The organism is Flagellimonas nanhaiensis (genome assembly GCF_003382275.1).
Taxonomy (GTDB): domain Bacteria; phylum Bacteroidota; class Bacteroidia; order Flavobacteriales; family Flavobacteriaceae; genus Flagellimonas; species Flagellimonas nanhaiensis.
In genome coordinates this window covers 287,872-403,214 of sequence record NZ_QTJX01000001.1, presented here as the reverse complement: position 1 = coordinate 403,214, position 115,343 = coordinate 287,872, and the positions used below count along the sequence as shown (strand labels likewise).

104 protein-coding genes and 1 tRNA gene (1 of these 105 running past the window's edge) are annotated in these 115,343 nt (G+C 40.3%); 37 read left to right on the top strand and 68 right to left on the bottom strand.

Going from position 1 to position 115,343, the window contains the following annotated elements; all coding sequences use genetic code 11:
- From DX873_RS01870 to DX873_RS01860, 3 genes are all read left to right on the top strand, one after another.
- Positions 1 to 1,127: the 3' portion of an ABC transporter ATP-binding protein gene (locus tag DX873_RS01870; RefSeq protein ID WP_116182832.1), read on the top strand. It extends 625 nt beyond the left edge of the window; only the last 1,127 of its 1,752 coding nucleotides appear in the window; its start codon lies beyond the left edge, outside the window; its stop codon occupies positions 1,125 to 1,127.
- Positions 1,128 to 1,209: 82 nt separating this feature from the next.
- Entirely contained in the window at positions 1,210 to 1,581 is a 372-nt protein-coding gene (locus tag DX873_RS01865) for a PUR family DNA/RNA-binding protein (RefSeq protein WP_116182831.1), read from the top strand.
- Between the two features lie 88 nt (positions 1,582 to 1,669).
- Positions 1,670 to 4,192, top strand: a complete 2,523-nt coding sequence (locus DX873_RS01860; RefSeq protein WP_116182830.1) for a M14 family zinc carboxypeptidase — start codon at positions 1,670 to 1,672, stop codon at positions 4,190 to 4,192.
- On the opposite strand, the gene DX873_RS01855 is transcribed toward DX873_RS01860, so the two are convergent.
- Both DX873_RS01855 and DX873_RS01850 read right to left on the bottom strand, forming a co-directional pair.
- The gene (locus DX873_RS01855) at positions 4,167 to 5,213 is read right to left on the bottom strand and encodes a lysophospholipid acyltransferase family protein (protein WP_181899419.1); all 1,047 of its coding nucleotides are present in this window, start codon (positions 5,211 to 5,213) and stop codon (positions 4,167 to 4,169) included. The two genes, DX873_RS01860 and DX873_RS01855, sit on opposite strands and share 26 nt — an antisense overlap.
- Positions 5,210 to 6,127: a bile acid:sodium symporter family protein gene (locus DX873_RS01850; protein WP_116182828.1), complete on the bottom strand. Its 918-nt coding sequence runs from the start codon at positions 6,125 to 6,127 to the stop codon at positions 5,210 to 5,212. The genes DX873_RS01855 and DX873_RS01850 overlap by 4 nt, the downstream gene beginning before the upstream one ends.
- 110 nt (positions 6,128 to 6,237) lie before the next feature.
- On the opposite strand from DX873_RS01850, the gene DX873_RS01845 reads away from it, so the two are divergent.
- From DX873_RS01845 to DX873_RS01835, 3 genes are read left to right on the top strand one after another with little or no spacing between them, the layout of a single operon-like run.
- Positions 6,238 to 6,798: a thioredoxin family protein gene (locus DX873_RS01845; protein ID WP_116182827.1), complete on the top strand. Its 561-nt coding sequence runs from the start codon at positions 6,238 to 6,240 to the stop codon at positions 6,796 to 6,798.
- Positions 6,799 to 6,807: 9 nt separating this feature from the next.
- Positions 6,808 to 7,131 carry a cupin domain-containing protein gene (locus DX873_RS01840; RefSeq protein ID WP_116182826.1) on the top strand — a complete coding sequence of 108 codons (324 nt, stop codon included), beginning with the start codon at positions 6,808 to 6,810 and terminating at the stop codon, positions 7,129 to 7,131.
- A complete protein-coding gene (locus tag DX873_RS01835) occupies positions 7,128 to 7,655 on the top strand; it encodes a GNAT family N-acetyltransferase (protein ID WP_116182825.1) in 528 nt (175 codons plus the stop codon). Before DX873_RS01840 ends, DX873_RS01835 begins: the two co-directional genes overlap by 4 nt.
- Here DX873_RS01835 and DX873_RS01830 read toward each other — a convergent pair whose 3' ends face one another.
- Positions 7,656 to 8,198, bottom strand: a complete 543-nt coding sequence (locus tag DX873_RS01830; RefSeq protein WP_116182824.1) for a YfiT family bacillithiol transferase — start codon at positions 8,196 to 8,198, stop codon at positions 7,656 to 7,658.
- Positions 8,199 to 8,363: 165 nt separating this feature from the next.
- Here DX873_RS01830 and DX873_RS01825 point away from each other — a divergent pair, with 165 nt between their 5' ends.
- The gene (locus DX873_RS01825) at positions 8,364 to 9,002 is read left to right on the top strand and encodes a peroxiredoxin (protein WP_116182823.1); all 639 of its coding nucleotides are present in this window, start codon (positions 8,364 to 8,366) and stop codon (positions 9,000 to 9,002) included.
- Positions 9,003 to 9,498: 496 nt separating this feature from the next.
- On the opposite strand, the gene DX873_RS01820 is transcribed toward DX873_RS01825, so the two are convergent.
- Positions 9,499 to 10,431, bottom strand: coding sequence for a peptidylprolyl isomerase (locus DX873_RS01820; RefSeq protein ID WP_116182822.1), 933 nt, complete (start codon positions 10,429 to 10,431; stop codon positions 9,499 to 9,501).
- A gap of 289 nt (positions 10,432 to 10,720) precedes the next feature.
- Between DX873_RS01820 and DX873_RS01815 the strand changes: the two genes are divergently transcribed.
- Genes DX873_RS01815 through DX873_RS01805 form a run of 3 tightly spaced genes read left to right on the top strand, consistent with a single transcriptional unit; the run spans position 10,721 to position 12,804 of the window.
- A complete protein-coding gene (locus DX873_RS01815) occupies positions 10,721 to 11,668 on the top strand; it encodes a homocysteine S-methyltransferase family protein (RefSeq protein WP_116182821.1) in 948 nt (315 codons plus the stop codon).
- Positions 11,665 to 12,084 carry a nuclear transport factor 2 family protein gene (locus tag DX873_RS01810; protein ID WP_116182820.1) on the top strand — a complete coding sequence of 140 codons (420 nt, stop codon included), beginning with the start codon at positions 11,665 to 11,667 and terminating at the stop codon, positions 12,082 to 12,084. Before DX873_RS01815 ends, DX873_RS01810 begins: the two co-directional genes overlap by 4 nt.
- 15 nt (positions 12,085 to 12,099) lie before the next feature.
- Entirely contained in the window at positions 12,100 to 12,804 is a 705-nt protein-coding gene (locus DX873_RS01805; RefSeq protein ID WP_116182819.1) for a hypothetical protein, read from the top strand.
- Between the two features lie 62 nt (positions 12,805 to 12,866).
- On the opposite strand, the gene DX873_RS01800 is transcribed toward DX873_RS01805, so the two are convergent.
- Positions 12,867 to 15,290 (bottom strand): glycoside hydrolase family 3 N-terminal domain-containing protein, encoded by a 2,424-nt coding sequence (locus DX873_RS01800; protein WP_116182818.1) that lies wholly within the window; start codon positions 15,288 to 15,290, stop codon positions 12,867 to 12,869.
- An 83-nt stretch (positions 15,291 to 15,373) separates the two neighbouring features.
- On the opposite strand from DX873_RS01800, the gene DX873_RS01795 reads away from it, so the two are divergent.
- From DX873_RS01795 to DX873_RS01785, 3 genes are all read left to right on the top strand, one after another.
- Positions 15,374 to 16,090 carry an NUDIX hydrolase gene (locus tag DX873_RS01795; RefSeq protein ID WP_116182817.1) on the top strand — a complete coding sequence of 239 codons (717 nt, stop codon included), beginning with the start codon at positions 15,374 to 15,376 and terminating at the stop codon, positions 16,088 to 16,090.
- Between the two features lie 99 nt (positions 16,091 to 16,189).
- Positions 16,190 to 16,666, top strand: coding sequence for a nuclear transport factor 2 family protein (locus DX873_RS01790; RefSeq protein WP_181899418.1), 477 nt, complete (start codon positions 16,190 to 16,192; stop codon positions 16,664 to 16,666).
- Between the two features lie 60 nt (positions 16,667 to 16,726).
- Positions 16,727 to 17,110, top strand: coding sequence for a VOC family protein (locus DX873_RS01785; protein WP_116182815.1), 384 nt, complete (start codon positions 16,727 to 16,729; stop codon positions 17,108 to 17,110).
- Positions 17,111 to 17,139: 29 nt separating this feature from the next.
- On the opposite strand, the gene DX873_RS01780 is transcribed toward DX873_RS01785, so the two are convergent.
- A complete protein-coding gene (locus DX873_RS01780; protein WP_116182814.1) occupies positions 17,140 to 18,537 on the bottom strand; it encodes a M20/M25/M40 family metallo-hydrolase in 1,398 nt (465 codons plus the stop codon).
- Entirely contained in the window at positions 18,534 to 19,418 is an 885-nt protein-coding gene (locus tag DX873_RS01775) for a PPK2 family polyphosphate kinase (protein WP_116183774.1), read from the bottom strand. Before DX873_RS01775 ends, DX873_RS01780 begins: the two co-directional genes overlap by 4 nt.
- A 178-nt stretch (positions 19,419 to 19,596) precedes the next feature.
- On the opposite strand from DX873_RS01775, the gene DX873_RS01770 reads away from it, so the two are divergent.
- Entirely contained in the window at positions 19,597 to 20,310 is a 714-nt protein-coding gene (locus DX873_RS01770; protein WP_147296589.1) for a hypothetical protein, read from the top strand.
- Position 20,311: 1 nt separating this feature from the next.
- On the opposite strand, the gene DX873_RS01765 is transcribed toward DX873_RS01770, so the two are convergent.
- The 9 genes from DX873_RS01765 to mnmC2 all read right to left on the bottom strand — a co-directional run bounded on the left by DX873_RS01765 (position 20,312) and on the right by mnmC2 (position 29,330).
- Entirely contained in the window at positions 20,312 to 21,475 is a 1,164-nt protein-coding gene (locus DX873_RS01765; RefSeq protein ID WP_116182812.1) for a sigma-54-dependent transcriptional regulator, read from the bottom strand.
- Positions 21,476 to 21,482: 7 nt separating this feature from the next.
- Positions 21,483 to 22,334 carry a DUF6268 family outer membrane beta-barrel protein gene (locus DX873_RS01760; RefSeq protein WP_262510996.1) on the bottom strand — a complete coding sequence of 284 codons (852 nt, stop codon included), beginning with the start codon at positions 22,332 to 22,334 and terminating at the stop codon, positions 21,483 to 21,485.
- A gap of 44 nt (positions 22,335 to 22,378) precedes the next feature.
- Complete coding sequence (locus tag DX873_RS01755) at positions 22,379 to 23,278, bottom strand: mechanosensitive ion channel family protein (RefSeq protein WP_116182810.1); 900 nt, start codon at positions 23,276 to 23,278, stop codon at positions 22,379 to 22,381.
- A 7-nt stretch (positions 23,279 to 23,285) separates the two neighbouring features.
- A complete protein-coding gene (locus DX873_RS01750; RefSeq protein ID WP_181899449.1) occupies positions 23,286 to 24,626 on the bottom strand; it encodes an ABC transporter permease in 1,341 nt (446 codons plus the stop codon).
- Complete coding sequence (locus DX873_RS01745) at positions 24,619 to 25,557, bottom strand: ABC transporter ATP-binding protein (RefSeq protein WP_116182808.1); 939 nt, start codon at positions 25,555 to 25,557, stop codon at positions 24,619 to 24,621. The genes DX873_RS01750 and DX873_RS01745 overlap by 8 nt, the downstream gene beginning before the upstream one ends.
- A 190-nt stretch (positions 25,558 to 25,747) precedes the next feature.
- Positions 25,748 to 26,866 (bottom strand): molecular chaperone DnaJ, encoded by a 1,119-nt coding sequence (gene dnaJ, locus DX873_RS01740; RefSeq protein WP_116182807.1) that lies wholly within the window; start codon positions 26,864 to 26,866, stop codon positions 25,748 to 25,750.
- A gap of 6 nt (positions 26,867 to 26,872) precedes the next feature.
- Positions 26,873 to 27,442, bottom strand: a complete 570-nt coding sequence (locus DX873_RS01735) for a nucleotide exchange factor GrpE (RefSeq protein WP_116182806.1) — start codon at positions 27,440 to 27,442, stop codon at positions 26,873 to 26,875.
- Between the two features lie 130 nt (positions 27,443 to 27,572).
- Positions 27,573 to 28,532 carry a TIGR01777 family oxidoreductase gene (locus DX873_RS01730; protein WP_116182805.1) on the bottom strand — a complete coding sequence of 320 codons (960 nt, stop codon included), beginning with the start codon at positions 28,530 to 28,532 and terminating at the stop codon, positions 27,573 to 27,575.
- Positions 28,533 to 28,667: 135 nt separating this feature from the next.
- Positions 28,668 to 29,330 carry a tRNA (5-methylaminomethyl-2-thiouridine)(34)-methyltransferase MnmC2 gene (gene mnmC2 / locus DX873_RS01725; protein WP_116182804.1) on the bottom strand — a complete coding sequence of 221 codons (663 nt, stop codon included), beginning with the start codon at positions 29,328 to 29,330 and terminating at the stop codon, positions 28,668 to 28,670.
- A 194-nt stretch (positions 29,331 to 29,524) separates the two neighbouring features.
- On the opposite strand from mnmC2, the gene DX873_RS01720 reads away from it, so the two are divergent.
- Positions 29,525 to 30,592 (top strand): branched-chain amino acid aminotransferase, encoded by a 1,068-nt coding sequence (locus tag DX873_RS01720; protein WP_181899417.1) that lies wholly within the window; start codon positions 29,525 to 29,527, stop codon positions 30,590 to 30,592.
- A 27-nt stretch (positions 30,593 to 30,619) separates the two neighbouring features.
- Here DX873_RS01720 and DX873_RS01715 read toward each other — a convergent pair whose 3' ends face one another.
- Complete coding sequence (locus DX873_RS01715; protein ID WP_116182803.1) at positions 30,620 to 31,006, bottom strand: pyrophosphohydrolase domain-containing protein; 387 nt, start codon at positions 31,004 to 31,006, stop codon at positions 30,620 to 30,622.
- Between the two features lie 343 nt (positions 31,007 to 31,349).
- Between DX873_RS01715 and DX873_RS01705 the strand changes: the two genes are divergently transcribed.
- From DX873_RS01705 to DX873_RS01685, 5 genes are all read left to right on the top strand, one after another.
- Positions 31,350 to 31,529 (top strand): hypothetical protein, encoded by a 180-nt coding sequence (locus DX873_RS01705; protein WP_116182801.1) that lies wholly within the window; start codon positions 31,350 to 31,352, stop codon positions 31,527 to 31,529.
- Between the two features lie 16 nt (positions 31,530 to 31,545).
- Positions 31,546 to 31,920, top strand: coding sequence for a fluoride efflux transporter CrcB (gene crcB / locus DX873_RS01700; RefSeq protein ID WP_116182800.1), 375 nt, complete (start codon positions 31,546 to 31,548; stop codon positions 31,918 to 31,920).
- A 268-nt stretch (positions 31,921 to 32,188) separates the two neighbouring features.
- Positions 32,189 to 32,527 (top strand): P-II family nitrogen regulator, encoded by a 339-nt coding sequence (locus DX873_RS01695; RefSeq protein WP_116182799.1) that lies wholly within the window; start codon positions 32,189 to 32,191, stop codon positions 32,525 to 32,527.
- Positions 32,528 to 32,557: 30 nt separating this feature from the next.
- On the top strand, positions 32,558 to 33,814 hold the full coding sequence (locus DX873_RS01690; protein ID WP_116182798.1) for an ammonium transporter: 1,257 nt from the start codon (positions 32,558 to 32,560) through the stop codon (positions 33,812 to 33,814).
- Between the two features lie 118 nt (positions 33,815 to 33,932).
- Positions 33,933 to 34,994 carry an outer membrane beta-barrel protein gene (locus tag DX873_RS01685; protein ID WP_116183772.1) on the top strand — a complete coding sequence of 354 codons (1,062 nt, stop codon included), beginning with the start codon at positions 33,933 to 33,935 and terminating at the stop codon, positions 34,992 to 34,994.
- 62 nt (positions 34,995 to 35,056) lie between these two features.
- On the opposite strand, the gene DX873_RS01680 is transcribed toward DX873_RS01685, so the two are convergent.
- Positions 35,057 to 35,695, bottom strand: coding sequence for a DUF1684 domain-containing protein (locus DX873_RS01680; RefSeq protein ID WP_116182797.1), 639 nt, complete (start codon positions 35,693 to 35,695; stop codon positions 35,057 to 35,059).
- 58 nt (positions 35,696 to 35,753) lie between these two features.
- Here DX873_RS01680 and DX873_RS01675 point away from each other — a divergent pair, with 58 nt between their 5' ends.
- Entirely contained in the window at positions 35,754 to 36,488 is a 735-nt protein-coding gene (locus DX873_RS01675) for a DJ-1/PfpI family protein (protein WP_116182796.1), read from the top strand.
- Here the strand turns inward: DX873_RS01675 and DX873_RS01670 are convergent.
- Complete coding sequence (locus DX873_RS01670) at positions 36,475 to 37,890, bottom strand: alpha/beta hydrolase (protein ID WP_116182795.1); 1,416 nt, start codon at positions 37,888 to 37,890, stop codon at positions 36,475 to 36,477. The genes DX873_RS01675 and DX873_RS01670 overlap by 14 nt on opposite strands.
- Positions 37,891 to 37,929: 39 nt before the next feature.
- Entirely contained in the window at positions 37,930 to 38,412 is a 483-nt protein-coding gene (locus DX873_RS01665) for an Lrp/AsnC family transcriptional regulator (RefSeq protein ID WP_116182794.1), read from the bottom strand.
- A gap of 124 nt (positions 38,413 to 38,536) precedes the next feature.
- Here DX873_RS01665 and DX873_RS01660 point away from each other — a divergent pair, with 124 nt between their 5' ends.
- Complete coding sequence (locus DX873_RS01660; protein ID WP_116183771.1) at positions 38,537 to 38,938, top strand: hypothetical protein; 402 nt, start codon at positions 38,537 to 38,539, stop codon at positions 38,936 to 38,938.
- A gap of 11 nt (positions 38,939 to 38,949) precedes the next feature.
- Here the strand turns inward: DX873_RS01660 and DX873_RS01655 are convergent, their stop codons facing one another.
- Positions 38,950 to 42,408, bottom strand: a complete 3,459-nt coding sequence (locus DX873_RS01655) for a methylmalonyl-CoA mutase family protein (protein ID WP_116182793.1) — start codon at positions 42,406 to 42,408, stop codon at positions 38,950 to 38,952.
- 142 nt (positions 42,409 to 42,550) lie between these two features.
- Between DX873_RS01655 and purU the strand changes: the two genes are divergently transcribed.
- The 4 genes from purU to DX873_RS01635 all read left to right on the top strand — a co-directional run bounded on the left by purU (position 42,551) and on the right by DX873_RS01635 (position 46,456).
- Positions 42,551 to 43,399 (top strand): formyltetrahydrofolate deformylase, encoded by an 849-nt coding sequence (gene purU / locus DX873_RS01650; RefSeq protein ID WP_116182792.1) that lies wholly within the window; start codon positions 42,551 to 42,553, stop codon positions 43,397 to 43,399.
- 69 nt (positions 43,400 to 43,468) lie between these two features.
- Positions 43,469 to 44,170 (top strand): DUF4197 domain-containing protein, encoded by a 702-nt coding sequence (locus tag DX873_RS01645; RefSeq protein ID WP_116182791.1) that lies wholly within the window; start codon positions 43,469 to 43,471, stop codon positions 44,168 to 44,170.
- A 356-nt stretch (positions 44,171 to 44,526) separates the two neighbouring features.
- Positions 44,527 to 46,050 carry a helix-turn-helix domain-containing protein gene (locus DX873_RS01640; protein ID WP_116182790.1) on the top strand — a complete coding sequence of 508 codons (1,524 nt, stop codon included), beginning with the start codon at positions 44,527 to 44,529 and terminating at the stop codon, positions 46,048 to 46,050.
- A gap of 211 nt (positions 46,051 to 46,261) precedes the next feature.
- A complete protein-coding gene (locus DX873_RS01635; protein ID WP_116182789.1) occupies positions 46,262 to 46,456 on the top strand; it encodes a hypothetical protein in 195 nt (64 codons plus the stop codon).
- Here DX873_RS01635 and pyrF read toward each other — a convergent pair.
- The 8 genes from pyrF to DX873_RS01595 form a co-directional block, all read right to left on the bottom strand.
- Entirely contained in the window at positions 46,453 to 47,283 is an 831-nt protein-coding gene (gene pyrF, locus DX873_RS01630) for an orotidine-5'-phosphate decarboxylase (protein WP_116182788.1), read from the bottom strand. The genes DX873_RS01635 and pyrF overlap by 4 nt on opposite strands.
- 41 nt (positions 47,284 to 47,324) lie before the next feature.
- Positions 47,325 to 48,401 carry a peptide chain release factor 1 gene (prfA, locus tag DX873_RS01625; protein WP_116182787.1) on the bottom strand — a complete coding sequence of 359 codons (1,077 nt, stop codon included), beginning with the start codon at positions 48,399 to 48,401 and terminating at the stop codon, positions 47,325 to 47,327.
- A gap of 67 nt (positions 48,402 to 48,468) precedes the next feature.
- Complete coding sequence (locus DX873_RS01620) at positions 48,469 to 49,749, bottom strand: DUF3570 domain-containing protein (RefSeq protein WP_232520830.1); 1,281 nt, start codon at positions 49,747 to 49,749, stop codon at positions 48,469 to 48,471.
- Positions 49,750 to 49,780: 31 nt separating this feature from the next.
- Positions 49,781 to 49,987, bottom strand: coding sequence for a DUF4266 domain-containing protein (locus DX873_RS01615; RefSeq protein ID WP_116182785.1), 207 nt, complete (start codon positions 49,985 to 49,987; stop codon positions 49,781 to 49,783).
- An 11-nt stretch (positions 49,988 to 49,998) separates the two neighbouring features.
- On the bottom strand, positions 49,999 to 50,994 hold the full coding sequence (locus tag DX873_RS01610) for an FAD:protein FMN transferase (protein WP_116182784.1): 996 nt from the start codon (positions 50,992 to 50,994) through the stop codon (positions 49,999 to 50,001).
- Positions 50,991 to 51,428, bottom strand: a complete 438-nt coding sequence (locus DX873_RS01605) for a thioredoxin family protein (protein ID WP_116183770.1) — start codon at positions 51,426 to 51,428, stop codon at positions 50,991 to 50,993. Before DX873_RS01605 ends, DX873_RS01610 begins: the two co-directional genes overlap by 4 nt.
- A gap of 20 nt (positions 51,429 to 51,448) precedes the next feature.
- Positions 51,449 to 51,889 (bottom strand): QcrA and Rieske domain-containing protein, encoded by a 441-nt coding sequence (locus DX873_RS01600; protein WP_116182783.1) that lies wholly within the window; start codon positions 51,887 to 51,889, stop codon positions 51,449 to 51,451.
- A gap of 46 nt (positions 51,890 to 51,935) precedes the next feature.
- Positions 51,936 to 53,114, bottom strand: coding sequence for an AIR synthase related protein (locus DX873_RS01595; protein WP_116182782.1), 1,179 nt, complete (start codon positions 53,112 to 53,114; stop codon positions 51,936 to 51,938).
- Positions 53,115 to 53,359: 245 nt separating this feature from the next.
- Here DX873_RS01595 and DX873_RS01590 point away from each other — a divergent pair, with 245 nt between their 5' ends.
- Positions 53,360 to 54,427, top strand: coding sequence for a Cj0069 family protein (locus tag DX873_RS01590; RefSeq protein WP_116182781.1), 1,068 nt, complete (start codon positions 53,360 to 53,362; stop codon positions 54,425 to 54,427).
- 72 nt (positions 54,428 to 54,499) lie between these two features.
- Here DX873_RS01590 and DX873_RS01585 read toward each other — a convergent pair whose 3' ends face one another.
- Positions 54,500 to 55,486: a serine/threonine dehydratase gene (locus DX873_RS01585; protein ID WP_116183769.1), complete on the bottom strand. Its 987-nt coding sequence runs from the start codon at positions 55,484 to 55,486 to the stop codon at positions 54,500 to 54,502.
- 4 nt (positions 55,487 to 55,490) lie between these two features.
- Complete coding sequence (locus DX873_RS01580) at positions 55,491 to 57,677, bottom strand: glutamine synthetase III family protein (RefSeq protein ID WP_116182780.1); 2,187 nt, start codon at positions 57,675 to 57,677, stop codon at positions 55,491 to 55,493.
- A 210-nt stretch (positions 57,678 to 57,887) separates the two neighbouring features.
- Here DX873_RS01580 and DX873_RS01575 point away from each other — a divergent pair, with 210 nt between their 5' ends.
- Positions 57,888 to 58,898 (top strand): glutamine synthetase beta-grasp domain-containing protein, encoded by a 1,011-nt coding sequence (locus DX873_RS01575; protein ID WP_116182779.1) that lies wholly within the window; start codon positions 57,888 to 57,890, stop codon positions 58,896 to 58,898.
- A 57-nt stretch (positions 58,899 to 58,955) separates the two neighbouring features.
- Here the strand turns inward: DX873_RS01575 and DX873_RS01570 are convergent, their stop codons facing one another.
- Positions 58,956 to 59,894: a calcium/sodium antiporter gene (locus DX873_RS01570; RefSeq protein WP_116182778.1), complete on the bottom strand. Its 939-nt coding sequence runs from the start codon at positions 59,892 to 59,894 to the stop codon at positions 58,956 to 58,958.
- A 697-nt stretch (positions 59,895 to 60,591) separates the two neighbouring features.
- On the opposite strand from DX873_RS01570, the gene DX873_RS01565 reads away from it, so the two are divergent.
- Both DX873_RS01565 and DX873_RS01560 read left to right on the top strand, forming a co-directional pair.
- Positions 60,592 to 62,370 carry a DUF885 domain-containing protein gene (locus DX873_RS01565; RefSeq protein ID WP_116182777.1) on the top strand — a complete coding sequence of 593 codons (1,779 nt, stop codon included), beginning with the start codon at positions 60,592 to 60,594 and terminating at the stop codon, positions 62,368 to 62,370.
- A gap of 97 nt (positions 62,371 to 62,467) precedes the next feature.
- The gene (locus DX873_RS01560) at positions 62,468 to 62,611 is read left to right on the top strand and encodes an SsrA-binding protein (protein WP_116182776.1); all 144 of its coding nucleotides are present in this window, start codon (positions 62,468 to 62,470) and stop codon (positions 62,609 to 62,611) included.
- On the opposite strand, the gene DX873_RS01555 is transcribed toward DX873_RS01560, so the two are convergent.
- Positions 62,608 to 63,120, bottom strand: a complete 513-nt coding sequence (locus DX873_RS01555) for an adenine phosphoribosyltransferase (protein ID WP_116183768.1) — start codon at positions 63,118 to 63,120, stop codon at positions 62,608 to 62,610. The genes DX873_RS01560 and DX873_RS01555 overlap by 4 nt on opposite strands.
- A gap of 126 nt (positions 63,121 to 63,246) precedes the next feature.
- Here DX873_RS01555 and DX873_RS01550 point away from each other — a divergent pair, with 126 nt between their 5' ends.
- Positions 63,247 to 63,504, top strand: coding sequence for a GIY-YIG nuclease family protein (locus DX873_RS01550; protein ID WP_116182775.1), 258 nt, complete (start codon positions 63,247 to 63,249; stop codon positions 63,502 to 63,504).
- A tRNA-Arg gene (locus DX873_RS01545) sits at positions 63,482 to 63,555 on the top strand. Before DX873_RS01550 ends, DX873_RS01545 begins: the two co-directional genes overlap by 23 nt.
- An 89-nt stretch (positions 63,556 to 63,644) precedes the next feature.
- Here DX873_RS01545 and DX873_RS01540 read toward each other — a convergent pair.
- From DX873_RS01540 to DX873_RS01505, 8 genes are all read right to left on the bottom strand, one after another.
- Positions 63,645 to 67,400, bottom strand: a complete 3,756-nt coding sequence (locus DX873_RS01540) for a tetratricopeptide repeat protein (protein ID WP_147296588.1) — start codon at positions 67,398 to 67,400, stop codon at positions 63,645 to 63,647.
- A 192-nt stretch (positions 67,401 to 67,592) separates the two neighbouring features.
- Positions 67,593 to 69,095, bottom strand: coding sequence for an aminotransferase class V-fold PLP-dependent enzyme (locus tag DX873_RS01535; protein ID WP_116182773.1), 1,503 nt, complete (start codon positions 69,093 to 69,095; stop codon positions 67,593 to 67,595).
- 61 nt (positions 69,096 to 69,156) lie between these two features.
- The gene (locus DX873_RS01530) at positions 69,157 to 70,041 is read right to left on the bottom strand and encodes an RNA polymerase sigma factor (RefSeq protein ID WP_116182772.1); all 885 of its coding nucleotides are present in this window, start codon (positions 70,039 to 70,041) and stop codon (positions 69,157 to 69,159) included.
- A 24-nt stretch (positions 70,042 to 70,065) separates the two neighbouring features.
- Positions 70,066 to 70,707: an antibiotic biosynthesis monooxygenase family protein gene (locus DX873_RS01525; RefSeq protein WP_147296587.1), complete on the bottom strand. Its 642-nt coding sequence runs from the start codon at positions 70,705 to 70,707 to the stop codon at positions 70,066 to 70,068.
- A 309-nt stretch (positions 70,708 to 71,016) separates the two neighbouring features.
- A complete protein-coding gene (locus DX873_RS01520) occupies positions 71,017 to 71,523 on the bottom strand; it encodes an ankyrin repeat domain-containing protein (RefSeq protein WP_116182770.1) in 507 nt (168 codons plus the stop codon).
- A 78-nt stretch (positions 71,524 to 71,601) separates the two neighbouring features.
- The gene (locus DX873_RS01515; RefSeq protein ID WP_116182769.1) at positions 71,602 to 72,276 is read right to left on the bottom strand and encodes a LytR/AlgR family response regulator transcription factor; all 675 of its coding nucleotides are present in this window, start codon (positions 72,274 to 72,276) and stop codon (positions 71,602 to 71,604) included.
- Positions 72,273 to 73,295, bottom strand: coding sequence for a sensor histidine kinase (locus DX873_RS01510; protein WP_181899416.1), 1,023 nt, complete (start codon positions 73,293 to 73,295; stop codon positions 72,273 to 72,275). Before DX873_RS01510 ends, DX873_RS01515 begins: the two co-directional genes overlap by 4 nt.
- A gap of 10 nt (positions 73,296 to 73,305) precedes the next feature.
- Entirely contained in the window at positions 73,306 to 75,735 is a 2,430-nt protein-coding gene (locus DX873_RS01505; protein ID WP_116182767.1) for a TonB-dependent receptor, read from the bottom strand.
- 186 nt (positions 75,736 to 75,921) lie between these two features.
- Between DX873_RS01505 and DX873_RS01500 the strand changes: the two genes are divergently transcribed.
- Positions 75,922 to 76,365, top strand: coding sequence for an SRPBCC family protein (locus tag DX873_RS01500; protein ID WP_116182766.1), 444 nt, complete (start codon positions 75,922 to 75,924; stop codon positions 76,363 to 76,365).
- 59 nt (positions 76,366 to 76,424) lie between these two features.
- Here DX873_RS01500 and DX873_RS01495 read toward each other — a convergent pair whose 3' ends face one another.
- Positions 76,425 to 76,856 (bottom strand): winged helix-turn-helix transcriptional regulator, encoded by a 432-nt coding sequence (locus tag DX873_RS01495; RefSeq protein WP_116182765.1) that lies wholly within the window; start codon positions 76,854 to 76,856, stop codon positions 76,425 to 76,427.
- Positions 76,857 to 77,003: 147 nt separating this feature from the next.
- On the opposite strand from DX873_RS01495, the gene DX873_RS01490 reads away from it, so the two are divergent.
- Positions 77,004 to 77,786, top strand: coding sequence for an SDR family NAD(P)-dependent oxidoreductase (locus DX873_RS01490; protein WP_116182764.1), 783 nt, complete (start codon positions 77,004 to 77,006; stop codon positions 77,784 to 77,786).
- A gap of 52 nt (positions 77,787 to 77,838) precedes the next feature.
- On the opposite strand, the gene DX873_RS01485 is transcribed toward DX873_RS01490, so the two are convergent.
- The 8 genes from DX873_RS01485 to DX873_RS01450 form a co-directional block, all read right to left on the bottom strand.
- Complete coding sequence (locus DX873_RS01485) at positions 77,839 to 78,324, bottom strand: VOC family protein (RefSeq protein ID WP_116182763.1); 486 nt, start codon at positions 78,322 to 78,324, stop codon at positions 77,839 to 77,841.
- 117 nt (positions 78,325 to 78,441) lie between these two features.
- Positions 78,442 to 78,882, bottom strand: coding sequence for a hypothetical protein (locus DX873_RS01480; protein ID WP_116182762.1), 441 nt, complete (start codon positions 78,880 to 78,882; stop codon positions 78,442 to 78,444).
- Positions 78,879 to 79,346 (bottom strand): RidA family protein, encoded by a 468-nt coding sequence (locus DX873_RS01475; protein WP_116182761.1) that lies wholly within the window; start codon positions 79,344 to 79,346, stop codon positions 78,879 to 78,881. Before DX873_RS01475 ends, DX873_RS01480 begins: the two co-directional genes overlap by 4 nt.
- Positions 79,347 to 79,575: 229 nt before the next feature.
- Complete coding sequence (locus tag DX873_RS01470; RefSeq protein WP_116182760.1) at positions 79,576 to 79,944, bottom strand: nuclear transport factor 2 family protein; 369 nt, start codon at positions 79,942 to 79,944, stop codon at positions 79,576 to 79,578.
- A 75-nt stretch (positions 79,945 to 80,019) separates the two neighbouring features.
- On the bottom strand, positions 80,020 to 80,541 hold the full coding sequence (locus tag DX873_RS01465) for a carboxymuconolactone decarboxylase family protein (RefSeq protein WP_116182759.1): 522 nt from the start codon (positions 80,539 to 80,541) through the stop codon (positions 80,020 to 80,022).
- Between the two features lie 272 nt (positions 80,542 to 80,813).
- Positions 80,814 to 81,851, bottom strand: a complete 1,038-nt coding sequence (locus tag DX873_RS01460; protein WP_116182758.1) for an NmrA family NAD(P)-binding protein — start codon at positions 81,849 to 81,851, stop codon at positions 80,814 to 80,816.
- Between the two features lie 44 nt (positions 81,852 to 81,895).
- Entirely contained in the window at positions 81,896 to 82,300 is a 405-nt protein-coding gene (locus DX873_RS01455) for a MarR family winged helix-turn-helix transcriptional regulator (protein ID WP_116182757.1), read from the bottom strand.
- A 49-nt stretch (positions 82,301 to 82,349) separates the two neighbouring features.
- On the bottom strand, positions 82,350 to 84,542 hold the full coding sequence (locus DX873_RS01450; RefSeq protein WP_116182756.1) for a carbohydrate binding family 9 domain-containing protein: 2,193 nt from the start codon (positions 84,540 to 84,542) through the stop codon (positions 82,350 to 82,352).
- A gap of 156 nt (positions 84,543 to 84,698) precedes the next feature.
- Between DX873_RS01450 and DX873_RS01445 the strand changes: the two genes are divergently transcribed.
- Positions 84,699 to 85,022, top strand: a complete 324-nt coding sequence (locus DX873_RS01445; RefSeq protein ID WP_116182755.1) for a hypothetical protein — start codon at positions 84,699 to 84,701, stop codon at positions 85,020 to 85,022.
- Between the two features lie 46 nt (positions 85,023 to 85,068).
- Here DX873_RS01445 and DX873_RS01440 read toward each other — a convergent pair whose 3' ends face one another.
- From DX873_RS01440 to DX873_RS01375, 14 genes are all read right to left on the bottom strand, one after another.
- Positions 85,069 to 85,779 (bottom strand): gluconate 2-dehydrogenase subunit 3 family protein, encoded by a 711-nt coding sequence (locus tag DX873_RS01440; RefSeq protein ID WP_116182754.1) that lies wholly within the window; start codon positions 85,777 to 85,779, stop codon positions 85,069 to 85,071.
- 2 nt (positions 85,780 to 85,781) lie between these two features.
- The gene (locus tag DX873_RS01435) at positions 85,782 to 87,503 is read right to left on the bottom strand and encodes a GMC family oxidoreductase (protein WP_116182753.1); all 1,722 of its coding nucleotides are present in this window, start codon (positions 87,501 to 87,503) and stop codon (positions 85,782 to 85,784) included.
- A gap of 101 nt (positions 87,504 to 87,604) precedes the next feature.
- Positions 87,605 to 88,537: an ROK family protein gene (locus DX873_RS01430; RefSeq protein WP_116182752.1), complete on the bottom strand. Its 933-nt coding sequence runs from the start codon at positions 88,535 to 88,537 to the stop codon at positions 87,605 to 87,607.
- Between the two features lie 34 nt (positions 88,538 to 88,571).
- The gene (locus tag DX873_RS01425; RefSeq protein WP_116182751.1) at positions 88,572 to 90,812 is read right to left on the bottom strand and encodes a GH92 family glycosyl hydrolase; all 2,241 of its coding nucleotides are present in this window, start codon (positions 90,810 to 90,812) and stop codon (positions 88,572 to 88,574) included.
- Positions 90,802 to 93,129: a GH92 family glycosyl hydrolase gene (locus DX873_RS01420; RefSeq protein WP_116182750.1), complete on the bottom strand. Its 2,328-nt coding sequence runs from the start codon at positions 93,127 to 93,129 to the stop codon at positions 90,802 to 90,804. Before DX873_RS01420 ends, DX873_RS01425 begins: the two co-directional genes overlap by 11 nt.
- A 2-nt stretch (positions 93,130 to 93,131) precedes the next feature.
- Positions 93,132 to 95,381 carry a GH92 family glycosyl hydrolase gene (locus DX873_RS01415; protein WP_116182749.1) on the bottom strand — a complete coding sequence of 750 codons (2,250 nt, stop codon included), beginning with the start codon at positions 95,379 to 95,381 and terminating at the stop codon, positions 93,132 to 93,134.
- 33 nt (positions 95,382 to 95,414) lie between these two features.
- Positions 95,415 to 96,386, bottom strand: a complete 972-nt coding sequence (locus DX873_RS01410; protein ID WP_116182748.1) for a glycoside hydrolase family 130 protein — start codon at positions 96,384 to 96,386, stop codon at positions 95,415 to 95,417.
- Positions 96,387 to 96,416: 30 nt separating this feature from the next.
- On the bottom strand, positions 96,417 to 98,294 hold the full coding sequence (locus DX873_RS01405; RefSeq protein ID WP_116182747.1) for a sodium:solute symporter family protein: 1,878 nt from the start codon (positions 98,292 to 98,294) through the stop codon (positions 96,417 to 96,419).
- Positions 98,295 to 98,319: 25 nt separating this feature from the next.
- Positions 98,320 to 100,566: a GH92 family glycosyl hydrolase gene (locus DX873_RS01400; protein ID WP_417935320.1), complete on the bottom strand. Its 2,247-nt coding sequence runs from the start codon at positions 100,564 to 100,566 to the stop codon at positions 98,320 to 98,322.
- Between the two features lie 55 nt (positions 100,567 to 100,621).
- Positions 100,622 to 103,960: a VCBS repeat-containing protein gene (locus DX873_RS01395; protein ID WP_116182746.1), complete on the bottom strand. Its 3,339-nt coding sequence runs from the start codon at positions 103,958 to 103,960 to the stop codon at positions 100,622 to 100,624.
- A 127-nt stretch (positions 103,961 to 104,087) separates the two neighbouring features.
- Positions 104,088 to 105,572, bottom strand: a complete 1,485-nt coding sequence (locus DX873_RS01390) for a SusD/RagB family nutrient-binding outer membrane lipoprotein (protein WP_116182745.1) — start codon at positions 105,570 to 105,572, stop codon at positions 104,088 to 104,090.
- A gap of 11 nt (positions 105,573 to 105,583) precedes the next feature.
- A complete protein-coding gene (locus tag DX873_RS01385; protein WP_116182744.1) occupies positions 105,584 to 108,688 on the bottom strand; it encodes a SusC/RagA family TonB-linked outer membrane protein in 3,105 nt (1,034 codons plus the stop codon).
- A gap of 284 nt (positions 108,689 to 108,972) precedes the next feature.
- Positions 108,973 to 109,686: a hypothetical protein gene (locus DX873_RS01380; protein ID WP_116182743.1), complete on the bottom strand. Its 714-nt coding sequence runs from the start codon at positions 109,684 to 109,686 to the stop codon at positions 108,973 to 108,975.
- On the bottom strand, positions 109,664 to 110,680 hold the full coding sequence (locus tag DX873_RS01375) for a carbohydrate-binding family 9-like protein (protein ID WP_116182742.1): 1,017 nt from the start codon (positions 110,678 to 110,680) through the stop codon (positions 109,664 to 109,666). The genes DX873_RS01380 and DX873_RS01375 overlap by 23 nt, the downstream gene beginning before the upstream one ends.
- Before the next feature lie 169 nt (positions 110,681 to 110,849).
- Here DX873_RS01375 and DX873_RS01370 point away from each other — a divergent pair, with 169 nt between their 5' ends.
- Positions 110,850 to 111,974: a sensor histidine kinase gene (locus DX873_RS01370; RefSeq protein ID WP_313777737.1), complete on the top strand. Its 1,125-nt coding sequence runs from the start codon at positions 110,850 to 110,852 to the stop codon at positions 111,972 to 111,974.
- On the top strand, positions 111,971 to 112,681 hold the full coding sequence (locus DX873_RS01365; RefSeq protein WP_116182741.1) for a LytR/AlgR family response regulator transcription factor: 711 nt from the start codon (positions 111,971 to 111,973) through the stop codon (positions 112,679 to 112,681). Before DX873_RS01370 ends, DX873_RS01365 begins: the two co-directional genes overlap by 4 nt.
- Positions 112,682 to 112,713: 32 nt before the next feature.
- On the opposite strand, the gene DX873_RS01360 is transcribed toward DX873_RS01365, so the two are convergent.
- The 4 genes from DX873_RS01360 to tpiA all read right to left on the bottom strand — a co-directional run bounded on the left by DX873_RS01360 (position 112,714) and on the right by tpiA (position 115,327).
- The gene (locus tag DX873_RS01360) at positions 112,714 to 113,325 is read right to left on the bottom strand and encodes a hypothetical protein (RefSeq protein ID WP_116182740.1); all 612 of its coding nucleotides are present in this window, start codon (positions 113,323 to 113,325) and stop codon (positions 112,714 to 112,716) included.
- 114 nt (positions 113,326 to 113,439) lie between these two features.
- On the bottom strand, positions 113,440 to 113,715 hold the full coding sequence (locus DX873_RS01355) for an ATP-dependent Clp protease adaptor ClpS (RefSeq protein ID WP_116182739.1): 276 nt from the start codon (positions 113,713 to 113,715) through the stop codon (positions 113,440 to 113,442).
- Positions 113,716 to 113,734: 19 nt separating this feature from the next.
- A complete protein-coding gene (gene prmA, locus DX873_RS01350) occupies positions 113,735 to 114,571 on the bottom strand; it encodes a 50S ribosomal protein L11 methyltransferase (RefSeq protein WP_116182738.1) in 837 nt (278 codons plus the stop codon).
- A gap of 6 nt (positions 114,572 to 114,577) precedes the next feature.
- Positions 114,578 to 115,327 carry a triose-phosphate isomerase gene (gene tpiA, locus DX873_RS01345; RefSeq protein WP_116182737.1) on the bottom strand — a complete coding sequence of 250 codons (750 nt, stop codon included), beginning with the start codon at positions 115,325 to 115,327 and terminating at the stop codon, positions 114,578 to 114,580.
- Positions 115,328 to 115,343 lie beyond the last annotated feature (16 nt).

Here is a 115,343-nt window from a genome sequence, read left to right as displayed (position 1 = left end):
CCTTTTCTGGTGTGGCGGTAATAAAAGCTTATAGTCTGGAGCCAAAAATAAATTCAGAAATCAATACACTGGCGAACCAAGGAAAAGATACCAGTATGGATCTTGCCAAGGTAAATGCTTGGTTTTTCCCGTTGATGATTCTGCTCATCGGTATAAGTAATATTTTTGTAATCTATATAGGCGGCAAACAATACATTAATGGAGAAATAACCTCTATTGGTATCATTGCAGAGTTTATCCTATACGTCAACATGCTTACGTGGCCTGTGGCCATAGTGGGTTGGTTGACCTCAATTATCCAAAGAGCTGAAGCCTCTCAGAAAAGAATCAACGAGTTTCTGAAGGTTCAACCGGACATACGAAACGAGGTAGCGGAAATCACCCCAATTGTTGGTGATATTGAATTCAAGAACGTTTCATTTACCTATGACGACACCAACATCACCGCGCTTGATAACGTTTCATTTAACATAAAAGCTGGACAAACCGTTGCAATTTTGGGTAAGACAGGAGCTGGTAAGTCTACTATACTTGATCTTGTGGCCCGTTTATATGATGCCTCTTCTGGTGAAGTTCTAATTGATGGAATCCCGGCTCAAAAATTGAACTTGGATAATCTTCGCAGTGCAATAGGGGCCGTGCCCCAAGATGCCTTTCTTTTCTCGGACACCATTGAGAACAACATTCGTTTCGGAAACGAAGATGCCACATTTGATGAAATAGTTTCCGTGGCCAAAAAAGCAGTGGTACACAAGAACATTGAAGGATTTTCTAAGAAATACGATACTATTCTCGGCGAACGGGGCATAACATTGAGTGGAGGTCAAAAGCAACGTGTGTCCATAGCAAGAGCTTTGCTAAAGAATCCCAATATTTATCTTTTTGATGACTGCCTTTCTGCAGTGGACACTGAAACTGAAGAAGAAATCTTAAACAATTTGAAGCAGGTTTCTCACAGCAAGACCACCCTGATCGTTAGCCACAGGGTCTCCTCTGCAAAGAACGCGGACAAGATAATTGTCCTCGAAAATGGTAGGATAATTCAGGAGGGTACACACGAGGAATTGAACAATATAGATGGCTACTATAAAGAACTCTATCTCAACCAACTCTCTGAGAAAGAATGACAAAAAAGTTGCTCGATTAGCATTTTTTTTACATTTTTGGTAGAATTATTCAACATTGCACTTAACACACACACTAGACCATATGAGCGAGAAAGAAATAATGGATCAGGAAGAAATATACTCCAAAGTCCTACGGGCAGGGAGAAGAACTTATTTTTTTGATGTAAGAAGCACCAAGGCAGGTGATTACTATTTGACCATAACAGAAAGTAAAAAATTTACCCATGATGATGGGTCTTTTCATTATAAGAAGCACAAAATCTATCTCTACAAAGAAGATTTTGCAGCATTCAGGGAGATTATGGAGGAGATGATGGATTACATTATTGATGAAAAAGGCCTGGAAGTCATTTCTGAACGCCACCAAAAAGATTTCAAAAAAGAAGAAGGCAATCCAGAAGAAAATGGAACCATGTCCGGTAATTTTACCGATGTGGATTTTGATGATATTTAAAGAGTATTCTCTTAAAAAAACCAAAAAACGGTCTGCCTAGTGCAGGCCGTTTTTTATTTTTAACATCGACTAATTCAATCTTTCCGAAATGAAACAACTCAGTACCCTCATTCTAATGGCCCTAGTTGGCCTTAATCTTACTGCCCAAAACGTTACCCTAGACTATTACCTGCCTAAAAATGTTACTTACGACCCAAACATTCCTAAACCATCAGAAATTATTGGCCACGAAGTTGGGGAATGGCACGTTACCCATGACAAATTGGTGTTCTACATGAAACACCTAGCATCCATCAGTGATCGAATGACCATTGAGGACCGCGGAAGTACTTTTGAGGGAAGGCCAATTCTCCTGCTTACCGTAACATCTCCCAAAAATCATGGGAACATTGAGAATTTAAGGGAACAACATTTGGCTTTGTCCGAAGGAACTGGTGATTTAAACACCTCCAATATGCCAATTGTAGTCTATCAAGGTTTTTCCATCCATGGGAATGAAGCAAGTGGCGCCAATGCAAGTTTGGCGTATGCCTATTATCTTGCAGCGGCCCAAGGTTCGGAAATTGAAACCATGTTGGACAATATGGTAATCTTATTAGATCCGAGCTTTAATCCAGATGGATTACAACGTTTCGCTTATTGGGCCAATGTCCATAAAAGTCAAAATCTTAATCCGGACACCAACGAAAGGGAATACCATGAAGTTTGGCCAGGTGGACGTACAAACCATTATTGGTTTGATATGAACCGTGACTGGCTTCCAGTACAATTACCAGAAAGTAGGGCACGTATTGAAACCTTTCACAAGTGGTTACCAAATATCTTAACGGACCATCATGAAATGGGGACCAATTCAACCTTTTTCTTCCAACCCGGAGAACCATCAAGGGTACATCCGTTGACACCAAAAATCAACCAAGAGCTGACTAAGGAAATCGGAACCTATCACGCCAGAGCTTTGGACAAAATAGGCTCATTGTACTATTCCGAAGAAAATTATGACGATTACTACTATGGCAAAGGCTCTACTTTTCCCGATGTAAACGGAAGTATTGGAATTCTATTCGAGCAAGGAAGTTCCAGAGGACATATCCAAGAAAGTGAAAATGGCATCCTTACTTTTCCGTTCACCATAAGAAACCAGTTTACCACGGCACTTTCCACCATTGAAGCAGCTAAGAACATGCGGACCAAAATCTTGGATTACCAGCGTAAGTTCTATGCGGATATGCGTGCGGAAGCCTCAAGGAACAGAACAAAAGGCATTATTTTCGGTGACAGCAAAGATGCCTTGAGAACCTACCACCTTGCGGAAATCCTGAATAGGCACAAGATAAAATTCCATGAACTTGCCAGTGATGTTACCATAGCTGGCAAAACATATAAAAAAGGGCATAGCTACATCGTTCCCACCAATCAAAAGAACCCAAGATTGATCAAAGCTATGTTCGAAAAAAGAACAACCTTCGTTGATAGTCTTTTTTATGACGTTTCAGCCTGGACCTTCCCATTGTCTTTTAATATGGATTATGGCAATTTGTCCTCACTGGTCAACGCTGGTTCTGAAGTCGTAGATTTTCAAAAGCCTTCTGGAGGTGTGGACAAAAAGAGCAACTACGCTTATTTGTTTGAATGGCATGAGTACTATACTCCAAAAGCGTTGAACAAAATCCTTAAAAAGGGATTACGGGCCAAAACGGCAAAATCTCCTTTTACCCTTGAGGGTAAAAAATATGACTACGGCACCATCATGGTTCCCGTGCAGAATCAAAAACTCAATTCAGATGATCTACATACTTTCTTGAAAAAAGTTGCAGAAGAAAGTTCGATCAACATTGCAGGGGTCTCCACTGGGCTTACCAAGGGTATAGATTTGGGAAGTAACGACTTTGACCCCATCAAAAAGCAAAAAGTGGCCATTTTGGTCGGAGATGGAATAAGACCTTATGATGCTGGTGAAATTTGGCATTTGTTCGACACTCGATACAACATGAAAATCACCAAAATAGATACCCGCTATTTTAACAGTGTTGATCTAGACAAATACACGGACTTAATTCTGCCTAGCGGATGGGGAAGTAATTTGTTGGATAAAAAAGGAGCAGATAAAATCAAAGATTGGGTAAAAGATGGTGGCACCGTAATCGGTTATAGAAATGTTGCCAATTGGTTCAAAAAGCATGAGTTGATGAAACTTGAGATGAAAAAGGACACTTTGGTTGCCAAAAACATAGCATTTGACCAAAAAAATGACTTTAATGGAGCCCAGGTTACCGGCGGAGCAATTTTTGAGGCCAAGTTAGACCGGTCGCACCCAATAAACTACGGATATAAAAACAATCGAATTTCTCTGTTCAGGAATACCAATATTTATCTGAAACCAGAGAAAAACAGCTATGATAACCCTATTCAGTATACAAACAATCCGTTGCAGAGTGGGTACATCTCAGAAGAAAATGAAGAACTGATCAAAAACAGTGTCCCTTTTAAAGTGAAAAGATTGGGCAAGGGAAGGGTTATCCTATTTACTGACAATACAAATTTCAGGGCATTTTGGTACGGCACCAACAAACTACTGATGAACGCTATTTTCTTCGGTCAGATGATGTAATGCCAATTTTCACTAGTATGATATTAATGACGGCATGTCCCAAAACGGTGAGGCATGCCGTTTTTACGTCAAAATATTTCCAAAGTATCGTCAACAAAATCCCATAGAACAAAGGATAGGTAATCATGGCAAAGCCGAACTTAAAAGTAGCTTCAAATTCAACCTCAGGAACTTTTGGCTTTATAAAGGTCCTCCATAAAACCACCAAAGGGAAGTTCAAGGAATAAAAAAGTGCTCTTGACACGGTATTTGCAACTTTAACCTTTTGAGGCTTTCCTTTAGGAAAGGACCGCTCTGAAATCATCATGTTAACAGCATCTGGCTTAAGATATAGGCTTTCCCTTCCTTCCAATTTTGAAATAACATCCTCATATTCATTTTCTGGGATGTGAGTGGTCAATGCTGTTAGCGCCTTAAAAACCTCTTGCTTAACATCTCCCACAAATTTTGAAGAGCCCATAAACTCCTGTACTTCTATTGGATTTCCCACATAAAGAGATGCTGCATCCCCACTTTGCGAGGGTTTCATATAATTCTGCCCAATGGGCACTAATTGCAATTTCATTTTTGGGTCCTTTTCCAAAGCAGTCATTATAATCCTTGTAAAGCCCTTGCTCAACGGTCTAACTCTTCGTTTTAGACTATGATTGGCCTCAGGAAAGAGCAAAATGGCCTCACCGTTCAGGAGTAGCTCAGAGCATCTTTCAAAAATAGCTTGGTTTTTGTACAGATTAGCTTTGCCATCCCTAATGCGATAAATGGGTATCATTTGTAAAAAACCAAAAAGCGAATTGAGCACAGAACCCTTAAAAATGTCTGAACGGGTAATAAACCATGGCTTTCTTTTACATCGAGTGGCTAGGAGAAGTACATCCATCAAGGCATTCTGGTGATTGGAAAGAATAAGTACAGGGCCCTTTTCGGGTATTCTTTCGGAGCCAACAACTTCAATTTTTTGATAATAGCAAAAGAGTCCAGCTCTAATCCAGTATTTGATTAAAAAGTAGGCAAGGTGTTTCAAACCAATTCTTCTTTTTCAATAGGCTTGAATCCCCAAACCATACCCAGCGCAATCCCGGACACTAAATGCCAAATGCCCCAAAAGGCAGTCAGCAAAGCCATTCCTCCTAGACCATCAAAAAAGGTGAATATCAGAAGTAGTCCCAAACCAGAATTTTGAATTCCAGTCTCAATTGTGATGCAACGGATATTTTCTCGTGAGAAACCCAACATTTTGGCCACAGAAAACCCTGTGGTCAATGCTACTAAGTTATGGACCACCACCAACCAAAAAACATAGAGGACATACTCCATAAAAATATCCCGGTTCTTATACAGGGCCAAGAAAACCAATGCCACAAAGAAAAGCAGTGAGCCCATTTTAAACCCTTTGGCCAATTTTCTGGAGACTGTTGGCCAATAATGGTTGACCAGCATCCCCAAAATGAGTGGAACACCAAGCAACAGCGCCACCAATTTCACCATTTCCAAAGGCGATATGGACACTTCCTTTAGAATAGAAGCCGTAGGTTCGTATTGACCACCCCAAAAACTTAAATTAAAGGGAGTCATAAAAATGGCCAATAGCGTAGCTATAGCTGTAAGCGTTACAGACAATGCAGAATTTCCTTTGGACAGATGGGTGAAAAAATTTGATACATTTCCTCCAGGACATGCCGCCACCATGAACATCCCCAATGCAATGCTAGGAACGGGTTCGGTAATCCAAACTAAAATAAACGTGATTATGGGAAGTAGCAAAAATTGACAAATTACCCCTGTGAGCACAGGTTTTGGTGTTTTCCATAGACGTTTAAAATCTTGGACAGATATTTCAAGAGCAATCCCAAACATAACCAATGCCAGAGCCACATTGAGGGTCCAAAGAGATTTTTCATCAAAATTGATGTGAACGTTATCTATAATTTGTTCCAAATGAACACCGAGGTTTAGCCTACAAGATACACGTTTCTACGAATTTGAAAGTTTTGTATCCTTTTTTGGACAAAGTCCAGTAAATTCATGCTTCCAAAATTGTAATAATTATGGCACGTACTCCCAGTAATATGCTACCGTTAGGAACAAAGGCACCAGATTTCAGTCTACTAGATACAGTTTCGGGAAGTTTTTGTTCTTTAAAAGAGCTACAGAGAACCCAAGGAACTGTGGTCATGTTCATTTGTAACCATTGCCCCTTTGTGGTCCATGTTAATCCGGAAATTTCGCGTTTAGCCAAAGAGTATCAGGATAAGGGTATTGCTTTTATTGCCATTTCAAGTAACGATGTGCAAAACTATCCGCAAGATTCCCCCGAACTGATGACTCAAGTAGCCCGGCAAGAAGGATACACATTCCCTTACTTGTATGATGAGACCCAAGAAATAGCCAGAGCTTATGATGCGGCCTGCACTCCCGATTTTTATTTGTTCGATGCCGATTTGAAGTTGGTCTATCGCGGGCAATTGGATGATTCAAGACCAGGCAATGGCGTGCCCCTAACCGGAACCGACCTAAGAAATGCCATGGACGCTTTATTGGAAAACAGGGAAATTGACCCAGACCAAAAACCAAGTATAGGGTGCAATATTAAATGGATACAGCATTAACCTTTTATCATGAAAATCAATCCCGCGGAAGCCTTAAAAGAACTAAAAAAGGTAGATTCTCCTTTTTTGACCCTGTTTGAACATGGAACATTATCGGTAGAAATCTATAAACCTGAAAAGGTGGATCTTCAACAGCCCCATTCAAGGGACGAGATCTATGTTGTGGTATCCGGCACAGGAGAATTTTTAAACGATGGCCACCGGACCACTTTTGCTCCAGGAGATTTCCTTTTTGTCCCAGCTGGAATAGAACATCGTTTTGAGAATTTTACGGATGATTTCTGCACTTGGGTCTTCTTTTATGGTCCGGAAGGAGGTGAAAACGACGAATGAACAATACTATCACTTTGGAAGTGGTTACAACTTCCTCCATGGATTCTTACATTGAAGTTGGCAAAAACTCCTATGTACAACACTATCTGCATTTATGGGAAAACAACGACCCTACTCCCTATATCAGCAGCAGTTTTGCCATTGAGGTAGTGGAAAAGGACCTCAGCAATCCCAATATGGTTCATTTCCTGGTCAAGATGGAAGACGAAGTAGTCGGAATTGTCAAATTGATTAAGGATCATCCTTTGGATGAGTTCTCGGAAAAAGAGGCCTTGTTGGCCCAAAAAATTTATCTTCTCCAAGCTTATTCCGGAAAAGGTGTAGGCAAAAAAGTATTGCAATTAATAGAGGAATTTGCCCAAAATCTGGGTAAAAAAATTGTTTGGCTGGATACCATGCAAAAAGGAAGTCCAATCAACTTCTATCAAAAAAATGGTTATACCATCAAGAGAGAAAGTACATTATCGCTACCCGGAGCCAAACCTGAAGAAAGACCCATGTGGGTGCTTACTAAGGTTCTTTGATTACCAACCCTCTCTTTTTATCAAATTCTCTATGTGAGCAAAATGATGGCTCCCATGCCAGGCATACCTTCCTACATTTTCTTCCAAAGAGGTATCCCAATTCCCCTCTGGGTGTACAAACTGTTTTTTGAGTTCATCCCTGGAAAGTCCCTTTAACAAATGTACCAGCTTGGCATGAACAGCATTCAAATGGTCTAACGACATTTGAATGGGTGCCGTCTTGGCATCAAAAAGTTTGGACCATTCCTTTTCAAAATAGGCTTTAATGAGAGGTTTATCCTCTGTCAATGCCCATTTGAAACGTGTATAGCTATGATGATGACTATCCGAAATATGGTGCACCAATTGCCTCACCGTCCACCCACCAGGCCTATAAGGTGTTTCCAGTTGTTCTTCAGAGAGCGGCGTGACCATATCTTCCAGTCTTTTAGGTAAATGTTCCAAAACACTGATCCATTCCTCCAAATGAGCATCTTTAATCTGATCTGGGACCACAAATTTGCCAATTGGGTACTGTAGTTGGGTTAAATTATCTTTTTCCATGGTTTAAAAATAGTAAACTTTGGTTCTGTCCACCTCAATTGATATGACCTAAATCATTGGGGAACCTAAAACTTTAATACACATTTAACGCCTCCAAAGAATTTGGATTTAAATATCTACTAATTTTGTAGGACAATCATTTAACAATCTAAAAAAACAATATACATGGCTACTATCAGATTAGGCGATACCGCACCCGATTTTACCGCAGAAACTTCTCAAGGAACATTAAATTTTTATGATTACCTAGGTGATGGATGGGGAATTCTTTTCTCGCACCCTGCAGATTTTACACCTGTTTGTACTACTGAGCTAGGTACGGCTGCAAAATTTAAATCGGAATTTGACAAGAGAAATGTGAAAATGATGGCGTTGAGTGTTGATGGTGCCGATTCGCACAATGAATGGATAAAAGACATTAATGAAACCCAGGAGACCTTGGTCAATTTTCCTATAATCGCCGATGAGGATAGAAAGGTCTCTGACCTTTATGACATGATTCATCCCAATGCAGATGATACCCTAACGGTTCGTTCTGTTTTTATTGTTGGACCGGACAAAAAGGTAAAATTGATTTTGACCTATCCTGCTTCCACCGGTCGTAACTTTTACGAACTCCTACGTGTCATAGATTCATTACAACTTACGGCGCATCATAAAGTTGCTACCCCTGCCAACTGGAAAAATGGTGAAAAGGTGGTAGTGAGTCCTTCTATTCCCACACATGAGGCTAAAGAGATTTTTACCAAGGGTGTGGAGGAGATCAAACCTTATTTGCGAATGACTCCGGATCCCACTGCGTAGCAAGGAAATCTCAGAAATAACTTAAGGCCCGGACATTGTCCGGGTTTTTTGTTGAAGTTTTTTAAACCATTTGACGCAACCCTTACGGTTTTTCTAATCTTAAGTTCAACAAAAGACCCTTCCCCATAACCATTAAACGACAGATTGCATGAACACCTTCTTTTTCATTCTTTCCATTCTTCTTCTTGTGAATTTGGTATTGCTATTATTGAGTGTGAACGGCTCTAAAAAGTGACCGATTTTGTGTTATCGGATATATAACATTGAAAATCAATTAATTTGAAGGCAATATAGTAGGGTATTTGAGCGTTGGATTGTTATCAACAAAAAGCAAGTCCTAGTTAGCTAAATTCTATACCCTATGAATACTTTTTTTACTGTTTTACTTCTTTTGCTTACCCTAAACTTCTGCTTACTGTTAATAAGCGTAAATAGGTCCAAATAAAAAAGCTTCCAATATTTGGAAGCCTTTCTATTCTATTCTGTGACAATCTAATTATTTCACGGCCATAAGCTCTACATCAAAAACCAAAGTAGCATCTGGTGGTATTACTCCTCCGGCTCCCGCACTTCCATAGGCCAAATGTGAAGGTATTACAAACCTAGCTTTATCTCCAACCTTTAAAAGTCCTATTCCTTCATCCCATCCTGGAATTACCTGGCCAACACCAAGAGTAAAATCTATGGGTTGATTTCTTTTATAAGAAGAGTCAAAAACCTGTCCGTTGGAAAGACAACCCTCATAATGCACGGAAACAGTTTTTCCTTTTTCTGCCTGGGCTCCATTTCCTTTTTGAATTATGGTATACCTCAGTCCGCTATCGGTCTTTTCAAATCCAGCGGCCAGTTCTTCCATTTCTGCTTCTGCTCTAGCTTTGGCTTCAGCAATACGTTTTTCCCTAGCTCCTTCAAAAACTCTGAAAGCTTCTATTGCATTCCAGCTAGTCGCCTCATCACCTACCCTAACAATTTCCAAACTCTCAATAACATCATCCTGCGCAATTGCATCCACTACTTCTTGTCCATGTTCGACATGGCCAAATACGGTATGCTTATTATCTAACCAAGGAGTTGCTACGTGGGTTATAAAAAATTGGCTTCCATTGGTTCCAGGCCCTGCGTTGGCCATAGACAGTACGCCTGGTCCCTCATGGGTAAGTTCTGGGTGAAACTCATCATCAAACTTGTAACCAGCATCGCCGGTTCCCGTGCCCAATGGGCATCCTCCTTGAATCATAAAGTCTGCAATAACCCTATGAAACTTTAACCCGTCATAGTAAGGCTTTCCCTGGGGTTTAGCAGTATTTTCCATATTGCCCTCAGCCAAGGCCACAAAATTGCCAACCGTTCCTGGGGTTTTATCATGAGTCAATTTTATCAAAATCTCTCCTTTAGAGGTATTGAACCGGGCGTATATTCCGTCTTGCATGTTTTAATTTTTTTAGGTATTAGACCATTGGTAGTCAGTACATTTTAAGGGTGCAAATGTACAGGTTTTTCTTGGTTTGGACTGGCTTTTCTTGCTTACTCGCATAGTGTGAATTCACGTCAAAAGCAATAGATAAAGCAATAAAATGGATTATAACTTATTGGCAATCATGTGATTACATAAATGTAAGTTAACATACTACCATCTACAGGTTTTTTCACTTACACCGTGAGGTGGAAACTTACGTCAATATAGGGTGAAAGCAAAAAGCAATTAAAAACTAAATGTTATGTCGACACCTTCACAAATAGATTTAAAATCCACCACCTTTTTGACCGATGGTGGCATAGAAACCGATTTACTTTTCAACAAGGGAATCAACCTACCTCATTTTGCAGCGTTTCCACTAGTGGAAAACCCAAAACATGCCGATGTTCTCATCAACTATTACCAAGACTATCTGGAACTGGCCAAATCCAATGATACCGGTTTTATTATTGAAAGCCCTACCTGGCGTGCCAATCCCGACTGGGCCTATAAACTGGGTTATTCAGAGAAAGGTCTCATCAGGGTCAATAAAACTGCCATCGAATTGATGAAAGTTATTAGAAAACCTTATCAGAATGATATTGAACCAATATATATAAGTGGTTGTATTGGTCCTAGGAGGGACGGATATGCTGTAAACGCGGCCATGACCTCTTCAGAAGCAAGTGAATATCATCAACTTCAGATAAACGCACTTAAGGATGGTGGGGCCGACCTTGTCTCAGCCATTACCATGACCTATATAAATGAAGCAATGGGTATAGCCCTGGAAGCTCAAAAAAATGATATTCCGGTGGTAATTTCCTTCACCGTGGAAACAGATGGAAACCTACCTAGTGGGGAATCACTGGAAAGTGCCATAACAACAATCGATGAGGCTTCAGGCGGGTATCCACTATACTATATGATCAACTGTGCCCACCCCACCCATTTTATTGATAAGATAATCCATGGCTCTGAATGGAAACATAGAATTCAAGGTATCCGTGCCAATGCTTCTTGCAAAAGCCATGCAGAACTGGATGAGTCCACAGAATTGGATAGAGGAAACGCAGAAGAATTGGGGGCGTTACATACTTCTTTGAGAAAACATTTGCCCAACCTCCAGGTTTTTGGAGGCTGCTGCGGCACCGATGTCTCCCATATCAAAGCTATCTGCAGTCACATTTTTGAGCCCCACAACTCATGAAAGGAATATTCTGTCCAATTATACTGTTCTGCTTGTTCTTGGGCAAAACCAGTGCACAGACCAGTACTCAAGAAGTGTTGGACCGGCATTTAATCGCAGTGGACTCCCATAACCTAGCAGCAATACTGCAGGATTATGATGAAACCTCAATCATTGCAACCCGAGAAAGCCTTTTTAAAGGCTTAAAGGAAATTGAAGGTTTCTTTAAAAAGATATTGCCGCAATATCCGCAGGGAAATACTACTGGCGAACTAATTACAAGTAGGGTAGTCGGAAACATGGCCTACATCGTTTGGAACTCCAAATCACCCTATGTAAATATTCCCGTGGGTACAGACACTTTTATTATTGAAAATAACAAGATCAAATATCAAACATTCACAGTTTACAATCTAAAATCGAAAAACAACAATTAAAAGAAAACGAATAACATGAAGATTATTTTTAAACTCCTATTGGCAATTACATTACTTGCAAGCTGCTCCACCAATGATAATGGCGAAATTCCATTTGAAGATCCCGGGGCACAAAATCATGACAATGGTGATGACACCCCAAATGGAGATGGTACTGGGGACGGCTCCACCAACGATGGTGGAGACGGATCATCCAATGATAATGGGGATGGGTCATCCAATGACAGTGGGGATGGTTCCTCTGACGATAACGGTGATGGAACAGATGACCCTGCTCCTGTATTTATTGAGGAAAATGCCATAAAATACCAGGATACCCTTTATGAGCTCACGGAGTTAAGAACCTATGAAGGAGAAGGAAACTACATTTCCCTTAGCATTTCCAATCAAACCCAAGAAGATCGTGACAATAACCTAGAAATCAACGATTATGTTTTTGTGGGCATCGATTTGCTGGAAGAAGATTGGGACTCTCTGGAATCTTCAACAAATTTTGATGAACATTACTTGATGATTGATGGATCCTTTAAAGATGGGGTATACGTAGATGGCCCAAATATCATAAATTCAACAGAAACCGACCTGTCGGCAACCTATGCTGAAATCTTTGTCAATTCCATCTCCGAAACAGAGATCAATATAGATATTGTCTTTACCAGGGTTGATGGAGAAGAGATCGTTGTACATTACGATGGTCCCCGAAAGCAAGTTTTCTTCTAAGAACCCTTTCGCAGCAAAGCTAGATAAAAGTGCAAACCAAAATTTGGTTTGCACTTTTTTGATTACAGCTCGGCCTCACCCGTTAACTTTATATCCCTGGACGATGAGCCAACTCTAAAACGATATGCTCCTTTTTCCAATGTCCACTTGTTGTTGTCCTCATCCCAATAGCGCAAATCAGAAACTGGTATCTGAATAGATATCATTTCAGATGCCCCTGGATCCAAATTGTTGGTTTTTGTAAATGCCCGAAGCTCTTGAACAGGACGATCGATATTGGAATTCATTTTTTCGGAATAAACCTGAACAACTTCTTTCCCTGCCAAGTCACCAATATTTTTTATCGTCAACGATACGTTTACGGTATCATTTTCGGTGGTCAATTCCATATCTGAATATTCAAAATCAGTGTATGACAGCCCAAAACCAAAAGCAAAAGAAACTGGCATGTTGGATTTATCAAAATGCCTATACCCCACATAAATTCCTTCTTCATAATTGGTAAAGTCCCTATTTTTCATCTTTTCAGCATCTGGTCGCTCTTCTTTTGGAAACAAAAGGGTACTGGCCAAATCGGAAAAGGAAAGATGTCCTCCTTCCTGTGGAAAATTGACATTTGAAGCATGGTCATCCAGATTAACAGGGAAGGTCATGGGCAATTTACCACTCGGGTTTTCCATGCCGCTTAAGATATCTGCCACAGAGTTACCTCCCTCCTGGCCTCCTTGCCATGCCAACAATATGGCATCAGGGTGTTCTTTCCATGAAGCGGTTTCAATAACCCCACCAATGTTAAGCACCACAATCAATTTTTTATTGGCATTTTGAAAAGCCTTGCTCGTATTAGCTATTAACTCCTGCTCCAAAGCTGTCAATAGAAAATCATTAACCTCTACTCTATCACCTCCTTCACCGGCATTCCTCCCAATGGTAAGGATACCCACATCAGAAGTAGATACAATTTCAGACAACTGTTCTTCCGTAAATGTTATTTCCGGTGGTGAGTAAGGATTGAACATGGCATCTATTCCTTCAGGCTGCACAAACGCTTCCTCATTTGCTTTTTTATGTGTTTCAAAAATGTTTTTGGCCACGTCATTAATTTGAAATCCTGCGTTGGTCAAACCTTCTTCAAGTGATACTGTATAAGCTTCGTTGACATCTCCAGAACCCGTTCCTCCCGCAATAAACCCATAGGAAGTAACTCCTAAAAGGGCCACATTCTTCACATTTTTTATGGGCAAGGCGTTTTCGTTCTTCAACAGGACCATTCCTTCGGATGCAGATTGACGGGTTATGGCCGCATGTGCTTCCAAATCAGGGTTGTTGCCATATTTGTGGTTCTGCATTTTTTTGGTCTTGAAGACCAATTCCAGGATTCTTCCGGCCGATCTATCAATTGCTTCTTCTGACAACTGCCCCTCTTCATACGCCTCTGTTAAGGCTTTCCACTGCTTTTTTGTCCCGGGCTCAAGAAGGTCGTTCCCTGCACTAATTTGAGCGGCGGCGTTTCGTCCTCCAAACCAATCCGTCATCACCAAGCCTTCAAACCCCCAGTCATCCCTTAAAACATCCGTCAGCAAGTATTCGCTCTCCGAGGTGTAGGTACCATTGATTTTATTGTACGAGGACATGATGGTCCAAGGTTGTGCTTTGTCCACAACAATCTCGAATCCTTTTAAGTAAATTTCCCGTAATGCTCTTTCCGAAATGATTACATCGTTTAGATCTCTTTCGGTTTCCTGATTGTTGGCCACAAAATGTTTTACCGAGGTCCCTACTCCATTGGATTCGATTCCATTTACAATGGACGCACCCATGGTACCCGTTAAAAAGGGGTCTTCCGAATAATACTCAAAGTTTCTACCACAAAGTGGGTGGCGATGAATATTGGCCCCTGGACCCAAAATAACGTCAATACCATATTCCAGCGCTTCGTTGCCCATGGCATTACCAACCTGTTGCACAAGTTCTTGGTTCCAAGTTGAAGCCAATAGTGTTGCAATAGGAAATGCCGTGCAATAGAATGTTCTATCCTCCCCTTCTCTTGTAGGTTCAATACGAAGGCCTGCCGGACCATCTGACAGGTATACCGTTGGAATTCCCAAACGAGGAGTTGGCACAATGGTACCTACTGCTCCCGGAATACCTTCTCCCGGTTCAACCTTTCCCATGGCCGAAGCGATCCCCGAGCCTTTGAGTATATGTATTTTTTCCTCCACGGTCATTTGGGACAACAAATCTGCAACTCGGGCTTTTACCGGGTTCCTGTCGTCTTCGTAAACATCGAGCTTACCATTGCCATTACGGTCAATGAAAGTATACCCGTTTTCAGTGAGTTCAACACTGTTCAAATTCTCTGCATAGTCTTCTTCAAAGGAGAAAAAATTGGAATCAATATAGGACCATCCAATCAAACCGGCCAACACGACCAGTACAATCAAAGATCCAACTACAATACCTGTAATTTTAAGAGCTCGTTTCATGGTTTATTAATTGTGACATTACGCCACAAATATAATCATTATCTTTTTATGTGTCAAAACGTCACAATTATTATTTTTGTATTATGAACGTACAAGATGTTATTGAACACGGCGCAGAGTATTTTTTGCCCAATCTGTCCATCGACCATGTTATTATTGGCTATCAAGATGATACACTTAAGTGTTTACTATTGAAAGTGGGCGATAAATGGGTATTGCCGGGTGGATATATTCTTCAAGAAGAATCTGTTGACCATGCCGCAGAAAGAATACTCATGGAACGTACGGGTCTGAAAAGGCCTCATTTGAGGTTTTTATCCGTGTTTGGCAATAAGGACCGTAAATTCGATAATGATTTTAAAGGCTTTTTCAAAAAGAGAGGGTTACCTTGGAGAGAGGACTATTGGATCAATGATAGATTTGTTACCCTGGCCTACTATTCCCTGGTCAACATAGATACCACCCATCCGGTACCAGGAGAATTTGATGATGCCGCAGAATGGTTCTCTATGGACGAACTGCCCGAAATGTGGTTAGACCATAACTCAATTGTAGACACTGCAAGAGAACGTCTGAAAGGTGATATAGCAAGGGAGCAAGTAACCTATAACCTTCTGCCCACAGAATTTACTATGCCGCAACTTCATCAATTGCATCAGACCATTCTTGGATCTAAGTTGGACCGAAGTAGGTTTCAAAAGAAAATGATCGCTACAGGTATGTTTGAACGGTTACCCCAAGTTGTTAAAGAATCACCGGGTAGAAACCCATATCAATACAGACTGAAAAAGGAAGCCTAGCCTTTTATTTCATTTGAAAATTCAAATCAAAACCAATACCTTGGAAATAGCAAAGCGATCTGCACTGCTTACATGCAAATCGTCAAATTTTATAGTATTATGACATCTGGAAAATTGGTTCTATACTTTGTACTTTCTCTTATTGTATTGAGCTGCGGTGATAAAACTGGGAATGTGGCCTCAAATGAGTCCAAAAAAGAAGCCCTACTCAACACCATTAAAAAATTCAATACTGCCTTCAAAGAAGGGGACATAGATGTATTGGAGTCCATGATCACCGAAAATTATTTGCATACCAACGGAAACTCCAAAGTAATTCAGAAAAAGGATTGGTTCAATTATTTAACCCAACGAAGTCAGGACATAGCTTCAGGAAAAATACAGGTTACCGATTATACTATGGATGAAACAGCTATTGAATTCCATGGAAGTACTGCCATTGTTACGGGAAGAATTTCGGTTTCAACCCTAACAGATGGCCAAACACAGACCAGCCAATATAGGATAACCAATATCTGGGTGTTAGAAGATGGAAATTGGAAAAGAGCCGGTTTCCATGACGGCAAAATACAATGAACCCCAGATTGTTGGCTCTAGCTTTATTGGCTTCTTGAAAACACTTTAAGAACAACATTTATGAATCTCAACCAAATAACTGTACCTTCTGTAGACTTGACCAAGTCCATTCCTTTTTATAAAAAATTGGGATTGGAACTGATTGTGGAGGCGCTACCCCATTATGCAAGGTTCCAATGCCCACAGGGGGATTCCACTTTTTCGCTTCATCAAACGGATACCCTACCACAAGGTGAGGGCATCTATGTGTATTTTGAATGCGAAAATCTTGATGAATATGTGGAAGGTCTTGTCAAAAAAGGAATTGAGTTTGAACTATTGCCTACCGATCAACGCTGGTTATGGCGTGAAGCAAGATTGAAAGACCTGGATGGCAATCAGCTAATTTTGTTCCACGCAGGAGAAAATAGACTGAATCCTCCATGGCGTATTACCCAGAGCTAATGTCTTTCTTCTTGAACCGACAATTAGTGCTACCCTTTGATTTTTGTTGTAGGGATGGTTCCGTATTTATCCATTAAATAGACCAAACTGGCCATTGTAGCGGCCCCTAGCTCCAGTTCCCGTTTGTTTACATGTTCAAAGGTGTCATTTTCTGCATGATGATGATCAAAATACCGCTGGGAATCTGGACGTAAGCCGGCCAAGACCAATCCTTCGTCCTTTAATGGGCCTATATCTGCACCTCCACCGCCTTTTACGAACATATGAATCAAATAGGGTTCAAACAACGGAGCCCAACTTTGTACCTGCTTTAAATTTTCATCGGAACAATCAAAAGAAAAACCTCGAGGGGTAAATCCGCCCGAATCACTTTCCAGTGCAAAAACATGCTTTTCGTTCTTGCTTCGGGCCACTTCAGCATATTTATTTCCTCCCCTAAGGCCATTTTCTTCATTCATGAACAACACCACACGTAGTGTGCGCTTGGGTTTATACCCTGTTTCTTTCAACAATCTGAGTACATCCATACTCTGCACACAGCCAGCACCGTCATCATGTGAGCCATCTCCTAAATCCCAAGAATCTAAATGTCCTCCTACTACCATAATTTCATTGGGATAGGTGGTTCCTCTAATTTCACCAATTACATTATACGATTCCACATCGGGATATTGCTTGCAGCTTTGCTTGAAATAGAACTTGATTTCTGGATTCAGTTTAAGGGTTGTACTTAGTAGCTCGGCTCCTTTTGTACTAATTGCCGCAGCCGGAATCCTATTTTCAACCGGAGTATCCCCGTAGCTCATAGAACCAGTATGAGGATAATTGTCCAGCCTAAGGTTCATAGAACGAACAATAACTCCCAACGCGCCATATTTCCCAGCTTCCGCCGCCCCGGAATAACGCTGGTCCACACAACCGGAGTAAGACGCAAACGTATTGATTTGGGTTGGTTCCATTGGTCTATTATAGAATACAATCTTGCCCTCTATTTTATCCTTTCCGAGTTTTTCAAGGTCCTCTATACCTTTAACCTCTATCACACTTGCTTTTAACCCAACATCTGGAGTAGCCACAGAACCTCCTAAGGCACAAATAGGAACATTGGTGGTAAGACCGGGTTTGGTCTCAATATAAGCAAACTCAGGAGTGCCCCTTACCCATTTGGGCACCATCACGGGCTGTAACCATACACGGTCCAATCCCAAAGAATCTAATTGGCTTTTAGTATAATCCACTGCTTGCTGGGCCTGTACAGAACCTGAGAGCCTTCCCCCTATTTGATTAGAAAGGTGGTTTAACCAGTCATAGGCTTTTCCATCTGTTAAGGCTGCATCATAGATAGACCTTATTTGTTTTTCATCTTCAGATTGAGCAAAAAACGGGGTGGTTGCCAATAAACATGCTAGAAGTAGGATCGTTCTCATTCGGTTGCTTTTTCCAGTTCTTGTTTGAAGTTTTCTAAATTAGCTTTTATTTCTTCATCCAGCTCAGGTTCCTCAATATCTTTATACTTTTTTAACGCTTCCAGCAAAATTGTGGCCACTATGACCCGTGCTGCTTTTTTATTATCCGCCGGAATCACATACCATGGCGCATGTTCCTTTGAAGTTTTTTCAATGGCTTCTTCATAATATTCTTGATACTGATCCCATAGTTTCCGTTCCTTAAGGTCGCTAGGTGAGAATTTCCAGTTCTTTCTTTTCAACCTAATCCTTCTTAGTAGTCGTTGGCGTTGTTCTTCTTTGGAAAGATGTAAATAGAACTTAAAGATCAACGTGCCGTTTTCTGCAATATGCTTTTCGAAATTGTTGATTTGTTCAAAGCGTTTTTCCCAAAACGCATCGTCAATATCTGATACGGAGTTTATTCCAGGGATGTCCTCGCCCAAGATATATTCTGGATGGACCCTGGTCACCAAAACATTTTCATAATGTGTACGGTTAAAAACAGAAAACTTGCCCCGTTCCGGTAAAGCCAAATAGTGTCTCCATAGATAATCGTGCTTCAATTCCAAGGGTGTTGGCACCTTAAAACTATGGACCACAACTCCTCTTACGTTGAAATCTTTGAAAACTTCACGGATAAGACTGTCCTTACCAGAAGTATCCATACCCTGCAGACAGACCAAAACTCCATATTTTCCATGGGCGTACAACGTATCTTGGAAATCGCCTAAATCCTTTCTAATATCTTTAAGGGTCTTCTCCAATTCCTTGTCGGAGGCCCCAAAATCCTCCAAAGTTGGCTTTTTGTCAAACTTTACTCCATTTTGGGCCCGAAACGAATCTATATCTATGTTTTTCATGGGAATGAATATAGCTTTTTTTGTGAATTCCTTCAACTTGCTGTAAAACAGTGCCGTTCATCGATGTTTTTACCACTCATAGTCATACCATGTCCGTTTATCGATTTTTTTCCATTGTAGGACAATTCCTAAGATAAATTAGAGACATCATTAAACGCGAAGTCCCAAATCCAGCGTCATGAAAACAAGAAAGATTATCCTACTTATAGTCTTCATATTGGGCGTTTTAAGCCTATGGCTCATGTCTTCCTTTACTAATAGGAATGCTTGCGAATATGCTACCTCCAATATTGAATATATTAAGGAACAAATAGAATCTGCAATTTCCGCAAGTGGTTTTGAAAAATCCAAGCATTTTGCGTACAAAGCTTTGAACGGTATTGAGAAAACAAGATCCAACTTTTTAGACTGCGGTTGTGATGGAGCTATTGAAAGTCTAGAAAATGCACTTTCTGAACTAAAGACCGCCACAAAAGCACCTTCTTTCATGGCATCTAGAACACCTTTGCACAACGCATTGGAAAACATCATAATTGGCCATAAGGTGCTACGAGTCTTTGAACAGGAATTTTCAAGCACCTATAACAATGATATTTTGGTAATGAATACCAAAGAAGCTCTTGAGAACCAAGATGGAATTCTTCTTCCTCAAGAAGGTCTTTTAAACAAACAGGTACATAATTGCCTTTTAGGGTTTGAATCTTCCCTTGATAAAGTGGTCACCGATGTAGAGTGTGATGAAGCACTGGATTTTATTTCCAGAATCCATAATGATGCAACATTACACCTTATGGATACTGAACTTTCAGAGCCCAAAAAGAAATATCACCAGAGAGTAAGGATCATAACAAAAGAAGCTCTTGCCAAGTTGGGGAATTGCGAGGGAGAATAGTTTATTTGCTTGCAAATAGCTTTACATCCTCTTCCGAAACTTCTTTACCTCCTAGAATTATCAACCTCTCCACCACATTTCGTAATTCGCGGATGTTTCCGGTCCAGTCGTAGCCTTTTAAGAGTTCGATGGCCTTTTTTGAGAATGCTTTTGTACCTGTCCCTTGTTCAGAAGATATCTTTTCAGCAAAATAATCCACTAAAAGTGGAATATCCTCCCGCCTGTCGTTTAGAGCAGGTACTTTAATCAGGATTACAGCCAAACGATGGTAGAGGTCTTCCCGAAATTTTCCTTCTTTGATTTCTTTTTTAAGGTCCTTATTGGTAGCTGCCAATACACGAACATCCACTTTAATATCCTTATCACTACCTACACGGGAAATCTTATTCTCCTGGAGGGCACGCAGCACTTTGGCCTGTGCAGAAAGGCTCATGTCCCCAATCTCATCTAGAAAGATAGTTCCTTTGTTGGCGGTTTCAAACTTACCAGCCCGGTCCTTGACAGCTGAGGTAAAAGCCCCTTTTACATGGCCAAAAAGTTCGCTCTCAATTAATTCTGATGGAATAGCAGCGCAGTTAACCTCAATAAAGGGTGCCGAGGAACGAGGGCTTTTTTGGTGTAACCAATGGGCTACCAATTCCTTTCCTGTTCCGTTGGGGCCAGTAATAAGTACCCTAGCATCTGTAGGAGCAACTTTTTCAATGATATCTTTTACGACACCAATTTCATCGCTCTCACCAATCATTTCATAGTTTTTGGAAACTTTCTTTTTTAGAATTTTATTCTCCACCACCAATTCTTTTCGATCTAGAGCATTACGAACTGTGGTCAAGAGCCTGTTCAGGTCAGGTGGTTTGGAAATATAATCGAACGCACCTAACCTCATGGTGTTAACGGCGGTATCAAGATCCCCATGACCGGAAATCATGATAAAAGGGATTTCGGGTTTTACTTTCTTTGAAGCTTCCAGCACTTCGACCCCATCCATTTTTGGCATCTTTATATCGCACAGAACCAAGTCAAAATCATCCTTTTTTATGGCCTCCATACCCTTGAGACCATCTTCGGCCTCATGTACGTTATACGCTTCGTTCTCTTCGCTCAATATCTTCACCAACACTCGCCTGATGGCCGATTCATCTTCTATTACCAATATTTTTGACATACTTGTGCTAATTAAAAATTCCTATTTTGAAGCCTGTTCTAATATAAAAATTTGCCTCATCATTTAACAAAAAAACATCTTGTTTATCATCGTTTCTCAGCTTTCCCTGCTGTTCCAAGGAACGGCCCGCCAATAGAAAAACTGACATTCTTTTTGAAATATTATACTGATATCCAAAAGCGCCGACCAAAGCTGAAAGTGAAATCTTTGAAGCTATTTCATTATCGGGTACCATGATATTGTTTTGTATGTTTATAAAGTATCCATCCAAGAATAGTGCCATTTGCAAGGTGTGCTTTTTTCCCAAATAGTGTTTAATACTTGAGCGGGGTATCCCCAAAGTGTACGACCAATTGGGCCGAAACTTTTTATAGTAGCTGATTACTGGTAAGGGAATCGGCAAACCCGTAGTACTGTTCAAGGATAATCCTAGTACAATTCTAAATGGTTTGTCCGCAGTGGTGTTTTCTTTCCAAAGCGTTGCAGTGGCATTAAGGAAAAAATCATCTGTAATAGTGCCACTAACAAAATTTGAAGCTATTCGAGGAGTTACAATGGTGACCAGATTCCAGTTTTCGTTCCATTTGGTGATGAGCCCCAAATTTAAATCTGCAACGTGAAAACGAATCAATTCGCTCTTGTCAAAAGGAAACTCCCTGGAATATCCTACATCAAGTCTGTTGTATTCGAATCCCGTAATGAGATAATCCTTCTTTTCATTTAATTTAAATGGAAGATTGAACAACATTTTATAGCGTTGGGTCTTAATTCCGGTATCATTTTCAGGAATATTGAGGTATTCAAACCTAAATATGTCCGTACTTTGGCCAAAACCGAAATGGCTGTTTAAAAGCGCCAGTAAAAGCGTTGCCCCCCAAACAATTGAACGGCGTGTTGAGGTTTTTATTTTTCTTGTGTTTTTTGTGACTGAATGATATGGACATCCCGTTGCGGAAACGGAATTACCACGTTATTTTCCTTGAACTTGTTATTGATCCTGTATCGAATATCGCTTTTTATCTTAGGGTCAAGAAAACTGTGATTGGTGAAAAAATGAAGCGAAAATAGCAGCGCGGAATCGCCAAAATCATCAAACAGAACAAAAGGTTTAGGGTTTTTGAGAATCTGTTTTTGTTCAGCTGCCACTTGTTCCAAAATCTGGGTGACCAAATCTACATCACTTCCATAGGCCACACCCACATTGACCTTCTCCCTGGTTGTTCTATGGTTCTGGGTATAGTTGAACATGATATCACTGATGAATTTGTGATTAGGTATGATAATCACTTTGTCATCCCTTGTAATGGCCCTGGTTGTTCTCAACTTTATTTCAAAGACCTTTCCTACTTTGCCATCCACATCAACTATATCCCCTACTTCCAGAGATTTGTCCACAATAATAAAAATGCCCCCAAGTATGTCTTTGAAAAATTCCTGAAGCGCAAGCCCCAGTCCAACAAAAAGGGCAGCCGATGCGGTTATGATCAAAGTAATATCAATACCCGCCGCACTAAGGGTCACCAGCACTACCACCAGATAAATCACATAATTGGTGAACTTAAAGATGCTAGTGAACTTTTGCTTGTCTTCCTGCTCCATTTTCCGTGTGAGCAGGTGTCTCAACCATTTGAGCAAAAACTTAGTGGCTACATAGGCTACAGTGAGAAGAAGTAACAGCCCTAACGTAAGGTGAATGGATTTTTCTCCCTCGCCAATATGTATTCCAAGGTTTAAAAATTCTTTAATGGAACCCCAGATATCCTCCTTGATGATCTCTTTTATTTCAGAACCGTCCTCTTGCATTTACTTCTCAATATCTTAACCATTTAAAAAGTTCCTTGTATGTAGGCCTTTTGCCATACATTAAAATTCCTACTCTGTAAATTTTGGCGGCTAGGGTAACAATTCCCAAGAACGTTACAATCAACAAAGCAATTGATAATATCAGCTGCCACAAAGGTACGCCTCCTTCTCCAATTCCGCCCGGTAAACGCATGAGCATTACAATGGGCGAAGTTAACGGAAACAGCGAAAAACCAACCGCAATAGGTCCGTGTGGATTGCTGAACACCGAAAAGAACCCTACATAAATGGCCAGCATCAATGGAAGAATAATAGGAAATATGAATTGCTGTGTATCTGTTTCGTTATCTACAGCAGCCCCAATTGCCGCATAGATCGAACTATAAATCAGGTATCCCAAAATAAAATAAATCAAAAAAGAACCGATCAAAAGTGCCCAGGGAATATTCAAAATCTCACGGGTATAGAGCAACATATCATCATTTACAATGGAATTGAAATCTGCTGCACTACCCATTGGGCCGGGGGCCATAGCAGCCTCACCACTCAGTACACTCAAGTCCAATCCCAGAAAGAGCACCACTAAAAAGAGTAAAAGCGAAGCAGAGACAATCCATATCACAAATTGAGTGATTCCTGCCAAGGAGGTCCCTATTATCTTTCCCAACATAAGTTGGAAAGGTTTCACCGAGGAAATAATCACCTCAATGATCCTGCTTGTCTTTTCCTCAATAACGCTACGCATTACAAATCCTCCATAAATGATAATGAACATCATAATGGCATAACCAAACCCACCCCCAATAAAGGCTTTGATTTCATTGATACCCTTGATACTCTTTTCTCCCTCAAATGTGGCCAGGTTTATTTCAAAAGGCTTTTCAATCTCTGAAAACTGCTCCGCTGAAACCCCCAGCTTTTCCATTCTGCCCTGTCGTAGTTTTTTCTGAAACACTGCTTCCAGTTTTTGTGTTACCTGGGTATTGGGGTTATCCTTGGTATACAAATAAGCTGCTTGGGCCACTTCTTCTGCATTGTCCATTTGTGGCAAATACAAAAGCCCGTAGTACCCTAGGGAATTGGTTGAATCTTGCGCCTGTTGAAGTGTCAAACCGTCAAACCTTACATAGCTCAGCGTTTCAGAACTTGAGAATTCATCATAAAAAAAAGCGCTTTCGTTTAAAACTGAAATAACCCTTTTTTCGTTGTCGTTTATCTTGGTGAGGTAGACAATCAGCACTATCATCCCCACAATCAATAACGGACTGAGAATGGTCATTACAATAAATGACCTGTTTCGCACCTTGGCCAAGTACTCCCTTCTAATGATCAATGCAAGCTTACCTATCATTGTCCTTTTTATTTACCGTTTGGATGAAAATATCGTTGGCCGATGGAATGGTCTCCTCAAATCGATTAACATTGGCATGATTTGATAAAGTTGCCAATACATCTCCTGTTTGGCTCGAAGGTAGTTTCATTACAAAATCAAGTTGCCTTTCTTCCTCGTTGTAGCTTGATGAAAGTATATTGAATTTGTCCTGTAAATTTTTCAACAACATCTCATTATCCTGTTCCAGTTGTAGTCCCACGTTAAAAATGTTGTTTTTATAGGCTTTTTTGATTTCGGAGAGTTTTCCATCCAATATTTTTTCCGACTTGTGAATCAAGGCAATGTGCTCACATAGTTCCTCCACTGATTCCATACGGTGGGTTGAAAATATGATGGAAGTACCATTTTCTTTGAGCTGCAAGATCTCATCCTTGATAATGTTTGCATTGATGGGATCAAAACCACTAAAAGGCTCATCAAAAATCAACAGTTTTGGTTTATGGAGCACTGTTACTATAAACTGGACCTTTTGTGCCATTCCTTTGGAGAGTTCTTGTATCTTTTTGTTCCACCAATCCCCAATATCCAATCGGTCAAACCAGTATTTGAGTCTTTTTTTTGCTTCATTTTTTGAAAGCCCCTTGAGCTGGGCTAAATACAAAGCCTGCTCTCCCACCTTCATGCTCTTGTACAGACCTCGTTCCTCTGGTAAGTATCCAATAACCGAAATATGCTTTGGTGCCAATGGTTCTCCATTGAACAAAATCTCCCCCTGGTCTTGATAAGTAATCTGGTTGATAATACGTATGAACGTGGTTTTCCCTGCACCATTGGGTCCTAAAAGTCCATAGATACAGTTTGTGGGAATTTTGAGTGAGATGTTGCTCAATGCAGTATAGTTTCCAAAGGTTTTGGAAACGTTGTTGGCAACAAGGATGTGATCCATTTATTCTATTTTTTCAAAGATATGTATTTGCCCTAAAAGGCCCCTTTGTCCATAAAAACAAAACCCACCCTTAAAAAAAGATTCAAGGATGGGAAAAAAATTGCTATGAAAAAGAAAATTAGATATTGGTTACCCCAACATCAATTCCAAATATACGTTTTTTATTTAAACACCCTGCTTTTTTTTGCGGTTAAGAGAACATATCCTTAACCTTTTCAAAAAAAGATTTGTCGGACTTTTCAGGTTTGGGAATGAAATTCTCTTCATTTTGCATACGCTCAAAAAACTCTTTTTGTTCCCTGTTCAGCTCTTTGGGGGTCCACACGTTCACATGGACCAGTAAATCACCGCTTCCGTAACCATTTAAGCTTGAAATACCTTTGCCACGCAATCTCAATATTTTTCCCGATTGTATTCCCGGTTCCAACTTAATTCGGACTTTACCACCAACTGCATCAATTTCTTTGGAACTACCCAAAACGGCTTCTGAAATACTGATATAAAGATCGTAGTGCAAATTGTCCCCTTCGCGTTTTAGCGTGTCGTGCTCAACGGTTTCAATAGCCACCAACAAATCCCCAGAGATTCCATTTCCTGGAGCAGCGTTTCCTTTTCCTGAAACCTTCAATTGCATACCCTCCTCAACTCCTGGCGGAATCTTTATGGAAACGGTCTCTTCGCTAACTTTCAAACCTTGGGCATCTGCTCCACTTGGCCTTTTGTCTATGGACTGCCCTGATCCACCACAAGTGGTACAGGTGGTCGCTGTCTGCATTCTTCCCAAAATGGTATTGGTAATCTTGGTAATCTGACCACTTCCATGGCAGGTGGGACATGTTTTATAGGTTACCCCTTCTGCCTGCACTTTTCTTCGGACCTTTACTTTCTTTTCAACTCCATTGGCAATCTCTTCTAGGGTAAGTTTTACCCGTATTCTAAGATTACTACCTTTTACCCGGCGTTGTCCGCCTCCACCAAAACCACCAAAACCGCTGAATCCGCCACCAAAGGCACTTCCGAAGATATCGCCAAACTGACTGAAGATGTCATCCATGTTCATACCTCCGCCACCAAATCCGGCTCCGCCCTCAAAAGCTGCATGGCCAAATTGATCGTACTTGGCCTTTTTATCAGGGTCGCTCAATACCTCATAAGCCTCCGCAGCTTTTTTGAACATTTCCTCCGCCTTGGTATCTCCCGGGTTTTTATCTGGGTGATACTCTATGGCCTTTTTTCTGTAAGCCTTTTTGATTTCAGCGGCGGATGCTCCTTTGGAGACTCCAAGTACTTCGTAATAATCCTCCTTCATACCAATTTAGTTTCCAACGACAACCTTTGGATGTCTAATAATGCGATCTCCTAGCTTGAACCCCTTCTCGACCACATCTATGATTTTTCCTTTTAATTTCTTGTCCGGAGCTGGAATCTGGGTAATAGCGTCATGAACTTCTGCATCAAAAACATCGCCCTCTCCTACTTCTATTTGCTCCAGTCCTTTATTTTTAAGGGTTTCCTTGAATTTGGTGTTGATGAGCTCTACTCCCTTGAACATTTCCTTATCCTCAGATTTGGACAATTCTTTCAGAGCACGGTCAAAATCGTCCAATACGGGCAATAAAGAAACCATTACTTCCTGACTTGCAGTCTTAAATAGCTCCATGCGTTCCTTGGAAGTTCTCTTTTTAAAATTCTCAAACTCAGCAAAAAGTCGTAAAAACTTGTCCTTCTCTTTAGCCAAATCTTCACGCAACCGGTCCTCTACGGATACTTCATCATCATTTTCATTTACCGCATTTTCGTTTTCCCCGTTCAGTTCAGGATTTTCTTTGACTGGGTTATTTTTTACCTCATCTTCCATTTCCTCAACCTTACTTTTTTTGCTCATAAACGTATTTTTATTTCAAATTTAGAATGGGCAAAAGTACTGCCATTTGTCCAAAAATGTCAAAATGTCACATCAAAACACAAAAAAATCCGCTTATGCGGAGATTAATGCTACCATACTACCCTAGCTTTTATGCCAGTTCGTTGTTCAATGAATCTGCGGAAGACCTATTTTCTTGATTTTTCGAATACAACTGTTCCAAGGCCGACCTAATGTTTGGGTATTGGAAAACAAAACCTTTTTTTTCCAATTTTTTGCTACTAACCCGCTGACTTGCACATAACAGGTAAGACATTTCACCAAGAATGGACTTCAATAAAAAACGTGGGACTTTTGGCAGCAAAAGAGGCCTGTTCAACACCTTGGCTAATTGTTTGGTCATTTTTGTATTGGTAACCGGGTTAGGAGAAACCGCATTGTAGGTGCCCTTTAGTTTATTTTCCAGGACGAAAACAAAAATTTGAGTCAAATCTTCAATATGTATCCATGATTGCCATTGATTTCCTGAACCCAAGGATGCTCCCACAAAGTTCTGAATGGGTTGTGCCATTTTGGGCAAAGCCCCTCCCTCTGTAGATAACACTATACCTATTCTGATTTTTGCCACATTGATATCAAAATCTTTAAAGGAATTTACCTCCTCTTCCCATTTTTGAACCACCTCGCCCACAAAACTATTGTCTACTGATTTTTCATTCTCACCGTAGAAATTTGACAAAGAATTTGGGTAGATGCCAATTGCAGAAGCAGAAACAAATTGCGTTATCCTTGAAGAGTCAATTTTCTTTAGTCCTTTATATAGGGTCTGAAGACTATTTATTCTACTTACCAAAATCTCTTTTTTGTAATCTTGTGTCCAGCGACTTGCAATGCTGGCTCCTGCCAAGTTTATTATAGCATCTACTTGATCAAAACAATCCAAATCGATTTCTCCAGTAGCGGGGTTCCAATAAAACCCTTGATAATTTGGTGAAGAAACAATCTTTTCTTTCCTAGTGGTCAAATAATTTACCGAAGCACCTTGTTCCTGTAAAGCTTTTGTAATTGCCTTACCTACCAATCCCGTCGCCCCTGCAATCAACACCTTCATGCTATCTTTTTCCACAAATTTAGCGGTTTAATCCCCTGTTTTTGAGGTATTAATTTAGCTTTAACACAAATGTTTAAACTTTAATTAAAATTAAGAGTTTATCATCTTTAGCTTTAACATTCCATTGACATCAGCTCATGTTTTGGTTGCCCGAAGCATCTCGCGTTTGCCAGGAGGGCCTGGGAGACGCTCCACTGCAAAACCTATGGTCTGCAACGCCCTACGTACACTTCCTTTTGCAGCATAGGTCACCAAGATACCATTCTCTTTCATAGCATGGTACATTATTGCAAACATCTCTTCCGTCCATAGATCAGGTTGAACCCTTGCCCCGAAAGCATCAAAGTATACCAGGTTAAACAGATTTTCATAATCTATCTCGCGAAAATCTTTCTTTTCTTTCTTCAATTTGAAACCTTCTGCTATTTCAACATCAGCTTCCCAAGGCGAGCCGTGCATCTTTCCAAGAAGTTCTGCACAATTGGCAAGGTCCAATTGGGAACAATAATCCAACTCCTCTACTTCCTTTAAGGAAACCGGATAGGCTTCAACCCCAACATAATTAACTTTCAAACCCATTTTTTTAGCCTCCAAAAGAGTAATGATGGCATTAAGCCCGGTGCCAAAACCTATTTCCAAAATCTTGATGTCTTCAGACGTAAATAAGCGTAATCCGTGCTCTATAAAAACATGATAGGCCTCCTGCATAGCTCCATGCTTGGAATGATACTGTTCATTCCAGTCCTCAATTTGAATGGTTTTGGAGCCATCCGCAGTTGTTATAATCCTTCTTTTCAATATTTTATGAATTTATCGTTGCGAATAAATTATTCAATCCCATTGCAAACTGTTTAAAAGCCTGCAAAAACTGTTAAATCCCTTAGAGAATAGGAAAAATCTAAAATATGAGCACAAAACTGTTTAATTTTAGTTTAAAAGTATGCAATGCAAAGGCTTAATGCGTAATTTTATCAGTTCAAATTTTTGAAAATATGGAAACAATGGCGAATACTTTGGTTGTGGAAAAAGCAAAGACTTCCAAAATCCATGAAGTCGATTTTGACAATCTTTCTTTTGGAAGTACCTACACCGATCATATGCTGGTATGCGATTATGTGAATGGTGAATGGAAAGCTCCCAAAATTGTACCATACCAACCTATTAGTTTAGACCCTTCTGCCAAGATTTTCCATTATGGACAGTCCATTTTTGAGGGCATGAAGGCGTACAAGGACCGGGATGGTGGGGTTTGGTTGTTCCGTCCCCTGGAAAATTTCAAGCGATTGAACAAGTCTGCCAAAAGATTGGCGATTCCTGAACTTCCTGAAGCGTATTTTATGGAAGGCCTTACCACTCTTCTACAGTTGGAGCGCGATTGGGTTCCGCAAAATCCAGGTAGCTCACTTTACGTCCGACCGTTCATGTTTGCCTCAGGAACTGGTTTCCATGCTTCGCCTGCGGACGAGTACAAGTTTATTATTGCTTGTGCACCTTCAGGTGCTTATTTTTCTGGTAAAGTAAAAGTCTTGATAGAAGAGACTTACTCCAGGGCAGCCAACGGAGGTGTTGGATATGCCAAAGCTGGTGGAAACTATGCTGGACAATTTTATCCCACGCAATTGGCTGTAGAAAAAGGGTATCAACAAGTAATCTGGACAGACGACAACAACCACGAATTCATTGAAGAGGCTGGCGCCATGAACGTTTTTGTGAGAATCAACGATACTTTGATTACCGCGCCCACCAATGACCGTATTCTTGACGGAGTCACTAGAAAGAGTATTCTTGATATTGCCAAATCGGAAGGTATAGCCACAGAGGTGAGAAAAATATCAGTGAAAGAAGTAGTGGAAGCGGCCAAAAATGGCTCCCTGAAAGAATTATTTGGTGCTGGCACAGCCGCAGTGGTATCTCCTATTGCTGCTTTTGGTTACCAGGGTGTTGATTATGACTTACCTGAATTGGAAAACAGTTATGCCTCGCTTTTAAAACAACGCATTACGGATATTCAGTACAATCGTGCTGAAGACAAGTTCGGATGGCGATATAAAGTTATCTAATAAAAAAGCAGCCTAAAGGCTGCTTTTTTATTTATCCATAATGGACTTAATATCCGGTTTAAAATAGTTTGGACCTTTAAGCACTTTTCCATCTTCACGATATATGGGTTTTCCATCTGAACCCAATTTGCTCATGTTGCTTCGTTGGATTTCTTCAAAGACCTCTTCAATTTTGTATTGCATTCCATGTTCCAAAATGGTTCCGCAAAGTATGTAGAGCATATCTCCAAGCGCGTCCGCCACCTCAACTAAATCATTGTTCTGTGCAGCTTCAAAATACTCTTTGTTTTCTTCATCCATAAGATTGTAACGTAATTGGATCTTGTCCAATCCCAAATTTGCCATAGGTTTTTGAGAAACTCCCAGGCCAAAAGAATTGTGGAACATTTCCACCGCTTTTATTTTGCTTTCCATTGAACTCTATTTGGTTTAGATTTGCGTAAAAATATAAAATATGTTCAGTACGGGACAGTTGATCTTCGCAGCTCTTTTTGCCATAGTTTTTATTGGTGTTATGGTTTTATCTTATAAAAAGGATAAAAAAATGCACAAAAAAAACTATAAGGGCGTTATTTGGATCCTCATTTCCTTTGCTGCATTTATAATTATCCTCTTTGTGATTAAGCATTTTCTTAAAAATTAACATCCACATTAGATACACCACAAAAATTCTCAGTTTTACAACTTTAATGCATAACTAACACGTATACTATAGGAAAAGACGTACTTTTGTTTAACATTAGTTTAGCAAATACCAATGGTTACATTTTTTGCAATTCTTTTTGGATTACTATTTATTAATGCGGTTCTACTGATTTTCAGTATCAATGGAGCACGTGAAAAATTTGAAAAGCCAATCCAGAAAATTTCGGATACCGTGGTTACAAAGCTCGTCCCTGGCGAGTCTCCAGAAACCGAATACAAGAAAGCTGTTTAGTTTGTACCTTTAAGGTATGAAGCAGGTTCTTCTTGTTTTTCTTGGTGGCGGATTGGGAAGTGTTCTTCGCTATTTAATTTCCAAACCTGCCAATCTTTTCTTCCACAATTTTTTTCTGGGCACATTTTTGGTCAATATCATAGGATGCCTTTTGATTGGATTTATTTTAGGACTTTCTTCCCGCAATCAATTGCTTTCCTTTAATACAACCCTCTTCCTTGCAACAGGTTTCTGTGGCGGCTTCACCACCTTTTCGGCATTTGCCTTTGAAAAACATTCTTTTCTAAAAGACGGAGAACTTTTCAACTTCTCTCTATATACTATCGCCAGCTTGGCGGTTGGAGTCTTAGCCGTAATGGGCGGCTTGTGGGTCTCCAAATACATTAGATAGTTACAATTACATTTTTTTTATCATTTTTTGTTCATTATTGAACATTTTCTGATGAAATACCACATTTTAAGATAAAAAACACACTCAAATCTTCTCAATGTTAACAAATAATCATTAAATGATTAAAATTTATACTTATAAAATTCAATACCCCTAAAAAATAAGGGGTATTTTTTTATTTAATATAAAAATATCTTTAATACCCCCTATAATTATACCCCCACCATTCAATTGCTATATATTTGGTTCATCAATTAACTACTTAATTATGAAAAAAGTCGAGGCAATTATTAGAAAATCCAAATTTGATGAGGTGAAAAAAGCACTTCATGAAATTGAGGTCAACTTCTTCAGTTACTGGGATGTAACAGGAGTTGGAAATGAAAAACAAGGGCACGTATATCGAGGTATTTCCTATAGCACCTCGGATATACAACGAAGGTATTTGGTAATCGTAGTATCCGATGATTTTCTGGAGCGAACCATAAATACCCTTTTGGATTCTGCAGCCACTGGCAACGTTGGAGATGGAAAAATCTTTGTTTCCGATGTTATTGAAGCTTACCGTATCAGAACCAAAGAAAGCGGCAGTGCCGGAATAAACTAATCAACTAACTAACTACAATATTTAAAGATTATGGACGCAGGATTATTTACAGCGAACAACGTATGGATGATGGTATGTACCGCTCTGGTGTTCTTTATGCACCTTGGGTTCTCCTTTTTGGAAATAGGGCTTACCAGACAAAAGAATACCGTGAACATTCTATTCAAGAATGTATTTATTATATGTGTTGGACTCCTTATATATTATATAGGTGGTTTTAATTTAATGTATCCCGGGTTTGAAGACGGGGATGCAGGCTTTCTTAAGTTTGCAGGATTCGGAATTGCAGCTCCTGAAAATGGAATGACTCCCGAATATGCCGATGGAGGTTATACATGGTGGACAGATTTCTTGTTCCAGGGCATGTTTGCCGCTACAGCAGCTACTATTGTTTCCGGAGCTGTTGCAGAAAGGGTGAAGCTTGGAGGTTTCATGATATTCACCATTATTTATGTAGGCCTTGTTTACCCTATTGTTGGATCTTGGCAATGGGGAAGCGGATTCCTTTCTTCCCTTGCTTTTGGAGAAGCTGAAGGATTCTACGATTTTGCAGGTTCTACTTTGGTACACTCCGTTGGAGGATGGGGCGCATTGATTGCCATTTACCTTCTGGGAGCTAGAATTGGAAAATTTGGAGAAGATGGAAAACCCAAGGCCATACCAGGACACAACTTGCCCCTTGCGGCGGCCGGTGTATTGATCCTTTGGTTGGGGTGGTTCGGATTTAATGGAGGTTCCGTACTTTCCGCAGATCCAGCATTGACATCACTGGTATTGGTAACTACTTCTCTTGCGGCAGCTTCAGGTGGTGTTTCTGCATTCCTCACCTCGTTCTTTGCCTACAAAAACTTTGACTTGACCATGTTCTTAAATGGAATCTTGGGAGGTCTTGTTGGGATTACCGCAGGAGCGGACCAAATGTCGCCTAACGAGGCTGTCATCATAGGACTTATTGCCGGAGTTGTCATTGTTGCCGGAGTTGCCTTGATAGACAAGCTTAAATTGGATGACCCTGTTGGAGCCGTAGCAGTACACTTGATCTGTGGTATTTGGGGAACCCTTGCCGTAGGAATCTTTGGAAACATGGCAGGATTTGACCAATTCTTGGTTCAGTTGGCAGGTGTAGGTGCCGCAGCCACTTTCTGTTCCTTAAGTGCATTTATTATTCTTTTTACCATCAAAAAAATCTCTGGACTTCGAGTTTCCGAACAAGAAGAACTGGAAGGTCTCGATATCCACGAACATGGAATGGATGCCTATGCTGATTTCAGGATGAACCAGCATTAATCATGAAAAGGAAACGGAGCGTTCTGCCAAACGCTCCGTTCGATAACCTTTTCAAAATAGACTCAACAAATTCGAATAAATGGTCCTCATAAAGAGGGCACTTAAACCAATGAAGATTATGAAAACGATTATAAACACAAAGTACGTAAAAAATTTAGCTTTGGCCGCATTGGCCCTGATTACCACAACTGCCTTTTCGCAAGAAGAAGAGGAAGAAAAAACAAAGTTTGAATTCAGCGGAACCGTTGATGCTTATTACAGGACCAACCTTACCGCTCCCAATGGCGAAGACGCCATAGCCCCAGGATCATCTTTCGCCAATTTGGATGGATTTGCACTGGGCATGGCCAATGTAATTGCCACTTACGAAGGAGAAAAAGTAGGTTTTGTTGCAGACTTGGTATTCGGCCCAAGAGGAACGGATGCTATCTTCGCCTCTCCCATGTATTCAGCAACTGGAGACATTGTAAACCAGCTTTACGTATACTGGAATGTTAGCGATGATGTAACTCTTACCTTCGGTAACTTCAATACCTTTTTGGGGTATGAAGTAATATCGCCTGCTGCCAACTTCAACTATAGTACATCATATCTATTCTCATATGGACCTTTTAGCCATACAGGACTAAAGGCCGCTTTTGACCTGGGCAGTGATTGGAGTGCTATGTTGGCGATCATGAACCCAACAGACTTGACCGAATTGAACGGAACAGGTGACTATGCCGTTGGTGCCCAATTAGGGTATTCCGGTCAGTTCTTGAACTTCTTGTACAGCCAAGGTGGTTTTGAAGTTGATTTCACTGGTGGCTTTGATTTATCCGAAGAATTCTTCCTTGGTGTAAACGCAGCACACTTTAGCCAAGAAGATGATGGCGGTAGCTTCACCGGAGTTGCTCTTTATCCACAATTGGCCACATCAGACAACTTTACCATTGGACTGAGAGGTGAGTATTTTATGACCAGTGATTTCTTTGGAGATACCGCAGGTATAGGTTCTGATACAGATGGCGATGGAAGTGTTTTTGCGGTAACCCTTACAGGAAGCGCAACTATAGGAGATTTGATCCTAAAACCTGAAATTCGTCTTGATAGTTCTTCTGAAGATGCATTTATTGACAATGATATGGACCCAACCGGGAGTTTAGCTTCTGTTCTTTTTGCAGCAATCTATTCTTTCTAGACCCAAAAAAACTTTATTTTAATGCTAATAGAAAGCCTTACTCCGATAGGATTAAGGCTTTTTTATTCAACCTTAAAATCTTTCACTCCTGCTCTCACTTTAGTTCTCAAATAATTTTGCCTTGGCACTAGAGGGCAGGAGTACTTTTTGTTATACACACAATAGGGGTTATACGCCCTGTTGAAGTCAATTACCAAAGTATCTCCTTCCGGAATCGATAAATCTATATAACGGCCCCCTCCATAAGTTTCATCTCCATTGGTCTCATCCAAAAAAGGCAAAAACAGATAGTCTTCATACTCTTCCTGGCCAACAAGGTCCAAAGTTTGGTACACTTCCAGTTGATGTTCTGCCCCATTTAGGTCAAAATGGGCAATTCCATATAGTACCTCCCAGGATTTTCTATCGGTAGTAGTGGACAACAAAAAGGGTTCGGCATCCGGGGTGAGTTCAAATCTGGCCTTTACCACGTAAGTGGTATCTGGCTCAAAATAATCGAGCCCTTTAAAGCTCTTCCGGTACCTATCAGGCAAAGGCGAGGTCTCAGGGTCTCTAAGGCTTTGGTCCAATTCTTTCTGAAACTTTAAAATATCTGCTATCCCAGGCGACTCTACTTCCGTAGTTTGCACCTTATCATGATATCTTTTGCCTTGACCGCAGGACAAAATCAAAAGAAAAAAAAGCAGAATAATATACCTCATCAGAAAAATTTAAAGTAAAAGTACTGGAAATCATTCTTAATAGTACCTTAGTGCCATGATGAAAAAACAAATCCTCCTGCTACTACTGGTTCTGCTCACCGCTTGCCAGGAAAAGCAACCCAAAGAAACTACTGTAAAAATTTCGGAACGTAAAATTCCAAAACTGGACCCAACCAGGTACAACGTAGGGTTTTTGATTATGGATGGGGTATACAACACCGAATTCACAGCACCTTACGATATTTTTCAGCATACCCAATATCGCAAAGGAATAAAGGCCATGAATACATTTACTGTGGCCAACACGCTTGAACCGATTACTTCTTTTGAAGGAGTTCGGATTCTCCCCGATTTTGACTACACCCATGATTCTATTCCAAAAATTGACATTTTGGTCGTACCCAGTGCGGAACATCATTTGGACACCGACCTTAAAGACACCATTATGATCAATTTCGTTAAAAAAGTGAGTAAAGACGCCTTATTTGTAACCTCGCATTGCGATGGGGCCTTTGTTTTGGCAAAAGCCGGAGTGCTGGATGATGTGGTTTCTACAACTTTCCCTAGTGATATTGGAAAGTACAGGGAAATGTTTCCCCACTTAAAAGTAAAGGACAGTGTACTTTTTGTGCATGATGGAAAATTTATCACCTCCGCTGGAGGGGCTAAAAGTTTTGAAGCTTCGCTTTATTTGTGCGAGCACCTATATGGGAAAGAAATTGCAGAGTCGCTAGCTGGTGGTTTGGTTATAGATTGGAATCTGGACGAGGTACCTAAACTTATTCCTCATTGACCTTGTATAGGGCATCCTTAAGATACTTGGATACCATTTTGTTGAATTCGGGTGTAATCCTGAATAGAGCAGTATCCTCTAAATTATAAAGTGTATCCGTATCCTTGAACCCTGCTTTGAAGGCCTCTTCCAGATAGAACAAAGCCGTTCCGAAATCTTCATTTTTAGAGCTCAGTGAGATTATTTTTAAATAATAATCAAAATTGCTAGGCTCTAATACCGTCTTGAGCATATATAAAAAAGCCAGCGCATCCTCATCGATGATATCTTCAGACTGTACATAATTAATATTATCCTCGGCCAAGGCGTTCACAAACCCAAGTAGGCGATTGCCCATTTCCTTTGTGCGTGGATTGGCACCCGAAACAAATTGATCCAACTCTCCCTTTTGATAGTTCCACCATCCGAGATTATTGAAGTTATGGCTAAAAACATCTTCCTCCATGTAGTATTGGTAATCTTCTTTTAAAAGAGATTCTTTGAGCATTGCGGCATTCTCTGCCCTTTTCATAGTCCGATAAGACTTGTTTCTTCTTAAATCCTTAAGAACAGTACGAAGGGAATCCAAGTTTTTATGAGCTCCGTACATCGACATCATTTCTACCAAATACTGCTCTGCCAGCAAGAGTTTCCCTGAATTTTTTAATCGAGTTACCTTTACCACATCCTCTTGGTAGACATCTTCTACAAAAACTGAATCTTTAGGAATCAATTTTCTTCCCATAGCCACTAATTTGAACAACTGCAACGATTTTTTTAGGTATTGTTGATCTGGCCAATCCCCTTTTTCTTGATGCAGTAGAATGTGATTGGGAAATCTGAGTCTATCCAGAATCTTTTTCGCGGCTACCATAGAAGTATAGTTGTAATTATTCTTGGTCACTAGGCCAATAAAATGAAATGGTTGTTTTGAACTGAACAACTCCGTGTTTGCAATTGATGTACCAATAGAAATTGTTCCTTTAACCTTGGGAATAAATACTGGAACAAGATTGGCAAAACGAGCCCCTGAAGCTGCGCCTGCGGTATATATCCCTTGTCCTTGAATAGGGAGTAAATCTAAAATCCTCTTGATGACATTGCTGGTAGACACCATGTTTTTGGATAGGGACACACTATCCGATATTTTCGGAGCTGCAAGAACATAACCCTCTTCCTCAGCTGATTTGACAAACATGGACAAGGCCTGTTTTTCTTTCCCATCCAAATCAAATATCAACAACAAAGGCCATTTGCTCTCTGTGGTAAAATCAGTAGGCAAATACAGAGAAAAAGTATCTTGAATAGAGTCTTGAACGGATAAATTTTCAATGATAGCACCTTTTTTAAGTACTATTTCTTGACCATGGACGGTGTAAACCAATAAAGCTAAGAGTGAAAATAAAAGGGATGTTCTTTTCATAGTGATACCTTAACAAAAATCTCGCCAAAAAGATAAAACTCAATAGGCTTTTTTGGTTTTGGTTGAACTTTTCGCGCTTATAACACTGTCCTTTATAGGAGCATTGGCAACCACATTGGACAAAACAATATGTGTCCTGCATTCTCCGTAGACAATTAACTCATCAATAAACTTTTCAAGATGTGATTGGTCCCTAAGGACCACTTCCATAATGATATTTTCGTTCCCTGTAATTCTATAGCAGTTGATTACCTCCTGAAACGATTTCACCTTATCTAGAAACGGTTTTAGTTTGCCCATAAAAGCTCGGAGCATGATAATTGCCTTAAGTTGATGACCTGCCTTTGCATGGGAAACATTGATCCCGTAACTTTCAATAATCCCAAGGTCTTCCATCTTCTTTACACGCTCCGCAACAGCAGGTGGAGTTAACCCTATTTTCCGTCCAATATTGGCAAAAGATTCCCTTGCATTTTGCTGTAAATGACCTAGAATCTGCCAATTAAGTGCATCAATCTTCATATTCCAAGGTAAAAGGTTAAATAAATTTTATATTCAAAAGTAATCAATATTTTTTGCTTTATAAGCTAAAGCATACTTCTTGAATTCCTGTGTAATTTTATGTATTGAAATTGCTCTTGAAAAAATGGAAAATACTCCCTTAAACTCCTTGGTTATTTATCGCAAGTCTTTGGCTCTTCGGGACTTGAGTGAGGCCGTTGCTTCTTACTTTTCATACAATAAGGAAAAACTGTCTTTTAGAAAGATCGATCACTTCAGAAATGATGTTACGCAATCCCTCAAAACTGATGCATTGCTTATCACCAAAGAAGTGGAACAGGCTGCTTTGAGCAATTCTTATTCTGTTCAGATGAAAAGCCTGACCTTTATCAACATCATGACAAGGAATATTTTGGCCTATTGCAATGGCTTGGAAATGGATGGTGTAAAGGAAAAAGAATATCTAAACCTCCTGAGAGGTGAAATCAAAGCTTTCCGGTCGTCTTTTAAAAAATGGAGAAAGTCCATCCTTAACAGGAACGACTAATCCAATTTCTTTTACATATTTCGTCTGTACTGACCCCCCACTTCAAACAACGCATGGGTAATCTGCCCCAAAGAACAATATTTGGAAACTTCCATCAACTTTTCAAAAAGGTTTTGGTTGCGAATCGCGGTCTGTTTCAGTTGCTTTAAGAGTTCACTGGATTCCTTCTTATTTCGTTCATGTAAATTATCCAAAGTCCCTATTTGGTTTTGTTTTTCGTCCTCTGTGGCCCTGATGACTTCTGCAGGTAGTACGGTTGGGGACCCTTTAGAACTTAAAAAGGTATTCACCCCAATAATCGGGTATTCTCCAGAATGCTTCAAGGTTTCGTAATGAAGACTTTCCTCTTGAATCTTGGAACGTTGGTACATGGTTTCCATTGCTCCCAATACACCACCTCGCTCCGTGATTCTATCAAATTCAAGCAAAACAGCTTCTTCCACTAAATCAGTTAGTTCTTCAATAATGAAAGACCCCTGTAGCGGATTTTCATTTTTGGCTAAGCCCAATTCCTTGTTGATAATCAATTGTATGGCCATAGCCCTTCTTACAGACTCCTCGGTAGGAGTGGTTATTGCCTCGTCGTAGGCATTGGTATGAAGGGAATTGCAATTGTCATATATGGCATAAAGCGCCTGCAATGTAGTACGGATGTCATTGAAATCAATTTCCTGGGCATGCAGGCTTCTACCTGAAGTCTGAATATGGTACTTTAACATCTGGGCACGAGAATCGGCTCCATATTTTTCCTTCATTGCCTTTGCCCAAATCCTCCGGGCCACCCGTCCAATTACAGCATACTCTGGGTCTACGCCATTTGAGAAAAAGAAGGATAGGTTTGGACCAAATTTGTTGATGTCCATTCCGCGACTCAGGTAGTACTCCACATAGGTAAATCCGTTGGCCAGTGTAAAAGCCAATTGTGTAATTGGGTTTGCCCCAGCTTCAGCAATGTGATAACCAGAAATGGAAACGGAATAGAAATTTCGAACTTGATGTTCTATAAAATATTCCTGTACATCTCCCATGAGCCTTAAGGCAAATTCAGTGGAAAAAATACAAGTGTTCTGTGCCTGGTCCTCTTTTAATATATCGGCCTGAACGGTTCCACGAACCTGGTTCAAGGTTTCTTTCTTTATTTCCTCATAAACGGTTTTGAGTAAGACTTGATCCCCGGTTACTCCCAAGAGCATCAATCCAAGACCATTGTTCCCTTCGGGAAGTTCGCCCATATAGCTTGGTCTTTCAACACCCTTTTCTTTGTAAATAGTGTTGATTTTACTCTGGACCTGTTTTTCCAGCTTGTTTGCTTTGATGTATTTTTCGCAGTTCTGATCAATGGCCGCATTCATAAAAAAGGCCAAAAGCATGGGTGCCGGACCATTAATGGTCATACTAACCGAAGTCATAGGGTCGCTCAAATCAAATCCTGAATACAATTTTTTGGCATCATCCAAGCAACAGATAGATACTCCAGCGTTTCCAATTTTTCCATAAATATCTGGACGATAGTCTGGGTCATTTCCATATAGGGTAACCGAATCGAACGCTGTTGAAAGCCTCTTGGCCGGCATGTCCAAACTTACATAGTGGAACCTTCTGTTGGTACGTTCCGGACCGCCTTCGCCAGCAAACATTCTTGTTGGGTCCTCCCCTTCCCTTTTAAAGGGATATAGTCCAGAGGTATACGGAAACTCACCAGGAACGTTTTCTTGTAGGATCCATTGCAAAATATCTCCCCAGGCACTGTATTTTGGCAGAGCCACCTTTGGAATCTGGCTATGGGAAAGCGATTCTGTATGGGTCTTAATTTTAATTTCCTTGCCTCGAACTTTAAATGAGTACAATTCTGAGGTATATTTTTTGATTTTTTCTCCCCATTGAAGAATATATTCCCAATAACGTGGGTCCAAATCCATCTTCACCTTATCAAATTCTTTGATAAGCAAGGTCAACAAACTATTGTCTTCTTGGCTTTTTGAATGATTTTTCAAGCCCTCTTCGTCCAATCCAGATTTATTCAAAAAAAGACCAGCGGCTTGACCGGCCTCCATGTTCACGACGGAGGTTATGGTCATGAAAATACCATACAACTGTTGTGCAATCTTGGCTTGTTGTTTTGCTTTGGTGTCATAAGATCTATTGTTCTCTGATATCTCAGACAGGTATCTTGTTCTTGCCGGCGGTATCACAAAAACCTTCTCGGAGGTTTCCTGTTCCACCTCGACATTTGAGATTAGTTTTGAGCCCGATTTTTTCACAAGGGTTTCCATTACCTCCTTGTACAATCGGTTCATACCTGGGTCATTGAACTGAGATGCAATGGTACCAAAAATAGGCAGGTCATTTTCTTTTGCATCCCACAGTCCATGATTGCGCATGTACTGCTTTTTTACATCCCGAAGAGCATCCAATGCCCCTCTTTTATCAAATTTGTTAATGGCGACCACATCTGCAAAATCCAGCATATCTATTTTTTCCAGTTGTGTCGCGGCCCCAAACTCCGGGGTCATCACATAGAGCGAAACATCACTATGCTCAAGAATTTCTGTATCGGATTGACCAATTCCCGAAGTCTCCAAAATTACCAAGTCAAAATGTGAAGCTTTTAAAATTTGAACAGCCTCGGAGACATGTTTGGACAGGGCCAAATTGGACTGTCGCGTAGCAAGCGATCGCATATACACCCGCTCGTTATTGATCGAGTTCATACGAATGCGATCACCCAACAATGCACCTCCAGTTTTTCGTTTGGAAGGGTCCACTGAGATTATTCCTATGTGCTTATCCGGGAAATCGGCCAGAAAACGTCTTACCAGCTCATCCACCAAACTTGACTTGCCAGCACCACCTGTTCCTGTAATTCCAAGAACCGGAACTTGTTTTTCTTGAGTTTTTATTTCTTTCCAAAATTCTTGGAACGTTTCAGGTCTGTTTTCTGCCAGAGAGATTAACCTTGCAATAGTATTGGTATGTTTTTGCAGTAACAACTCGCCCAAACTCTTTCCTTTAGGAAATTTTAAGTCAGGCACCTCATTATCGGATTTTTGCACAAGATCATTGATCATTCCCTGCAATCCCATCTCTCTTCCATCATCAGGGGAGTAGATACGTTCAACCCCATAAGCCATCAATTCTTTAATTTCCTTTGGAAGGATAACTCCGCCTCCTCCACCAAAAATTTTGATCTGTCCGGCACCTTTTTCTTCCAAAAGGTCATGCATGTACCTGAAATATTCATTATGACCTCCTTGATAAGACGTTAAGGCAATGGCATTGGCATCTTCTTGAATAGCACAATCCACAACCTCTGCCACGCTTCTATCATGCCCCAAATGAATCACTTCCACTCCAGTGGCTTGAATAATTCTTCGCATGATATTGATCGCTGCGTCATGACCATCAAAAAGGGATGCCGCGGTAACAATTCGAATCTTGTTTTTGGGCTGGTACGGCTTAATTTGTTCCATTGACAATAAAGGGTGTGAATTTGGTCTGCAATTTACAGAAAATGCAAGTAATAATCGTTTTTGTTTAGAATTTTACAAAAATATTGGCCAATCGGATTTCCTCATTTTGAATATCATAATTTTACCTGTTCAAATTTGTTGTATGCAGCTCACGATTTTAATCCACTGCCCAGATCAAACAGGAATTATAAGTGCCGTTACCGGTTTTGTCCACCAGCAGAAGGGAAACATTGTGTACTTGGACCAGCACGTGGACAAACAAGCCGGGGTATTTTTTATGAGATTGGAGAGTGAATTTGAACAACCGGTACAACTCGATTCCTTCACTGAAGGATTTGGTCAAGATTTGGCACAAAAGTTTGATATGCAGTGGGAAATCTATCCGGATTGGTACAGACCGAAAATGGCTCTTTTTGTATCTAAATACAATCACTGTCTATATGACCTTTTAAGCCGATTCAACTCTGGTGAACTTACAGTTGACATTCCTTTTATTTTGAGCAATCATTTGGATTTGAAGCCAATTGCTGACCAATTTGGAATTACTTTTTATCATGTCCCCGTGACCAAGAAAACCAAAGAAGCTGCCGAGGACAAACAATTGGAACTGCTTAAAAAACACGAGATAGATTTTATTGTTTTGGCACGTTACATGCAAATTGTATCCCCAAAGGTCATCGACGTTTACCCACAAAGAATCATTAACATACACCACTCTTTTTTGCCTGCATTTGCTGGGGCCAAACCCTACCATGCAGCCTTTGAACGAGGTGTAAAAATCATTGGTGCCACCAGTCATTATGTTACGGAGGAGCTGGATGCAGGACCCATAATTGAACAGGATGTCACCACGGTTTCACACTCCCATTCCATTAAGGATCTTATTGTTAAGGGAAGAGACTTGGAGAAAATAGTTCTTTCCCGAGCGGTGCAACTTCATGTGGCCAGAAAAACTATGGTTTACAACAACAAAACTGTGATCTTTTCGTAAATATCACTGATAGCGGTTGCATTTTTGGACTTTAACTGTAATTTCATCATAACTTTAAAACACTTATCCATGAAAAGAATACTATTATGCCTTGTGGTGTTCACTGGTGTTTCCTGTACAGAGTTGCAACAGGTTGTAAATCAACTCCCGCAAGGGACAGTGATTGGTAATGCCGAAATTGCACAGGGACTTCGTGAAGCACTGAATTTGGGAATTGAAAAACAAGTGAACAAACTTTCCTTTAAAGATGGTTTCTTTAAAAACGAATTGGTAAAAATCTTGCTTCCGGAAGAATTGCGAAAAGTTGATAAAACCTTAAGGGATGTTGGTCTTGGAAATTTAGCAGATGAAGGATTACGGATTCTCAACAGAGCTGCAGAAGATGCTGTTGGCGAAGCCACTCCAATTTTTGTAGACGCAGTTAAGGGAATTACATTCAACGACGCCAGACAAATTTTGTTGGGCAACGATGATGCGGCGACCAATTATTTGGAACGAGCTACTAAAACTAAATTGTATGACAAGTTCAATCCAATAATTGACAATTCATTTAAAAAAGTTGGAGCTGATCAAATTTGGAAAAATATCATAACCAAATACAACAGTCTTCCGCTTACCTCGGATGTCAACCCAGACCTTACAGATTACACTACCAATCAAGCACTGAATGGGGTTTTCACCATGATTTCCATTGAAGAAAAAGAAATCAGAACCAAAATTTCATCAAGAACAACAGATTTGTTGAAACGGGTATTTGCGCTACAGGATTAATTTTGTTGTTTTTGTACAATAAGTTTGCGATTACTGCGTTATAACTTCATTAAAACGAGACAATTATAACAAAATCCTAAAGTTTAGTTAACCTTGACCTGAAGGTTATCCATGAATTTTGTAGCAACTTATCTGAGTTAGCATTTTTTTGAGTTAGTTAGTTTAAAACCGGTGTTTTCACCGGTTTTTTTTATTCTGAAGTTGCCACTTCTCATTCCATTCCGAATTCAAAAAGGAACAGATAATCAGAATATTAGAGGTAAATTATTATCGGGGATTACGGTTTTTATCTTTTTTTTAACATTAGCAGTTTGTTAATTAAGTAATTTCAAAGGAAGCTAATTCAGGTCAAAAAAATGAGAACTTCAGGTTTCCTTGTTTTTCTTCTTTTTGTCATGTCCGTGTTTTGTCATGCACGAACTATTCCAATCGACCCAGAATCTTTAGGAAACAGTTTTTCCGCTGTTGAAAAGGATTCACTTGATTGGGCAGAGTACTATTACAATATCCACAGGTATAAAAAAGCAATTCCACTGTATAAAAAGAACCTGGACAATCCGAAAACAGATCAGCTCCATATCCTAAAAAAATTGGCTCTAAGTGAAGCTGCATTGGAAAACACCTCAGAGTCCATTTCAAATGTCAGCGAATATCTTAAGTCCGAATTTAATCCCAACTTTTTATTGAACGAAGGTTTTGACCCCATACGGGAAACACCTCAGTTTAAAATGATGTCCAGTAAGTTGATTCCTAGGGTCACAACCTGGTCAGTTGTTTATCTTTTTGTTGCCCTGATTGGATTTTATGTTGTGTTCCTAATAAGCTTAAATAGACAAATAAATCCGTCGTCAAGGGTTTTGATCGCCATCTTCATCTTCATCCATTCATTTTTTATTTTGAACATAAGCATTTCCAGTGCCAACTATATGTTTGAATATCCCCATACCTATTTAATGTCTACCTGGGCTTCCTTTTTATATGGACCTCTGTTATTCTTCTATTTTAAGAAAACCACACAGAAATATAACTTTAAGCGGGTGGACCTTTTGCATTTACTGCCCACGATAGTACTATCTGCCTATCTTGCAGTAACGATTTATAGCATTCCCTTTGAAGGAAAGAGGGATTTAATGCTTTCTAGAATCCTCAATGGTCTTAACCCCCAAGACTCTGACAAATTAATATTACTGGTATTCCTTAAAATTGCCTCCTTAACGATCTATGGTTATTTTATCTGGAGAGTGTATTACAAAAGCAAGAAGAAGAAGCTTTTACAAGGCAAAAATCAAATCTGGCAGAAGAACATTTATTATATCCATATTTTCTATGTGCTCACCTATTCTGCTTATGGTATTATTATAATAAATGGACTAACTACCGGTTTTCTTTTTCATATCCCGGTTATTGCCATGGCCACGATGGTACTTTATGTGGGCTATTCGGCCAACATTCAACCTGATGTCTTCAATGGAGCTTACGCATACACCAACAGGCTTTTTCCCAAATATGAAAAATCTGGTCTTACCCCAAGCTTGTCCATTGAACTTAAGGAAAACTTATTACACCTGTTTGCCAATGAAAAAATATACAAAGAGAACAATATAAATTTGGATATGGTAGCCAAACGGTTGAACACTACCCGACACAATGCTTCACAAATTATTAATGAACATTTCAACGTTAGCTTTCACGAGCTGGTCAATACCTATAGAATTAAAGAAGCCAAAGAACTTCTTTTAGATGATAAATCCCAAAGGTTGAATATAATCAACATTGCCTATGAAGTGGGCTACAATAACAAAGTAACCTTTAACAAAGCCTTTAAAAAGGATACCCAACTGACCCCATCCCAATACCAAAGAAATATAATGCGATTGTAAGGAAATCTTGTTCAGGCCAATGATTTGAATTTGACACCTCCCAATCCTTAAAAAGTTAATTTTTTGCAGGAAAAACGTTAAGTCCAGGTCCAAAACACTGGGTATACGTTAAATTTTAGATAAAGTACCTGATTTTTAGGTGTATAGCCCTAGACAAGGTAGTCCAACGGAGGGTTTTCAACGTATCTTTGGTATAACAAATCTTTTAAGTATGAACAATCAGTATTGTAAAGTTGGATCTGTAACTCCAATAACCAGTGGAAGCCACGCCATTTCGGTTTTGGAATTCAGGTATCGGGCTTTTATGGAAAAGGCAGCAGATACAGCCTACATGGACACCAATCTTGGTGAATTTTTCAAAAGAAAAGCACAAGGAATCAAAAAGGTATTGGAAAGCTTGGGTTAGGATAAAAAGCCTATTCTTTTCAACTCAACCTCCATTTTTTCCTGTAATTTCTTCGCTTGTTCCGCGGCTGCTTGCATATAATCCTCACCATTAGACGCGTACAAAATACCCCTTGAAGAGTTCACAAGTAACCCAACATTTTCCGTTATCCCATACTGGCAAACCTCTTCCAAACTACCCCCTTGGGCACCAACCCCTGGAACCAAGAAAAAACTTTGTGGCACTATCTTTCTTATTTCAGCCAAATAAGAAGCTTTAGTAGCACCTACCACATACATTAGTCTGTCTGTATTCTGATAGGTCTTGGAAACCTTCAAAACTTCTTTAAACAATTCCTCTTCGCCAACTATTTTGGTCTGAAAATCAAATGCGCCTTGATTTGAGGTCAACGCCAGCAAAATGGTATGCTTGTCCTCAAAATCCAAAAAAGGCTCCACAGAATCTTTTCCCATATAGGGAGCTATTGTTATGGAATCAAAATTCAAGGTTTCAAAAAAAGCTTTGGCATACCGTGTGGATGTATTTCCAATATCTCCTCTTTTGGCATCGGCAATGGTAAATATTTCCGGATGGTTTTGGTTCAAGTACTCCATGGTGCGCTCCAGGGACTTCCATCCTTTCAAACCATACGCCTCATAAAAAGCAATATTGGGCTTGTAGGCCACGCAAAATGAATGTGTGGCATCTATAATGGCTTTGTTGAATGCAAAAATTGGGTCGTCCTCTTGAAGTAGATGTTTTGGAATCTTGTCCAAATCCGTATCCAGACCTACACAGAGAAAGGATTTTTTTTGACGGATTTGGGAAATTAGGTTTTCTATTTTCATTCAAATAAGGTTCTCTTCAGAGCTGAATAATTAAAAACTCCCTAGAATATTTCCGAAGCCTCCTTGAGCTTCTCCGTATTTTCCACCAACATCAACTCATCAATAATTTTTTGGATGTCTCCGTTTATGATATTTTGCAAATCATAGAGGGTGAGTCCAATTCTATGATCGGTTACCCTTCCTTGCGGATAATTGTACGTTCTAATCTTGGCCGATCTATCACCACTGCTCACCTGCGAGTTCCTTTTTGCGGCATCCTCTTCTTGTTTCTTGGCCAACTCCAAATCGTATAATCTGGACCGTAATACCTTGAATGCCTTTTCCTTGTTTTTGTGTTGTGACTTTTGGTCTTGACATTGCGCAACAAGTCCGGTAGGAACGTGTGTCAAACGTACGGCTGAATATGTCGTGTTCACTGATTGTCCTCCTGGCCCTGACGAACAGAAATAGTCTATCCTTACATCTTTTGGGTCAATTTGAACATCAAAATCTTCAGCTTCTGGGATTACCATTACGGTTGCCGCACTGGTATGCACCCGTCCTTGGGTCTCTGTTTGGGGAACCCTTTGTACCCGGTGTACTCCGGCTTCAAACTTTAGGGTACCATATACATCTTCTCCTGAGACCTCAAAATGAATCTCTTTATACCCTCCACTGGTACCTTCACTAAGGTCCATTATATTGGTTTTCCAGCCCTTGGATTCGCAATACTTAGCATACATCCTGTAAAGGTCGCCCGCAAAAATACTGGCTTCATCACCTCCAGTTCCCGCCCGGATTTCCATAACCACATTCTTTTCATCTTCTGGGTCCTTAGGTATGAGCAGAAATTTTATTTCCTCTTCCAGTTTTGGCAGGGCACTTTTGGCCTCATCCAACTGCATCTTTGCCATTTCAACCATTTCAGCATCACTTCCATCGGCAATGATTTCCTCGGCTTCTTCTATGTTGCTGGAAAGTTCAACATACTTATCCCGCTTGTCCACAAGGACCTTAAGGTCCTTATATTCTTTATTCAGTTTGATGTACCGCTTTTGGTCAGCAATGATATCTGGCTGAATGATAAGGTCAGAAACCTCGTCAAAACGTTGTTTTACTATATTCAGTTTGTCTAGCATGAATCAATCCGCGTTAAGAATGCGAATTTACGATTTTTGAACGGATTGAATTGTTCCCTAGTAGGATTCAATTGGCCACAAAAGTGGTTCCCAAGGTTATGATAAAAGCGTTGAGTCCATCACTACGGTCATATTGGTTGAACCGCAGGTCAATTGTCTTTAATCCAAAGTTGAATATCCTCGCGCCTGTGAAGATATCTTTGTATTGAATTCCCAAACCATACTGATGCGCATCGTATTTGGACAGGTCATAATCCGAAGTGTAATAAGAGAATGTGGACAAAGCGGTTTCTTTTGAATAGAAATGGTCCGCTGCAGTTTGAGTATAGTATCGATATGTTGGATAAACCGTAAATCTATCAGTCAACTTAAAAGGTACCTCAAGACTTGCAGTATGCGAGGTAATGCCCCAATCGTCCCAGTAAAAGCGATAATAGGTACGCAAAACGACCAAATCATTAAGATAGTAGTTCAATCTTCCTCCAAATGGAATCTTGAACCTATTGTCCGGAAGACGCTCCACATCATCCGCCAGCTGAAAGTCCTCGATAAAAAAATCTTCAGCATCTACAAAATACACTCGTTGAAAGGGTGTGCTCAGCAATCCTGTTTGGGAGACCACATCCAAGAAAAGCGCTCCCTGTAGTTTCTTGGTTAAAATCTGGGAAAAACTTAACGATAGCGAATAGGAATTTCGATTCTCCTTATCAAACTCAACAAAATTTGGACTATACGTACCGTTTCCAGTAATCCTATCATCAAAAAAACCTTGACGAAGCTCTACCGGGTAAATGGCGTTCCATTTATCCAGAAAAACGCGGCCGCTAAGGGTAAGCTCTGTATTCTTTTCATTGAAAAGTCTGGTATAGCTTCCTCCAAATCCTATGGAAAAATAATCGTATTCCGTTGAGAAATATGCATTTGCACTCCAGATTGAATTACGGTCCGCAGAGCTATGCTGATAGCTCGGATTTATATAGGCCAACAAATCTTTTCGGGATTCTCCAGAAGAAGCATCAAAAGGCGTAGCGGGATTGTTACCATCCAAAGGATTCACGTTGCTTGATGAAGCAGAAGTATAGGCTGATAAGCCCACATCCACAGTCAACACATCGTCCTCGTTCATGGGCATGCGAAGTACAATGGATGAAGTGGCATCGGTCAACTCTTCGGTTCCTTCCCCTCCGGTCACCGCAGCATTTTGTCCATCTTGATTGTAATAACTAAAGAGCATATCAATCTCACTGGCCTCCAGGACCCGTTTTGTATACGAAGTCCCTGTTTGTTGCGCCCATCCGGAAAGGATGGAAAAAAAGAACACGCATGCAAACAATTGGATTGTTCTCATAACTTGACAATTGCCCCTTTTATATATGGTATTAATTACAGCCACAGCCACCTCCTGTTTTACCTCCATTGGCTCCTGAGGAGCCTTCTCTGTAAATATGGAAGTTGGTCTCAAATCGCTCACACATTTTCGCTCCCAATTCCATTTCGGCATCACTCAGGTATACCTTTTCGTATTCCTTGACCACCACACATGAGCTTGAAAGAAGTAACAGTATAACAAAGAATATTTTAGCCATAGTTTTTAAGGTTACTGATTTGTATCGAACATAATCCCCGAACTTTTATGAATTTTGTTGTCTGAGTCCACCACAACCACTTCCACACCGTCTATCTGATTGACCAAGTGAATTCCACTATCCTTGCCCATGATAAAAATGGCAGTGGCCAGCGCATCACATAATTCGGCATGTTTGGCAAACACGGAAACACTGTTGACACCCTTTGTGGGATACCCAGTTCTCGGATCAATTATATGGGAATACTTTTCCCCATTAAGAACAATATACTTTTCATAATTGCCAGATGTGGCCACCGAGGATTCCACTACTGGCAACCAACTGAACACTTTATCCTTGCTCAAGGGGTTGGCAATCCCCACCAACCATCTTTCTCCTGTAGTTTTGGTCCCCCAAGTAGTAAGGTCTCCCGAAGCATTGATGATGCCTCCCCTGACCTGTTTGGACACCAGAAGCTCCTTAGCTCTATCTGCTGCGTACCCCTTTCCTATGGCCCCAAAACCAATGCGCATACCTGCTTCACTTAAAAAAACCGTTTTCGATTTAGGGTCCAAAATGATTCGTTCATGACCTACTTTGGCAACAGATTGCTTGATTTCCGTTTCCAAAGGTCTTCTCTGCATGGTTCCATCAAACTTCCAAATATTATCCATGGAGGCATATGAAATGTCAAAAGCACCATCAGTGATCTCAGATATTTTTTTTGCCCTCTCAATAAGGTCATACAACTCGGGGCTTACCTTAACCGGACTTATTCCTGCATTTTTGTTGATCAGGGAAGTTTCTGAATTTTCATCCCAGGAAGAAATCAGTTTTTCAATTCGTTTTATTTCCCAAACCGCTTCGTCTATGTTGATGTAGCCTATCTCTTCATTTGGAGCCACCACGGTAATCTCGAATCGAGTTCCCATGAGCTTGAGCGTCCTTTTTACCGTAACATCCCTTTTCTCCTGACCTACCGATAGGATACTGGAAAGACTGAATAAAAGGACCCATAGCATCTTCATTCCACAAAACTGTTCAGTAAAGCTAAATATTCTTCTGGGGAAGGTTTTGCATAAAAACCAGCTTCGCCAAGCACGGATTCTTGGTTGTCAAGGACCACTACCAAGGGAAAATGCCCTTTAGGGTTATATTTTTCGGCCAATGATTTGTTCGTGTTCATCAGCTCTTCGGGAAGTTGGTTCTTTTTCCTTCTGGGAAAATCGGCATTATACAGGATGTAATGTGATGCTGCATAATCCTTGAACTCCTCCGAATCCAAAATATGTCGTTTTAACCGAATGCAAGGTGCACACCAGTCCGAACCTGAAAAGACCAATATAATGGGTTTGTTTTCCTCCTTTGCCAGTGCTAGAGCTTCGTTGTAATTAACCTGCCAATCCTGTGCCTGAAGTACACCTAAAAAGAGAAAAAAAATACCACAAAACAACTTTTTCATAGACCAAGGGTTGATGTAGATCATTCAAAGACCCTTAGTGTGGAGCCTTCCTGTTCTACATTATATACTTTGATGGGTTTAGCTGGGTTGCTATCCACTTGATTTAGAGGAGTACCGTCCTGAGCAAACCTAGAACCATGAACATCACAATAAAAAATACCGCCGCTTTGGTCCACAAATCGTACTTGATCATACATCTGATGGCTACAAACTTGACTGGCTGCAATAAACTCTCCTTCCAGGTTTCTGGCCACGACAACCAAATCCTTTAGTATAAACCCGCCATTGTTTGTCAAAGCTTGGGCTTCCGCAGAGTTTAAGTCTATTGTAAAATCGACTCCTGTAGGTTCTTCCACAATATTACCAGGGACTTCATCTTTTGAACATCCTTGAACACAGGGAAAAGTGAGGGCAAAAGCAGCGCCTGCCCCTAAACTTTTGAGAAATTCTTTTCTTTCCATAGCGTGAGGTTTATAGAAAGAACGTTAAATTAGGTTGAATCGTATGCTAATATTCAAACTTACCATACTCGCTTTGAATGGTAAGTTTTTTACTTAGAGCGGATTCTACCCGACCAATGATCTGGGCATCCACATCAAAGCTCTGCGAAATGGAAATGATATCCTTTGCCACCTGTTCATCAACATAAAGTTCCATTCTATGTCCGCAGTTGAAAACCTGGTACATTTCTTTCCAATCAGTACCAGATTGTTCCTGAATCAATTTGAACAAAGGAGGTATGGCAAATAGGTTGTCTTTGATAACATGAAGGTCCTCCACAAAGTGGAGTATTTTGGTTTGGGCACCTCCACTGCAATGCACCATTCCATGAATTTCCTTGGCGGAATACTTAGATAGAATCTTTTTAATTATGGGAGCATAGGTACGGGTTGGTGATAATACCAATTTTCCAGCATCCAAAGGTGAATTTTCAACTTCATCAGTCAACTTGGTATGTCCCGAATAGACCAATTCCTCAGGAACGGAAGGGTCAAAACTTTCAGGGTATTTTTTGGCTAAATATTTGCCAAAGACATCATGTCTCGCAGAAGTGAGTCCATTACTGCCCATTCCCCCATTGTATTCTTTTTCATAAGAAGCTTTGCCGAAAGAGGCCAGACCCACGATGACATCCCCTGGTTTAATGTTTGCATTGTCAATCACATCCGAACGCTTCATCCTGGCCGTAACAGTGGAATCAACAATGATAGTGCGAACCAAATCGCCTACATCAGCAGTTTCCCCACCTGTGGAATGAATGGTCATACCATGTTCCTTTAAATCGGAAATCAGTTCCTCCGTTCCATTGATAATGGCCGAAATCACCTCACCCGGAATCAGGTTTTTGTTTCTCCCAATGGTTGAGGAAAGCATGATGTTATCCGTTGCCCCAACGCATATAAGGTCATCTACATTCATGATCAAGGCATCTTGAGCAATGCCTTTCCAAACCGAAACATCACTCGTTTCCTTCCAGTACATGTAGGCCAAAGAGGATTTTGTACCCGCTCCATCTGCATGCATAACCAAACAATGGTCCGCGCTTTCTGTGAGGTAATCAGGTACAATCTTGCAAAATGCCTTGGGGAACAATCCTTTGTCTATGTTCTTTATAGCATTGTGTACATCTTCCTTGGATGCAGAAACACCTCGTTGGGCATATCTTTTACTGGTATCTAGGGACATCTAAAAGTAGTTTGCGCAAAAATAGTGAAAGTAATAAATCCAATAGCGGCCTAAATTTTGAAAGCTCCGAAAACCATCAAAAAAGTTCATATAAATAAGCCTCCGAACGACCCTTCCGATGAAAACCTGACAAAAGTCTTATTTATCACCTAAATACCAGATAAACAAAACTTTCTAACAATGATATTTGTCATTTTCAAAAAATCAATATTCCCCAAAATTTGCCTTAAAACCAAAGTGGACTTATGAAAAAACATGTAGTAATATTTGAAGCTAGGGGAGGTTCGGACAAAGGCAAATATGGCTTTAGAAAAGATTCCAAACCTATTATTGATTCTTTAAAGGATAGAGGATGGAGCGCTGAGATCATTTTCTACCAGGATGAAGACCGGGGGGAAATTTACAGACACACCATTGACAAGGCCGATGCCTACATCAGTAGGGTGAATCCCGGAAACCTGAAAAACGAGACCGGATACTTCCAGATGCTAAAGGAATTGGTCAACAATGGGGTTGAGGGATTGCCTCATCCAGACGCCATGGTAGCTTATGGTGCCAAAAACTCTGTTGAAAAACTAAAGGGAACGGACATAGTTCCAGATGATGTATATACCTACTACGATTTTGACACTTTAAAAGAAGAGTTTCCCAAAAGTTTAAAAAAGGGAGTACGTGTACTAAAACAAAATAGGGGATCCACCGGCGAAGGAATCTGGAGAGTGGAAGTATTGAATCCAAAACCAAATGGAAGTCGCATTCCATTGGATGCCAAACTTAAACTGACCGAGGCCAGGGATAACCACACTGAAGAGAAAACACTTCAGGAATTTCTTGAGTATTGTATAAAATATCTTGAGGGTGAAAATGGGATGCTTTTGGACATGCCCTTTTTGGAGCGAATCAAAGAAGGTGAAATTAGGGTGCTGATGCTAAGGGACAATGTGGTCAACATTGTACATAAAAAACCCGCTGATACCAAAGATGCCTTTTCGGCCACACTTTTCTCAGGTGCCAAATACCGATATGATAAGCCTGAACAATGGCCCGAATTGGTAAAATCCATCAAAGGCTCGCTTAGAACCATACAGGAAAGACTCGGTAACTATGATTTACCGTTGATTTGGACAGCAGATTTTATTCTGGACACCGATAAGAAAACTGGAGAGGACAGATATGTCCTTGGAGAAATCAACGCCTCTTGCGTAGGTTTTACCACTTTTCTTGAATTAAGTGAAAACATTGCGGATGAAGTACTAGCGCTATTGGATGCTGAGGAGGCTGTAAATAGCAGATGGGCCGCATTTAAAAAATAACTTCTCGGTTTTTTTCAAAGGGCCGATCTTTACATGCTAAAGATTGGCCTTTTATTTATAAAAGAACAGACTCTAAAGTTTCGGCAAAAGGGATAACCAATCTTTCTCCCACAGTTTTTTAGTAGTTGGTTGGTCCACATTTCCACCAGAAACAATTACCAGAACCCGTTGCCGGCCATTTTGTTCCCGTAACCATCTTCGCACGCCCTCCATGGCCATAGCACTGGTTGGCTCTATTCGACTCTTGAGCAAATGGGAAAGCCATTGGGTCCAATAAATCAAATATTCCTCTTCCACTTCAAAAAAGCCATCCAATTTTTGAAGATATTCAAAAGTGATGTTTCCGACCGCCATGGTCATAGCACCATCAGCCAGGGTGTCTGGCACGCCTGAAAGTCGTTGTATTGCTCCTTTTCTTAGGGATTCGGCCGCATCATTGGCATTTAAAGGTTCAACCCCAATGACCTGAGTCTTGGAGGAAAGGCCCCTGGCTGCAATCAAAGTGCCCGACAACAATCCACCTCCTCCACAGGGGGCAAATACTGCGTTGACATTTTCAACTTCGTTGAGTGCTTCCCACGCAGCGGTACCTTGACCACAGATTACCTGTTCGTGATTGTAGGGTGGAATCCAATATGTATCCTTTTCTTTGGCAGCTTCCCTGACCTTTTCGTCTGTGATGTCCCTTGTCTCGCTCAGGACCACTTCGGCACCGTAGGACCTTGTTGCTTGTATTTTGACCTTTGAAGAGTAGTCTGGCATAAAAATGGTTGCGGGAAGGCCGAACTTTCCAGCTGCATAGGCCACTGCTTGGGCATGATTTCCAGAACTATTGGCCACTACGCTTTTAGGTTGCTGTCCTGTCTCTTGAAGCCAAGCCAACGTATTGCATGCGCCTCTGGCCTTAAATGCTCCAATCTTCTGGAAATTCTCCATTTTAAAGAAAATGTCATGTCCCAGCCATTGATTCAATAAGGTAGAGGTTAGAACCGGGGTTTGATTGATAAAACCCTCTATTCTAGACTTGGCTTGCTCTATATCCTTGCCGCTTAACCCCATTAAACTACTTTGCAAACAACATTTCCCTGTATTTGGTCAAAGGCCATAGGTCATCTGCAATTAACTTTTCCAGCTTATCAGATTGAACCCGAATCGTATCAAAGTAAGGTTTAACATTATTACAATAGGCTTGGGCCTTCTTATTGATTGTAGATAGATTGTTTGCCCTTCGTCTTGCTTCGGTCATCTTATCGGTCAGACTTTTGATTTCCATGATATGTTCGCCAATATGTTCCAAGATGTTCAATTGTCCTTCGGCCACTTTCTTATGCGCTGCTCCATAGACTTCTTTTAGACCTCCAACGTTTTCCAATAAGATGTTTTGATAACGAATGGCAGCCGGAATAATATGATTGTAAACCATTTCTCCAAGTACCCGGCCTTCAATTTGCAAGTGAAAAACATAGGCTTCCAGCTCAACTTCTTGATGCGCCTTGAGTTCAACCTCACTCATCACGTCCATATCCTTGAACAAAGAAACGCTCTCCTTTGACGTCAATACCTGAAGTGCTTCAGGGGTATTTTTGTTATTGCTCAATTTTCTCCTACGGGCCTCATCTTGCCATTCCATTCCGTAGCCATCTCCATCAAAACGGATTCTTTTAGATGTTTTTATGTATTCACGCAGGACATTAAAAACAGCTTCGTCTTTTTTGAGGTTTTTCTTGTCTATGAGTGCATCCACTTCCTTTTTAAAGTCAGTAAGTTGCTTGGCCACAATGGTATTGAGTATGGTCATGGGTTTAGCGCAATTGGTCTTTGCTCCCACCCCTCTCATTTCAAACTTATTTCCAGTGAATGCAAATGGAGATGTGCGGTTTCTATCGGTGTTGTCCAGAAGTATTTCAGGAATCTTACCCACTACATTGAGTTTGAGTTCCGTTTTTTCCTGAGGTGACAACTTTCCTTTGGAAACACCTTCAAGTTCATCCAGCACATTGCCCAACTGCTCTCCAATAAAAATAGAAAGAATGGAAGGAGGAGCCTCGTTGGCACCCAACCTGTGATCATTACTTGCTGATGCAATAGAGGACCGCAACAGTTCTTCGTATGTATCCACTGCTTTTATGGTATTGACAAAAAAGGTCAAGAACTGAAGGTTCTTCATGGGAGTGGAACCTGGACTGAGTAAATTAACCCCTGTATCCGTTGCCAAGGACCAATTGTTGTGTTTTCCCGAACCATTGATTCCGGCAAATGGCTTTTCATGAAAAAGAACGGCAAAGTTGTGCCGCTCAGCAATTTCTTCCATAACATCCATCAACAATAGGTTATGATCCACAGAAAGATTTGCCTCTTCAAAGACAGGAGCCAATTCAAACTGGTTGGGAGCCACCTCATTATGACGCGTTTTCACAGGAATCCCGAGCTTCGTGCACTCTCTTTCCAAATCGCTCATAAAACTCAAAACCCTTGGAGGAATTACGCCAAAATAATGATCATCGAGCTGTTGACCCTTTGCAGCCAAGTTACCGACCAATGTTCTACCCGTCATTACCAAATCCAAACGGGATTGTACCAAAGCTTTGTCCAGAAGAAAATATTCCTGCTCCCAGCCCAAAGTGGCATGAACTTTCCTAACATTTTTATCAAAGTACTGAGCTACTCCGGTTGCCGCTTCGTCAATTGCGTGGAGCGCTCTTAACAAAGGAGCTTTGTTGTCCAGGGCTTCCCCGGTATATGCCACAAAAATGGTGGGAATGCACAAGGTTGTTTTGTATATAAAAGCGGGAGAAGTAGGATCCCAAGCCGTATATCCTCTCGCTTCAAAAGTATTCCGAATGCCGCCACTAGGAAAACTCGAAGCATCCGGTTCTTGCTGTACCAACTGAGCACCATCAAATTTCTCCACCGCCATACCCTCTGGAAGGATATCAAAAAATGCATCATGTTTTTCGGCAGTGGACCCTGTTAATGGTTGAAACCAATGTGTGTAATGGGTAGCTCCCATGGAAATTGCCCACGCCTTCATTCCTTCAGCTACCTGGTCCGCTATTTTACGATCTATCTTACTTCCCTGAAAAATAGCAGATTTTACATTTTCAAAAGCCTCTTTGGTCAAAAAGAGCCTCATTTTTTCTTCATTGAAGACATTCTTTCCAAATAGTTCAGATCGTTTTCCGGTTTCCTCAATTTTAGCATGACTCCTTTTCCGGCTTTCCACTAGGGCTTCAAATCTCGTCTTTGGCATCTGATTATGTTTTGGTCTACAAAGCTACAATTAACAATTTAATAATATAATCCAAAAAAAATACTTTTTTTTCATTTAACCCCTTATAAATTGGGGGTAATATAAATATTGGTCGATTGTTTATGATTTTAACCCTATAAAACACATATTATCAAATGAAAAAACTATTTTTGTCCATTAAAAATTTGAGAACAAATAACTACCGTAATTATGAGCAAATCTAAATTAGAGTACATCTGGTTGGACGGTTATACTCCTACTGCCAACATGAGAAGCAAAACCAAGGTTGAAAAGAATTTTAGCGGCAAGTTGGAAGACTGCCCTGTGTGGTCTTTTGACGGAAGCTCAACCCAACAAGCAGAAGGCGGTTCTTCTGACTGTCTTTTAAAGCCGGTTGCCATTTATCCGGATCCTGCAAGAAAGAACGGTTTTTTGGTAATGGCCGAAGTTCTTAATTCTGATGGAACTCCACATGCAAGCAATTCAAGAGCGACAATTGACGACGAAAACGATGATTTCTGGTTTGGATTTGAGCAGGAATACTTCATCATGGACACTCACACTCAGTTACCTCTAGGGTTTCCTGTTGGCGGGTATCCTGGACCACAAGGACTCTATTACTGTTCTGTTGGTGGAAAAAACACCCACGGAAGGGATATTGTTGAAAGACATGCCGACATGTGCCTTGAGGCCGGACTAAACTTTGAGGGAATAAACCAAGAAGTTGCTTGTGGACAATGGGAGTTTCAGATTTTTGCCAAAGGTGCCAAGACCGCTGGCGACCAAATCTGGATTGCTCGTTATTTGCTTGACAGACTTACCGAGGAATATGGTTACTATATTGAATACCACCCAAAACCTATTAAAGGAGATTGGAACGGTTCCGGTATGCACGCAAACTTCTCTAACAGCACACTAAGAAATGCTGGAAACAAGGAAACTTATGAGAAAATTTGTGAGGCCTTCAGACCAGTTACCGAGGAACATATAGCTGTTTATGGAGAGTTTAACGACGAGCGTTTGACCGGTCTTCATGAAACTCAATCTATCCATGAATTCAGCTATGGAGTATCTGACCGTGGGGCTTCAATCAGAATCCCTATTGCAACCGTAGAGAGTGGTTGGAAAGGTTGGTTGGAAGATAGAAGACCAGCTTCAAATGCAGATCCTTACAAAGTAGCAGCCCGAATCATCAAGACTGTAAACTCAGCTGATGCATAGGTAATACTAAATTAATTGTTGATTATAGATAGAGCCACTCCTTTTAGGAGTGGTTTTTTAGTTTATGGTCAAATAAATGAATCCAATATAAAAGAGGAGCAGTATGATTCCATCTCTCCAACCCAATCTAAGTCCTCTTGGAAAGAAAACAAGGGGAAGTATCAAAAAGGAGATTCCCAACATCCAAAAGATATCATTGGACAATAATCCTTGATCCATTACTCTAATAGGTGTAATCACAGAGGTTATGCCCAGTACCGCCAAAAGGTTAAAAATGTTGGATCCAATCAAATTCCCCAAAGAAATGGCCTTTTCCTTTTTTAGTACCGCAATTATGGAAGCTGCCAATTCAGGAATACTGGTTCCTACGGAGACCACAGTTATCCCAATGACCCTATCACTTACCCCAAAGGCGGAAGCCATGCCCACTGCCCCATCAATCAACAATTCGGAACCTCCCCACAAACCAACTCCACCAATACCTAAATACAATGCTGTTTTATAATGCGGCAAGATTACATCATCTTCGGGCATTTCATCTACAACAGCTGTTTTCTGGAATCGCAATAAATAAACCAGGAAAATAAACAGGAAGACCACCATTATAATTCCTTCATACCGTTGCAAAACCCCATCAAAATAAATGAAACCGCAGAACAGTAACGAAGCTACCATCATTACCGGCCAATCCGTGGTATAAAAACTTTTACGCACATTGATATTGCCCAGTAGCACGGTAATGCCGAGGACCAAGCCCAAATTGGCAATATTGGACCCAACAACATTCCCCAATGAAAGGTCAGGAAAACCATCCAGGGCGGCTTTGATACTTACTATCAGTTCTGGAGCAGAAGTTGCAAAGGAGACCACGGTCATTCCAATCACAATTTTGGGAATGGACAATCTTAAGGACAAAGTCACCGCCGCCTTTAGCAACCAATTTCCTCCCGCAATAAGCAACACAAGGCCAAGTATGATAAAAAGTAGATTTCCCAAAAATCAGAGTTTTGGGCAAATATAGATGAAGATTTTTTCGTACGGACATCAAACTTCAAAAAGCATTCTAACATCTTCTAAAAGGTGGGGCAAATTGAATCCATTTCATGAGATATCGTCCAATTATCATTTGTGCTGAAATGAGTTTTTTGTGTTACCTCGGGAAACGAAAAGTACCAAAAACAGGTTTTTTTGAGAAAAAATTCCCTTGGATTTTAAAAACAAGTCTAAAACACCCCTACAATTCTAACATTTATTAATAAAAATAACTTAATAGCATTACATATTAAAACATTACTATAGACTTCAAGTAACAATTCATCCACTTTATCATTTATAAGGTTACAATAGTGCATTCAATTTCATAGATTTTGCCCTAAAAATTTGGAAACATGATTTTTCTCATTTTATCTTCAAAAAGTAACCGGTTCAACAAAGCAATTTTTCAACTAAAAATCAATCGATACAATGATCACAATAGTCAAACTTTTTATCATTTTACTTCTAGAGATTATTACCCTTATTTTTCTCTAATTCAATATTCCTGTTTTAAAATGAATCCGTTGCACTCATCACCAGCCTGTTTTTCAAGCAACTATGAATCTTAATGTAACCAAGGTGGACGTTTATAAGAAATGAAAAGTCAAGTTAGCTTTTTTAAGTATTTTTAGAATCATAACATTTTAAACCTAAAAACGTGAAAAAACTAACATTTTTGTTATTTACAATTGTAGCTTTTAACGCATGCAAGGAAAGCCCAAAACAAGAGGCTATTCCTGAACCCAATGCTGAGTTTGCTGCCTTATTGGACAGCTATTACGAGGATGGGTTAAAACTAAATCCCATTAGTGCCACCATGGCAGGCGATAATCGTTACAATGACCAGTTCCCCAACTTCCTTTCAGATGAGTATGCAGCACAGTTGAAGGCTCATTTTGAAGGGTACAAAACCAAATTGGCCGAATTCCCAGATGAAAGTCTTATGGAAAGTGAAAAAATGAGCAAGGCCATTTTAGAATGGCAGTGCGACATTAATTTGGCAGAGTTTGATTATAATGCCAACCTTACTCCAATAGACCAAATGTGGTCACCTAATCTGTTTATGGGCCAACTTGCCAGCGGTTCTAGCGCTCAACCTTTTAATACGGTAGAAGATTACCAAAAATGGATGAAGAGAGTTGATGGATATCTGGAGTGGCTTTCCAGCACAGAAGATAAAATGAGAGTGGGTATGGAAAAGGGTCATGTACTTCCAAAATCTTTGACCATAAAGGTTCTTCCCCAATTGGAATCCCTTACAACTGACGATTTGGACCAACATCTTTTCTATACTCCAATTAAAAACCTTCCAGATAGCTTTTCTGAGGAAGAAAAACTTGAGCTCAGTACAGCTTATGAGCAGATGGTAAAGGATAAAGTCATTCCAACCTACCAGAAGCTACATGCTTTTATGGCGGGAGAATATTCAGAGGCCGGAAGAGAATCCAGTGGAATTCAAGGTGAACCCAACGGGGATGCGTATTATGCGCATCAGATTAAGAAATATACCACTACCAACATGACCGCTGCTGAAATCCATGAACTGGGATTAAGCGAAGTGGCACGTATCCGTTCAGAAATGGAAAAAATCAAGGAACAGGTCGGCTTTGAAGGTGACCTTAAGGCCTTTTTTGATTTTGTACGAAGCAACAAAGAGCTAATGCCCTATACCGATGCGCAACAGGTTGTGGATAATTTCAATCAAATCCATGAACAAATGAAGCCCCAGTTGGAGTTGTTGTTCGATATGAAGCCCAAAACTCCTTTTGAAGTAAGACGTACAGAGGCTTTTAGGGAAAAATCCGCCAGTGCAGAGTACAATCCGGGTTCTTTGGACGGTACACGCCCTGGAATTTTTTACGTTCCTATTCCAGATGTAACTGGCTATAATGTGTATTCAGATGAATCTTTGTTCTTGCACGAAGCTATTCCAGGACACCACTACCAAATATCCCTAACACAGGAGAATGAGGCCCTGCCCAAATTCAGAAAAACGTTGTGGTACAGCGGTTATGGTGAAGGATGGGCACTCTACACTGAATCTTTGGGAATGGAACTAGGGCTTTACACCGACCCATACCAGCTTTTTGGAATGTTGGGCGCCGAAATGCACCGTGCGGTTCGCTTGGTAGTAGATACCGGTCTACACTCAAAAGGGTGGACCCGGGAACAAGCCATACAATATTCCTTGGACAACGAAGCTGAGTCAGAGGCAAGTATAATTTCAGAAATTGAACGCTATATGGCCAACCCCGGGCAGGCACTTTCCTATAAAATAGGACAATTAAAAATCAGGGAGTTGCGCAAAAAAGCAGAAGATACCCTTGGGGATAAATTTGATATTCGCCAATTCCACAATCAAGTGTTGGAAACTGGCTGCATTCCTTTGGCCTTATTGGAAAACAAAATCAACAATTGGATCGAAGCCAATAAATAAAACTGAAAAGGCCGCTAAAGCGGCCTTTTTTCTTTATCCTTCTATATAGGAAGGTGAATAGTATCTTGATTATATTTGCCTTACCAAGCTAGACGTTATGATTTACAAAATTTTGGCCAAGGTCAACAAAGTGATGCTTCCCTCATATTCCAAAAAGCAGTTGGACCTTTCCAAAGCATCCAAACTTCAACTGGCTATTATTGGGTGGCGCTATCACGTGACCACCAGAGCCTTGGACTAGTACTCCAACAAGGTACTTATTTTGCGTCCATTTAGTTTTTGTGCCCCATTAAGAAAGGTTAGGTGGATTAAAAAATTACACTGGACCACCTCGCCTCCCAGTTTTTCCACCAATTCGCACACAGCTTTAGCAGTTCCCCCGGTAGCCAACACGTCATCGTGGACCAAAACTTTTTCTCCTTTCATTATGGCATCTGTATGAATCTCCAGGCTATCGGTACCATATTCCAGTTCATAGGATGCTGATACAGTATCGAAAGGGAGTTTTCCTTTCTTTCTGACCGGAACAAATCCTGCCTGCAGCCTAGAGGCTATCAATGGAGCAAAAATGAATCCCCTACTATCAACTCCCACAACTTTATCAATGGCATGGTCCGCCACCATATTGCACAAGGCATCGCTCGCTTTGAGAAGTACTTGGTAATCCTTTAAAAGTGGGGTAATGTCCTTAAAAACAACTCCGGGTTTGGGAAAGTCCTCAATGTCCCTGATAAAGGGTTCAAAATCCATAGGTTTTTTTAAATGAAGTGGTTTTGCCATAAAGGTAAAAAGAAATATATTTGCACCCCATTAAAAGGCCGCGTGCCCGCCCGTACCGGACGGCACGTTCGGGCAGGGCGCATAAAAACATCGTGAATGTTTTATGTTTATGTTCTTTACAGTCAGAAAAGTAACAGATATTATGTGGGGCTAACCACGAATATTAAACGACGACTGAATGAGCATAACAATGGAAAAAATGCATCGACCAAAGCTTTTTTACCTTGGAAGGTGATATATAATGAAAGTTTCGACACAAGGCTTGAAGCCAGACGTAGAGAAAAGTATCTGAAAACGGCTGCGGGCAGAAAGTGGAGAAAAGCAAATATTAGGCCGCGTGGCGCAACTGAATAGCGCATCTGATTACGGCTCAGAAGGTTGCAGGTTTGAATCCTGCCGCGGTCACAAACAAATGGAAAAGCCTAAAAACTAATTGTTTTTGGGCTTTTTTATTTGAATTTTTCTTCGTGAACCAGGTCTTAGAGCATAAAACATCATTCTAAAAACCCAATGCCCTTACGGCCCTCTTTCTTTTTAATTATTGGAAAGTGCTTTAATGCAGCCAAGATATCCTCTTCCGATATCAACACAAGCTCCTCATTGCTAATATTCAATTCTGCTGAAATTCTATTGGCCTGGCACTCCACTACCTTCTCAAAGATGTTTCTCACAGTTCTGCCGTTTCCAAAGTTTTCATCTCGATTTTCGTACATCTTTTCAAAGAACGATTTTAAGGCTAGAATTCCTCCTTCGTTGATTTTATAGTTGCTTTTGGATGAGAACAATTGGAATATGTCCATTAACTCCGCTGGGGCGTAGTCAACGAAATCCATATAGCGGTTAAAGCGGGACTGCAAACCGGAATTGGATTTTATAAAGTCTTCCATATCATGTTTGTACCCGGCAACCACTACAATCAATCGGTCCCTGTCATCCTCCATTCTTTTTAGTAGTGTAGCTATAGCCTCTCCACCAAAATCGTTCCCTCCACCGGAAGAATTTAGGGTATAGGCTTCATCAATAAAAAGTACCCCGTTGAGTGCCGAATCTATTACTTCATTGGTCTTAGGTGCAGTTTGACCCACATATTGTCCAATAAGGGCCGCTCGGTCCACTTCAACCACATGCCCTTTGCCCACAATGCCCATGGCTTTAAAAATTCTACCTAGCAAACGGGCCACAGTAGTCTTACCTGTTCCTGGAGGTCCCTGGAACACAAAGTGCATGGACAGCTTGGTATGGGACATCCCTTGTTCCGACCTCATTTTCTCTACTTTGATGAAATTGACAAGGGCATTGATTTCTTTTTTGATATTGTCCAGACCTACCAGGTTATTAACCTCGGCCAGCACTTCTTCCAGAGATTCTTCGGTGGTTTCCTGAAAAACATCTGCCAATGCAACATCCACATCCTTCAAGGTAAGACTGGAAAGCACATCATCTGGAATATGTCCATAATCGGACAATCTTATTGATTGGGCCTGTAAAATGTTCTCATAAGAGTTTCGCACCGTTCTGGCATTTCCAAAGGTGTCGTCCCGGGTATCATACAGGTATTTAAAGTAACGGCCAAGTTTTTGCTCAGCATCGGCATGTACGGTAAGAGAATTGTTTCTACAAAACAATTGGAAAATACCCAGCAATTCTTCTGGACGATAGTCATGAAAATTAAAATATCGATTGAAGCGCGAGCGTAGACCCGGATTGGCTTCCAAAAAGTTTTTCATAGGCTCCGGATATCCGGCCACAATGACCATCAACTTGTCCCGGTCATCTTCCATACGTTTTAAAAGCGTATCGATGGCCTCAGTGCCATAATCAACAGCACCATCCCCTTTACTTAAAGTATAGGCTTCATCTATAAAAAGGATACCCCCTATTGCCTGATCTATAATTTCATTGGTCTTTTGAGCGGTTTGACCAACAAAAGAGGCCACCAATTGTGTCCGGTCCACCTCTACAACATGTCCACTGGACAAAATCCCAAGGGCATGATATATTTTCCCCAACAACCTGGCCACCGTTGTTTTTCCTGTTCCCGGAGGACCATGAAACACGGTATGCATACTTATCGGGTTTTTGGAGAGACCTTTATCTCTTCGAAGCTTCTCAATTTTTGTGAACTTGGTTAATGTTTCAATATCATTTTTGATATTGTCAAGACCAATCATGGCATTAACTTCCTTCATTACCTCATCTAGTGAGGGCTTATCCGATTTATCCAGTTCGTCGCCATGTTTTTCCTTTTCCGCCAAGGCCGCAGCTAAATTGTCCTTGTAAGTTGGATTGGTAGGATTTAAATCCACCGCTTTTTGAAAATGTGAGGACGCCTTGGTAAACCCATACAATTTGAAATAGCAAAAGCCCAATTGGTTGTGGGCATCATCCTCATTTGGATTCAGCTCCACCACCTTCAGGTAATGGGCAATGGCTTTTTTAAAATCTTCCTGTTTGAAATACAGAAACCCTAGGTTCTTATTTGCGGCCACATGGGAGGGATTAATCTTCAGAGCTTGTTCATAAGACAACCTGGCATTTTTGAAATCCCCTTTATCCCTGAATGCATTACCAAGCGCATCCGCCGCATCTGCATATTTTGGGTCTAACTCCAATGCTTTTTGATAATACGAAACCGATGTTTCATAATCCTGCTGAGCATGATACGCTGTGGCCAAATTGTAGTTGCCAATGGGGTCATTGGGCAATTCTTCCAAATATCGAGCAAAAAGCGAGACGGCCGTTGAAAAGTTTTTTTGGTTATAGGCGTCCATGGCCTGCGTATTGATGGCTACAATTTCCCGGATTTTCTCCGGATCAAGGCCGTGGTAAATCTTTTGGTTGGACTTGGCTATTTGAACATTGGCCTTGTACACCTCATTTTCAGAATCTAAATCACATGCTTTTTGAAAAAACTCGGCAGCCGGAACATATTCATGGTTAGAAAAATAACAGCTTCCCAAATTGTTATAAACGTCAGCATCTTCCTTTATTGCAAGAGCCCGCTGAAATATGGAGATGGCCTCGGAAAAACGTTTGGTCTTGGTATAGCAATTTCCCAACAAGTTCAGCGTGTTCACATTGTTTGGGTCTAAATCCAACGATTTCTGCAAATAGGAAAAACACTCTTCATACCTGCCTAGGCTAAACAAAGCATTTCCCAGATTAAAACTAATCACGGAATCTTTTGGATTTAAGGCTAAAGCCTGTTGGTAATATCCGAGAGCTTCCTGGTATTTGGCCTGGCTGAAAAGATCGGTCCCGGTTTGGTTCAACTCCGTAGCCCGCTTATGCGCACCAACCTGCTCTGGACTCAATTGGCTTTGTTCCTTGGCGTAGTCAAGATTTTGTTTGTAGTAGTTATTATTGGGGTCCAAAGCCTTTGCTTTTTCAAAAACTTCAATGGCATCTTGGAATCTGTTCTGTCTAACGTAACAACAACCCATATCGTTGTAGGTATTCGCATCATACTCATCCAATAATATAGCCTTTAGATAAGCTTGAATGGCCCCCAAATCATCTTTTTTGGCCGTAAAGCTGCCACCCAAATTTCTATAGAGCACCGGATCTGTTGGATTTTCATTTGCCGCCTGCTGATAGTAAAAAATAGCTTGATCGTACTCTTGGGTCCGATGGTAGGAATTACCTTTTTCATTGAACTGTAGTGAACGCAGCTTGGCTGGATCCGCGGCAAAGCCAGCCAGTGAATCTCTTGCTGTTTTTAGGTTGTTTTGGTACAAAGGTTCGGTTGGTCTTAGCTCAAGGGCCTTTGTAAAGTATTCTACCGCCTTATCGAATTCAAAAAGCTTAAAATGCGCATTGGCCAGCTCATTATAGCTCTCAGGTTTTGGAGCTAATTGAACAGCCCTTTCAAAATGTTCAACAGCTTTGGTGCATATTTGTTTGCCAGCATATATTACCCCTAAATAATGATGGGTAGTCGCATCAGAAGGTTCCAAAGAAATGCTTTTTAGGTAGCATTCCAAAGCTTCATCATCCTTATGGGTTTCAAAATACACATTGCCCAAGGATTTCATTGCGGCAGCATGGTTAGGGTCAAGTGATAGGGCTTTCTGAAAATAGGAAATAGCCCTTGGATATTCCTTTTTCATATGGTAACAGGCTCCTAGGTTGTTATGGCAAGTAGCATTGGAAGGAGCTTGCTCAAGGGCCTGCGAATAATACCTTATCGCTTCGTCATAATTGCCCGCATTATAACTGATGTTGCCCTTATTGATCAAGTCATTAATCACAGGAGAGGTTGTTTTGTTTTCAATGTACAAAATTTGTGGCCAAAGAGGGAGTATTTATGCCATTTTATCGCAAACTTTTTGGCGCTAATTCAAACAAGATCAAGCACTTTGGCATCAACAGACAGCGGTGTTCATTCCAAGGAATGTTCAAGTATTCATTTTGTGGAATTCTGTGATATTATAAAAGGGCGTTCAATACAAGTTTTTGAACCAATCTTCCACCAAGGTACGTTCAACTGGTGGTGCAGTACGATGGAAAAAGTCATTCTTGTCCATATCGTATTCGTAGTCCTTGGACCATTCCTCTATATTCTCTGCCAATGAGACCAAAGATCTGCAGATAAAATCCAGTTCTTCATTGGTTGTTGTTGGATGAAGCGACAAGCGTACCCACCCTGGTTTATCTTTATTACAGCCCTGAAGAATCAAATTTTGTATTTCATGGGAAGTGTCTTGATCAACATTCAACAAATAATGACCGTATGTGCCAGCACAAGAACATCCTCCCCTGGTTTGGATTCCAAATCGGTCGTTGAGCAACTTTACTACCAAGTTGAAGTGATACTTTTCAAAATAGAAAGAGAAAATACTGAGTCGCTCTTGGTGTTGGGGTGCCATAATCTTCAGTCCTTCGATTCCCTCAAGGCAATTGAACATTACTTTGTTGATTTCGGCTTCTCTTTTGTCTATGGCATGCGTACCCATGCTGTTCTTTAGCTGAATTGCCAAGGCTATTTTAATGGTCTGCAAAAATGCAGGGGTGCCTCCATCCTCCCTTGTTTCCACATTATTGAAATAATCGTGTTCGCCCCACGGGTTGGTATAGCTTACCGTACCACCTCCCGGATTGTCCGGAACCGTGTTCTTGTAAAGTTCTTTATTGAAAAGTAAAACTCCCGAACTACCCGGGCCACCCAAAAATTTATGTGGTGAAAAGAAAATGGCATCTAAATGCTCATCCTCCTTTTCTGGATGCATATCAATATCCACGTAAGGAGCGGAGCAGGCAAAATCAACGAAGCACAAACCGTTGTATTTATGTATCAGGGAGGCAATCTTGTGATATTCGGTTTTGATTCCGGTAACATTGGAACAAGCCGTAACGCAAGCTATTTTTAACTTTCTGCCCTCATGTGCCCGGATTGTCTTCTCAAACTCCTCAAGGCAAATCAATCCTTCCCTATTACTCGGCACTACCACTACGTCTGCAATGGTCTCTAACCAAGACGTCTGGTTGGAATGATGTTCCATATGAGAGACAAAAATCACCGGTCGTTTGTCCTCAGGGACAGTGGTATGGTCCTTCAGGTTCTCGGACACCTTTAGACCCAGGATTCTCTGGAGTTTATTGACGACTCCTGTCATACCGGAGCCTTCCGTAATCAATACATCATCTTCCGATGCATTGACATGGCGTTTTATAATATTTCTGGCTTCATGATAGGCAAGGGTCATAGCGGCCCCAGCTGTTGAAGTCTCTGTATGGGTATTGGCCACAAAAGGGCCAAATTGGTTTAAAAGCTTCTCTTCAATGGGCCTGTACAACCTCCCACTGGCGGTCCAATCTGCATAAATCAACTTTTGTTCGCCATAGGGTGAATTAAATGTCTGGTTCGTACCAACAATATTTTTCCTGAAATTCTTGAAGTGCCTTTCAAAATCTAATTTGTCATCTATATCAACAACTACGGACATATCGTTCGTTTTATGGAATCCTAAATTCCAATAAAGTTATTATATATATCCAATAAATGAATTAATTGAGATTAAAAGATTGCCCAAAGTTTTTGGAGCTGATGACCTGATGTAATCTTTCCTTAAGCTCCTTTTTTTCCTGAAAAGGTGAATCTTGATATAGTTGCTTGATTTTTTCTTCCAAAACCATCTCCATAGAATCTTGCTTTACCGGAAGAAGGGCAAATATCTTGTTCACATAGTCGGTATTGTAAACTAGCTTTTTTGGGTCCACTACACCTTGCTCTATAAACGCCTTCGCCTTTTTGTTGCATTTACAAGGATTTGTTTTTGTAATGAGACTGCACTTGTCATTCATAAATTGGGACAACTCCTTTCTAGCCCTGCTTAGTTTTTGTCGATAATTGTCTTTAGACAAGTTCATGATTTCTGCACCTAAAGTATGATCAATTTCGAATATGGCCCCTAAAATATAGAGTAACCGCTGCTCACGACTGAGACAGAGCAACATACCGGCAGTACAGCTATATTTGATTTCTTTAAGTATCATTTCCTTTTCTGGATCAGAATTTATCTCCTTGGGAAAGTCGGCATTGGGCATCCTTTCCAATACATCTCCATATTCACTAAAAGTACCAATAAGGAATTCGCAATGCCGCTTTTTCATGTTTAGAACATGATTAACCACAAGCCTGTATAACCATGTCCTGAAGGAAGATTGCCCCTTGAACGAAGAAAGGTTTGTAATGATCTTTATAATGATATCCTGGGTAATATCCTCCGCATCAGAGGGTTCAGCAGTCATTTTCCAAGCTACATTGTAGATGAATGAATAATGGTTGTTTATGAGCTTCTCCAAAGCAGTCCTGTCACCTCCAACCGCATTCACTCTAAGCTGCAAGTTCTCATTTTCATCATAATTACTATCTATCAATGTGCCTTTCATTGTTTTATTTCTTAAATAATGAGATTACCTGATCTGCTTGAAAAACTCCATCATCATTTCTTTGTTGGGATCAAAACTGCTGGCAAATTGTAAAAACAGCTCATGTTGTTCCAGTTCTTGCTGTGCCTTATGGCACTCCGTAGCACTTCCCCAATGGGCTATGTCGATGATTAGGGTTTTATCCGCAATGGACTGAACCGTTTTTACCTGTTTAAAATTGGAATAATTCTCTCCAATATAGTTCATCATGTTCATTCTATCTTTGTTGAATTGTTCCAAAGCACCTGAATTGATGTGGAATGATGCAAATTCCAGGATACCATTTTCCTCTACCTCTCTAAACTTTAAGTTTCCATTTTCCAGCACCTTCACATGGTCAAAGAATATCGGTGCATTCATGGATGACAAAAACTCTCCCACTACCTGGGTACTTCCTTGCTCAAATTTTTCTTGCGCGTTCTTTGCTTGTTCTATGGACTCCCACAACACCATATCCATATACATATTGGGGTTGTTGATGTTCTCATAAGATTTTGAGTCAATAAAACCTTGGTAACTGGACAGATGATCTAGTGCTCCCGAATGTATCCTTTTAAATTCGTGGACCTCATCTTTAATTTGATAGATAGCAATTTCATAGACCTGATTTGTTTCAACGTTTTCCATTTTGTTTTCGTGGTTGTTAGAATTAGGTTTTTGTTTTCTTGAGCATGAGAAGATTAATATGCTCATTGCAATTACTGCAACTGTTGTCCTGATCATAGGTTAAACTATTTGTTTAGTGATTGGACAACTGAAAACGGTAGCTGTGACAAAAACAGGCCCTTTTTGTCATCAACTGAGAAGCGCCTTTGCAAATGCATTATAAGCGTAATTCAAATATTTACTTATTAAAAAAGAGAAATATATCAACTATATTCCTAGACAATCAGCTAATGATACCGTTTGAAATCCCTAAAGGGACAATACATTGCGTCACCTAAGTTTCATACTTTTTTGGGTCAATCCTTTTTCCATTAGATAATTGTACAACTCCTTTGACTGCTCTCCCCCAACTTCAGCGTGGTGAAGCAGTGTCAACCCATGCGGCCCCTTTGAAAAAATTAAATTGGGATACGCTTCCAGCATCGGTTTCACCAAATTGGTTTTCCCTAGCATTGTAAGCACGAACAAATTTACCCGTGCACCTTGCTCAATCAAGTAATTTGCAACTTCTTTGTTCCCTTTATGTCCGGCACCTTCTATGGCTTCTTCAAAATCCCCGTTCCCCCAGTCATAGCTACTATAAATAAGATTGGGATAGTCATTTAGCATGTTTTTTACCTTATCCAGATTGAAATGACCGGCAAGTACAAACTCCTTGACCAGTTCAGTTTTAATTGGCTCAGGCTCGGTTTGATTCTCTCCAAATCCGTAAACCGGTAAGGCTCCTAGACCCAAACTGCCAACAATTCCGGTCTTAATAAAAGATTTTCTATCCATAAATGCGCTATATGACTAATTAAACATTGGTTTTCAGCTAAAAATAAGCTCTCCTATGATTTTAAGGCTCTAAAAGCTTCACTTTAACAGTTTTAAAAAATCCTCTTTATAGTGTTTTCCAATCGGGATCTTTGTTTTTCCAATGTATATCTGATTTCCTATTACCTTATCAATTTTCCCAATACTTACAATAAAGGATCTATGAACCTGGACAAAATTATGGTCGCTTAATTTTTCTTTCCAGTTTTTAAGACTATCCAGAATTAGATATTCTTTATTCTTAGTAACCAGGCAAACATAGTCTACCTCTGATTTAAGGAACAGTATGTCATCAATCTGAACATTGTAAAATGTCTTGTCCGCATATACGAAGATGTTCTTCTCCTTTTTTTGGTTTTGGAGCGCTAAAATGTTGCTTACCCTGCTCACAGATTTAAAAAACCGCTCATATGAAAAAGGTTTCAGCAAATAATCCACCACGGCTTCTTCAAATGCTTCAACCGCATAGTTGGGAAAAGCAGTAGTTACAATGATTTTGGGAGCATGGTTCAATGTTTTTAGAAAAGACAATCCATTGAGCTCGGGCAATTGGATGTCCAAAAACAGTATATCAATTTCTTTCAATTCATCCGGAGCAATTTGCAATCCGGATTCATAAACACCTGAGCAGACCAGAAACGGTGTCTTTTCCACAAAATTCCTCAAGACCTTTTGTGCCGCTTTTTCATCTTCCAAAATCAGGCATTTTATCATAACAATTGAATTTGTAGCTCCACGATAAATTTTGGACTTTTAGAATTGATTCTCAGTTCATGTTTATTTGGATACAGCAATTGTAACCTCTTTTTTGTATTCTCGATTCCAATTCCACTTTCGTTCCAATTCTCATCAACTTCTTCTTTCCTTATATCCTTACATGAATTCTCACAATAAAAATAAAGTTTACCCCCATTCAATTTAAGCTGAATAGTTATTGGGTTATTCTTTCCCTTTAATAAACCACTGTACTTAAAGGCATTTTCAATGAAAGAAATTAATAGCAACGGCGGAATTTGGGCATCTGGATCTTCTATATCTTCAAACCAATCAACAGATACCTTATCTGCCAGACGCTCTTTTTGCAGGGCGATATAATCTTTTAAATGTCTAATTTCTTTTTTAAGGCTAACGGCATCTTGTTGGCCTTCAACAAGAATATATCTAAAGTTGTCTGAAAGCTTCAGAATCAAATCCGCGGTTTTGTCATCCTTGTCCAGGGCACTTGAATAAATTGTATTTAAGGTGTTGAACAAAAAATGTGGATTTATCTGTCCTTTCAATATGCTTAATTCTGCCTGATGCTGTTTTAAGGAAATGTTCTCAATAACTCGTTGTTTCCTATACATTTCCTTAATGGAAAACAAAGCAAAAAAGGCGGTTATCAACGAAGCATACCTCACTAAACTGGATAGAATTAATTTCCATGTTTGGGGATGTTGGTCACCAGGATGAAAATAGCCATCAAAATAATTGTAAATGATTGCAATCACAATGCAAGCAGCTATGAACAATGGGATTCCTATTGACTTCTTTTTGTATGGAAAAAACCAAAAGTAAGCCAGATAAGTAGGAATGATATCAAAAAGCAAAGCCAAAAGTTCATGCCTAAAATCTATTGGATAGCCGCCCTCACGGCCTAAATATTTTACATACGGGAAAAAGAGGACCATATACCAAAAGAAGATATGTATAAGTGGTTCATAGCGAATTATTTTTTGAAAAGATAGGTTCATGAACCCATGTTTAGCTTCCAACCCGTTTGCCTTCATTTTCTAATCCTTTTTCCCTGTTTTTACGCCTTGTTTTCTGGTTTCCAAAGTTATAGGATAAATTAACACTGATTCTTCGGCTATCCCTGAAACCCCTACCAACATAGTACAATCCATTGAAATCTGCAGTACCTTGCCAATTGCTTGTATAAAAAATATCCGTGGCAAGTAGGCGAATGTTCAATTGATCCTTAAAAAATCTACGCTGCAGTCCAAGGTCTAGCTTCCAATTGGGTTCCATTTCAAAAACCCCTCCCCAGACCGTAGGTCCATTATAATATCCTGATATTTCTCCTGTTATTCCTTTAGGAAGTTGTATCGAGTTTTGGAGATAGAGCTTATAGGAAAACACCTGAAGGTCAACAATGGCGTTATCTCCAAAATTGGCCTGATTATCTATATAGGATGCACTGAAATTAAGATAGCTTTTTAGCCAATTGTTGAAGTTTAGGGACATATTGGAACTCAATCCAAAAGTATCCTGAAAGCCCAAATTTTCCCATGTACCAAAAGTAGCTCGTGGTTCATCTGCATCTGGTCCTACCAGTCTTGTAATTTTATCTTCCGTTTTACTATAGGTCAATTTAAAGTTGTATTTGGATTTATAGGAGTACCCGAGCTCAACATTGTTTTGAATTTCGGGTCTTAGGAACGGGTTCCCTTTTTCAGAGGACAACAGATTTATCTGATCATTAAAAGGATTTAAGTTACTAAAGTCGGGCCGATTGATTCTTCTGCCATAGCTCATGAACATTCTATTCTCCGCATTCACCCTCCAAGAAATCCTGAAACTCGGAAACCAATCCAGATAATCCAATTTAACCGGTGGCTCCTCAAGTTCTGGCAAGAATGCTTCCAAATCTCCTTGTGCATGTGTTTGCTCCGCTCGAAAACCAACTGAAATATCTACTTTTTTGTTCAATGGCAAAGAGTAGTTCAAGTAGGCCGCATAAACATTCTCGGTATAGGCAAACTGACGGGAACGTTGATCATTTTGAATCCTATCTCCTATTGCTCCATCAAAAAAAAGATAGGTATTGTCTGTTCTGATTCTACTGACTTTAGATCCCAACTCTATTTTGCTTTGCCCCAAATGGGTTTCATAGTCCGCCTTAATGGTGTAGATATCAATATCGGTAGGAATGTCTATGCTGTTTGTTTCTTCAGATAATAGTTGATTGTCAACATCAAAATATTGGTTGGGCTGAAAACGATTGGACCTATTTTCATATTTTCCATAATCCAAATTTAACTGAAGAGCATTACCACCGTAATCTGCAAAATGGTAATATAAATTATAGGTCTTCTGGGTTCTTCTGGCATTTGATGTTCCATTCACCACCAAGGTACTATCAACCAGATTTGATGTGGCTGCATTGGAAATTTCTGTTCTAGTATGGGCTTTAAGACTCCCATCCCTCACATTACTACTTATAAGCGTGCCCAAGGTGTGTTGGTCGGAGAGGAATAAATCAGCCCCTAGTTGATAGTTGTGGTTGTTAGATTTGCCGACGAAATCATTGGTTTCATACAAAACTATATTGTTCAAGAAGTTATTGTAACTGCTTTCATTGAATCGTTTTCTATTGGAAACACCCGCCGAAGCAAATATGTTCAATTTTTTGTTCCTGAAATTTCCAATGGCGTTCAACACCATACTGGCATACCTTCCTTGTGAATAGCTTGAATTGATGGTACCGTTTCCTCCTAAATTCTTGTCCTTTTTTAAAACAATATCAATGATACCCGCATTTCCCTCTGCATCATATTGCACTCCAGGATTAGTGATAATGTCAATTTTATCAATCTGCTCAGAAGGTATATTTTCCAGATAGTTGGCTAGGTCATCCCCTTTTAGGGGCAACCTTTTACCGTTGACGTATATCAAGACTCCGGTGCGGCCCAATATTGAAATGTTATTGTTGTTATCCACAAAAATCCCCGGAGCTTTATTCAGTAAGGCAACACCATCTGTGCCAACGCTGTTTATGGTACCTTGAATATTGAAAGTTGTCCGGTCCGCTTTAACTTGAACCATTGGTTTTGAGGCTGTGATAGTTACCTCAGTTAGTTGTTCTACCTCGGGTTGCAAAAAATATACTCCCAGTTTCAAATGTTGATTTTCAGCTAGAGTAATATTGTTCAGGGTCAATTTTTGATAGCCCAAAGAAGAAAACTCCAAAAAATAATCTCCTTCCGAAAGATTATCGAGTTGATATACCCCATTTTCATTGGTAATTCCAGCCTTGGTCATAGTACTATCTACAGATTTAAACAGCATTACATTAGCAAATGGAACTGGCTTTTCTGTATCATCGTTGATGCGGCCAGAAATTGTCGCTGATTGACCAAAAATGATGCTTGGAAAGACCACACAAATCAGTAGGTTTAAACAGAATCTCATACTCGTTTTGTTGTTGTGCAAAGTTGTTCTGAGATACGAGCACCATCAACTTTAATCTGTCAACACTTCTTTTTGCTCTGTAAAAAGATTATTGCTTTTGATACATTCCAGTTTTATAATAAAACTAGTTGTATTATAAAATCAGAATAATATATTTGCAATAAACACAACAAAACCAATACTCTCATGAAAAGCTATTCGCAATCGGTTAAAATATATGGAAGCAATGAAGCCATTTTTAAGGCTCTTACCTTACGTATTGACAAGTGGTGGGGTGAGGTAAATCATCCTATAACTGGGCCAGAAACCGTTTTTAGGGTTTCTTTTGGTGAAGCCTATTGGGGTTTCAAGGTCATTGATTTTACTCCAAACATTCGCATTACTTGGGAATGTATTGAATCTAACCAAGTGCATGCCGGTCTTAAGGGCATTAAAGAAGAGTGGCTGGGAACAAAACTACACTGGAACATCCTCGAAGAGGATGACAGCGTCTCTAGGGTCGATTTTCTCCATGAAGGGTTGGTACCCGCGTTTAATTGCTACGATGTTTGTTCATCCGCATGGGACTTCTTTATAACCGACAGCCTTAAATCGTATGTTGAAGAAGGTATTGGCAAGCCAGAAAAATGAACCGACATAGCATATCCGGTCAAAGCAAATATTTCACCAATCTAGATTTAGACCTAAGCCTAGGCTTTTTCCTTAGAAACTGATTCCAGTTCCTCTCTGAGAGCGCCTTGAAGTTTATCCTGTAGTTCTTGTCCTCCTGCTACCAGTTCCCCTACATGGATCCTATCTTTTTCCGATACTTCTCGGTGTTTGGTGCTCCAATCCGCAATTTGTATCATCACTGGCATAAGATCTATACCTTTTTCGGTAAGGCTATACACATTTTTCTGTTTATGATGCGCATCTTTGGTTTTGACCAAGATTCCAAACTCCTCAAGTTTGTTCAATCTGTCGGACAAAATATTGCTGGCGATTTTCTCATCCGAAGCTAACATTTCCCTAAAGTAACGCTTCCCATCAAACATAATGTCCCTGATAATCAGCAAGGTCCATTTATCTCCAAACACCTCTAAGGCCTGATTAATAGGACAGTGTGACTTACAATTTTTCATCAATAACCAATTTTATTATAAAACCAGTTGTAAAATACAATTAGTTTTAATTATATTTGTCCAGTTGCTTTTTGCAACCAGTCAAATATACAATAATAATGAGCATTCGGCAATGAGGCCGGCAACTATCATTCAAAAAAGAGAAAAATGGAACATCAACTACTGCAAAATAAGAATGCGCTTATTTTTGGCGCAAAAGGGTCACTGGGAAACAAGGTAGCCAAAGCTTTTAAAGAAAGTGGTGCCAATGTTTACTTATCAGACATTAATGTTGACGGCATTGAATATTCTGATTTAGGTGAAATAAGATGGGTGGACACCTTAAATGAAGCTGAAGTAAAACAATACTTCTCCTGGTTTGAACGTGAAGGCGTATCCGTTGACATCGTTATCAATTTAAGCGCATCCGATCCTGCAGAATACAATCATGGGAAGCCGGCAGTGGATGTTACTTTGGAACAATTCCTTATTCCTTTAAAAACTACCACGGCCAACCAATTTGTCACGGCAAGGGCGGCATTTCCCCTAATGGCCAAACAAAAAAGTGGGGTCATCATTTTCATTACCTCTACGCTGGCCAAAGTGGGTTCGCCTTGGAGTACGGCCCTTTCAGCGTCCCATGCCGCAACCGAAGGGTTGGTCAAAAGTCTAGCAACGGAATGGGGAGCCGAAGGTATTAGGGTCATTGGAGTTAGGTCTGAAGCCATGCCGGATTCCCCTACTATTGACTATACTTTTACCACCATGGGGGCTAATATGGGTTTGAGCAGGGATGAAATGCAGGGTTTTATCGAACAGCAAAAAACGGCCCTAAAAAGATTGCCCTCTACCCAAGAAACCGCCGGTGCCATTGTGCTTGCAGCTTCTGACCTCGCGGGTTATATGACGGGAACCATGCTCAACCATTCTGGAGGGCATATTTTGGAATAAGTTCAAAACAAAAAGTACCTACTGAAGACCAAGCATTTGTTATTAATGCAGATTACCTGTTTGATTGGTAAATCCCATTATACAACACAATTCTCCAATGATCTGGGTCTTCATAGGTTTCCCCTCTTTTCTTCCAATATGGATTTTCGGGCTCAACGGGCATGTATCCCTTGTTCTTCAATCTACTGATGGCGTTGTTATATTTCTCTGAAGTATCAAAATACAAGACCATTAAATTTTCTTTTGTTGGCTTTGGTAGTTCGGAACTTTCATCGTGTTCTGTAAACTCTAGGTGATATTGGTCGCCTGGTAGACCCAACATGATCCCACTATAGCCTTGATGCCCTTTGAACGATTCAATTTCTTCAAGTCCGAGTACACCAACATAAAAATCCTTGATTTTTTCCAAGTTGTTGGTTGGCCTAGCAATTCTGAACTGCACAGCTTCCTGTGCTATATTGTACTCATCTTTTTTTAAACTATTGTTTTGACAAGAAATGCATAGTATAAGTGCAAATAAAGCTATGGAGGTTTTCATTTCTGACTGTTTTATTGGTTTTCTTATGGTCTTTGTTAGGTAACCTATCTCCCAGTAAAATAAAAACGCAAAAATATAAAAGTGGTTGCAATATACAATCAGAAAGTACGGTTTTGGTCAGTTATAAAGTGATAGGTAAGATTCAAAATCTGGCTCACCCAGCCTTAAAACAAATTTCTTCCATAATTCAATTTCCTTATGATATATTTCCATTTCATGAACACAGGCCATTATTGTGCGGTCGTGCACTTTGCCTATTCTATCGAAATCATCAATTGGTGATGAAAAAAGCTTTTGATGGATGATATCCTCATAACCCCACCAGTTCAAAAGGAACCAATTGGCCTTAATTCCTTTATGGACAATTAAAAACCCAACACCATAGCGGTGTTCATTCCTTGCCGGGCTTGGCAATTCTTTAAGAATAGTGCTTATAAAAGCTTCATTGGGTTCAACAGTGAGATTTATTCCATAGATCTTAACCTGCCATCCATTTTCATGGAACACCCTAAACAATTGTTGTTTTCTTTGTTGATATGGTCTAAAGCTATAGCTCATTGCGCAAGAGAAAATGAAGTGGTCAATCCAACACAAAAATCCCTTGGTAATTTCTGAACTCCAAAAATGGCCCTAGAGTGCATTCCCTTGTCCCCAAGGATGTTGACAAAAAGATTAGAGGCACCGTCAACAACCAGTGGGGCGTCATCCCAATTTTGACTGGATTGATAATAGGCATCCAAATGATTGAGTCCTTGAACGGCTTCAAAACCAATTTTATGGTGAATTTGTGAAAGCACATTCAAAGCACAAAGCTCCATGGCTTTTCGCCCTTCTCCCGTTGACACCTTCTCGCCCAATCTGCCCTTAAACAAAAAGTCACCATTTAGGATAGGAAATTGTATAGACACATATGCCACATGATTTCTTGTGTTGACTGATACATAACTACCTCCTGGTTCTGTAGGTTCTGGTAACACTAAACCGTATTCTTTTAACTTTTTTTCTATGCTTACCTTTTCCATTTTTGTCTATGCTCATTGTTTAATCCGTTTGAAGATCGCGGACAACAAGGGTACCGCGATAAACACCATAAGTGGAACAATAACAATTGTCAAAATCAACGTCTTGACCGGTAGGGAATACGGTTCCAACCTGGGCTCCAAAATAATAGCACTAAAATTACAATTGGATAAATAGCCAACCAATTGATCAGGGTTATTTTTATTTTTTCCTTATTCAACCGTGGCTTCATTAAGATTTATATGCAATGTGAGGGAAGTTTTCAATCACTTTCCATTTGTTGTTTTCACAAATCACCAAAATATGGGAATGAAATACCATTGTTTCACTTTCCAAATTAGCTTTTACAAAAGCTATGCTTGTGTACACATCTACCTGCTCAATTTCCATGGCCCGTGGAGTTCCACCAAAAGTACCCTTCTGGATAAGGTCTAAATATTTGGGTTTGTCAATTACGAAAACTCCTTGCTCTTCAAAGAAACCATATTGTACATTTCTAAAATCAGGGTGCAAGACATCTTCAAGAAGTTGCACATTGCTTTCATCTCCTCCACTGATAAATCTGGTCACCACATCGATTACTGCTTTGTTATCTTTCATTTTTTGTTTTTTATTTGATACCGTTTCTAATTATCAAGTACCGTCCCCTTGAGGGGCACGGTACTTATTTTGTTTCTACTGGATAAATGATTTAAACTGGGCAACAAAACCACCGGCTTCAAGAGTTCCCTGTCCCATTTGTTCAAATACCTCTTGCGGAAGACTTGCCTTAAAACCAAACCCATTTGATAGAATATCATATATGGAAATTGCAGATACCAAACCGATAATATCTTCAATAGTTTGATCGTTCCAGCCAGCCTTCCGTAATATTTTGATATCTTCTGGACTCACCTGATTGCTATTCTTGGCCAATTTATTCGCAAAGGCCAATACAGGTTTTATTTTTTCTTCAGCTACTTTATTATCTGCGGACCCCATTGCTCTGAGCATGCCACTGTGGATGCCTATACAAAATTCCGCTCCATTGGCCTTTGAGACCTCCAAGGATATCATTTCTCTCTCTTCCCATGTAAGTTCTGATTTCTGTTGAGTTAGATTATCAAGAAATTCCATAATGGGCATATACCTTTTATGATCTTGGACCAATACCTCTAAGAAGTTGTTTGTGTCTTTGGTTTGTTCTAAATACGACATAATTATATTGAAAATTGAAAAGGGTTAAAATTCATTTGTTTGACAATTCATCGAATAAAAACGTGACATTCTTTTCGATGGGTTCATTGAAGTGATTGCACTATCGAAAGTTGTGCTATTGTTCCATAACTTTCAGAGGGGGTTCAGATTTCTTTGCCACTCCCCTCATTGATGTAATGAATGGATGCTCCGTTCCAGATTTTGAGGAAATTATTTTGAAACGGAAAAAGTTCTTTGTTCACCGGGAATTCCATCATACTATGGGCAAAATTTTAATGGTTCTTGCCCCACTCTTCTGACCCAAGTACATAATCGGGATTATTCAATGAAGGAAATCCCCGTTCTTTTTCAAAGGTTTTCATATTCCAGGTCTTGGTAAAAAGTACCTTCAACATGAACTTCATACCTTTGATTTTGTTCCACAAACTTTGTTTTGCCATAGGGTTTTCCATAAGATACCTGCGGGTTATGGTACCAAAACCATCAGGTTCCTTCCCCACTATTTCCTTGACCACATTGTTGGGTGCTTTAAATGCAAATGCGCCTTTATGGCCCTCCTCAATATAGTATTTTACCTGTGAGGCATCCATTTGGGGATACCCAGACGCCTTAAGCACTTTGTACATCATGGAAAATGACATTTTGGAAGCCTTAACTTTTCTTCCCAAATTCTTTCCAATAATTTGAGCCATTTCATCGGCGGTCAGTAAATCCTTCCCTGTTACCCTATATATTTTTCCTGGGTGTTCTTCCGGATTTTTGAGAATATGTGCTGCTACTAGACCTATATCTTCGTTGGATGGAGGTGCATTCTCTCCAAAATCTGGTAGGATTCCAAATTGTGCAAGTGGCTCTGGAGTCATGAAATACACAAAGGCGAAAAGTCCTGGATTAAGTATGGTCAACTTTGTCTTGGATTGCCTCTTAAAAGCCTGATCTACCAACCAGTGTTCCTTGGTATACACAGAAGGGTGCCGACTTGAGGACAACCATTGTGTCAATAGCACAACATGTTCGACTTCAGATTCTTCCAAGGCATTTACAAATGTTGTTCCTTGAAAAAGAAGGTTGGGGTATGTAGGTACAAAATACACTCGCGAAATGCCATTCAAAGCTTTTCTTACATCCGCTATATCCTCAATATTGCCCACGAAAATTTCTGCCCCAAAGCGACTTAATTCCCTAGCATTTTTGTTTTTTGGATTCCTTACGAACGCTCTTACCGAAAACCCCAGATCAAGTAATTCCTTTGCCGCAGGAAATCCGGTATGACCGTTTGCTGCTGTTACCAAAATTTTTGTTTCGTTCATTACATCATTCAATTTGTATATACAAGTTAATAATCAAAAAAATATCATTTAAACCCCGCCTCGAATACCTCAAACGCAGCTACCGAGGTATTACCCAACATTTGATGCACTTCGTCCATAGCCTTTTCCCAAGATGGAATTGACTCCACAACTTTGCTGCTCCCGGACTTGGTAAGTCCAATTATAGGCCTATTGACAGCACCTTTTTTGGTTACGTAGTTCTGATCTATTAATCGAACCAAGATTCTGGTAAGCGAAGAAGTTTCAAAATGAAGCATATCAGCAACTTCATGTTGTTCAGACTCTCCCTTTTTGTACAACACCATCATTACGCTAAGTTGAGTTTGTGTTAGACCAAGTCCTTGCAAATGTTTACGATATATGGAATCTACAACCCTACTCAATCCATTGATTCTTGCTCCAAAACAATCTTGCAACTCATACTTCATAATACAAATATATCTTAAATACTTGTATATACAAGTAGAATAGTCCTTTTTAAAATTGTTTTAAGAAACTGAGCTTTATGATGGCCTGTTTTTGCTCAAATGATTCCAATCCATTTTGAAAATTGTTGGAATTGAATACCAAATAAAAGTAGGACAAGGGTTTGTATTCCAGCGCCAACCTAATGTTGTAAGCATCTAAATTGTTCAAAGTATTGTGTTGATACATTCCAAAAAGACCGATTCTTGGATTTAGAAACAACCTACTCTCCACAGTTAAAAGGTCCACCTTGCCCGAAGCTCTATTCATCCCAAAATTTTTGAATTCATTTCTTAAGAAAGAGCTTTTTAGGTTAATCTGGGGTATGGGGATAAACAGCAAGGACGCATTTAAGGTATTTAGTGTACCATTGAAGAAGTTTCCGCCTTCATAACTCATTGTAGTTGAAACTTTTTTAGAAGGGTCGGTTCCACCTATAACAACAAACCTTGAGTATTTATATTCCCCTGGATTTATTTCTCGGTCCAAAAGTCTGAATGTCTCCGTAATCCTTTGGTACTGGGATTTCAGTGCAAAATCGACAAAATCGCCTTGATGTGTTTCCAATCGGATTGGACTGAAAACAAATTCCCTTTCCATTAGTCGGCCATTGGTGGCATTGTGATACCAATTCATCTTTACACCAGGCTTATACGATCTTAGATGACTTTTAAGAGGAAGTCGTTGTCCTCTATAATCCGCTTGAGTTCCTACAGAAGTTGCAATTACATTCCTTCTGGACAAAAAACCGAGTGCAGGGTTGAACTTATTGTCTACATAGGACTGCGTCCACCAGGTTTCTACTCCATTCGTTTTTAATTGATATTGTATGTATCCCGCAAACCCACTATGTTCCGTATCAGTATCGTATGAGCTCAAAAACATGGCACCCAGACTCTGTACATTGTCTAATCTAAAAAAGCCATCCAACCCACCTACGGCATTGGTGTTGTCAGCATTGGTCCTAGAAGTGAAAATTCCACCAACCCTATTTTGTTTTCCAAAGTTTTTGGAATATCTCCCTACCAAATTATAGCGCCCATCCACTTCAGCAACTTCGCCTTCTCGAATAACCATAAGTCCATAATTTTTTTGTGGCGATTGGTTTACCAATCTCAAACCGAAATCAATGGGAATCTGCCCACCTTCACCGTCCAATCCAATATTTCTACTAAAAAAAGGCGCAATGATCATATTCCCTGAGATACCGTCATTGAGCAATCCAGACCCAAAGAGGGAGGCATTTTCCAGAAAGAAGGACCTCTTTTCTGGAAAGAAAACCGAGAATCTACTAATATTGTTCACTTGTTGGTCAGCATCGGCCTGGGCAAAATCGGTTTTAAAGGTTACATCCAGCAAAGTATTGGAGTTAATGGCCCATTTTAGTTCCCCTCCAATCTTGTGCTTTCGGTCAATTTTGGACAGGTCTCCGTTAGTTTTTCTTTCCTCATAGGATGTCAACGTGAATGGATTGACCTGCAGATTGGTCTTGTTCCTTGGAAGATCCATATTTTTAAGAATTCCAAAGTATTCAGATCTGTTGAAACCAAATGATCGTGGATATGGTGCCCAGGCAGATATTTCATTCAATCTGCGATGTTGGCGTACAAAATTTACACCCAGGTCTTGTGTTCCTTCATTTACTTTAGGATATCTCAGGGTTTTCCAGGGTATTTCAAATTCGGCGTACCACCCGATATCGGTAATTTGCGTTCGTACTTTCCAAAGACCATTCCAATCGCTATCAAAATATACATCATCAAAAGACAGATAATCTTTTTGCGCTCCATATGGGTTTGTGGCCAGCGTCATACTATTTCGTTCATCCAAGAATCCATCGATTCCTATAGCAAACGTATCATTTGTCCTAAACGAAAAGTCCCTGGTCAAATCTGGCACTCTTATTCCCTTTGCGCCCAGGCTATCCACACAAAATACTCCCAGATACAAGTTGTTTTTGTCATAAATGACCTTCACATAAGTGCTATTCTGAGAAGGAAGCCCTTGATTAGGTTCTATTTGTATAAAATTGGTCAACGGCTCCACCGAATCCCAAGCCTTTTCATTTAAAATACCGTCTATCTTCATGGTCTCATTGGTTTCAATGGCCACTACCCGCTGCTTGTTTTTTTTGGGTCTAAAAGTTGTTTGTGCCTTAAGGCCAATAGTTAAAAAGGTTGCCAATAGAATAGTTGCAGTCTTCATACTTATAATTTTAAGACTGCGAAGAAATGGACCTAGTCTTTTGCTGAAAACCCGATTCTTGCTAATGCGGTTTTTGACCCACAAAAATTATAGTATCGCAAGAATCGGGTTTTAGGTTAGGTTTAAAACGTTCAGTTTCGTGCCAAATCTTAACCCATGAAAAAATTGTTATTTGGCTTCTTCGGACTTTTTCAGCTTACCGTAGTGGCACAGACCCAAGAAATTGAAAAATTGAGGTTGGTGGAAACCTCTGAGTTTATTCAGGAACCCAAAGACATTTTAACCCATCTGGATTATCTGCAAGAAAAGGATTCTGTGGTATTGATCACCTTTTTGAAGTTAAACGGTATGTTACTGGAGCACGGGTCCATTAGTAAAAGGGAGCTATTGAAAACCCTAGAAAAAACTCATTTTAGAAACCGTTATTTTGTAGTTCTGTTAGGGAAAAAGGCTGTTTTTTATCTAGAGGGCTCCAATTGAAGTATCCCACTAGTAAAAATTCTTTCGTAAGCTATATAATTCCTGCTTAACTGATTAGGTTTCCATTTTCATCCCATTCGGCTACAATATTTCGTTTGCTTTGGTCCACGCATTTGGCCAACCACTCTTCTTCGTAAGCCATGCCGTGTTGTTTCAACACATCCTCAGGAACTCCATCCCAAACGTTGGGCATGTTTCCTTTGTAGCCCAACTCTTCAATGCCAATTTTTGAGGTATAAAAACCGGTCAACGTCAAATTTCTTACCAAGGAGAAGAAATTTATGGAAGCTGGTCGTTCTTCTTCTGGAACTTCTGGATCGTAATAGGCCACCTCGTCCAAAATTTTATGTTGCTGCTCTTGCCCTAGGGACTTGAACTCCATTTGAAACCTAGAGTTTGATTCATGATCCAACCACATTAGCCCCCCACGTAAATCAGTTTGCATTTCTGGCAAATCCTTGGCCATAAATTCAATAAAATCTGGCACTTGGGCATCCGTAGCACTTTTAAATTCATCACTTTTGGGAAGAATCAAATCACACAAAACAGCTAAGGTTGCCATTTCATGGGCGTTGAAAAACTGAATTTCGTGCAATTCCGCATTCAATTCTTTCTCCTCTGGGGTCCTTCCATAAAAAACCTCAGCTTTTTGGACCACTTCTTCCGTCTGCCCCTCTCCTGGTTTGCAGCCATGCAGGGCCAAACCTCCAGCAACAGTTCCCAAAACCATGGACTTTAAACTTTTTCTCCTATCCATTTTTATAGATTTTGTTTTTTCAATTGGTCAACGATATAATCCGAAGCTCTCCAAGACAATGCAAGAATGGTCCAGGTACAATTCTTATCAGCCTGGGAGACAAACGGTCCGGCATCCACAATAAATACGTTGTCCACATCATGCAACTGCTGAAACTTGTTGGTTACGGATGTTTTTGGGTCATCCCCCATTCTGGTGGTTCCCACTTCATGAATAATCCTTCCCGGTGCAAGCAGGCCATAATCTTCATCTTTTCCTGGCGCTTCACCTAAAGGTGTACCCCCCATATTGTGGATAATTTCCTCAAAGGTATGCTGCATGTGCCGTGCTTGATTTCTTTCCAAATCCGACCATTTGTAATGGAAACGCAGCACCGGAATACCCCATTGGTCGACCGTAGTGGGGTCTATTTCACAATAGTTATCCTTTCGCGCAATGGATTCTCCCCTACCACTCATTCCAACGATAGCTCCATAGTATTTTTTCACATCGCTTCTCAAAACATCACCATAACCGCCCACCTTGGTTCCAAAGAATTTGTTGAATTCATTTACATTAAAACCAAAACCGTAGTTGGGCATGCCCATTCCTCCCCAAATTTCAATGTGGTATCCTCTGGGGAAATCCAGTTTTGAATTATCGCCCCACCAGGGGGAGTAGACATGCATTCCGCCAACTCCATCTTCATTATAGGACACCTTTCGATTCATTAAATCGGGGACAAATCCTACGCGACCACCTCCGGTGGAATCATGCAGGTATTTTCCAACATGGTCGCTACTATTCCCTAGACCATTTGGATGTTGGGCACTTTTGGAATTCATCAGAATCCTTGCAGAGCTACATGCGGAAGCTCCAAGCACCACCACTTTACCCTTTAGTTTGTATTCTTTTCTGTCTTCTTTATTGATATAGGAAACCCCTGTTGCCCGTCCTTCTTTATCCGTAGTTACCTCACGTACCACACAATTGACAAAGAGGTCTACTTGCCCTCTACTTTTTTGGGCCGGGAAAATCAAGCAGGTTCCTGCTGAAAAATCGGCGTAGACCTGGCATGCCCTGCTACATTGTCCACAATAGAAACAAACCCCACGTTCATTATTGATTCGTTTGGTCAACATGGACATTCGCGAAGGATAAACCGGAATGTTGCTCTTTCTTGCTCCTTTTATATAGTAAAGCTCATGCAAACGAGGTTTGGGTGGTGGTAAAAAGAACCCGTCCGGGTCATTTGGCAATCCTTCGTTGGTTCCAAAAACTCCTATTAGCTTGTCTACTTTATCGTAATAGGGTTTGATGTCCTCATAACCAATGGGCCAGTTATCGCCATAACCATCTACATCTTTATGTTTAAAGTCGGTTGGTCCAAAACGCAGTGAAATACGCCCCCAGTGATTGGTTCTTCCTCCCAACATATGCGATCTAAACCAATCGAATTTTGTACCATCCTTATGGGTGTAGGGTTCGCCTTCAATTTCCCATCCGCCATAGGCGGCATCAAAATCTCCAAAAGGGCGAACCGTGGCCGCTCCTCTTCTAGGGCTTTCCCAGGGCCACTTTAATTGGGTTTGCTGTTTTGGGTCGGCAGGGTCAAAAAATGGGCCTGCCTCAACAACGGCCACGTTTAAACCGGCGTCGGCCAAAATTTTTGTGGCCATACCACCGCCAGCTCCAGATCCTACAATGATTGCATCGTAGACCTTCGAGTTCTCAATTATTTGCATGATGTTTGTTCACTGGTTAAGCCTTTCCAAACTGAAAGAGTAGTTTGGTCTTATGTCAAACTTGATTTCTCCCACAAATTACATATTAAGTTTTAGCAAGGCTAAATTTTAGGTAGATCATTTCCAATGGTTTCCATAAAATCTTGTTCAAAGACACAAGTGCAGCCCAAGATTGCCCCTTTTTCCATTATGTTGGAGACCAATACCTCCAACTGAACTCCATTTGCTTCCAATTTGGCAACACAGGATGGTCCAAAAAAGGAAAAAGCTTTGGAAATGCTCCCTCCCATGACGAGAGCGTCAGCTTTGAAAGTTTTTAGGTATGGCGTGAGGAATTGGGCCAGGTTTTCTCCAAAGACTTCAAACGTTTTAACGGCCAAAGGGTCTGTATCTATTCGGTCCGCCAGTTCCTTTGCTCCCACTATCTTTTCACCTCCCAAATCTGCATACAATTTTATAATCCCCCTAGTGGAAAAGTAATCGTCTGCCATTCCCTCATCCCATTCCAGATTCCAAAGGCAACCATTTGGGGGCACTGTAGGACCACTCAACACAGGAAGTCTTTTATCTACAAAACCTGCCCCCAAACCGGTACCCAAAGTAATACACAATGTTCTTTTGTCTTTTATTGTTGGATTGGAACGTGCAACCCCAACGGCAAATGAAGTGGCATCGTTTAAAAATTTAATAGGCAATGTGGTTTCCGATGCGAGTAAGGGAGACAATTCATCCTCAATTTTGACTCCGTTCAACTCCGAAAACTTAAATCCCTCAGGATATTTGGCAATTCCTTCGGAATAATTAAATGGACCAGGAATAGCACAAGCTAGACCAATAACTCCGTTCTCCTTCTTATCTAAAACTTTATTGAATACCTCGGACCACTGTTTTATGATACCTGCTTTGGATTGCGTGTTGTCTACATGTTCAGATATGAAGGTATCTTCAAGAATGGTATACTTCTCTACATCCACAACGGCGGCACAAATGTGTGAACCGCCAATGTCTGCCCCAATCACATATCTTTTACTCATTGTCCTTTGATCTTATCAATTCGTCCCAAAGCCATTATTCCATTTTAAACTGAAGTTGTTTTCCCTTTATAAGTTCTTGATGTGAAATAAAGGGACTGCCTATTTTTTTTCCATCTAAAATTACTTGAAAATCTACTTTATCATTTCCTCCAGCAGAACCGGATTTAATTATTTCCAACTTCTGATTTTTTTGATATTCTTGGTCCAGCCAAATGGTAACTTTGTCAAAAGTGGGGGTTGTCAATGCATAATAAGGTTCAGCAGGACTTACCGGATAAATCCCCATCATAGAGAAAACCGCCCATGCACTCATCGTCCCTGTATCATCATTGCCAGGAAGGCCGTCTGGAGAATTTTTAAAGTGTTTTTTAAGTAGTGCACTTACTGTTTTTGATGTTCTCCATTCCTCGCCTTTTACATAATTAAAAAGGTATGGATAAGCAATATCAGGTTCGTTGGTCATATCAAACTGCTGATTGTCAAAAACATCTTGGAGTCGTCCTAAGAAGGGTTTTTGGCCGCCCATCAACTTCATCAGCCCTTTTACATCATGGGCGACCATAAACGTGTATTGCCAAGCGTTTCCTTCTATAAAACCTGGATTTTTAATAAAATTGGCTCCCGTTTCTGGGTTATACGGAGTAAGCCACGAACCATCATCATTTTTGGGGCGAAGGAGGTTAAATTCTTTGTCGAACAACTTTCTATAGGAGACGGATCGCTTTGAAAAGCGTTTATAATCTTGTTTTTTATCCAGTTCTTTAGCCAATTGGGCTATGGCAAAGTCTGTAATATTGTACTCCTGCGTCACGGAAACCGATCCACTATTGGTGGTCTTCGTTGTCAAATAACCTTTGTTCAAATAATCATTGATTCCTGGTCTAAGAGGATTATTTTCTAATTGCTCTGCACTCTTCACCATGCCCCTGTACGCCTTTTCAACATCAAAATCCTGAATACCTCTTAAATAAGAGTCAGCAATCACAATTCCGGCTGGATCCCCAACCATTGTAGTAGTTTCTGTGGCATTCAGTTCCCATTTGGGCAACCAACCTGACTCATCATAGATCTGCAGCATGCTTTTTATCATGTCGGATTGTTGCTTTGGGTACACCAAACTCATCAGTTGGTGGTAGTTTCTATAGGTATCCCAAAAGGAAAAGGCTGTGTATCTCGTACCATCGGTCCTTAAGGTTTCCCGAGTTCGCATTTTTGGATATTCGCCATTGGCATCATTCAATGTGCTTGGATGGATGAGGGTATGGTAAAGTGCCGTGTAGAAAATGGTCTTTTGCTCCTGCGAGCCCCCTTCCACTTCAATTTTGGACAGGTAATTATCCCATTCTTGCCTTGTGACATCCACTATTTCATCAAATGATTTTCCAGAAGTTTCTTTTTCCAGGTTTTCCCTTGCATTTTCAATACTTACATAAGAAATACCAACTTTCATTTCCACAACGGAAGGTTTATCAAAATGGTAACTCATATAAGCTCCTATACTATCTCCTACCACCTCTTTTCTAAACCCTTCCTTTATTCTGGTCTTTCCATTGTATCCCATCCATTGTGCTTCCACTCCATCGTACTTCCTAGGCTTCTTCCAAGCACCAAATGTTTCTGCAGGTTCTGAAAATTGGGCCACGAAGTATACGGGATAACTTTCCTCTGGTTTGTAGTAGCAAAACGAACCTATGGTCCGTATTCCCTCAATTTCTGTTGGGGAGACTACTTTAACTTGGGCACCTTGTTCATTGGTAAGCCCAAGTCCCAAATTCAACAAAATATTGGCCTTCCCTGCAGGAAACGAATATTTGCTGACTCCGGTGCGAGTAGTGGCGGTTGCCTCCACTTGAATTCCGTAATCATCCAAAACATTGGAATAGTATCCTACGGAAGCTTTTTCGTTTGAATAGGTTGTACCATACAGAAGATGGTCGGTAACCAATTCACCCGTAGTAGGCATGGCGATGATGACCCCCAATTCAGGACATCCAACTCCACTCAAGTTTATATGGCTAAATCCAGTAAGAAAAGTGTTCTCATGCACGTAAGGTGTGGAAAGCCAACGACTATCCTTTTCCAAAGGCAGGTTCTTGGGGCCAGCGACATTGAAAGGAGCTACATTTGCCATTCCCCTAACAGCAATCGGGCCAGGGTTTGTGGTGCCAAAATTGGACGAACCAATAAAAGGATTGACCAGGACCGAGGGTTTTTGCTGAGTCCAAACTGCCGAGGTGATAAGACAGCAAATCAATATTTTGAGGCTAGTTTTCATTTGAAAGTGAATATGGAATTGATGTCTGGGAAACACCCCGGTTTTTATTAGGTTCTGAACCCATTTCAAAATTCAGGTTCCCCCCTTTTTGAAGAACATCGGTTTTTAAGAAAGTAGCGTCCCATGTCTCTCCGTTCAATTGGGCACTTTGAATATATGGACTATTCCTACCATTGTTCTTTGCCAATATGGTAAATGTGTTTCCATTCTGCAAGTGTAACTTAACCTCATCAAACAAAGGACTTCCCAAAACATATTCGTTTGTGGCTGGGGCCACAGGATAAAATCCTAATGCACTGTACACATACCAAGCAGAGGTTTGTCCATTATCCTCATCCCCACAATATCCATCAGGAGTTGGGGTATAAAGCTTGGTCAAGACTTCTCTTATCTTCTCTTGGGTTTTCCAGGGTTGTTTCCCATAGTTGTACAGATAGACCATATGTTGAATTGGCTGGTTTCCATGTGCATAATTCCCCATATTCATAATCTGCATTTCCCTAATTTCATGGATGGTAAACCCATAATAGGAATCGTCAAACTTGGGAGGCATATTGAAAACCCCATCGAGCATGGACACAAATTCATCATCTCCTCCCATTAAACCGATAAGCCCTTGTACATCATGAAAAACAGACCAGGTGTAATGCAAGCTATTACCTTCGGTAAAGGCATCTCCCCATTTTAGCGGATTAAAAGGTGCCTGAAAAGTGCCATCTTTATTTTTACCTCGCATCAGTTTGGTATCTGGGTCGAAAAGCTTCTTGTAGTTCATGGACTGCTCATAGTATTTTTCAGCAATCTTATCTTTTCCCATGGACTTGGCCATTTGGGCGATGGTAAAATCGGCATAGGCATATTCCAACGTTCTGGCTGCATTTTCGTTAACTCCCACATCGTAGGGAACATATCCCAACTCATTGTAATAGTCCACTCCGGCCCTACCAACACTATTTACCGGTCTACCTTCGGATACAGTTGCATTTTTGAGCATTGCCTCAAGCAACAGCTCTTTGTCAAAACCGTCTACTCCACTTAAATGTGCATCAGCTATGATGGGTGCCGAATTGGAACCAATCATACTGTTCCTATGACCAGGGCTGGCCCATTCTGGCAACCAACCTGATTCTTTGTAGGTATTTGCCAATCCCTCCATTATTTGAGCGTTTAGCTCGGGGTACATCATATTAAAAAAAGGAAATACAGCTCTGAACGTGTCCCAAAAACCATTATCGGTAAACATATATCCAGGAAGTACTTCACCATTGTACGGACTGTAATGCACTACCTTATTATTGGAATCCAGCTCATAAAACTTTCTTGGGAACAGCAGTACGCGGTACAAGCAAGAATAAAATGTTCTTAAATGATCAATGTTGTTTGAGGTTACTTCAATTCTAGCCAGTTCGTTTTCCCAAGCCTTTGAAGCTTTATTTCTGGTTTCTTCAAAGCTTTGGCCTCCAATTTCTCTATCAAGGTTAAGTTGCGCCTGCTCCGGACTTATAAAAGATGAGGCTACTTTTACATGTACTTTTTCGCCTCTTTTCGTTTTGAATCCGACAATGGCTCCCACATGCTCACCCTTTTTCTCCGAGGAGTTTTCATCCAATTTCCAATTATCGCCCCATGTTTGTTTTATTTCAAAAGGTTTATCAAACTCAGCCACAAAGTAATTATGGAAGTTTTCCGGAACTCCTCCACTGTTGTTTCTACAGTATCCAATAATCTTATTCCCTTCGGGAATAATCTTTACCATGGAACCTTTAAAAAAAGCATCCAGTAGGATATAGGCATTGTCCGTTTCAGGAAATGTGAATCGAAAATGTGCTGCTCTATCCGTAGGGGCCACCTCAGCGACTACGTCATAATCGGCCAGATATACCGAATAGTAATCAGGTTTTGCGGTTTCTGCCTTGTGCGAAAAATGGGATGCCCTTTCGTCTTCCTTATATTTTAATTCCCCAGTGACCGCCATTAGCGAGAATGCTGCATAATCATTTATCCAGGGACTTGGTTGGTGTGTTTGTTTTATCCCTCGTAGGGTATACTCGTCATATTTATAAGTCCAACCATCTCCCATTTTGGACGTCATGGGTGTCCAGAAATTCATGCCCCATGGCGTGGCTATGGCTGGATAGGTATTTCCATTGGATAGGCTGAAATCTGAATCGGTCCCCATTAAAGGGTTAACATACTCCAGTAGGGATACTTCTTCTATTTGAGACGGTTCTTTGCCCCCATTTTTTTGCTCAGTGCATCCTGTTGCTATCATCGCCAGTAATGCCAAGGGAAGGAACTTAATTTTTACTTTTCTCATTTTCAATATACTTTGTTCGGTTCGGGAAGTAGGTGATCAATTCCCTCATTATCAACTGGAAGGTTTGTCATTTCAAAAACCAATGTGCCTCCTTCCATTATTTCGTCATAGGTAATAAACCAACGGTCCAGTCGCTTTTCATTTAGATAAACCGCTTTTACATATTTATTCTGGTCGTTTAGGTTCTGACCTTTTATAGTAAAACTCCTGCCCTTGGGAAGCGTTATTGTGGCCTCTTCGAACATAGGCGCACCAAGGTCCAAAATACCTTGAGCCGGATTTACCGGATAGATTCCCAATGCACTTAGAATAAACCATGATGACATTTGGCCACAGTCTTCGTTTCCACAATGTCCATTGGGTTCGTTCCGATATTGTTCTTCCCTGATTTTTTTGACAAGTTCTTGGGTTTTTGAAGGCTGCCCTACATAATTATATAAATAGGCCACATGATGGCTAGGTTCGTTTCCATGGGCATATTGCCCTATCATGCCTGTGCTGAAAATTGGAAGTTTGTCTCCTTCAACAGGTTTTAAGCTAAACATTGAATCCAGCTTTTGAGTAAACCTTTCAGGACCCCCGGTGGCTTCTATGAGTCCAGGGATATCTTGTTGAACGGACCAATAATATTGCCATGCATTGCTCTCGCAGAAATACGGGGTGTATTCTTTAGGAATAAAGGGATAGATGAATCCATCCTGGGAGTTTTTGGGCTGTAACCAAGTGTTTTTGGTATTGTAAAGGTTCTTCCAATTCTTGGACCGATTCAAAAAATATTCAAAGTCCTCTTGTTTGCCCAAATCTTTGGCAAACATGGCGATGCACCAATCGTCATAGGCATACTCCAAAGTCTTGGAAACAGACCAATTCTCGTGGTGTTCATCCACTGAAATGTATCCTTTTTCCATGTACTCACCAATATTGCGCTCATTGACCATGGCACTTTGTTTGCATGCTTTGTACGCCAGTTCGGCATCAAATTCAAATCCTTTGAAATAGGCATCAACAATGACCGGAACTGCATGGTACCCGATCATCATGTTGGTTTCACTGCCTTGCATGGACCATACGGGAAGAATGCCAGTTTCCAAATAATGCGCCAACAACGATTTCACCATATCAGAAACTCTTTCCGGCTGAACAATGGTATACAAGGGATGTGCTGCACGGTAGGTATCCCAAAGGGAAAAAGTATCGTATCGATTAAATCCCCTGGCCATTGCAATCGTATCATTGGGATTTTTGAACAATCCATTCACATCATTTGCCATTTTGTACGCTCCGTTAACATCACTGTACAAGGTAGGAGCCAACATAGATTGGTACAACATTGAATAAAAAACAGCCTTTTGGTCCTTATTTTTTGTTGATATTATTATTTTTTGAAGCTCATTTTCCCATAGCTTTTCGGTTCTTTCGCGAATAGTGTCAAAACTACCTTTTGCTTCAACAGCTATAGCTTTAGCGGCTCCCTCAACATTGGCGGAGGACAATCCTGTCTTCAGGGTTATCTGTTCTCCTTCATGGGTTTCAAAATCCAAGACAATCTTGGAATCGGCATTCCCATTTTCAGTTAAACTAAAATCTTGGAACGGTTTGGAAAACTGCATTTCAAAAAACAGTCGTTGGTTCCTTGCCCAACCTGTGGAAAAACGATGACCTCTAATTACCGAATCATTGACCACTTCAATATGGGTGTCCGTAGGCTTATCCCAGTTCAACGAATACCCTAAATCTACATGTATCTTGGAATCCTCAGCCTTTGGAAAAGTATATCGATGGACCCCAACTCTTGGAGTAGCAGTCATCTCGGCCTTAATTCCGAAATCAACCAAATCTACCCAATAATACCCTGGTGAAGCTCCCTCACGATTATGATCAAAATGAGAAAAGGGTTTATGGTTATTTGCTTCTATTCGTTCTGAAAAACGATTATTAACAGGCATGACCAAAATATCATACAGGTCTCCTGCTCCGGTACCTGTCAAATGCGTATGAGAAAAACCGGTTATAATTGAATCCTTATAATAGTATCCTGCAATCCTATCCCATCCGGGAATTCCAATATCCGGACTCAGCTGCACCATTCCAAAGGGTGATGTGGCACCTGGATAGGTATTGCCAGGACCGTCTGTTCCGATAAACGGATTTACATAACTGGATAGGGTTTCTGCAGCACTATTCTTATCGGCTCCATCTTTACAAGACAAAACCAAGGACAACATTCCTATTAGAACTACATATCTTATCATTATCCAGGTATCATTCCATCATTACAGATAGTGTTATATACTATTTTCAATAGTGAATTTTACTATTTCAGAAAGTCGTCCATAGGCAACAGCCGTAACGGTATCGGCGGCACCATAATACACGGCCACTCTGTCCTCTTCTTCTGAATGTAAGGCTGCGCACGGAAAGACAACATTGGGCACATCTCCCACACATTCATATTGTGTCTGTGGAGACAACAAGTAGGGCTGTGTCCGATACTTTACCTGATCGGGATTATCTCTATCGAGAATTGCCGCTCCCATAGAATATCTGAACCCATTGCAGGTATTTATCACTCCATGATAAAACATCAACCAGCCTTCATTGACCAATATAGGCACTGGTCCTGCCCCAATTTTGGCACATTGCCATGCACTGAGCTCAAATGGAGTTGTTTTCATTACACATCGGTGTTCTCCCCAATACTTCATGTCTGGGCTATAGCTAATGTATATGTCGCCAAATTGAGTATGTCCATTATCGCTAGGCCGACTCAACATGGCATATTTTCCATCTATTTTTTGTGGGAACAGTACGCCGTTTCTATTAAATGGCAAAAAGGCATTCTCACATTGAAAAAACTCCTTAAAGTCAAAAGTATATCCTATTCCTATGGTTGGGCCATGATATCCATTGCACCAACTAATCCAATACCTGTCCTCAATAAAGGTTACCCTTGGATCGTACTTATAATCCGATTGGATCATTTGGGTGTTCCCTTCTTTGAATTTGATAGGGTCATGTTCTATTTCCCAATCCAGGCCGTTTTTACTGAATCCCGCAAAAATATTCATCTGTACGGCTTTGTTGTCGCACCTAAAGACTCCTGCAAAACCATCCTGAAAAGGTACAACAGCACTGTTGAAGATACTATTGGAAGAGGGTATGGCATCACGCTCAATAATGGGATTGTCGGTGTGCCTCCAAAGAATATCTTTACAGTCTTTTGGTCTTTCTTGCCAGGGAATATGAATGCTTGCCATTATTGTTTTTGCTCTATTAAATTCTTACTACTAGTTTGGTATTTTCTTGACTTTGTCCAACCAGGTATACTTTAGGATAATGGACGTGACAATGAAAACAATCAAGGTGAAAATGGTTTTTGGGTAATCGCGTATCAACAAATAGATAGGCAATAGAATCATACTTGATTGCCATATTATACCCATGGCACAATTCATCATGTCAAACCAGAAATTATCATTCTTCTCAAAAGAACTATCCTCTGTTTTGATGTCATCATACACCGGTTTCCACCAGCCCCAGGGTTTTACATTCTTATAGAATGATTTCAGCACTTTCATATCGGTGGGTTGGGTAAAATAAGTCCCTAAAATCGATCCCAATAGCGAAAAGCCAAAAATCAATGGAAATAGATAGATCACGTGCATGTTTGAAACTTCATAGAGCACAGTGTCTTGTGTAAATCCGGTTTTATTCTGATCCAGTACAAATTGAAAGGTAGCCACCAGTAAACCGGCCAGCATTCCCCAAAAGTATCCCCAACCATTAAAGCGCCACCAAACCCATTTTAAAAAGTTGGCAGCAACATAACCACCGTATAAGGCACTTGTTATCCAAAGTGTTAGCGAGTTAATGGATTCAGCAAAAAACCCCATAAAAACTCCAAGTCCGACCACTACAAAAGAGGCTAAATGGCTTGCTTTGATATAGTGCTTGTTGGAAGCCTCAGGCTTAAAATATTTTTTATATATATCGTTGACAATATATGCCGGGCCCGAGTTTACAAAAGCTGAAAAGGTAGACATAAAAGCTGCCAAAAGTCCAGCCAATAAAAGTCCTTTTACACCAATTGGAATATGATGATTGATAACTTTTGGAAGTATAATTTCCAAATCGTCTCCCACCAAGCTAGGGTTTGCACTCATTTCTGGGGCTAGAACCACCAAAGCAATGACCACAATTCCCGCAATGAGTAAATATCTGGGGATATACAGTACCAAATTGGTAAATCCGCTCATATAGGCTGACTCTTTAACGGTTCTGGTAGAAAGTATCCGTTGGAAGTCAAAACTTGGAACCGGTCCGGCGATACTCGCAAAAAAACCTTTGAAAAGTGACATTCCAATAAATGCACCAAACATTTTGTAACCTTCCGTATCTATCAAATCATTAAACGCCTGAAATTTTGAGCTCCAATGTGGCCCAAGTTCAGTGGCAAAGAATATATTTTTCCATTCTTCAGATATTATGGAGTTTATTTCGATATCACTGATGGTAAAAAAGGCGTATCCTGCAACAAGAATTCCTGCCACAACCATAATTATATATTGCAAAACCTCTGTGGCCACCACAGAGAACATTCCCCCTTTAATAGTATAAAGGGTGGTCAGGAAAATAATGATCAGCGCATAGGATTGTTCAGAAGTAAGAAGTAAAACATCTCCAAATTCCAAAGGGATGTTCCAAGGTAGAATAATGGCCATGAACTTGCCTACTCCTTCAAAAAAGTATGCTATAAAACCAATAGTGGATATAATGGCAAAAACCGCGATAATAAGGTGGGAAGCCCTTCCGGCTTTTCCATCCCCAAAACGAGTCAATATCCATTCGGACCCGGTCATGATATTGGACCTTCGAATCCAGACGGCCAAGAACATCATCACAAAAATCTGGTTCCATACGGGCCAAAGCCACATAAACATAAAGCTTTTGGCTCCGTAAAGGAAAAGAATGCCGACCATCCAAGCTGTTCCGGAAACATCGAACATACCTGACCCATTGCTTAGACCCAGGTAGTACCATTTGATGTTGTTGCCTCCTAAAAAGTACGATTCAAGTCCTTGGGAGGCCCTTTTGGAAACCCAAATTCCGACAAAGAGTGTCAGCAAAACATAGGCTACGATGATTGAAACATCTACTATTTCCATAAATTATTTGGCCGCTATTATGTCCTTATTGTGGATCCGAACCCATTTCAAACTCCAAAGTACCTCCATTCATAAGCTCTTTGTGGGTGATATAAGTTCGGTCCAGTTGTTTTCCATTTAGTTTAACTGATTGTATGTATTTGTTGATTGATGATGTGTTTGGAGCCGTTATCACAAACGACTTGTCCGCGTCTAGTGAAATGGTGGTTTTTTCGAAAATGGGGCTGCCAAATTCATATTGCCCAGAAGCCGGATTCATTGGATAAAGTCCAATGGAACTAAAAACATACCACGCGGACATCTGCCCACAATCTTCGTTACCACTCAATCCATCAGGTTGAACACTGTATTGAGTGTCCAAAATCTCTCGAACCCAATATTGTGTCTTCCCAGGCATATCGGCCTTGTTGAACATGTAGGCTATGTGATGACTCGGTTCATTTCCATGGGCATATTGACCAATTAATCCAGATATATCCGCAGAGGTGTTCTCCCCGGTTATTTCGGAGCTTTCAGTAAAAAGCTGCTCTAGTTTTTGGGCAAAAGGCTCATTTCCACCATGTAGGTTTATAAAATCCTGAACATCATGCAACACAAACCAACTATGTTGCCATGCGTTTCCTTCCGTGTAATCGGTATGTTCCCTGTGATTGGAGTACTTGGGATCAAAAGGGGTCCGCCAATTGTCTCCATCAGAAGATTTTCCCCTCATAAATCCAGTGTTTTTGTCGAACAAGTACTGGTATGCCTTGGAACGCTCAAGGAAATAGTTGTAATCTTCGTCTTTTCCCAGAGCTTTTGCCATTTGGGCAATACACCAGTCATTGTAGGCAAATTCCAGACTTATAGTGACGGACTCATCCAGTTTATCAAAAGGGATATAACCGAATTCTTTATAGGGGGCCAAGCCACGCTCATCCCTCATCATGGTTTCTTTGGCCGCTTCGTACGCCTTTTCCGCATCATAATCGCTGAGTCCTTTTAAATACGAATCCACCAAAACTGAAACACCGTGATTCCCAGTCATGGTATTGGTCTCATTACCATAGAGGGTCCAAACTGGCAATCTTCCCTGTTCATCATAATAGGCCAGCATTGAAAGGACAACATCGTTGGAAACCTCCGGTTGTAAAATATTAAGTAATGGGTTCTCTGCACGGAAAGTATCCCATAGGGATAAGGTTGAATACACATGCCCTTTTGAAATCCTGGCTATACTATCGTTTTGAAGTCTGAACTCACCATTGACATCACTAAACAATGACGGAGCCACATGGGTGTGGTACAGTGCGGTGTAAAAAATAGTTTTTAGTGAATCTACAGGGGTTTCCACTTTAATTTTGGATAGCACCGATTCCCATTTTTTCTCAGTTTTGGTACGAGTTTCCTCAAATGTACCCTTGCCCTTTGCATTCAGGTTTTCCTTGGCATTTTCAATGCTTACTGATGATACGGCTATTTTTAATTCAACAACAGAAGTATTGGGGTCTATAAAAAACTGCGCACCAGTCTTTACTCCAGAAATGTCATTGGATTCAGTAGCTTCTTTGGAGTCTGCAACAAATCTTTTTATGGAAAGTGGCTCAGAGGATTCTATCGCAAAAAACAATTTTTGATTTTTGGCCCATCCTGTGCTATGGCGGTATCCGACCACTAATTTCTCATTTTCCAAGGTGATATGACTTTCCAAAGGTTTGTCCCAATTGACAGCATATCCCAAATCCATAATAAAAGAAGGTTCAACTCCTGTTGGATAGGTATATTTATGAAGAGCTACATATTCATTGGCAGTAAGCTCAACCTTGATATTTGAATCTTTTAATAAGACACTGTAGTATCCCGGGGATGCCACCTCATCATCATGGGTAAATTGTGAAACGTATGGTAGACTGTCCCTGGATTTACCAAAAAGTTCCAAATCTACAGCTTTGGCGGTGGGCATTAAAAGAAGGTCAGCTAGGTCGCCAATCCCCGTTCCGCTCAAATGCAACTGGGCAAATCCGGTAATCAGGGAATCTGTAATATGATATCCTGAACACCAATCCCATCCTCCCCGGCCATTATCTGGACTAGGTTGCACCATCCCAAAAGGTGCCACGGCACCAGGAAAAGTATGCCCGTGCCCTCCGGTTCCAATAAAAGGATCCACATAGGACAGGACTCTCTCGGCAGTATCTTTGGGTTGTTCCTTCTTACATGAAAAACACAAAACCAACAATGTCAAAGCCATTGTGGTCATTAATTTTTCTTTTAGGTAATTCGTGTTTTTCATTTGGAACATGTTGGTTATTATCTTTTAATCAAAATGAAATGCCAAACAACTTGATTTACTTCCATTTAAAAATTTGCAATAGGTCGTCGTTGTTGGCAACAGCCAAGATTGGTTTGTTGTTATGCTTCATCTTTACAATTTTCTTGGCATCTCCCGGCGCAAAGAAACCGCTACTGGAATGGTGTTGCATGGTAAAACCTCCACGGCCATCACCAAGTAATAATGCCCCAATTCCAGCATCATTCCTGGGTGTCTCTATTTCGGAAACATATAGGTTTCCTACGCAGAGTGCATCTAAAAAGCCATCTCCATTGATGTCATCTACCAATACATCATTTATATTTGATAATTGTGCCATTGTTGGAAGTTCTGTTAGCTTGAACCCTCCGTCGCCCAAATTTTCAATGTAAACAGAAGCAAAAGTGTCAGTTTGGAAATGCAGTGCTTTTTTTAGGTTTGAGGCCCCATAGACCTCGTCAATTTCCATATCCGCAAAGATGTCGTACTTCTTTATCTGCTTCTTCAGCCCTGGAATCTGTTCGGAAGAACAGGAGAATCCACGTAGTGGATAATGTTTTTCATCATTGTAATAGCCTAAAACTATATCTCTGCGCCCATTGTTGTCAAAATCTTCATAGTAGATATCAAAAGGAGCTTCGGTAGATGTTTTGTACTTGTAATTCAACCCAAGGTTACCTGCAATCATATCCTCGTCCCCATCGCCGTCAAAGTCTCCTTTTTCCAAACTGAACCACCATCCGCGGGTTCGTTGTAAACTTGGTACTGAAACTTGTGCCAAGACACCGCCTTCATTGGAGAAAATGGTTATCGGCATCCATTCACCCGACACAACCAAATCTAGATCATTATCTTGATCATAATCCAACCAAACTGCATCAGTAACCATACCCAAATCTTTCAGTCCGGGTGCGTTTTGCTCGTTTGAATTGACCAACTGTCCATTTGTATTTACATATAATGTGCTGGTAGTTGGTGATGGGTAATCATGGGGATTATGTCTTCCTCCCACAAATACGTCCAAATCTCCATCAGCATCATAATCTGCTGCAACTACTTTGGACCCGCTCACTCTATCAACATCAACTATAGCTCCTTTCTTGAAGTTTCCATTTCCGTCGTTTAGATACAAGCGATCAACGTAGTGCAAATCGTACATCGAATACTTGTTGCCTCCACTGACCACATATAAATCCTGACTACCATCGCCATCTACATCTAAAAAGAGCGCATCCACATCCTCATACGGGGCTTCATTTGTCCAGAGTCCTCCGTTGCTTTGGATATATTCCCCGCTTGGTTGTTGTACAAAAAGAGCTGCGGATTTTCCTGTAGCACCTCCTATAAAAACATCATCCAGACCATCGTTGTTTACATCGCCAATAGAAAGGGCGGGGCCCATCTGCGAAAGCTTATGAGGGAGCAATACTTGAATATCATAATCGTCAAATATGTTCTCCTCGTGTTTGTATTTCAAACCAAAATCATGGGTTACATCGACCAATAGTTTTTTCTTGTCTTCCGAAATCTTTGCATTGCCATTTGATTCCTCATAATTCACCTCCAATAATTGGTTGGCCTTAACATTTGTAATGGTAGATTTCTTTTGATTTGGCCAAACAATAACCAGACTGTCCGCCTCTGCATGTGACCCCAATCCAAAATGGACATAAGGTTCGCTGGTAGAATAGATTCCCCGCACGTTGGTGGCCTCTATCATCTGCACTTGCCCTCCTGTATAAAGTTTTGCTCTTGTTCCGTGGATTGGTTCTCCTCCTTTACTTTTCAGAGAAATCCTTAGGTAATTGCTGGAACTTATTTCTTCGGAGTTGTTCCGATATATAAATGCTTCAGCATTGATGTTGTTCACCACAAGGTCCAAATCCCCATCGTTGTCCAAATCTCCATAAGCGGAGCCATTGGAAAAGGATTTTTGCTCAAGTCCCCATTCTTCCATTACCTTTTTGAAATTGAGGTCTCCGTTATTTTTGAACACGTAGTTTTGAAGGGGTTGAGAAGGCAATAGTTTTACAACCTCCTTTAAATCGATTATATCAAAAATATTGTTCAACCCTCCCCCATCTGGGTGTTTCTTAAGCCAGTCGAACCGGGTTTGATTTAGGTAAGCAGCAACGGCTTTGTCCGCATCTGTATTCCTAATATCCCGCAACAGTCCATTGGTGACATAAACGTCTTTAAGACCGTCATTGTCAAAATCCGCAATTAAATTGGACCAGCTCCAATCTGTGGCCGCCATTCCCGTGAACTGGGCTATATCACTAAAGGTGTTATTTCCATTGTTCAATTGCAGTGCATTATACATATACTGATAATGCCCGCCTTGATTATACACATCCCAAAAGGATTGCCGGTCCATTCCACTCATATTGGACTTCAAACGGAAATTGTCCTCGGCTACCATATCCAACACAAAAATGTCCAGCAATTCATCATTGTTGATATCTGCAACATCTACTCCCATACTATAATAGGACATGTGGGGAAGTGCTTCATTTGCTATGTTGGTAAAGGTTCCGTCCTGATTGTTTATGAACAGAAAATCTGGGGCATAGAAGTCATTGGCCACATAAATATCTGGCCAGCCATCATTATTGATATCACTGGCGGATGCGGCATTTGGAAAGCCAGTTTTTTTTAGGCCAGATTTCTCGGTCACGTCCACAAAACCAGTGCCTTTGTTCTTGAAGAGTTTTAGGTGGTATTCAGGTTTTAAAAGTTCTGTACCCATATAAGCGGACAAACTTCCAGGATTTGGAGGCTGGGTAAGTAAAAAAAGGTCCAAAAGACCGTCCTTGTCATAGTCCAAGAAGGTAGCATGACGGGTTCTTTGATCATCGGCTACACCCCATTTTTCAGCTTGTTCAGAAAAGGAGCCATCGCCATTGTTTATGTACAGTAAGTTGGTGCGCCATTCAGGTTTTTCATCGTACAACTCCCTACTCACATAAATATCTAAATGTCCATCATTGTTTACGTCGGCCAAAGTTACTCCTGTGGACCATCCTCCGTCGTCCAAAATACCAGCTTTTTTGGTGATGTCCTCAAATTCAAGTCCTCCTTTATTCAGGTAAAGACGGTCAGGCACCAAATTGCCTGCGAAGAAAATATCTTGTAATCCATCATTATTGAAATCCCCAATGCCTACCCCAGCCCCACCATAAAAATTGGCATATTTTAAAATACTGTGCTGTGGTGCCTCAAATATTTTGTTGGAAAAATCGATTCCCGTATGTGCTGAAGTCAGAAGCGTGAACCTAGTTTTTGGGTCAGGTGTATTACTATTGGTGAAATTGGAAAAAAGGCCAATTACCAAAACTGAAATAATATAGTGCAGCCGTAATCTATTGCTTTTCATGAAACTCCTAGTTAGTATGAAACTTAATAAGAAAAGTAAAGGAGAGTTGCCTCTCCCTTACTACTACTTGAATAAACTAAACTAACTCAAAATATTAATTATTTATGAGAGCCTTTTTTGATAAAAATTATTCAACATCCCACCATACCCGCGTAGTAAATTCATCGGGACCTTGTCTGCTTACAGCAGCATTATAATTTTCGGTGTTGTTTACTTTTTCACCTTCACTATATGTTAGCCTTCTTGGGATTGTACCGTTGGTTACGTTTCCAGGATAGTCTACGGGTACCAATGCTGGGAAACCAGTTCTTCTCCAGTTTGAGAAAGCCTCATATTCATTAAGGAAAGTCGCAATCCAATATTGAGTTGCAATCTGCTCAATGGCGTTAACTGCGTCATATGGATTTGCTGTTAAATAGTCATCTATATCACCAGAATCAATGATGGCCGCATCACCATAAATGGCAAGCATTTCCATTGCCGCTCTAACCCCATTGTTATAATGTGTTTCAGCGTCTCCGGCCAATCCCCATCTTACATTGGCCTCTGCCAACATAAACTCAACCTCAGCATAAGTTTGGAAGAACATGGGTGCATCCTCTCCGGTTATGATATCTCTATTTGGATCAGCAAAAGCATCTGTGGTTGTTTCTCCAGTGGCTCCTTCCAAAGTATCGCTATCCAAACCGTTGGGCAATCCTCTTAAATCTGCTGGATTTGTACTTCCATCACTTCTTCTTTGAGCCAACACAGAAATTCTGGGGTCTCCTTGAAGTGCATTGATGAAAGTTTCACTCATAATCATATTGTTATCAACCGTAAAGACCTGTCCATTACCATTTCTATTGATACCTTCTGGGCCCAATGTGTGCTCTATATAAGCAATGTCATCATTGGATTGCATTACACCGCCAGAAATTGCGGCGGATGCCCATTGTTGAGCTCCTGCCGGATCTACTTTAATCAATCTCAATGCCAATCTCAACATAAGGGAATTTCCAAAACGTTGCCATTTTTCCTGATCGCCCTGAAACATGATATCCGCGTCACCAAACTCTGAGGTTCCTGTACCCAATTGTCCAACTGCTTCCTGAAGCTCATTGAGCATGTCTGGATATATTACACTCTGTTCATCGTACACAGGCTTCAAAATATTTTCGGATACGGCCTTACCTGCTTCAAAATAGGGTAAATCGCCATACATATCCGTCAATCTACTAAAAATGAACACCCTCATGATTCGTGCAATGCCCTTCATTTCATCAGGACTTTCTTCAGCATCTAATTGTTCTTGAAGATTGATAAGGTTCTTCAATGCGTCCCCATAATATCTTTCCATCAAGGAAGAGGCGTATCCTGCATTCCTAGTGTATTTATCTCCTGTCCAGTATCCTGCCAAGGAAGCAAAGTGCTGCATCATTGTGGAACTGTATATCAGGTTAGCTCTCCAGTTTTCATAACGGTCGCCTGAAGTGAACAACTGAACCGCTGTTAATTTTGAAGATGCCGACACCTGGGATGGCCTCGTAGGGTCAACGTTCATGTCTTCAAAGCCATTATCGCACGATGCAATTACAGCTAAAACGAGAATTATATAGAATATTCTTTTCATCTTACAATTTTTTAAAACTTAACATTTAAATTAAATCCGTATGTCCTTGTTGGTGGTACACCAAAGTACTCCAGACCTTGAGAGTTACCTGCATTATAAGCAGCTTCCGGATCTATGTTATCCACACTTCGCATGAGGTAGAATAGGTTCTGCGCCGTAAATTGTACATTTACACTTTGTAGGAAAGTATTCTCCAAGAACCTGCTTGGTAACGAATAGCCCAAAGCCAGCTGTCTGAACTTGATATAGTCCGCATCCTCAACAAAAGGCTCTGCAAAATCGTTGATTCTACCATAGTATGTCTGCAAATCTTCTGGAGCTACTGTAGTTGTAAATTCACTACCTGTTGCACCGTCAATACCTGTTACAGTAAGACCATTTTCTCTTCCTTCCAATGTTGCCTTATGTAGACCATTTCCGTAAGCAATGGCATTTGTGCCTGAATAAATCTGACCTCCAAACTTACCATCAATCAAGAAGTTAAGTGACCAATCTTTATAGGTAAAAGTATTTGTCCAACCTAAGGTCAATGGAGGAATTCCTTCACCAAGAATCTCACGATCCGCAGCTTCACGAGCAATTGGTACTCCATCACTGTCAATGTCATAAATTATCCTTCCTTGTGCATCTCTGTCAAAAGAACGACCTTTTATGGTTCCAAAGGGCTCTCCTACAATTTGTTTTATCTCAACACTAAAGGTTCTAGGTTGTCCCACCTGGATTTCACTTTCGTCCTCATTAGTTGAGATAACCTCACTAACGTTATAAGAACCATTGAAACTTGTGTTCCAAGTAAAGTTCTCAGTAACGATAGGTCTACCGCCAATCAAAAACTCAATACCCTTATTCTCTATCACCCCAAGGTTAGCTTCAGCAGTTGGGAAACCAGAAGTAAAGGAAGATGCCACTCCAACGATAAGTCTTGAAGATTCGTTGGTATAGTAGGACAAATCCAATGTAAGTCTGTTATCCAACATCCTGGCATCCAAACCAATTTCTGTCTCCTTTTTACTGAACGGAACCAGATTAGCATTAGGTAATGAACTGTTAGAAATTCTACCTAATGGTTGACCTTGATGACCTTGTCCAAATATTTGATAGGTTAAGGCCAGCTGATACGCTTCATCAGCACCACCGGCAACCTCTGAATAACCACCTCTTATTTTTAAGAAATCAAAAACATCAGGTAAATCAAGTGCGTCTGACAATACAACACTTGCATTGACCGAAGGATAGAATTCATTGTTTGAAGTTTCTTTTCCTGGGAATGACAAAGTAGAGAACCAGTCATTTCTTCCTGTAACGGTCAAGAATGCCCAACTGTCATACGAAAATTCTGCCGATCCGTATACAGAACCAATGGCTCTTTCAGAAAAAGTCCTGCTTCTACTTTGGTTGGTTAGGTTTCCAATATCTTCTAGACCAGCTACGATAAAGTCACTACCTCCAAGAACCAGTTCTTCAGATTCTATTTTGTTTCGGTTAGCACCTACAAAAGCACTAATTCCAATTTTTTCAGTAACATTTTTGTCAACACCAATCATGATATCAGAGTCAACCTGAGTGTACCTTCGCTCCCTATCATTCATAGATCCCAAAGGACGGAATCCTGTTCCGTAAGGCTCTACTTCCACACCTCTTCTAGTGTACTGGTCAATACCTGCCCTTCCAAATAGGTAGAGCCAATCGGTAATATCATAACGTAAGGAAGCCGAACCTATGAAACGATTTCTCGTATCTTCATTTCTAAAGAAATTTGCTGCAAAATATGGGTTCTGAGAAAAAACATTATCCGTAAATAGGTTTTCAGAGCCATCCTCATTTATTCCTGGCGCCAAATCTTCTACATTAATGTTAGCAGGCAAAAGAGCTACCGAGAAGTTAGCATTACCCGGCGAATCGGACAATCTAGGCCTACCAAATGTTTTTTCCACAGAATATTTGGCATTTACATTTAGTGTAAGTTTTTCTGCCAAGGTGGATCCTAGATTCAAAGCAAAAATCTTTCTGTTCAGATTAGATCCGGGTACAATATCCGTATTGGAAATATCTGTGGCAGAAAATCTATAGTTTGTTTTTTCGTTAGCATCAGTAATGGCCACTGTATTAAAAAAGGTACTACCTGTTCTGTAGAATTTTTTACCGTTATCTCCTCTATTGGTATAAGGCCTTGAAGTACCATCCCATTGAACCACATTACCTCCGTTCAATCTTGCCCCCCAAGAACTGTAACCATCTTCCAATGCTTCTTCCTGGCTACTTGGTGCTTCACCAAATCTACCTTGACCATATTCCTTCTGGAAGTCCTGAATAGAAGTGTCAAACTGATCAATTGTTACCGTACTGTTGAATTCGATTCCAAATCCTTTTGCTTCAGCACCAGATTTTGTGGTAATCAAAATAACCCCGTTGGCAGCCCTTGATCCGTACAGTGCAGAAGCGGCACCACCTTTAAGAACACTCACGGATTCCACGTCATTGGAGTTAAGTGAGGCAATACCATCACCTCCATCGGCTCCACCCCATTCTCCTGCAGAACCGTTGTTGTCATTTCCGATTGGAATACCATCCACTACATAGAGCGGTTGGTTATTTCCAAAAGAACTTGGACCACGAATTACAATTCTACTTGAACCTGCGGCACCGGTAGCATTCTGTGTAATGTTAACACCCGCAATCTTACCTTGAAGGCTATTGATTGCGTTAACCTGCTTAATTTCCGAGATTTCTTCCCCGGCTACTTCAGTAATGGAGTAACCCAAGGCTCGGGTTTCCTTTTTAATACCGAGGGCAGTTACTACAACTTCACCCAACATTTCTGTGTCTTCCTGCATTACTACATTTATTGTAGTCCTACCATTAACTGCAATTGATTGAGTTGCATAGCCAATGGATGAAAAACGCAGTGTAGCGTTGCTTGGAACATCAATGGTGTAGTTTCCATCAAAATCCGCAGAGGTCCCGTTGGTCGTCCCTTCTTCAACAACTGTAATTGCTGGAATAGGCGCACCAGTATCTGCATCCGTAATAACACCAGATACGGTTATCTGCGCTTCAATCCCCTGTAAGGCCAAAAGACATACAAGGAACATTAAAACTTTTTTAATTTCTTTCATAAGTCAAGCGTTAGATTGTTGTTTAGTTAGTTAATTCTAATTTTAAGCTGACACTAAAATTACTTTATGATTATGTTAACGAAACTTTTTTCGACCAATGACAATTGGGAAGAGCTAAATAACAAGGGAAAAAGAAAGCTTTGATGCATCCTTCTTCTATTAAATTTTAACCTATTGGAATTGAGCCCTGTAGAGCACTATTACACCTAAAAAAAGGACCAGAAGCACCAGTGAAAGCAACTTATTCACCTTCCTGGATTTGCTATCTTCGGTATCTAATTTCACTATTCAAATTCGCTTTTGAGCTCTTTAATAATTTCCCAGTGCCCTGATGTAAGTAAAGATGTCTCAAAAATGGAAACTGCTTTGGCACCTTGATTTTGTCTTCCAAGAATTGTCTTTTTAAAATCGGCAGGGGACGATTCCATTAAGTGTTTTCCAAAATAATTTTTAGAATCTTTCTTTTTGAACGATTCTTCATCCTGTCGTTCAATTCGCCCAGCACAATCAAAATCTGTCCCATCCATGCTATGCGTATTAGATGAGTAAAGAATATCCACATGCCATTTAGGTGCATGTTCTTTATGTTGAGCACTTCCTTGCGCTAGACTTTCATTATTGGTTGGATTTTTGTCATTGTCCATTGTATAAGTCCAAGTAAACAACTCCAACCCTTCTTTTTCTGCAATGGTTTTCAGTGACTCCAAATAATCTTGAGCCGATGAGGCACTGACCAATATGGCATCAACACCATAATTTTTATATTTTCTTAATTCATTAGTATAGGTAGTATCAGTCTTATTTTCATCAATAGAAACCCAAACCCAAAACTTAAAGTCCGCCACCTCTTTTTCTACCCTAGTTTCCGTTACGGGTTGTTTCGTGGATCTTTGTTGTATTTGATTGTCCAAAAAACCAACAGCCACAATAGCCAAAACCCCTACTAGGAGAAATTGATGACCTGGAATTTTTGTTTTATTCTTGGGTGAACTTTCCATCCTCATCAATTATCAGTTTTTTTCCAGTGAACGGACTTATACACCAAAGGTTCCATCCTGTAGTATGCTTTTCAAGGGTCAGGGGTATTTTCACCTGAAGGGTATTCAATTCTTTAGGAAGGGCCACATTCTGATCCTTTAATACATTTCTGTATTGCCCATACATGTCCCACTTGACATATTCATCTTTTGGAATTTGAAAATCAGTAGATTGCCCAGGCTCCTTATCAGAAAAAACTACGTAACCCCAATGCTCGGGCTCGTGCATGTTGATTACTCCTTGAGGAGACCAAACCCAATTGTATTCCGGAAGATGTTTCCCATTTGAATCTTTCTTCCTAGCATATTTTCCTTTTTCTAGGCTGAACTGCCAATTGACCCGAGAAAAATTAATTCGCCAAAATTCATTAACAGGAAAACCACTATGATTTGCTGCTTCAGTAATCACACTCCATGGAATTGCCATCTCCAATGTCCAGCCCTTGTCGATATCAGAAGAGTAATTTATTGTACCGTCGACATCTACAGCCGTTTTTAGCCCTTGAATATCCCAACTATCCAGTACCTTACCCCCATTTCTATAGGGTTTGGTCAAAAAAAGGTCCCACTGGGTGTTGAGACTGTTTATTTCCAGTTCGTAATAATTATGTGTGTCCCCGTCTGGATCAATAAAAACCTCAAAATCGTTGTTGTAGAAAATTACGGTGTCACGTTGTTTTAGATTTCCCCAAACATGCGGTTCTTCCATTTTTGCGAGCAAATAAAAATAGGATTCATCCCAAAGCATCTTTATTCTGGTCTCGTAAAGGGGTTTCTTAACTCCTTCAATATCGATGAAGCTTTGACTCCAATTTACCGATTGCCATTCAGAATTTGTATCCACCCCATCTACAACAATTGGACTGGACACCTTGTGTGCCACATAAGAGCGTGGAACATTGGTCTGCCCAAAGGAAGCCAGCACAAAGAAAAAAGCAATAACTCTAGTTAACATTGCAAATTAATTTTGGTTAGGAATTTGAATGCAAAGTTGGGGGTTCTATCTGGTTTTTTCCAAAACCGTATACTAGTGTCTTCTTCAAACAATTATTTAATATTCATAATTTTATTCTTGAACATACTATCTTTTAGACCAACAACAATCCAGAATTGACCAATAACATATGAAAACTTCAGTCGATATATTAACAGATACCACAAAGGAGAGCCAGTCCAAGTCGTTCATGTCCGGAAAGTCCATTGGCAACTACCCCGTCACCTACAAACACCATATTCTTTTTTGGGTTATATATTTCATTTTCAATACATTACGATGGGGAAGTTATTATGATGACTATGACTATTCTTTAAAAAGTAACATCATCGGATTTCCTATCCATATGGCACTTACCTACTTTAACATCTATTTCCTAATGCCCAAGTTTGTCTTTAAAAAGAAGTACATCACCTATGCCATATTGATGTTGTTGTCATTGTATGCCATGCTCAATGTTAAATTTTATCTCACCTATTATCTGCTGAGTACCAATGTTTGGCCCGAAGGACCAGAAGCCATAGACACTCTTACATTTAATTATGGTGTTCAAATGATGTTGGGCGAACTGTATGTTATCTCTTTTGTTACCGCCATTAAAATTACTATAGACTGGCTCAGAGAGCACAGCATGCTCCATGAGCTTGAAAAAAGGCAGTTGGCCACAGAACTCCGGTTTTTGAGGTCCCAAGTGTCTCCCCATTTTTTCTTTAACACACTCAACAACATTTACTCCCTCTCTTTAACAAAGTCTGATAAAGCACCTGAGGTAATTCTGAAGCTTTCTGAATTGATGAGATATCTTTTGTACGCAACCGATAAGAGAAAACAGAAACTAAGAAAGGAAATTGAATGTATTCAGAACTACATTGATTTGGAACGTATCCGCTTTGATGACTCGTTGGAAGTAGATGTGGAAATTTCTGGGGACTTGGATGGAAAGGTAATTGCACCTATGCTTTTAATGCCATTGATAGAGAACAGTTTTAAACATGGCGCCAGTCAAAATATTGGTCAGATGAAAATCTCGCTCAACATCAAGGTTGAAGGGGATTTCCTATATTTTGAACTCACCAACAACATTCCCAAAGAAAAGGGAAAAAGTACCTTACCTACCCGTAGCGGGGGCATAGGCCTTTCAAATGTGAGAAAAAGATTGGAGCTAGGTTACCCTGCCGAAGACTATGAATTGCGATTGGAAGAAAAAAACAATAACTTCAATGTACTTTTGAAACTTCGTGTTAGCAAAAAATGAAGATTAAAACGATTATAATTGACGATGAGCCACTCGCCATTAAAGTGCTGGAAGACTTTGCGCTAAAATTGGACCAACTAGATCTGGTCGCTACATTTTCCAATGCTGTGGATGCAAACAATTATGTGCAGGAAAACAAGGTAGATCTCATTTTTCTGGACATCAACATGCCGGTATTGGATGGTTTTGAGTTTCTTAAATGCTTAAAATACAAACCACAAGTAGTAATCACATCGGCACATGAAAAATATGCGCTTCAGGGTTATGAGGTGGAAGCGTTGGATTACCTTGTTAAACCGATTCCTTTTCCAAGATTTCTAAAAACGGTGAACCGGGTAACCGATATAATGGTAGAAAAAAACAACACGGGTTCTGGAAGCGAAAAACCCAATTTTTTCATCAAAATAGACAATAAGAAACTACAAAAAGTATACCTGGATGAGATTTTGGTCGTGGAAAGTCTAAAGGACTATATCCGTATTAAAACAACTGCTGATAAATATATCATTCATAAGACTTTGAGCAGTTTTACAGAGGAACTGCCCAGTGATAAATTTATCCGTATTCACCGATCTTTTACGGTAGCACTGGATAAAATAGAATCCTTGGAAGGGAACAGTGTGGAAATAGACGGAATTAGATATACCATTGGAAGAAGCTACCTGAATGAAGTTCGCGAAATTATCCTGAACAAAGCCCTAAAATAAAATCCTCAATTTAACCTGATAAATAGTAGACACTACTTGGAAAGAGTGCCTTGTATAGAGTCCAATGTGTGCTCCAACTTTTCAAGTTTCCGTTGCAACAACTGATTTTCGTTTTCATTTTGTTGCCTAAACTGCTCCATTTTCCGCTCAAACTCGTCCAAGGGAACGTATTCTGGTTCCAAAGCTCCTTTTAAAATGCTGAAAAGCGCAAAAATAAAACTAAACGCTATGGCGGAAATTAGAACAATCAAAAGTGTTTTTTCCCTTTTTAGAACAGGTGACTTCTTTTTTAGCAACTGCTTTTCATCCTTGGACATCTTACGGTTGCTGGACAATTGACCCAAAAAGGTGTCCCATTTCTCCTCTTCTTTTACGTACATGTCCATAAATCCTCCGTCATCTAAAAAGTCTTGTGTAGATGATGTTGAGGCCAGCATAAAAATCTTCATCCCGTTACCGCTCATACTATCCAAAAGGCCAGGGTCATAATCCTGGATTTCCTTGATCAATTTTTCAACAAACTGAAGACTATAATTGGGGCGAAGAAATTCATCATAAAGCGTCTGAATCTCAAAGTAATCCTTTCGATCCAGCGAATATTCCAAAAATCGGTCCTTTAATTCAGCCTTGAAGAACTCACTCATTCCCAGGTAAGAAGATTAATAGTTTACTACTGATTGGTCTCTACACAAATTTACTGCAAATGAATATGGTAATTGTGCACTTCAATGTAAAGAATTCTTGATCATTTTGAAATGCTAAACAATCTCGGCGGTCAATCCAGCTTGCAACAATTTGGAGCATTTAGGCTTAAGAAAGGTGTATTCACCCGTTTTAACGGTACATTTCCCATTAAAATGCACAATTAGGGAACATTGTTCCGCTTGCTCAGGGGTATGTTCACATACATTTATCAAAGTCTCAATAACGTGATCAAAAGTATTTACATCGTCATTGAAAAGCACAATCTCATGCTGCTTTACCGTATCTTCTTCCAAAAGCAGCTCCTCTAAACCTTTCTCCTTGATTCCCATGGTTTTGGAATTTGTATTTCTAATTTACATATTTTGGAGAAACCCAATTGTTCTTTTGCAACTTTTTTTCATATTCCAATCCATACACCCCACATTTTGAGGAAATTGCATCTAAATCCTCTAAATAAAAGCCACTTAAAAAAAGTAAGCCTCCTTGGTTCAGACACTTGGAATAGATATGTATGTCTTCAAGCAAGATATTTCTGTTGATATTGGCCAAAATAATATCATAGCTTTTGTCCTTCAAAAGAGAACTGTCACCCTGAAAAACCGCTATGTCTTCGCACCCATTTCTTTCCACGTTTTCCTGACTGTTCAAAAAACACCATTCGTCAATATCGATAGCTTCCACATGAGAAGCTCCTTTCATTTTTGCCAGAATGGCCAAAACCCCGGTACCACACCCCATATCCAACACTGATTTATCATTCATGTCAGTATCCAAGATATGTTGAAGCATCATATGCGTGGTTTCATGATGCCCTGTTCCAAAACTCATTTTGGGCTCAATAATTATATCAAACTCTACCTGCCCCGGTTGGTGAAAAGGGGCTCTTACCAAACACTTGTTTCCAACAGAAATTGGGTGAAAGTTTTTTTCCCATTCTTCATTCCAGTTTTGTTGTGCTATTTCCTTTATGGACCAGGTGATTTCAAAATCAGGGTTTTGAAGAACAAAAAGCGAGTTCAACATACCTTCTTCCCAATCTGATTTTAAAATATAGGCCACAAGCCCTGAATCATTCTCTACAAAGCTCTCAAAACCCAAGGCTCCCAACTCTGCGATCAAAATATCTGCTGCAGGTTGGACAGGGTTGACCTTAAAATCAAATTCTAGATAAACCAAAATTGTAATATGGTGTTAGATAGCCTTGATGATGTCCACAAAGTCATCGGCTTTTAGAGAAGCTCCTCCAATAAGTCCCCCATCAACATCTGGTTTGGAAAAAATATCACCAGCATTTCCTGGTTTTACACTGCCTCCGTACAAAATTGGAACTCCATCCGCAATGGATGTATTATAGGCTTCTGAAACTGTTTTTCTGATAAATGCATGCATTTCTTGCGCCTGTTCTGGACTTGCTGTTTCGCCAGTTCCAATGGCCCAAACAGGTTCATAGGCCAAAACAATATTTTTCCATGCACTGGCATCCAAATCAAAAAGCGCGTTTTTAAGCTGGCTTTCTACCACTGCAAAATGGTTTTCCGACTTTCTTTCCTCCAACTCCTCACCAAAGCAGAAAATCACCTTCATGTTTTTGTCTATGGCCGTCTTAACTTTTTTAGCCAAAAGTTCATCGGTTTCACCAAAAAGGGCACGGCGCTCGGAATGACCAATAATGACAACATCCACTTCAATATTCAATAACATCTCAGCCGATATCTCACCTGTGAACGCTCCGCTATCCTCAAAATGCATGTTTTGTGCAGCTACCTGAATCGTGGATGACTGTAGGCTTCTTTGGGCCGCCACCAAGTTCACAAAAGTTGGTGCAACTATTACCTCTGCATTGGTATCGGGCAATTTGGCGGAAAGTTCTGCAAGTAAAATTTCCGTTTCTTCAAGGGTTTTGTTCATCTTCCAGTTTCCTGCTACTATTTTGGTTCTCATAATGCGGTCTTCTTAG

Coding starts and splice junctions, on each gene's coding strand:
- DX873_RS01865 (WP_116182831.1), top strand. CDS start 1,210: ATGAGCGAGAAAGAAATAATGGATCAGGAAGAAATATACTCCAAAGTC.
- DX873_RS01860 (WP_116182830.1), top strand. CDS start 1,670: ATGAAACAACTCAGTACCCTCATTCTAATGGCCCTAGTTGGCCTTAAT.
- DX873_RS01845 (WP_116182827.1), top strand. CDS start 6,238: ATGGCACGTACTCCCAGTAATATGCTACCGTTAGGAACAAAGGCACCA.
- DX873_RS01840 (WP_116182826.1), top strand. CDS start 6,808: ATGAAAATCAATCCCGCGGAAGCCTTAAAAGAACTAAAAAAGGTAGAT.
- DX873_RS01835 (WP_116182825.1), top strand. CDS start 7,128: ATGAACAATACTATCACTTTGGAAGTGGTTACAACTTCCTCCATGGAT.
- DX873_RS01830 (WP_116182824.1), bottom strand. CDS start 8,198: ATGGAAAAAGATAATTTAACCCAACTACAGTACCCAATTGGCAAATTT.
- DX873_RS01825 (WP_116182823.1), top strand. CDS start 8,364: ATGGCTACTATCAGATTAGGCGATACCGCACCCGATTTTACCGCAGAA.
- DX873_RS01820 (WP_116182822.1), bottom strand. CDS start 10,431: ATGCAAGACGGAATATACGCCCGGTTCAATACCTCTAAAGGAGAGATT.
- DX873_RS01815 (WP_116182821.1), top strand. CDS start 10,721: ATGTCGACACCTTCACAAATAGATTTAAAATCCACCACCTTTTTGACC.
- DX873_RS01810 (WP_116182820.1), top strand. CDS start 11,665: ATGAAAGGAATATTCTGTCCAATTATACTGTTCTGCTTGTTCTTGGGC.
- DX873_RS01805 (WP_116182819.1), top strand. CDS start 12,100: ATGAAGATTATTTTTAAACTCCTATTGGCAATTACATTACTTGCAAGC.
- DX873_RS01800 (WP_116182818.1), bottom strand. CDS start 15,290: ATGAAACGAGCTCTTAAAATTACAGGTATTGTAGTTGGATCTTTGATT.
- DX873_RS01795 (WP_116182817.1), top strand. CDS start 15,374: ATGAACGTACAAGATGTTATTGAACACGGCGCAGAGTATTTTTTGCCC.
- DX873_RS01790 (WP_181899418.1), top strand. CDS start 16,190: ATGACATCTGGAAAATTGGTTCTATACTTTGTACTTTCTCTTATTGTA.
- DX873_RS01785 (WP_116182815.1), top strand. CDS start 16,727: ATGAATCTCAACCAAATAACTGTACCTTCTGTAGACTTGACCAAGTCC.
- DX873_RS01780 (WP_116182814.1), bottom strand. CDS start 18,537: ATGAGAACGATCCTACTTCTAGCATGTTTATTGGCAACCACCCCGTTT.
- DX873_RS01775 (WP_116183774.1), bottom strand. CDS start 19,418: ATGAAAAACATAGATATAGATTCGTTTCGGGCCCAAAATGGAGTAAAG.
- DX873_RS01770 (WP_147296589.1), top strand. CDS start 19,597: ATGAAAACAAGAAAGATTATCCTACTTATAGTCTTCATATTGGGCGTT.
- DX873_RS01765 (WP_116182812.1), bottom strand. CDS start 21,475: ATGTCAAAAATATTGGTAATAGAAGATGAATCGGCCATCAGGCGAGTG.
- DX873_RS01755 (WP_116182810.1), bottom strand. CDS start 23,278: ATGCAAGAGGACGGTTCTGAAATAAAAGAGATCATCAAGGAGGATATC.
- DX873_RS01745 (WP_116182808.1), bottom strand. CDS start 25,557: ATGGATCACATCCTTGTTGCCAACAACGTTTCCAAAACCTTTGGAAAC.
- dnaJ (WP_116182807.1), bottom strand. CDS start 26,866: ATGAAGGAGGATTATTACGAAGTACTTGGAGTCTCCAAAGGAGCATCC.
- DX873_RS01735 (WP_116182806.1), bottom strand. CDS start 27,442: ATGAGCAAAAAAAGTAAGGTTGAGGAAATGGAAGATGAGGTAAAAAAT.
- DX873_RS01730 (WP_116182805.1), bottom strand. CDS start 28,532: ATGAAGGTGTTGATTGCAGGGGCGACGGGATTGGTAGGTAAGGCAATT.
- DX873_RS01720 (WP_181899417.1), top strand. CDS start 29,525: ATGGAAACAATGGCGAATACTTTGGTTGTGGAAAAAGCAAAGACTTCC.
- DX873_RS01715 (WP_116182803.1), bottom strand. CDS start 31,006: ATGGAAAGCAAAATAAAAGCGGTGGAAATGTTCCACAATTCTTTTGGC.
- DX873_RS01705 (WP_116182801.1), top strand. CDS start 31,350: ATGGTTACATTTTTTGCAATTCTTTTTGGATTACTATTTATTAATGCG.
- crcB (WP_116182800.1), top strand. CDS start 31,546: ATGAAGCAGGTTCTTCTTGTTTTTCTTGGTGGCGGATTGGGAAGTGTT.
- DX873_RS01695 (WP_116182799.1), top strand. CDS start 32,189: ATGAAAAAAGTCGAGGCAATTATTAGAAAATCCAAATTTGATGAGGTG.
- DX873_RS01690 (WP_116182798.1), top strand. CDS start 32,558: ATGGACGCAGGATTATTTACAGCGAACAACGTATGGATGATGGTATGT.
- DX873_RS01685 (WP_116183772.1), top strand. CDS start 33,933: ATGAAAACGATTATAAACACAAAGTACGTAAAAAATTTAGCTTTGGCC.
- DX873_RS01680 (WP_116182797.1), bottom strand. CDS start 35,695: ATGAGGTATATTATTCTGCTTTTTTTTCTTTTGATTTTGTCCTGCGGT.
- DX873_RS01675 (WP_116182796.1), top strand. CDS start 35,754: ATGAAAAAACAAATCCTCCTGCTACTACTGGTTCTGCTCACCGCTTGC.
- DX873_RS01670 (WP_116182795.1), bottom strand. CDS start 37,890: ATGAAAAGAACATCCCTTTTATTTTCACTCTTAGCTTTATTGGTTTAC.
- DX873_RS01665 (WP_116182794.1), bottom strand. CDS start 38,412: ATGAAGATTGATGCACTTAATTGGCAGATTCTAGGTCATTTACAGCAA.
- DX873_RS01660 (WP_116183771.1), top strand. CDS start 38,537: ATGGAAAATACTCCCTTAAACTCCTTGGTTATTTATCGCAAGTCTTTG.
- DX873_RS01655 (WP_116182793.1), bottom strand. CDS start 42,408: ATGGAACAAATTAAGCCGTACCAGCCCAAAAACAAGATTCGAATTGTT.
- purU (WP_116182792.1), top strand. CDS start 42,551: ATGCAGCTCACGATTTTAATCCACTGCCCAGATCAAACAGGAATTATA.
- DX873_RS01645 (WP_116182791.1), top strand. CDS start 43,469: ATGAAAAGAATACTATTATGCCTTGTGGTGTTCACTGGTGTTTCCTGT.
- DX873_RS01640 (WP_116182790.1), top strand. CDS start 44,527: ATGAGAACTTCAGGTTTCCTTGTTTTTCTTCTTTTTGTCATGTCCGTG.
- DX873_RS01635 (WP_116182789.1), top strand. CDS start 46,262: ATGAACAATCAGTATTGTAAAGTTGGATCTGTAACTCCAATAACCAGT.
- pyrF (WP_116182788.1), bottom strand. CDS start 47,283: ATGAAAATAGAAAACCTAATTTCCCAAATCCGTCAAAAAAAATCCTTT.
- prfA (WP_116182787.1), bottom strand. CDS start 48,401: ATGCTAGACAAACTGAATATAGTAAAACAACGTTTTGACGAGGTTTCT.
- DX873_RS01620 (WP_232520830.1), bottom strand. CDS start 49,749: ATGAGAACAATCCAATTGTTTGCATGCGTGTTCTTTTTTTCCATCCTT.
- DX873_RS01615 (WP_116182785.1), bottom strand. CDS start 49,987: ATGGCTAAAATATTCTTTGTTATACTGTTACTTCTTTCAAGCTCATGT.
- DX873_RS01610 (WP_116182784.1), bottom strand. CDS start 50,994: ATGAAGATGCTATGGGTCCTTTTATTCAGTCTTTCCAGTATCCTATCG.
- DX873_RS01605 (WP_116183770.1), bottom strand. CDS start 51,428: ATGAAAAAGTTGTTTTGTGGTATTTTTTTTCTCTTTTTAGGTGTACTT.
- DX873_RS01600 (WP_116182783.1), bottom strand. CDS start 51,889: ATGGAAAGAAAAGAATTTCTCAAAAGTTTAGGGGCAGGCGCTGCTTTT.
- DX873_RS01595 (WP_116182782.1), bottom strand. CDS start 53,114: ATGTCCCTAGATACCAGTAAAAGATATGCCCAACGAGGTGTTTCTGCA.
- DX873_RS01590 (WP_116182781.1), top strand. CDS start 53,360: ATGAAAAAACATGTAGTAATATTTGAAGCTAGGGGAGGTTCGGACAAA.
- DX873_RS01585 (WP_116183769.1), bottom strand. CDS start 55,486: ATGGGGTTAAGCGGCAAGGATATAGAGCAAGCCAAGTCTAGAATAGAG.
- DX873_RS01580 (WP_116182780.1), bottom strand. CDS start 57,677: ATGCCAAAGACGAGATTTGAAGCCCTAGTGGAAAGCCGGAAAAGGAGT.
- DX873_RS01575 (WP_116182779.1), top strand. CDS start 57,888: ATGAGCAAATCTAAATTAGAGTACATCTGGTTGGACGGTTATACTCCT.
- DX873_RS01560 (WP_116182776.1), top strand. CDS start 62,468: ATGATTTACAAAATTTTGGCCAAGGTCAACAAAGTGATGCTTCCCTCA.
- DX873_RS01555 (WP_116183768.1), bottom strand. CDS start 63,120: ATGGATTTTGAACCCTTTATCAGGGACATTGAGGACTTTCCCAAACCC.
- DX873_RS01550 (WP_116182775.1), top strand. CDS start 63,247: ATGTTTTATGTTTATGTTCTTTACAGTCAGAAAAGTAACAGATATTAT.
- DX873_RS01535 (WP_116182773.1), bottom strand. CDS start 69,095: ATGTCCGTAGTTGTTGATATAGATGACAAATTAGATTTTGAAAGGCAC.
- DX873_RS01530 (WP_116182772.1), bottom strand. CDS start 70,041: ATGAAAGGCACATTGATAGATAGTAATTATGATGAAAATGAGAACTTG.
- DX873_RS01525 (WP_147296587.1), bottom strand. CDS start 70,707: ATGGAAAACGTTGAAACAAATCAGGTCTATGAAATTGCTATCTATCAA.
- DX873_RS01520 (WP_116182770.1), bottom strand. CDS start 71,523: ATGGATAGAAAATCTTTTATTAAGACCGGAATTGTTGGCAGTTTGGGT.
- DX873_RS01515 (WP_116182769.1), bottom strand. CDS start 72,276: ATGATAAAATGCCTGATTTTGGAAGATGAAAAAGCGGCACAAAAGGTC.
- DX873_RS01510 (WP_181899416.1), bottom strand. CDS start 73,295: ATGAACCTATCTTTTCAAAAAATAATTCGCTATGAACCACTTATACAT.
- DX873_RS01505 (WP_116182767.1), bottom strand. CDS start 75,735: ATGAGATTCTGTTTAAACCTACTGATTTGTGTGGTCTTTCCAAGCATC.
- DX873_RS01500 (WP_116182766.1), top strand. CDS start 75,922: ATGAAAAGCTATTCGCAATCGGTTAAAATATATGGAAGCAATGAAGCC.
- DX873_RS01495 (WP_116182765.1), bottom strand. CDS start 76,856: ATGAAAAATTGTAAGTCACACTGTCCTATTAATCAGGCCTTAGAGGTG.
- DX873_RS01490 (WP_116182764.1), top strand. CDS start 77,004: ATGGAACATCAACTACTGCAAAATAAGAATGCGCTTATTTTTGGCGCA.
- DX873_RS01485 (WP_116182763.1), bottom strand. CDS start 78,324: ATGAAAACCTCCATAGCTTTATTTGCACTTATACTATGCATTTCTTGT.
- DX873_RS01480 (WP_116182762.1), bottom strand. CDS start 78,882: ATGAGCTATAGCTTTAGACCATATCAACAAAGAAAACAACAATTGTTT.
- DX873_RS01475 (WP_116182761.1), bottom strand. CDS start 79,346: ATGGAAAAGGTAAGCATAGAAAAAAAGTTAAAAGAATACGGTTTAGTG.
- DX873_RS01470 (WP_116182760.1), bottom strand. CDS start 79,944: ATGAAAGATAACAAAGCAGTAATCGATGTGGTGACCAGATTTATCAGT.
- DX873_RS01465 (WP_116182759.1), bottom strand. CDS start 80,541: ATGTCGTATTTAGAACAAACCAAAGACACAAACAACTTCTTAGAGGTA.
- DX873_RS01460 (WP_116182758.1), bottom strand. CDS start 81,851: ATGAACGAAACAAAAATTTTGGTAACAGCAGCAAACGGTCATACCGGA.
- DX873_RS01455 (WP_116182757.1), bottom strand. CDS start 82,300: ATGAAGTATGAGTTGCAAGATTGTTTTGGAGCAAGAATCAATGGATTG.
- DX873_RS01450 (WP_116182756.1), bottom strand. CDS start 84,542: ATGAAGACTGCAACTATTCTATTGGCAACCTTTTTAACTATTGGCCTT.
- DX873_RS01445 (WP_116182755.1), top strand. CDS start 84,699: ATGAAAAAATTGTTATTTGGCTTCTTCGGACTTTTTCAGCTTACCGTA.
- DX873_RS01440 (WP_116182754.1), bottom strand. CDS start 85,779: ATGGATAGGAGAAAAAGTTTAAAGTCCATGGTTTTGGGAACTGTTGCT.
- DX873_RS01435 (WP_116182753.1), bottom strand. CDS start 87,503: ATGCAAATAATTGAGAACTCGAAGGTCTACGATGCAATCATTGTAGGA.
- DX873_RS01430 (WP_116182752.1), bottom strand. CDS start 88,537: ATGAGTAAAAGATATGTGATTGGGGCAGACATTGGCGGTTCACACATT.
- DX873_RS01425 (WP_116182751.1), bottom strand. CDS start 90,812: ATGAAAACTAGCCTCAAAATATTGATTTGCTGTCTTATCACCTCGGCA.
- DX873_RS01420 (WP_116182750.1), bottom strand. CDS start 93,129: ATGAGAAAAGTAAAAATTAAGTTCCTTCCCTTGGCATTACTGGCGATG.
- DX873_RS01415 (WP_116182749.1), bottom strand. CDS start 95,381: ATGATAAGATATGTAGTTCTAATAGGAATGTTGTCCTTGGTTTTGTCT.
- DX873_RS01410 (WP_116182748.1), bottom strand. CDS start 96,386: ATGGCAAGCATTCATATTCCCTGGCAAGAAAGACCAAAAGACTGTAAA.
- DX873_RS01405 (WP_116182747.1), bottom strand. CDS start 98,294: ATGGAAATAGTAGATGTTTCAATCATCGTAGCCTATGTTTTGCTGACA.
- DX873_RS01400 (WP_417935320.1), bottom strand. CDS start 100,566: ATGAAAAACACGAATTACCTAAAAGAAAAATTAATGACCACAATGGCT.
- DX873_RS01395 (WP_116182746.1), bottom strand. CDS start 103,960: ATGAAAAGCAATAGATTACGGCTGCACTATATTATTTCAGTTTTGGTA.
- DX873_RS01390 (WP_116182745.1), bottom strand. CDS start 105,572: ATGAAAAGAATATTCTATATAATTCTCGTTTTAGCTGTAATTGCATCG.
- DX873_RS01385 (WP_116182744.1), bottom strand. CDS start 108,688: ATGAAAGAAATTAAAAAAGTTTTAATGTTCCTTGTATGTCTTTTGGCC.
- DX873_RS01380 (WP_116182743.1), bottom strand. CDS start 109,686: ATGGAAAGTTCACCCAAGAATAAAACAAAAATTCCAGGTCATCAATTT.
- DX873_RS01375 (WP_116182742.1), bottom strand. CDS start 110,680: ATGTTAACTAGAGTTATTGCTTTTTTCTTTGTGCTGGCTTCCTTTGGG.
- DX873_RS01370 (WP_313777737.1), top strand. CDS start 110,850: ATGAAAACTTCAGTCGATATATTAACAGATACCACAAAGGAGAGCCAG.
- DX873_RS01365 (WP_116182741.1), top strand. CDS start 111,971: ATGAAGATTAAAACGATTATAATTGACGATGAGCCACTCGCCATTAAA.
- DX873_RS01360 (WP_116182740.1), bottom strand. CDS start 113,325: ATGAGTGAGTTCTTCAAGGCTGAATTAAAGGACCGATTTTTGGAATAT.
- DX873_RS01355 (WP_116182739.1), bottom strand. CDS start 113,715: ATGGGAATCAAGGAGAAAGGTTTAGAGGAGCTGCTTTTGGAAGAAGAT.
- tpiA (WP_116182737.1), bottom strand. CDS start 115,327: ATGAGAACCAAAATAGTAGCAGGAAACTGGAAGATGAACAAAACCCTT.